General features: G+C 57.8%; 105 protein-coding genes, 3 tRNA genes, 2 pseudogenes and 1 riboswitch. Of the genes and pseudogenes, 55 read left to right on the top strand and 55 right to left on the bottom strand.

From position 1 onward, the window contains the following. Nucleotides 1-138 precede the first annotated feature (138 nt). Complete coding sequence (locus AACX99_RS18480; protein ID WP_339413893.1) at nt 139-474, bottom strand: PilZ domain-containing protein; 336 nt, start codon at nt 472-474, stop codon at nt 139-141. Nucleotides 475-483: 9 nt separating this feature from the next. After that, the gene (locus AACX99_RS18475) at nt 484-2,838 is read right to left on the bottom strand and encodes a DUF1631 domain-containing protein (protein WP_339413892.1); all 2,355 of its coding nucleotides are present in this window, start codon (nt 2,836-2,838) and stop codon (nt 484-486) included. Between the two features lie 212 nt (nt 2,839-3,050). Here AACX99_RS18475 and AACX99_RS18470 point away from each other — a divergent pair. From AACX99_RS18470 to AACX99_RS18460, 3 genes are all read left to right on the top strand, one after another. Further along, nucleotides 3,051-3,126 (top strand) — tRNA-Asn (locus AACX99_RS18470). A gap of 9 nt (nt 3,127-3,135) precedes the next feature. Further along, nucleotides 3,136-3,212, top strand: a tRNA-Pro gene (locus AACX99_RS18465). A 5-nt stretch (nt 3,213-3,217) separates the two neighbouring features. Beyond that, nucleotides 3,218-3,293 (top strand) — tRNA-Lys (locus tag AACX99_RS18460). Nucleotides 3,294-3,452: 159 nt separating this feature from the next. Here AACX99_RS18460 and AACX99_RS18455 read toward each other — a convergent pair. From AACX99_RS18455 to AACX99_RS18440, 4 genes are all read right to left on the bottom strand, one after another. After that, a complete protein-coding gene (locus AACX99_RS18455) occupies nt 3,453-4,754 on the bottom strand; it encodes an NAD(P)/FAD-dependent oxidoreductase (protein ID WP_339413891.1) in 1,302 nt (433 codons plus the stop codon). Between the two features lie 63 nt (nt 4,755-4,817). After that, the gene (locus AACX99_RS18450; RefSeq protein WP_160013157.1) at nt 4,818-4,991 is read right to left on the bottom strand and encodes a DUF3094 family protein; all 174 of its coding nucleotides are present in this window, start codon (nt 4,989-4,991) and stop codon (nt 4,818-4,820) included. A gap of 81 nt (nt 4,992-5,072) precedes the next feature. After that, nucleotides 5,073-5,567, bottom strand: coding sequence for an MOSC domain-containing protein (locus AACX99_RS18445; protein ID WP_339413890.1), 495 nt, complete (start codon nt 5,565-5,567; stop codon nt 5,073-5,075). Then, nucleotides 5,564-6,193, bottom strand: coding sequence for a DUF1780 domain-containing protein (locus AACX99_RS18440; RefSeq protein ID WP_339413889.1), 630 nt, complete (start codon nt 6,191-6,193; stop codon nt 5,564-5,566). Before AACX99_RS18440 ends, AACX99_RS18445 begins: the two co-directional genes overlap by 4 nt. 133 nt (nt 6,194-6,326) lie before the next feature. Between AACX99_RS18440 and AACX99_RS18435 the strand changes: the two genes are divergently transcribed. Both AACX99_RS18435 and AACX99_RS18430 read left to right on the top strand, forming a co-directional pair. Then, complete coding sequence (locus tag AACX99_RS18435; RefSeq protein ID WP_339413888.1) at nt 6,327-7,016, top strand: energy-coupling factor ABC transporter permease; 690 nt, start codon at nt 6,327-6,329, stop codon at nt 7,014-7,016. A 104-nt stretch (nt 7,017-7,120) separates the two neighbouring features. Next, nucleotides 7,121-7,336: a hypothetical protein gene (locus AACX99_RS18430; protein ID WP_339413887.1), complete on the top strand. Its 216-nt coding sequence runs from the start codon at nt 7,121-7,123 to the stop codon at nt 7,334-7,336. A gap of 3 nt (nt 7,337-7,339) precedes the next feature. Here AACX99_RS18430 and yacG read toward each other — a convergent pair whose 3' ends face one another. The 6 genes from yacG to AACX99_RS18400 form a co-directional block, all read right to left on the bottom strand. Further along, on the bottom strand, nt 7,340-7,540 hold the full coding sequence (gene yacG / locus AACX99_RS18425; protein ID WP_339413886.1) for a DNA gyrase inhibitor YacG: 201 nt from the start codon (nt 7,538-7,540) through the stop codon (nt 7,340-7,342). Continuing rightward, the gene (gene coaE, locus AACX99_RS18420) at nt 7,537-8,151 is read right to left on the bottom strand and encodes a dephospho-CoA kinase (RefSeq protein WP_339413885.1); all 615 of its coding nucleotides are present in this window, start codon (nt 8,149-8,151) and stop codon (nt 7,537-7,539) included. The genes yacG and coaE overlap by 4 nt, the downstream gene beginning before the upstream one ends. 155 nt (nt 8,152-8,306) lie before the next feature. Beyond that, the gene (locus AACX99_RS18415; RefSeq protein ID WP_339413884.1) at nt 8,307-9,176 is read right to left on the bottom strand and encodes a prepilin peptidase; all 870 of its coding nucleotides are present in this window, start codon (nt 9,174-9,176) and stop codon (nt 8,307-8,309) included. A gap of 3 nt (nt 9,177-9,179) precedes the next feature. Beyond that, on the bottom strand, nt 9,180-10,397 hold the full coding sequence (locus tag AACX99_RS18410; protein ID WP_339413883.1) for a type II secretion system F family protein: 1,218 nt from the start codon (nt 10,395-10,397) through the stop codon (nt 9,180-9,182). A gap of 4 nt (nt 10,398-10,401) precedes the next feature. Beyond that, nucleotides 10,402-12,105 carry a type IV-A pilus assembly ATPase PilB gene (gene pilB, locus AACX99_RS18405; RefSeq protein WP_339413882.1) on the bottom strand — a complete coding sequence of 568 codons (1,704 nt, stop codon included), beginning with the start codon at nt 12,103-12,105 and terminating at the stop codon, nt 10,402-10,404. A 258-nt stretch (nt 12,106-12,363) separates the two neighbouring features. Continuing rightward, on the bottom strand, nt 12,364-12,831 hold the full coding sequence (locus AACX99_RS18400; protein WP_339413881.1) for a pilin: 468 nt from the start codon (nt 12,829-12,831) through the stop codon (nt 12,364-12,366). Between the two features lie 240 nt (nt 12,832-13,071). On the opposite strand from AACX99_RS18400, the gene tfpZ reads away from it, so the two are divergent. Continuing rightward, nucleotides 13,072-13,803, top strand: coding sequence for a TfpX/TfpZ family type IV pilin accessory protein (tfpZ, locus tag AACX99_RS18395; protein WP_339413880.1), 732 nt, complete (start codon nt 13,072-13,074; stop codon nt 13,801-13,803). Between the two features lie 177 nt (nt 13,804-13,980). Here tfpZ and nadC read toward each other — a convergent pair whose 3' ends face one another. Then, the gene (nadC, locus tag AACX99_RS18390) at nt 13,981-14,829 is read right to left on the bottom strand and encodes a carboxylating nicotinate-nucleotide diphosphorylase (RefSeq protein ID WP_339413879.1); all 849 of its coding nucleotides are present in this window, start codon (nt 14,827-14,829) and stop codon (nt 13,981-13,983) included. Nucleotides 14,830-15,193: 364 nt separating this feature from the next. Between nadC and AACX99_RS18385 the strand changes: the two genes are divergently transcribed. The 3 genes from AACX99_RS18385 (at nt 15,194) to ampE (ending at nt 19,047) form a co-directional block, all read left to right on the top strand. After that, entirely contained in the window at nt 15,194-17,509 is a 2,316-nt protein-coding gene (locus tag AACX99_RS18385; RefSeq protein ID WP_339413878.1) for a DUF1631 domain-containing protein, read from the top strand. A 141-nt stretch (nt 17,510-17,650) separates the two neighbouring features. Continuing rightward, nucleotides 17,651-18,214, top strand: coding sequence for a 1,6-anhydro-N-acetylmuramyl-L-alanine amidase AmpD (ampD, locus tag AACX99_RS18380; RefSeq protein WP_339413877.1), 564 nt, complete (start codon nt 17,651-17,653; stop codon nt 18,212-18,214). After that, the gene (ampE, locus tag AACX99_RS18375; RefSeq protein ID WP_339413876.1) at nt 18,211-19,047 is read left to right on the top strand and encodes a regulatory signaling modulator protein AmpE; all 837 of its coding nucleotides are present in this window, start codon (nt 18,211-18,213) and stop codon (nt 19,045-19,047) included. Before ampD ends, ampE begins: the two co-directional genes overlap by 4 nt. 6 nt (nt 19,048-19,053) lie before the next feature. On the opposite strand, the gene AACX99_RS18370 is transcribed toward ampE, so the two are convergent. After that, nucleotides 19,054-19,947 (bottom strand): ROK family protein, encoded by an 894-nt coding sequence (locus AACX99_RS18370; RefSeq protein WP_339413875.1) that lies wholly within the window; start codon nt 19,945-19,947, stop codon nt 19,054-19,056. 252 nt (nt 19,948-20,199) lie between these two features. On the opposite strand from AACX99_RS18370, the pseudogene AACX99_RS22280 reads away from it, so the two are divergent. Beyond that, nucleotides 20,200-21,339: pseudogene (locus tag AACX99_RS22280) on the top strand (HAMP domain-containing protein); the annotation flags it as partial. A gap of 144 nt (nt 21,340-21,483) precedes the next feature. Next, entirely contained in the window at nt 21,484-22,197 is a 714-nt protein-coding gene (locus AACX99_RS22275; RefSeq protein ID WP_445261887.1) for a methyl-accepting chemotaxis protein, read from the top strand. A 120-nt stretch (nt 22,198-22,317) separates the two neighbouring features. On the opposite strand, the gene AACX99_RS18360 is transcribed toward AACX99_RS22275, so the two are convergent. Further along, nucleotides 22,318-23,112 carry a TatD family hydrolase gene (locus AACX99_RS18360; RefSeq protein ID WP_339413873.1) on the bottom strand — a complete coding sequence of 265 codons (795 nt, stop codon included), beginning with the start codon at nt 23,110-23,112 and terminating at the stop codon, nt 22,318-22,320. 50 nt (nt 23,113-23,162) lie between these two features. Here AACX99_RS18360 and AACX99_RS18355 point away from each other — a divergent pair, with 50 nt between their 5' ends. Then, the gene (locus tag AACX99_RS18355) at nt 23,163-23,549 is read left to right on the top strand and encodes an endonuclease domain-containing protein (RefSeq protein ID WP_339413872.1); all 387 of its coding nucleotides are present in this window, start codon (nt 23,163-23,165) and stop codon (nt 23,547-23,549) included. A 122-nt stretch (nt 23,550-23,671) separates the two neighbouring features. Here AACX99_RS18355 and AACX99_RS18350 read toward each other — a convergent pair whose 3' ends face one another. Beyond that, nucleotides 23,672-25,255, bottom strand: a complete 1,584-nt coding sequence (locus AACX99_RS18350; protein ID WP_339413871.1) for a peptide chain release factor 3 — start codon at nt 25,253-25,255, stop codon at nt 23,672-23,674. Between the two features lie 475 nt (nt 25,256-25,730). On the opposite strand from AACX99_RS18350, the gene AACX99_RS18345 reads away from it, so the two are divergent. From AACX99_RS18345 to AACX99_RS18310, 8 genes are all read left to right on the top strand, one after another. Next, entirely contained in the window at nt 25,731-26,894 is a 1,164-nt protein-coding gene (locus AACX99_RS18345; protein WP_339413870.1) for a type III PLP-dependent enzyme, read from the top strand. A 152-nt stretch (nt 26,895-27,046) separates the two neighbouring features. Continuing rightward, nucleotides 27,047-29,284 (top strand): TonB-dependent receptor, encoded by a 2,238-nt coding sequence (locus tag AACX99_RS18340; protein WP_339413869.1) that lies wholly within the window; start codon nt 27,047-27,049, stop codon nt 29,282-29,284. Nucleotides 29,285-29,347: 63 nt separating this feature from the next. Continuing rightward, a complete protein-coding gene (locus AACX99_RS18335; RefSeq protein ID WP_339413868.1) occupies nt 29,348-30,031 on the top strand; it encodes a Fe2+-dependent dioxygenase in 684 nt (227 codons plus the stop codon). A gap of 100 nt (nt 30,032-30,131) precedes the next feature. Beyond that, complete coding sequence (locus AACX99_RS18330; RefSeq protein WP_339413867.1) at nt 30,132-32,657, top strand: sulfite reductase flavoprotein subunit alpha; 2,526 nt, start codon at nt 30,132-30,134, stop codon at nt 32,655-32,657. Between the two features lie 50 nt (nt 32,658-32,707). After that, the gene (locus tag AACX99_RS18325; protein ID WP_339413866.1) at nt 32,708-33,325 is read left to right on the top strand and encodes a tetratricopeptide repeat protein; all 618 of its coding nucleotides are present in this window, start codon (nt 32,708-32,710) and stop codon (nt 33,323-33,325) included. A gap of 146 nt (nt 33,326-33,471) precedes the next feature. Further along, the gene (locus AACX99_RS18320; protein WP_339413865.1) at nt 33,472-34,215 is read left to right on the top strand and encodes a 5-oxoprolinase subunit PxpA; all 744 of its coding nucleotides are present in this window, start codon (nt 33,472-33,474) and stop codon (nt 34,213-34,215) included. Then, nucleotides 34,212-34,889: a 5-oxoprolinase subunit PxpB gene (gene pxpB / locus AACX99_RS18315; protein ID WP_339413864.1), complete on the top strand. Its 678-nt coding sequence runs from the start codon at nt 34,212-34,214 to the stop codon at nt 34,887-34,889. Before AACX99_RS18320 ends, pxpB begins: the two co-directional genes overlap by 4 nt. Further along, nucleotides 34,886-35,791: a 5-oxoprolinase subunit C family protein gene (locus AACX99_RS18310; RefSeq protein ID WP_339413862.1), complete on the top strand. Its 906-nt coding sequence runs from the start codon at nt 34,886-34,888 to the stop codon at nt 35,789-35,791. The genes pxpB and AACX99_RS18310 overlap by 4 nt, the downstream gene beginning before the upstream one ends. A 94-nt stretch (nt 35,792-35,885) precedes the next feature. On the opposite strand, the gene lnt is transcribed toward AACX99_RS18310, so the two are convergent. From lnt to miaB, 5 genes are all read right to left on the bottom strand, one after another. Further along, nucleotides 35,886-37,406, bottom strand: coding sequence for an apolipoprotein N-acyltransferase (gene lnt, locus AACX99_RS18305; protein WP_339413861.1), 1,521 nt, complete (start codon nt 37,404-37,406; stop codon nt 35,886-35,888). Nucleotides 37,407-37,505: 99 nt separating this feature from the next. Beyond that, nucleotides 37,506-38,345 carry an HlyC/CorC family transporter gene (locus AACX99_RS18300; RefSeq protein ID WP_339413860.1) on the bottom strand — a complete coding sequence of 280 codons (840 nt, stop codon included), beginning with the start codon at nt 38,343-38,345 and terminating at the stop codon, nt 37,506-37,508. A 49-nt stretch (nt 38,346-38,394) separates the two neighbouring features. Next, nucleotides 38,395-38,853, bottom strand: coding sequence for an rRNA maturation RNase YbeY (gene ybeY, locus AACX99_RS18295; RefSeq protein ID WP_339413859.1), 459 nt, complete (start codon nt 38,851-38,853; stop codon nt 38,395-38,397). After that, nucleotides 38,846-39,847 carry a PhoH family protein gene (locus tag AACX99_RS18290; RefSeq protein WP_339413857.1) on the bottom strand — a complete coding sequence of 334 codons (1,002 nt, stop codon included), beginning with the start codon at nt 39,845-39,847 and terminating at the stop codon, nt 38,846-38,848. The genes ybeY and AACX99_RS18290 overlap by 8 nt, the downstream gene beginning before the upstream one ends. 176 nt (nt 39,848-40,023) lie before the next feature. Beyond that, nucleotides 40,024-41,349, bottom strand: coding sequence for a tRNA (N6-isopentenyl adenosine(37)-C2)-methylthiotransferase MiaB (gene miaB / locus AACX99_RS18285; protein ID WP_339413856.1), 1,326 nt, complete (start codon nt 41,347-41,349; stop codon nt 40,024-40,026). 402 nt (nt 41,350-41,751) lie between these two features. Between miaB and AACX99_RS18280 the strand changes: the two genes are divergently transcribed. Beyond that, nucleotides 41,752-42,075, top strand: coding sequence for a DUF1820 family protein (locus AACX99_RS18280; protein ID WP_090249225.1), 324 nt, complete (start codon nt 41,752-41,754; stop codon nt 42,073-42,075). An 89-nt stretch (nt 42,076-42,164) separates the two neighbouring features. On the opposite strand, the gene AACX99_RS18275 is transcribed toward AACX99_RS18280, so the two are convergent. From AACX99_RS18275 to AACX99_RS18255, 5 genes are all read right to left on the bottom strand, one after another. After that, nucleotides 42,165-42,716 carry a tetratricopeptide repeat protein gene (locus AACX99_RS18275; RefSeq protein WP_339413855.1) on the bottom strand — a complete coding sequence of 184 codons (552 nt, stop codon included), beginning with the start codon at nt 42,714-42,716 and terminating at the stop codon, nt 42,165-42,167. A 92-nt stretch (nt 42,717-42,808) separates the two neighbouring features. After that, nucleotides 42,809-43,465, bottom strand: coding sequence for a hypothetical protein (locus tag AACX99_RS18270; RefSeq protein ID WP_339413854.1), 657 nt, complete (start codon nt 43,463-43,465; stop codon nt 42,809-42,811). Further along, nucleotides 43,465-44,754 carry a glutamate-1-semialdehyde 2,1-aminomutase gene (gene hemL / locus AACX99_RS18265; RefSeq protein WP_339413853.1) on the bottom strand — a complete coding sequence of 430 codons (1,290 nt, stop codon included), beginning with the start codon at nt 44,752-44,754 and terminating at the stop codon, nt 43,465-43,467. Before hemL ends, AACX99_RS18270 begins: the two co-directional genes overlap by 1 nt. 55 nt (nt 44,755-44,809) lie before the next feature. Further along, the gene (thiE, locus tag AACX99_RS18260) at nt 44,810-45,436 is read right to left on the bottom strand and encodes a thiamine phosphate synthase (protein WP_339413852.1); all 627 of its coding nucleotides are present in this window, start codon (nt 45,434-45,436) and stop codon (nt 44,810-44,812) included. Nucleotides 45,437-45,449: 13 nt separating this feature from the next. Next, nucleotides 45,450-46,244 (bottom strand): hydroxymethylpyrimidine/phosphomethylpyrimidine kinase, encoded by a 795-nt coding sequence (locus tag AACX99_RS18255; protein ID WP_339413851.1) that lies wholly within the window; start codon nt 46,242-46,244, stop codon nt 45,450-45,452. 247 nt (nt 46,245-46,491) lie between these two features. Here AACX99_RS18255 and AACX99_RS18250 point away from each other — a divergent pair, with 247 nt between their 5' ends. The 5 genes from AACX99_RS18250 (at nt 46,492) to AACX99_RS18230 (ending at nt 52,876) form a co-directional block, all read left to right on the top strand. After that, complete coding sequence (locus tag AACX99_RS18250; RefSeq protein ID WP_339413850.1) at nt 46,492-48,873, top strand: hybrid sensor histidine kinase/response regulator; 2,382 nt, start codon at nt 46,492-46,494, stop codon at nt 48,871-48,873. A 259-nt stretch (nt 48,874-49,132) separates the two neighbouring features. Then, nucleotides 49,133-49,786 carry a TetR/AcrR family transcriptional regulator gene (locus tag AACX99_RS18245; RefSeq protein WP_339413849.1) on the top strand — a complete coding sequence of 218 codons (654 nt, stop codon included), beginning with the start codon at nt 49,133-49,135 and terminating at the stop codon, nt 49,784-49,786. Beyond that, nucleotides 49,783-51,435 (top strand): acyl-CoA dehydrogenase family protein, encoded by a 1,653-nt coding sequence (locus tag AACX99_RS18240; protein ID WP_339413848.1) that lies wholly within the window; start codon nt 49,783-49,785, stop codon nt 51,433-51,435. The genes AACX99_RS18245 and AACX99_RS18240 overlap by 4 nt, the downstream gene beginning before the upstream one ends. Before the next feature lie 9 nt (nt 51,436-51,444). Continuing rightward, nucleotides 51,445-51,900 (top strand): PaaI family thioesterase, encoded by a 456-nt coding sequence (locus AACX99_RS18235; protein WP_339413847.1) that lies wholly within the window; start codon nt 51,445-51,447, stop codon nt 51,898-51,900. Nucleotides 51,901-51,932: 32 nt separating this feature from the next. Beyond that, nucleotides 51,933-52,140, top strand: a riboswitch (cobalamin riboswitch). A gap of 55 nt (nt 52,141-52,195) precedes the next feature. After that, nucleotides 52,196-52,876: an energy-coupling factor ABC transporter permease gene (locus tag AACX99_RS18230; protein WP_339413846.1), complete on the top strand. Its 681-nt coding sequence runs from the start codon at nt 52,196-52,198 to the stop codon at nt 52,874-52,876. 4 nt (nt 52,877-52,880) lie between these two features. Here the strand turns inward: AACX99_RS18230 and AACX99_RS18225 are convergent, their stop codons facing one another. After that, nucleotides 52,881-53,621 (bottom strand): hypothetical protein, encoded by a 741-nt coding sequence (locus AACX99_RS18225; RefSeq protein WP_339413845.1) that lies wholly within the window; start codon nt 53,619-53,621, stop codon nt 52,881-52,883. 108 nt (nt 53,622-53,729) lie between these two features. Between AACX99_RS18225 and AACX99_RS18220 the strand changes: the two genes are divergently transcribed. The 3 genes from AACX99_RS18220 (at nt 53,730) to AACX99_RS18210 (ending at nt 56,553) form a co-directional block, all read left to right on the top strand. Further along, nucleotides 53,730-54,056: a DUF3703 domain-containing protein gene (locus AACX99_RS18220; protein WP_339413844.1), complete on the top strand. Its 327-nt coding sequence runs from the start codon at nt 53,730-53,732 to the stop codon at nt 54,054-54,056. Nucleotides 54,057-54,139: 83 nt separating this feature from the next. Beyond that, nucleotides 54,140-55,615, top strand: a complete 1,476-nt coding sequence (gene amn / locus AACX99_RS18215) for an AMP nucleosidase (protein ID WP_339413843.1) — start codon at nt 54,140-54,142, stop codon at nt 55,613-55,615. Between the two features lie 113 nt (nt 55,616-55,728). Beyond that, nucleotides 55,729-56,553, top strand: coding sequence for a hypothetical protein (locus tag AACX99_RS18210; RefSeq protein ID WP_339413842.1), 825 nt, complete (start codon nt 55,729-55,731; stop codon nt 56,551-56,553). Between the two features lie 78 nt (nt 56,554-56,631). Here the strand turns inward: AACX99_RS18210 and ahr are convergent, their stop codons facing one another. Further along, nucleotides 56,632-57,666, bottom strand: coding sequence for an NADPH-dependent aldehyde reductase Ahr (gene ahr, locus AACX99_RS18205; RefSeq protein ID WP_339413841.1), 1,035 nt, complete (start codon nt 57,664-57,666; stop codon nt 56,632-56,634). Nucleotides 57,667-57,870: 204 nt separating this feature from the next. Between ahr and AACX99_RS18200 the strand changes: the two genes are divergently transcribed. Then, a complete protein-coding gene (locus AACX99_RS18200; protein WP_339413895.1) occupies nt 57,871-58,437 on the top strand; it encodes a pseudouridine synthase in 567 nt (188 codons plus the stop codon). A gap of 42 nt (nt 58,438-58,479) precedes the next feature. On the opposite strand, the gene AACX99_RS18195 is transcribed toward AACX99_RS18200, so the two are convergent. The 4 genes from AACX99_RS18195 to AACX99_RS18180 all read right to left on the bottom strand — a co-directional run bounded on the left by AACX99_RS18195 (nt 58,480) and on the right by AACX99_RS18180 (nt 61,139). Beyond that, nucleotides 58,480-58,698 (bottom strand): DUF2788 domain-containing protein, encoded by a 219-nt coding sequence (locus tag AACX99_RS18195; RefSeq protein ID WP_339413840.1) that lies wholly within the window; start codon nt 58,696-58,698, stop codon nt 58,480-58,482. Nucleotides 58,699-58,837: 139 nt separating this feature from the next. Further along, nucleotides 58,838-59,317 carry an Lrp/AsnC family transcriptional regulator gene (locus AACX99_RS18190; RefSeq protein WP_339413839.1) on the bottom strand — a complete coding sequence of 160 codons (480 nt, stop codon included), beginning with the start codon at nt 59,315-59,317 and terminating at the stop codon, nt 58,838-58,840. Nucleotides 59,318-59,725: 408 nt separating this feature from the next. Beyond that, the gene (locus tag AACX99_RS18185; RefSeq protein WP_339413894.1) at nt 59,726-60,592 is read right to left on the bottom strand and encodes a cation diffusion facilitator family transporter; all 867 of its coding nucleotides are present in this window, start codon (nt 60,590-60,592) and stop codon (nt 59,726-59,728) included. Between the two features lie 127 nt (nt 60,593-60,719). After that, on the bottom strand, nt 60,720-61,139 hold the full coding sequence (locus AACX99_RS18180) for a polyribonucleotide nucleotidyltransferase (RefSeq protein WP_339413838.1): 420 nt from the start codon (nt 61,137-61,139) through the stop codon (nt 60,720-60,722). 166 nt (nt 61,140-61,305) lie between these two features. On the opposite strand from AACX99_RS18180, the gene hrpB (AACX99_RS18175) reads away from it, so the two are divergent. The 6 genes from hrpB (AACX99_RS18175) (at nt 61,306) to AACX99_RS18150 (ending at nt 70,434) form a co-directional block, all read left to right on the top strand. After that, nucleotides 61,306-63,813: an ATP-dependent helicase HrpB gene (gene hrpB, locus AACX99_RS18175; RefSeq protein ID WP_339413836.1), complete on the top strand. Its 2,508-nt coding sequence runs from the start codon at nt 61,306-61,308 to the stop codon at nt 63,811-63,813. Nucleotides 63,814-63,909: 96 nt separating this feature from the next. Further along, nucleotides 63,910-65,391, top strand: coding sequence for a site-specific integrase (locus AACX99_RS18170; RefSeq protein ID WP_339413835.1), 1,482 nt, complete (start codon nt 63,910-63,912; stop codon nt 65,389-65,391). Continuing rightward, complete coding sequence (locus AACX99_RS18165) at nt 65,388-67,283, top strand: hypothetical protein (protein WP_339413834.1); 1,896 nt, start codon at nt 65,388-65,390, stop codon at nt 67,281-67,283. The genes AACX99_RS18170 and AACX99_RS18165 overlap by 4 nt, the downstream gene beginning before the upstream one ends. After that, nucleotides 67,283-69,361: an integrase gene (locus tag AACX99_RS18160; RefSeq protein ID WP_339413833.1), complete on the top strand. Its 2,079-nt coding sequence runs from the start codon at nt 67,283-67,285 to the stop codon at nt 69,359-69,361. Before AACX99_RS18165 ends, AACX99_RS18160 begins: the two co-directional genes overlap by 1 nt. A gap of 1 nt (nt 69,362) precedes the next feature. Beyond that, complete coding sequence (locus tag AACX99_RS18155) at nt 69,363-69,791, top strand: hypothetical protein (protein ID WP_339413832.1); 429 nt, start codon at nt 69,363-69,365, stop codon at nt 69,789-69,791. A 130-nt stretch (nt 69,792-69,921) separates the two neighbouring features. Continuing rightward, the gene (locus AACX99_RS18150; protein WP_339413831.1) at nt 69,922-70,434 is read left to right on the top strand and encodes a hypothetical protein; all 513 of its coding nucleotides are present in this window, start codon (nt 69,922-69,924) and stop codon (nt 70,432-70,434) included. 151 nt (nt 70,435-70,585) lie between these two features. Here the strand turns inward: AACX99_RS18150 and AACX99_RS18145 are convergent, their stop codons facing one another. Further along, nucleotides 70,586-71,080: a helix-turn-helix domain-containing protein gene (locus AACX99_RS18145; protein WP_339413830.1), complete on the bottom strand. Its 495-nt coding sequence runs from the start codon at nt 71,078-71,080 to the stop codon at nt 70,586-70,588. A gap of 369 nt (nt 71,081-71,449) precedes the next feature. Between AACX99_RS18145 and AACX99_RS18140 the strand changes: the two genes are divergently transcribed. The 6 genes from AACX99_RS18140 to AACX99_RS18115 all read left to right on the top strand — a co-directional run bounded on the left by AACX99_RS18140 (nt 71,450) and on the right by AACX99_RS18115 (nt 78,501). After that, the gene (locus tag AACX99_RS18140) at nt 71,450-71,806 is read left to right on the top strand and encodes a hypothetical protein (RefSeq protein ID WP_339413829.1); all 357 of its coding nucleotides are present in this window, start codon (nt 71,450-71,452) and stop codon (nt 71,804-71,806) included. Between the two features lie 4 nt (nt 71,807-71,810). Further along, nucleotides 71,811-72,209 carry a DUF6957 family protein gene (locus AACX99_RS18135; RefSeq protein ID WP_339413828.1) on the top strand — a complete coding sequence of 133 codons (399 nt, stop codon included), beginning with the start codon at nt 71,811-71,813 and terminating at the stop codon, nt 72,207-72,209. Nucleotides 72,210-72,662: 453 nt separating this feature from the next. Further along, entirely contained in the window at nt 72,663-74,096 is a 1,434-nt protein-coding gene (locus AACX99_RS18130; RefSeq protein ID WP_339413827.1) for an ABC-three component system protein, read from the top strand. Beyond that, on the top strand, nt 74,096-74,809 hold the full coding sequence (locus tag AACX99_RS18125; protein ID WP_339413826.1) for an ABC-three component system middle component 1: 714 nt from the start codon (nt 74,096-74,098) through the stop codon (nt 74,807-74,809). Before AACX99_RS18130 ends, AACX99_RS18125 begins: the two co-directional genes overlap by 1 nt. After that, on the top strand, nt 74,806-77,184 hold the full coding sequence (locus AACX99_RS18120) for an AAA family ATPase (protein WP_339413825.1): 2,379 nt from the start codon (nt 74,806-74,808) through the stop codon (nt 77,182-77,184). The genes AACX99_RS18125 and AACX99_RS18120 overlap by 4 nt, the downstream gene beginning before the upstream one ends. A gap of 81 nt (nt 77,185-77,265) precedes the next feature. Continuing rightward, nucleotides 77,266-78,501: an RES family NAD+ phosphorylase gene (locus AACX99_RS18115; RefSeq protein WP_339413824.1), complete on the top strand. Its 1,236-nt coding sequence runs from the start codon at nt 77,266-77,268 to the stop codon at nt 78,499-78,501. Nucleotides 78,502-78,586: 85 nt separating this feature from the next. Here the strand turns inward: AACX99_RS18115 and AACX99_RS18110 are convergent, their stop codons facing one another. After that, a complete protein-coding gene (locus AACX99_RS18110; RefSeq protein WP_339413823.1) occupies nt 78,587-78,775 on the bottom strand; it encodes a hypothetical protein in 189 nt (62 codons plus the stop codon). 349 nt (nt 78,776-79,124) lie between these two features. Here AACX99_RS18110 and AACX99_RS18105 point away from each other — a divergent pair, with 349 nt between their 5' ends. The 3 genes from AACX99_RS18105 to umuC all read left to right on the top strand — a co-directional run bounded on the left by AACX99_RS18105 (nt 79,125) and on the right by umuC (nt 81,149). Continuing rightward, the gene (locus AACX99_RS18105; protein ID WP_339413822.1) at nt 79,125-79,334 is read left to right on the top strand and encodes a carbon storage regulator; all 210 of its coding nucleotides are present in this window, start codon (nt 79,125-79,127) and stop codon (nt 79,332-79,334) included. Nucleotides 79,335-79,440: 106 nt separating this feature from the next. Beyond that, nucleotides 79,441-79,878 (top strand): LexA family protein, encoded by a 438-nt coding sequence (locus AACX99_RS18100; protein ID WP_339413821.1) that lies wholly within the window; start codon nt 79,441-79,443, stop codon nt 79,876-79,878. Continuing rightward, the gene (gene umuC, locus AACX99_RS18095) at nt 79,875-81,149 is read left to right on the top strand and encodes a translesion error-prone DNA polymerase V subunit UmuC (RefSeq protein ID WP_339413820.1); all 1,275 of its coding nucleotides are present in this window, start codon (nt 79,875-79,877) and stop codon (nt 81,147-81,149) included. Before AACX99_RS18100 ends, umuC begins: the two co-directional genes overlap by 4 nt. Before the next feature lie 20 nt (nt 81,150-81,169). Here the strand turns inward: umuC and AACX99_RS18090 are convergent, their stop codons facing one another. Continuing rightward, complete coding sequence (locus tag AACX99_RS18090) at nt 81,170-81,871, bottom strand: hypothetical protein (RefSeq protein ID WP_339413819.1); 702 nt, start codon at nt 81,869-81,871, stop codon at nt 81,170-81,172. 129 nt (nt 81,872-82,000) lie between these two features. Continuing rightward, on the bottom strand, nt 82,001-82,927 hold the full coding sequence (locus AACX99_RS18085; protein ID WP_339413818.1) for a hypothetical protein: 927 nt from the start codon (nt 82,925-82,927) through the stop codon (nt 82,001-82,003). Between the two features lie 335 nt (nt 82,928-83,262). On the opposite strand from AACX99_RS18085, the gene AACX99_RS18080 reads away from it, so the two are divergent. Then, a complete protein-coding gene (locus AACX99_RS18080; RefSeq protein ID WP_339413817.1) occupies nt 83,263-84,135 on the top strand; it encodes a hypothetical protein in 873 nt (290 codons plus the stop codon). Between the two features lie 184 nt (nt 84,136-84,319). On the opposite strand, the gene AACX99_RS18075 is transcribed toward AACX99_RS18080, so the two are convergent. The 10 genes from AACX99_RS18075 to AACX99_RS18030 form a co-directional block, all read right to left on the bottom strand. Beyond that, the gene (locus AACX99_RS18075) at nt 84,320-84,958 is read right to left on the bottom strand and encodes a hypothetical protein (protein WP_339413816.1); all 639 of its coding nucleotides are present in this window, start codon (nt 84,956-84,958) and stop codon (nt 84,320-84,322) included. A 126-nt stretch (nt 84,959-85,084) separates the two neighbouring features. After that, nucleotides 85,085-85,867: a hypothetical protein gene (locus AACX99_RS18070; RefSeq protein ID WP_339413815.1), complete on the bottom strand. Its 783-nt coding sequence runs from the start codon at nt 85,865-85,867 to the stop codon at nt 85,085-85,087. A gap of 9 nt (nt 85,868-85,876) precedes the next feature. Next, complete coding sequence (locus AACX99_RS18065) at nt 85,877-86,371, bottom strand: hypothetical protein (protein ID WP_339413814.1); 495 nt, start codon at nt 86,369-86,371, stop codon at nt 85,877-85,879. Between the two features lie 258 nt (nt 86,372-86,629). Beyond that, nucleotides 86,630-87,286, bottom strand: a complete 657-nt coding sequence (locus AACX99_RS18060; RefSeq protein WP_339413813.1) for a DUF6988 family protein — start codon at nt 87,284-87,286, stop codon at nt 86,630-86,632. A gap of 2 nt (nt 87,287-87,288) precedes the next feature. Next, on the bottom strand, nt 87,289-87,648 hold the full coding sequence (locus AACX99_RS18055) for a hypothetical protein (protein WP_339413812.1): 360 nt from the start codon (nt 87,646-87,648) through the stop codon (nt 87,289-87,291). A 60-nt stretch (nt 87,649-87,708) separates the two neighbouring features. Beyond that, entirely contained in the window at nt 87,709-88,065 is a 357-nt protein-coding gene (locus tag AACX99_RS18050) for a histone-like nucleoid-structuring protein, MvaT/MvaU family (protein ID WP_339413811.1), read from the bottom strand. Between the two features lie 70 nt (nt 88,066-88,135). Continuing rightward, entirely contained in the window at nt 88,136-89,998 is a 1,863-nt protein-coding gene (locus AACX99_RS18045) for a hypothetical protein (protein ID WP_339413810.1), read from the bottom strand. Further along, entirely contained in the window at nt 89,995-90,435 is a 441-nt protein-coding gene (locus AACX99_RS18040; protein ID WP_339413809.1) for an ABC-three component system middle component 2, read from the bottom strand. Before AACX99_RS18040 ends, AACX99_RS18045 begins: the two co-directional genes overlap by 4 nt. Beyond that, nucleotides 90,432-91,496: an ABC-three component system protein gene (locus AACX99_RS18035; RefSeq protein ID WP_339413808.1), complete on the bottom strand. Its 1,065-nt coding sequence runs from the start codon at nt 91,494-91,496 to the stop codon at nt 90,432-90,434. The genes AACX99_RS18040 and AACX99_RS18035 overlap by 4 nt, the downstream gene beginning before the upstream one ends. 24 nt (nt 91,497-91,520) lie before the next feature. Beyond that, complete coding sequence (locus AACX99_RS18030; protein WP_339413807.1) at nt 91,521-92,135, bottom strand: hypothetical protein; 615 nt, start codon at nt 92,133-92,135, stop codon at nt 91,521-91,523. Nucleotides 92,136-92,451: 316 nt separating this feature from the next. On the opposite strand from AACX99_RS18030, the gene hrpB (AACX99_RS18025) reads away from it, so the two are divergent. Then, complete coding sequence (gene hrpB, locus AACX99_RS18025; RefSeq protein ID WP_339413806.1) at nt 92,452-94,974, top strand: ATP-dependent helicase HrpB; 2,523 nt, start codon at nt 92,452-92,454, stop codon at nt 94,972-94,974. Between the two features lie 156 nt (nt 94,975-95,130). Here hrpB (AACX99_RS18025) and drt4 read toward each other — a convergent pair whose 3' ends face one another. The 3 genes from drt4 to AACX99_RS18010 all read right to left on the bottom strand — a co-directional run bounded on the left by drt4 (nt 95,131) and on the right by AACX99_RS18010 (nt 99,284). After that, nucleotides 95,131-96,780 carry an antiviral reverse transcriptase Drt4 gene (gene drt4, locus AACX99_RS18020; protein ID WP_339413805.1) on the bottom strand — a complete coding sequence of 550 codons (1,650 nt, stop codon included), beginning with the start codon at nt 96,778-96,780 and terminating at the stop codon, nt 95,131-95,133. A gap of 559 nt (nt 96,781-97,339) precedes the next feature. After that, entirely contained in the window at nt 97,340-98,083 is a 744-nt protein-coding gene (locus tag AACX99_RS18015) for a substrate-binding periplasmic protein (RefSeq protein ID WP_339413804.1), read from the bottom strand. A 109-nt stretch (nt 98,084-98,192) separates the two neighbouring features. After that, nucleotides 98,193-99,284: an endonuclease/exonuclease/phosphatase family protein gene (locus AACX99_RS18010; RefSeq protein WP_339413803.1), complete on the bottom strand. Its 1,092-nt coding sequence runs from the start codon at nt 99,282-99,284 to the stop codon at nt 98,193-98,195. Nucleotides 99,285-99,384: 100 nt separating this feature from the next. Here AACX99_RS18010 and AACX99_RS18005 point away from each other — a divergent pair, with 100 nt between their 5' ends. The 3 genes from AACX99_RS18005 to AACX99_RS17995 are packed head-to-tail and all read left to right on the top strand — an operon-like array spanning nt 99,385 to nt 101,252. Continuing rightward, a complete protein-coding gene (locus AACX99_RS18005) occupies nt 99,385-99,624 on the top strand; it encodes a CDGSH iron-sulfur domain-containing protein (protein ID WP_339413802.1) in 240 nt (79 codons plus the stop codon). A gap of 36 nt (nt 99,625-99,660) precedes the next feature. Next, entirely contained in the window at nt 99,661-100,506 is an 846-nt protein-coding gene (locus AACX99_RS18000; protein WP_339413801.1) for an SDR family oxidoreductase, read from the top strand. Then, nucleotides 100,506-101,252, top strand: a complete 747-nt coding sequence (locus AACX99_RS17995; RefSeq protein ID WP_339413800.1) for a substrate-binding periplasmic protein — start codon at nt 100,506-100,508, stop codon at nt 101,250-101,252. The genes AACX99_RS18000 and AACX99_RS17995 overlap by 1 nt, the downstream gene beginning before the upstream one ends. 19 nt (nt 101,253-101,271) lie before the next feature. On the opposite strand, the gene AACX99_RS17990 is transcribed toward AACX99_RS17995, so the two are convergent. The 3 genes from AACX99_RS17990 to AACX99_RS17980 are packed head-to-tail and all read right to left on the bottom strand — an operon-like array spanning nt 101,272 to nt 103,019. Further along, the gene (locus AACX99_RS17990; RefSeq protein ID WP_090249171.1) at nt 101,272-101,706 is read right to left on the bottom strand and encodes a VOC family protein; all 435 of its coding nucleotides are present in this window, start codon (nt 101,704-101,706) and stop codon (nt 101,272-101,274) included. Between the two features lie 31 nt (nt 101,707-101,737). Continuing rightward, nucleotides 101,738-102,400 carry a YciC family protein gene (locus AACX99_RS17985; protein ID WP_339413799.1) on the bottom strand — a complete coding sequence of 221 codons (663 nt, stop codon included), beginning with the start codon at nt 102,398-102,400 and terminating at the stop codon, nt 101,738-101,740. Nucleotides 102,401-102,434: 34 nt separating this feature from the next. After that, complete coding sequence (locus tag AACX99_RS17980; protein ID WP_339413798.1) at nt 102,435-103,019, bottom strand: cysteine hydrolase family protein; 585 nt, start codon at nt 103,017-103,019, stop codon at nt 102,435-102,437. A 90-nt stretch (nt 103,020-103,109) separates the two neighbouring features. Here AACX99_RS17980 and AACX99_RS17975 point away from each other — a divergent pair, with 90 nt between their 5' ends. From AACX99_RS17975 to AACX99_RS17965, 3 genes are all read left to right on the top strand, one after another. Next, nucleotides 103,110-103,589, top strand: coding sequence for an NYN domain-containing protein (locus tag AACX99_RS17975; protein WP_108489414.1), 480 nt, complete (start codon nt 103,110-103,112; stop codon nt 103,587-103,589). A 3-nt stretch (nt 103,590-103,592) separates the two neighbouring features. Then, nucleotides 103,593-104,219 (top strand): 3'-5' exonuclease, encoded by a 627-nt coding sequence (locus AACX99_RS17970; protein WP_339413797.1) that lies wholly within the window; start codon nt 103,593-103,595, stop codon nt 104,217-104,219. Between the two features lie 104 nt (nt 104,220-104,323). Next, complete coding sequence (locus tag AACX99_RS17965) at nt 104,324-104,500, top strand: DUF6435 family protein (protein WP_339413796.1); 177 nt, start codon at nt 104,324-104,326, stop codon at nt 104,498-104,500. Nucleotides 104,501-104,560: 60 nt separating this feature from the next. Here the strand turns inward: AACX99_RS17965 and AACX99_RS17960 are convergent, their stop codons facing one another. Both AACX99_RS17960 and AACX99_RS17955 read right to left on the bottom strand, forming a co-directional pair. Next, the gene (locus AACX99_RS17960; RefSeq protein ID WP_339413795.1) at nt 104,561-105,526 is read right to left on the bottom strand and encodes a hypothetical protein; all 966 of its coding nucleotides are present in this window, start codon (nt 105,524-105,526) and stop codon (nt 104,561-104,563) included. 119 nt (nt 105,527-105,645) lie between these two features. Next, the gene (locus AACX99_RS17955; protein ID WP_178124382.1) at nt 105,646-106,551 is read right to left on the bottom strand and encodes a GlxA family transcriptional regulator; all 906 of its coding nucleotides are present in this window, start codon (nt 106,549-106,551) and stop codon (nt 105,646-105,648) included. A 240-nt stretch (nt 106,552-106,791) separates the two neighbouring features. On the opposite strand from AACX99_RS17955, the gene AACX99_RS17950 reads away from it, so the two are divergent. Continuing rightward, the gene (locus tag AACX99_RS17950) at nt 106,792-107,928 is read left to right on the top strand and encodes an acyl-CoA dehydrogenase family protein (RefSeq protein ID WP_339413794.1); all 1,137 of its coding nucleotides are present in this window, start codon (nt 106,792-106,794) and stop codon (nt 107,926-107,928) included. An 84-nt stretch (nt 107,929-108,012) separates the two neighbouring features. Next, nucleotides 108,013-108,726, top strand: coding sequence for a deoxyribonuclease V (gene nfi / locus AACX99_RS17945; protein WP_339413793.1), 714 nt, complete (start codon nt 108,013-108,015; stop codon nt 108,724-108,726). Between the two features lie 2 nt (nt 108,727-108,728). Here the strand turns inward: nfi and AACX99_RS17940 are convergent. Further along, a pseudogene (locus AACX99_RS17940) lies at nt 108,729-108,851 on the bottom strand (IS1595 family transposase); the annotation flags it as partial.

Raw genomic sequence — 108,851 nt, 5'->3', positions numbered from 1 at the left:
ACTGAGCTGGCTCACCTGGGCCAACCAGCGCTGAAAGGCTTGAGTATCCATGGTGGGCTGACCTCACAAGCGGATGTCTGCCTTAAAGCTTAGTCCTTGCAACACGGTCTTGGGACATAGCCTTTTTATTGGGGCGGATTACAGGTGCTTGAGCAGGACTTCCAGCGCAGCGGCCTGATCCTCGGCCAGATCAATGATGTGAAAACCGGCCCAGCAATGCTGGCCGTCGGCGCCAGGTCGGCTCCACAGGCAGTCGGCACCCAGAGTTACTTCGCACACGCCTTCAATCACCTGTTCGCTGACCAGGCGGCACTCCACCAGCTCGTCGGCGGTCAGCGGGGTGTCGCTGAACAGCATAAAGCCATCGGCGGACAGGTCGACCACGCGACCCAGGCGTTGCCCAGTGTGCAAGTCGAAGACTTCCAGCTGCACGTCGGCGTTATGCCGGCTGTGCAGGCGACGTTCGTCATCCATAGGAGTTCCTTATTCTTGGGGCTCAGCCGTGCGTCCGGTGAAACGCTGGAGCACGCGGTAAATGGCGGTAAGGGCACGGTCCACCAACGGTGCACCTCGTTCGGGGGTGACGATGCGCGCCAGCCCTTGTTCCATTTCAGTGGCCAGCAGGGTGAGTGGCTTGATTGCCACGCGCTGGCCGCTCTGGTCGACAAACATATAGTTGCGGGTTGTCGGGCTGAACCAGGACAGCTTGAGCGTGCGCACCTGTTCGCCATTGACGAACTCGAACCAGGTGCCGAACTCGATATGCCCCAGCTCTTTGGCCAGCGCCTGGGCGCGGGTCGAGAGTGTTGATTCGCGTGGTGCCAGGGTCGCTAGTGCAGCATCTTCGCCCAGCATGGCGCCCAAAGGGCTCTCTGGCAGTGTTGGTTTGAGCTGGGCTGCCACCTGCGGTTGTTTGGCCTGTACAGCGTGTTGGCAGGCCACCAGGTCCTGTAGCAGGCGGCGGATACCGTCCTCGTGGTAACCGCCGAGCAATTCCAGGCCTTTGCGCAGGTCTTCGAGCAGCGGCACGCGCAGTTTTTGTAGGCGTTCACGGCCTGCTTCATCGAGCAGGGTGCCGCTCCAGGCCAGCTGCTCAGCCGCTTCACAGGCGCGTTGCCATTCCGGGCTCGGTTCGCCATTGCGCAGCAGCACGAATACCAGTACATCGGCCCAGGTCAGCTCGAGGAAGTTGCGGATGATCGTTGGTGGCTGACGACTATTCAGGCTGTTGGATATCACCTCGACCGCATGCTGGCGTGCGCCGAGTAGTTTGTCGCGACCTTTGGCGGCTTCCACTGCGCGGCGTTCGCGCAGTTCGACCTTGTGCCTGAGGGTGGCAACGAATTCGTTGAACTCCTCCAGCAGGCTTTCAAACAGCTGCAGGTCGCCGAAGAAATCATGGATAACCCGCTCGACCACCCATTGCATCTTGGCTAGCAGGCCGCGCTCATCGCCTTCGCCGCCATACAGCACGCCAGCCTGGGCCATGGTGTTGAGTAAGCGGCGGGCCGGATGGTGGTGTTGGGTGAACAGCGCTTTGTCCAGCAGCGCCACTTTCAGGTAGGGCGTATGTAAGTGGGACAGAGTGGTCTTGCAGCTGTCCGGTAGATTGTCGTCATCCAGGATAAAGTCGAACAGCATGCCGACCAGGTCGATCACGTCGGCTTCCTGATCGGAAACCTTCTGCTGGCCAGGCAGCTCGCTGTGGGCTTCCAGCTGTTGTTGTAGATCCGCTTTCAGACCTTCTACCTGCTGCGGGCGATGCAGGCGTTGTGACAGGTCGTTGGCCGATTGTTGCTGCATGCGGTTGAGCGCATCCAGCAAGGCGGAGGCGCTGTAGGTGCTGGTCGCCTCGCGCGGAGTGAAGCTGGCAATACTGCGAGTGCCGCCAAGCAGCGGCGCGTCAATGTCGCGCTGGCGGTGTTCGCCCAGCAAGGTTGCCAGGCTGCCCAGTAATTCCTGCGGGTCGCTCGGCGGTGGGCCGCTCAAGTCTGTACTGGCAGCGTTGTAAGGTTGCCCTTGCGGCTGCGTAATGGCTGCAGTGCCTTGCCTTTGGCTGCTGGCGTTGCTCTCGGGCGTTTGTTCGGCCGGTGCGGTGGGCGTCGACTTGGGGCGTTCGGGCGGGTTGTTGCGTTGTGCGGTGTACTTCAGATTAGGCAGTACGCCAGCATCAATCAGGCGCTGATTCAACGCGGCATAGATACTGTCCAGACTATGCATGACGTGGGTGTCAAACAACGTATAAAGGATCACCTTTATACGCAGAGGAAACGGGCAGGGGGTCAGGGCGTCGCGAAAGGCCTGGGCAATCATCTGCGGGCCGAAGGGGTTGATGTCCTCGCCGAGCTTCTGGCCGTTATTCAGCAACGCCAGGCGTTGCTCCAGAGCAAACAGTGGTTGCGCGCAGCGTGCCTTGACCCGGCTGACCATATTGGTGACTTGCAGGCTTTCTTCATAATCCTCGTTCTGTACCAAGGCCATGTGCTCGGCGTCCAGTTCGCTGGCGCCGGGCGGCGGCTTGAGCTTGCCATCGAGGAAGTCCGAGAAGTTCTGCGCGATCTGCTGGTGGTAGCTGCGCTCTATCTGTGGGCGCTGCCTGCGGATCTCGCGCATGTTGTCGAAAAACAGGGTCTGCACCTGATTGTTCTCGGCCTTTTCGGCGCAGTCAAACAACGTATCGTCGACTTGGGCGAAGACGCCGGTCAGGTGTTCGGCCAGACGGTTCATCACCAGTTTTCGACAGCTTTGCACCAGGTCACCGAAGCGCGGCTGGATACCTCGGCTCGCAAGGGTCTGCGTTGAACCGGGTGAATTTGGCGGTATGCCCTGGTTACTCATGGACTTTCCTGGCTGGAGCCTTGCGGCTGATGCGTCCTGCAATGAATACAGGCATAGGGAAGATATAGCAGCCGCTCACTCAGCTGCAAATCATTGTACTAAAAGCAATTTAAGGGGTTGACAGGCGCTCGCGGAAACGTAAAATGGCGCGCCTCAGACACGGGAAACGATTTAACAACCGGTTCCGGTTTCTGAGAAAGGAAGCAAGTAGTTCCGCGATAGCTCAGTCGGTAGAGCAAATGACTGTTAATCATTGGGTCCCAGGTTCGAGTCCTGGTCGCGGAGCCAATCTTTCATCGGGGTATAGCGCAGTCCGGTAGCGCGCCTGCTTTGGGAGCAGGATGTCGGGAGTTCGAATCCCCCTACCCCGACCATTTTTGGGTCGTTAGCTCAGTTGGTAGAGCAGTTGGCTTTTAACCAATTGGTCGTAGGTTCGAATCCCACACGACCCACCATTTCAAGCATGCTTGAATGATAAAAAACCCGCGTAGTGCGGGTTTTTTATTGCCTGCTATTTATGGAGGTCTGGCGCGCAGATAAATGTAGGAGCGGCCCATGGCCGCGAACATAGCTTCGCGGGCATGGCCCGCTCCTACGGGCTTTGCAGATATATCTCAGTGCAGCTTGAGGCGCGGTTCGGTGCTGCGACCGATGCGGTCGCCGAGCATCATCAGCAGCGTGCGGGTTACGCCATACAGGGCGATTTGATGCATGCGGTAGAGCGACACGTAGAACATTCTAGCCAGCCAGCCTTCGAGCATCACGCTGCCGGTCAGGTTGCCCATTAGGTTACCGACCGCCGAGAAGGTCGACAGCGAGATCAGTGAGCCATAATCGCGGTAGCGATACTCCGGCAGGGCTTTGCCTTCAATGCGCAGCTTCAGCGATTTGGCCAGCAGCGAGGCTTGCTGGTGCGCCGCTTGTGCGCGTGGCGGTACGTTGCGGCCTTCGCTGCCGGATTGTGGGCAGGCGGCGCAGTCGCCGAAGGCAAAGATGTTGTCGTCCAGGGTGGTCTGTAGCGTCAGGTGCACCTGCAACTGGTTGATGCGATTGCTTTCCAGGCCATCCAGCTCGTTAAGGAAGTCAGGTGCGCGAATCCCTGCGGCCCAGACTTTCAAGGTGGCTGGAATAACCTGGCCCTGCGCGGTATGCAGCGCCTCGCGAGTCACCTGGCTGACGGCTGCGCCGGTAAGTACGGTTACGCCAAGCTTCTCCAGAGTTTTGTGCACCGGCTGGCTAATGCGCTCCGGCAGGGCTGGCAATACCCGCGGGCCGGCTTCGATCAGGGTGATGCGCATGTTTTCCGGGCTGATCCGGTCCAGGCCGTAGGCCGCCAGTTCACGCGCTGCGTGGTGCAACTCGGCCGCTAGCTCAACGCCTGTGGCGCCTGCACCGACGATAGCGATGTTGATCAGCTCTGTTGCCGCACCTTGGCTAGCGTGGGCGCGTAGGTAATGGCTGAGCAACTGACGATGGAAGCGCTCGGCCTGCTCGCGGGTGTCGAGAAACAGGCAGTGCTCGGCGGCGCCGGTGGTGCCGAAATCATTGGTGGTGCTGCCCACGGCGATGACCAGGCTGTCATAACTCAGCTCGCGTGCAGACATCAGCACCTGGCCGTCGTCATCCAGGGTGGCGGCCAGGCTGATGCGTTTTTCTGCACGGTTGAGGCCGCACATCCGCCCTAGCTGGAATTCGAAGTGATTCCACTTGGCTTGCGCCACGTAGTTCAGCTCATCGCCGGAGGAGTTCAACGAGCCTGCGGCCACTTCATGCAGCAGCGGTTTCCAGATATGCGTCAGGTTGGCGTCGACCAGGGTGATCCTGGCCTGGCCGCGTTTACCCAGGGTTCTACCCAGGCGGGTGGCAAGCTCCAGTCCGCCGGCTCCGCCGCCGACAATTACGATTTGATGAGTCATCAGACACGCTCACAAGGCTTTTAAGAAAAGCTGGCGAGTCGGCATGGGCGAGCGCTAAGCAGCTCATAGCACCAGTCGACTCAGAAGACGGCTCAGCACGCCCAGGCCAATCACGATGATCACGATGATCAGCAACAGTCGCCAGACCTTGAACGGCTGACGTTCGACCTGATGCTGAGGAGCGCTAAGGTATTGCTCGACGCGTTTTTGATCATCAGGGTTCAGGCGACTGGACATGCGTGCCTCGAATTAAGGGGCCGGTTGGCAATTGATGGGATCGATTGCAGGCTGAAGTGTTGGGCATTCTAGCCGCGCGGCTTATAAAGGCTCAACGCGCAGGGCGTCATTCAGGCGAATAATGCCCCCTTGCAGAACGCGCGCGGTAATTCCACCGTGGCCGCGCATGGCTTGAAAGGTGCCAAGCCCCAAGCGTTCTTCCAGCTTTGCACAGGGTTGGCACCAGCCAGTGGTTTCCAGAATCGCCTGGCCGAGGCGAAAGCGCCGGCCTTTGAGGCTGAACAGGTTGATTCCGCTGATGGCGATATTGCGCCGTAGTTCAGGCGCGCTGATTGGCTGTTCGGCGGGGCGGCCCATCAATGCGCTGATCACCGCCAGATGTTCCCATTGAATCAGGGTGACCTGCCGGGCATTGCGCGGCCCGGGGCGACTGTGGTCGCCGGTGAGGCCGGCTTCGCGGCGCGCTTCGACGGCCTCCAGCTCGATCATCTCTGCTCGCGAGGCAGGGCGCACGCCAATCCAGCGCACGCAGCCTTGTTGCGGCACGGCCGCGAGCAATTCGTGCAAAGGGCTCACAGGCTGATGCCCACGTCGAAGAGTACGGAGCGGCCGAGGTTGTTACGCAGAAAGTCCGGAGCGTCCGGGTGGGCGAAAAGTACACGCGCAAAGGTCGGGCCGACCAGTGACAGCGAGCGCCAACCCTGGCGGAGAAACTCGGTCGGCGGCGGAAAGTGGCTGTTGAAGTCCGGCACGGCACGCTTCAGGTTGACGTAGGCGAGCAGGTCCAGCTCGCCCAGATCAAGGCCGCGCTCTTTATAGTTGTGGGCTTTCTTGCGTAGGGTTGGCGTCAGCCGCTGTTGCAGTTCGGCTGCGGCAATGCGCCGTGGTTTGGCTTCGCGGCGCACCAGTTGGCTGAGGGAAAACGCGCTGCGGCGCCGCTCCAGTTCGGCGCGCCATTCATCATTTAGACGGCGGCCTTCGTCGAGGACGAAGAACACCTCAAAGCTGGCCTCGCGGAACAATACGTCAGGCGGTTCATGGTCGGCGGCGCTGAACTCATCCAGGCGGTGGCTGACATTCAGCGCTTGCAGCAGGCGTTGGCAAACCCAGCGCTCGCGCTCCCACTTGCGCGCGTTGGAGAGAAAGGCGTTGGCTTGTTCGGCCTGATGCGTCAGCAGGCGCAGGTAATCTGAGTCATCCATGGGCTCAGCTTAGCCTGCGCGGTTGGGTTGTTGGTACCCCTCTGCGACGCTTGTTGCGGGCTTTTCATGTGTTGCTGAGGGCCGCAGTTGTAGACTGCACAAGTCGGCCGCTATGACTTGGGGGTTGTTCCGCATGATTGCTGCGCACGTATTGTCTTCCAACAGTCAGATGCTGGGTTGGCTGATCTATCTGCCGCTGCTGTGTTGGGCGATCTGGCGTGCGCCTTGGGTTGAGCTTTGTAGTGATCTGCGTCGTCAGCATCTGTTCGCTGGCACGGCGCTGGCGCTGTTTGTGCTGTGGCTGGTGCGCCGCGATTTCGACTCGGGGCTGTCCTATCACTTTATCGGCATGACGGCGGTCACCTTGTTGCTGGATTGGCCGCTGGCCATGCTGGTGGGGCTGATTGCGCAACTGGGCTTGCTGGCGCTGGGCCGGCAGGATCTTGCTGCGCTGGGTGTCAATGGCGTGCTGCTGGTGGTGATTCCTGTGTGGGTGACCGAGGCCTGCGCGCTTGGGGTCGAGAAAAAACAGCCGCGCAATCTGTTCGTCTACATCTTCTGCAGTGGCTTCTTCGCCGCTGCGCTGGCGGCCTTGCTGTGTATCGCCGCCGCTTTCACCCTGCTCTGGGTGGACGGGCTGTTCCCGATGCCGCCCTGGCTCGAGGACTTTATCGGCTACCTCTGGCTGGTGATTTTTCCCGAGGCCTTTATCAACGGCATGCTGGTGACCGCGCTGGTGGTGTTCTATCCGGATTGGCTGGAAACCTTCAACCGCACGCGCTATCTGGCCGCGCCCTGGAAGGATGATGATTTGCCGCACTGATGGCTCGCCCTTCAGCGTTTCGATTGCGTCGCGCGGCTTGATCCAGATCAAGCTGCGCGAACGACGATGCGCGATCTTTCATCTATCAGTGAGGAGGGTGTGGGATGGGGGGGCATCAGTGGGCGAGGCAGGCAATCGAGCAGAGTTTGCAGGGAGTTGAGGCGCAGGGTTTTGATCAGGCTATGGCGTTGCGGGCATTGCTCAGCGCCGTGGTCGAGCGTAGCCGGGCGGCGCGCAGTGCGGCGGATCTGGCCGCAGAGCTGCAGTTTCTCGCGGATAATCTGGATGATGATCGCGATTACAGTTTTATGCGGCCTTGAGTCTCAGTGCTCGCGCGGCGGTAGCTCGCCAGAGAACAGGTCATCTTCCAGTGGGTTGCCGGGAATCGCATGCTCTTCCGAGGCCCAGGCGCCGAGGTCAATCAGTTTGCAGCGCTCGGAACAGAAGGGCCTGCTCGGGCTTTGCGGGCTCCACTCGACGGGTGCGCTGCAGGTAGGGCAGGCGACTAAGGTTGGCGTACTCATGCTTGGCCTCCACGTAGGTTCAGGTAAAAGGTATGGAGTCGTTCCACTTCGGCTCGCAGCCAGGGCAAATCTTGATCGTTAAGCAGTACATCGTGGGCGTGGCGCAGGCGTTCTTCACGGCTGGCCTGGGCCTTGAGAATAGCCTGCACCTGCTCGCTGGAGCTCTGGTCACGAGCCATGGTGCGCTGCACTTGCAGTTGCTCGGGCGCGTCCACCACCAGTATGCGCTGGGTCAATTTGTGCTGGCCGGACTCAACCAGCAGCGGCGAAACCAGAATGGCATAGGGTGATTCTGCGCGTGCCAGGTACTGAGTGATTTCTTGGCCGATAAGCGGATGCAGTAGCGCTTCGAGCCAGCGCCGCTCATTGGCATTGGCAAAAACCCGGTTGCGCAGTGCTGTGCGATCAAGCTGGCCGTCGGCCTGCAACACATCGCTGCCGAAGTGCTCGGCGATCTTGGCCAGCGCCGGCTTGCCCGGTTCAACCACCCAGCGCGCCGCATTGTCGGCATCGACCAGATGCACGCCTAGGTCGATAAAGTGTTGGGCGACAGCGCTCTTGCCGCTACCAATGCCGCCTGTAAGACCAAGAATCCAGGGTTTTGTGGTCAAGATGCGCACTCGTGTCAGCTATCCAGGGGCGCGATTGTAGTGCAGCTGCTGGGCTGCTGGCGAACGGTCGGGGCATGCCCGCTAAGTGCAGGGTCTTTCGATATGTCGCTGACGGGGTGCCGTAGTCCGGGTGCCGTCCGGTCTACGGCGCTTTATCAGAAACCGGCGATCTGCAGATAGCTGGAAGTGATTTGCTCACCCCAGAGCAAGGCAATCCAACCAGCAATCGCCAAATAAGGGCCGAAAGGGATAGGCGTGCTGGTTTCAGCGTTACGCAAGCGCAGCATTATTAAACCCAGTACTGCGCCAACCAACGACGACAGTAGTATCGTTAGCGGCAATACCTGCCACCCCCCCCATGCGCCGAGCATCGCCAGCAGCTTGAAGTCGCCATAGCCCATGCCTTCTTTGCCAGTTACCAGCTTGAACAGCCAGTACACCGACCAGAGGCTCAAGTACCCGGCAATCGCGCCCCAGAGCGCGTCCTCCAGGCTGGTAAACAGGCCGAAGCTATTGGCAATCAAGCCAAGCCAAAGTAGCGGCAACACTAGTGAGTCCGGCAGCAGTTGATGATCGACATCGATCAGGCTCATCGCCAGCAGGCCCCAAGTTAACAGCAGCATCGCGCCAGCCTGCCAGGTAAAGCCGAAGTGCCAGGCGATAAAGGCCGACAATAAACCGCAAGCCAGCTCAACCAGTGGGTAGCGCATGCTGATAGGTGCTTTACAGCTTGAGCACTTGCCACGCAGAAATAGGTAGCTGATAACTGGAATATTCTCCCAGGGGCTTATTTCATGGGCGCAGTGCGGGCAGCTTGAGTTTGGGAGTACCAAGTTGAATGTTGCTGCCTGGGGGGCGGCGGGCAACGTCAATATCTCTCGGGCCTGCTCGCGCCATTCGCGCTGCATCATTTTTGGTAAGCGATAGACTACAACATTGAGAAAACTACCTATCAATAAGCCAATTATCAGTGCGCACAAAATAAAGGCCAGCGCATGGCTGGCCAGAAATTCGATTACGGACATAAGTTAAACAACTGCGCCAAGCTGGAAGATTGGCAGGTACATAGCAATGATCAAACCGCCCACCAGTACGCCGAGCACCGACATAATCAGTGGCTCCATTAGGGCGGTTAGACCGTCGACAGCGTTGTCGACCTCCGCTTCGTAGTAGCTGGCCACTTTATCTAGCATCATATCCAGTGCGCCCGACTCTTCGCCGATAGCAGTCATTTGTATTGCCATTGAGGGGAACACAGCAGTACTACGCATAGAGAAGTTCAGCTGCATACCGGCGCTAACATCCTGCTTGATTTTATTGACGGCATTTTTGAATACGATATTGCCGGTAGCCCCTGCTACAGAGTCCAGTGCCTCAACGAGAGGTACGCCGGCAGCAAAGGTGGTTGCGAGAGTGCGGGCATAACGGGCTACAGATGATTTGTAGATGATGTCACCAACGATTGGTGCTTTGAGGGCGGTGCGGTCAATCCAATTTCTGAACTTCTCAGAGCGCTTTTTAAACTCGGCCAGTGTAAATGCTGCGGCAAACATACCGATCAGAATGACGAGCCACCACTTTTGTAAAGCTTGTGAAATTCCTATTACAAATTGAGTAAATGCAGGAAGTTCAGCGCCAAAATTTGCAAATACAGATTCAAATTGCGGTACAACTTTGATCAGGAGAATGGCAGAAACGATCAATGCAACCAAAACTACTGCAATAGGGTAGTTCATGGCTTTTTTGATTTTAGCTTTAAGTGCTTCGGTCTTTTCTTTATAAGTGGCTACTCGGTCCAGTAGGTTTTCAAGGGCGCCGGCTTGTTCGCCCGCGTCGACTAGGTTGCAGAACAGGTCATCAAAGTGTTCTGGGCGGGTGCGCAGTGACGCTGCAAAACTATTACCGGCAGCAACGTGCTGTTTGATGTCATCAACCAGCTTGCGCATGTTCGGGTTGTCTAGCCCTTCGCCGATAATTTCAAAAGACTGGAGCAGCGGTACGCCAGCTTTCATCATGGTTGCCATTTGCCGAGCAAACAGCGCAATGTCCATCGGTTTGATTTTCTTTCCTGCGCTGAGCAGGGAGGCAGACTTTTTGCGCACCTTGGTTGGGTTGATGCCTTGCTTGCGCAGTTGGGCCTTTACCAGTGCAGGGTTCTGGCCGCTGACTTCACCTTTTATTTTGGCGCCCTGCTTATTAGTGCCTTCCCAGGCGAAGGTGCTGGTTTTTAGTGCTTTAACGGCCATCAGGTTAGTCCTTAGTCACGCGGTTCACTTCGGCGAGGCTGGTCACGCCCTGCATGGCCTTCAGCAGTGCTGAAGTGCGCAGGTCATTAAAGCCGTCTTTGCGCATCTGGATTGAAATATCAATAGAGTTGCCTTCCTCCATAATAATCCGTTGCAGGGCTGGCGTGTTTTTAACCACTTCATAAATACCGACACGACCTTTATAGCCGCCGTTGCAGTTTTCGCAGCCTACCGGTCCGTAAATCTTGAAGGTACCGACCTTATCTTCTGGAAAGCCTTCCTCTAGCAGAGTTTCGCGGGGAACTGGTATTTCTTTTTTGCAGTTATTGCAGAGCTTACGGGCTAGGCGTTGAGCAATAATCAGGTTGACCGAGGTGGCAATGTTGAATGACGGTACGCCCATATTGCGCAAGCGGGTCAGGGTTTCTGCAGCGCTATTGGTGTGCAGGGTCGACATGACCATGTGGCCGGTCTGGGCTGCTTTGATGGCGATGGACGCGGTGTCTAGGTCGCGAATTTCTCCCACCATGATGATGTCGGGGTCCTGGCGCAGAAACGATTTAAGTGCCGCAGTAAAGTCCATGCCTTGCTTGGGGTTTACGTTGACTTGGTTGATACCCTCCAGGTTGATTTCCACCGGGTCTTCTGCGGTGGAAATATTCACGTCAACGGTATTGAGAATATTTAGGCCGGTGTACAGCGATACGGTTTTGCCAGAGCCCGTGGGGCCGGTAACCAGAATCATGCCCTGAGGTTGCTTGAGTGCCGACATATAAAGTTCTTTCTGCGATTCTTCATAGCCCAGGGCGTCGATGCCCATCTGGGCGCTGGCAGAGTCAAGAATCCGCATCACGATTTTCTCGCCCCAAAGGGTTGGGCACGTGCTGACGCGAAAGTCGATTGATTTACTTTTGGAGATGCGCATCTTGATGCGCCCATCCTGAGGTTTGCGTCGTTCGGAAATATCCAGGCCGGCCATAACCTTTAATCGCGCAGAAATTCGCGGGGATAGCTGAATAGGTGGGCGGGCTATTTCATGCAAGATGCCATCGGTGCGGAAGCGTACGCGATAGGCTTTTTCATAGGGTTCGAAGTGCAGGTCTGATGAGCCGCCTTTAATTGCATCAAGCAGCATCTTGTTGACGAAGCGTACGACTGGTGCGTCATCTGCGGAGTTTCCTTCGCCCGCGACCTCGGCATCATCGCTGACGGCTTCGACATCCAGCCCATCCAAGTCAACGTCAGCAAGGTCTTCCATTCCGCTGGCAGCGGAGTCGAAAAATTTATCAATCGCATCGCCGAGCTTGTCATCTTCTACCAAGATCGCTTCAGTGTTCAGTCCAGTACTGAATTGGATATCGGTGACGGCCTGGTGGTTGGTTGGGTCAGAAACTGCGATAAACAGTTTGTTGCCGCGCCGCCATAGCGGCAGTACCCGATGTTGGCGCACCAGCTTTTCGGTCACTAAATCTTTTGGCTGGCTTTCCTTCTCGATGGCATTTAGGTCAACAAAGGATACACCGAACTGCTCGCTGGCCAGTTCGGCCAAAACGCGGCTTTTTACCAGCTTGTTCTGTACTAGATAGGTGACCAGCGACAGCTTATTTCGCTGTGCCTGGCTTTGTGCCTGCTGGGCAGTTTTTTCATCCAAAAGCTCTGCCAGTACCATCTGTCGGGCCAAGCCGGTAAGGGACACACTATCGTTCATCATGGGCTCCATAACAGTATTTGTCTTATAGCGCAGTTGCTAAAGGTGTGCCAATTGCAAGAAAGGGCGGTGACAAAAAATGGCACTAATTGAGTTTTTACGTGGCTGGTAGCGCCGTTCTATGCCGGCTCTTTGTTTTTGAATATGAGGGTTTGTTGCTGGTGGCGTAGGCTTCGGTTGAGGGTGAAGCAGGGCAAAAAAAAAGACCGCAGGAGCGGTCTTTTTAAAGTGCTGGACAAAGACTGCCCAGCACTTTTATTAGCGGCAGTTAGCCGGCAGGAACTTGTCGATGATGGTGGTGGTTGCGCTGGTGCAGTCCCAGGTAATCGAGCCGGTGGAGTTGGCGTCGGAAATTGCTGCGCCGTTGATTTGTGGTACGAAGGCCAGAACGTCGGTACCTGCGCCAAGTTGTGGGATGCCGCCCATGGTAACGGAGATGGTGCCGTTGGCGGCGTCAACTGCAATGGCGGAGATCAGGTTGGTGATGAGGTTTGCTTGGTCGGCTGCGAGTACGGCCGAGTAAGCTGCTACGCCGGCAATGCCGTTGTCAGCAAATACATCGGTTACGCCGATTTTGATGGAGCTGGCTGCGATCATACCTTCAGATACCTTGGCGCGAACGGTGTAATCCTGATAGGCAGGCAGGGCAACGGCCGCCAGAATGCCGATGATGGCAACTACGATCATCAGTTCGATCAGGGTAAAGCCTTTTTGCATGGTTTTCATGTGACGCTCTCCAGAGTTATTGGCGGCAACGATGTGTTGCACTGCAGTTGGATAAGCAGATTGCGTGCCAGGTTTTGGTGGGTGGCGAGATCGTTGAGGGGCTTGGCGCCTGTGCACTTATCCGTGGGTTACCACTGATTCTCTGGCTGCCCGTATTATTGAGCTCATTCGCGAGTGCTGACCTCGGTGCCGCGCCTTTTGCTAGCCCCTTTAACAGTCCTTGAATTGCCGGGAGAGAATATGCCTTTACGATTTAAAGCGTTTTTTATACACCTGAGTCTGTCTGCGGTGCTTGCTGTGCCGGCTGTGTTGTTGGTTTTCAAACTGTGGTATCCGGCGCCGCTGCATGTGGCCGTTGGTGTGACAAAGATTTTTTTATTGTTATTGCTGGTCGATGTGGTGCTCGGGCCGCTGTTGACATTGTTGGTGTACAAGCCTGGCAAAAAAACGCTGGTGCTGGATCTCACGGTGATTGCCATGTTGCAGCTGTCTGCGCTTTGTTACGGCTTGTGGGTAGTCGCCGAGGGGCGTCCGGCCTGGTTGGTATTTAATTCCGACCGTTTTGACCTGGTGAGGGTTTTGGATATTGATGGGCGCAAGTTGAGTAGCGCCCTTCCTGAATACCGCAGCCCTCCACAGTTTGGCCCGCGCTGGGTTGCCGCTGTGTCGCCGGTCGATGCCGCTGCTCGAAATGAGCTGATGTTCGAGGCGGGGTTAGGTGGGAGTGACCTGCCGCAGCGGCCTGATCTTTATCGGCCCCTGGTAGATGTTCAGGATGAGATACGGCAGCGTTCGCGTTCGATATCTGGATTGCAGGACTTCAATTCGGTTGAGGATGTGCAGGCGGTTACTCGCGAGTGGCCTGCAGCCGGGTCCTGGTTGCCGTTGATGGCTGGTGTGCCAATGGTGGTGTTGCTTCACAAGGAAAGCTACGAGGTCCTGGCTGTTGTGGATCTCCGCCCTTGGCTATGACAGTCATCGGCAATTCATCCTTTGCGGTATCCCGATCAATCCCTAGGGTGGATTTGTAGGGGCAGTGAGCCTCGGTGAGTCAGTTTCGTTGTGCAACCATCAGATAATTAATTCGTGCTTGGCTTGTGCTGCACGTTTGCGTATGGGTGTGCAGTGGATTAATCCTGCATGTCAGCTTCACAGGCTCAGTCGCATCGACAAATCCACTGCTTTAACATCCTTGGTCAGTGTGCCAATCGACACGTAGTCCACTCCGGTTTCGGCAATCGCCCGTAAGGTACTTTCGTTCACCCCGCCCGAGGCTTCGAGTTTTGCGCGGCCGGCGGTGAGTGCTACGGCCTCGCGCATTTCATTCAGGCTCAGTTCGTCGAGCATGATGATGTCCGCGCCGGCATCCAATGCTTCGCGCAACTCATCCAGGCTTTCCACTTCGACTTCCACCGGCTTGCCTGGGGCAATCTTGTGGGCGGCGGTTACGGCTTGGGCGATGCCGCCGCAGGCGGCGATGTGGTTTTCCTTTATAAGGAAGGCGTCATAGAGGCCGATGCGGTGGTTGTGACAGCCGCCTTGGGTTACTGCGTATTTTTGCGCCAGGCGCAGGCCGGGTAGGGTTTTGCGGGTGTCGAGCAGTTTTACGGCGGTGCCTTGTACCAATTCGGCATAGTGCTGGCAGCGGGTGGCGACAGCGGAGAGCGTCTGCAGAAAGTTTAGGGCACTACGCTCGCCGCTGAGCAGGGCGCGGGCAGGGCCTTCCAGTTCAAAGAGTACCTGATTGGGTTCGGCGCGTTGGCCGTCCTGGATATGCCAGTGCACGGCGACCCGCGGGTCGAGTTGGCGGAATACCGCGTCGACCCAGGCGGTGCCGCAGATTATTGCGGATTCGCGGGTGATGACTTTTGCATGCGCCAGGCGTTCGGCGGGGATCAGCTGTGCGGTGATGTCGCCGCTGCCAATATCCTCTGCCAGTGCACGGCGCACATTGGCCTCGATTTCGTTGGCGAGGTCAGCGAGGATAAGGTTAGGCATGATGAGCTCCAGTCAGCAGAATGCGCCGATTATAGGGATTGATGGCTGTTTGCGCAGTGTTTGCAGCTGTTCTCTGGCAGCTGTAAGGCTATGCTGGTGGAGGTTCTTCGTTAGCTGCATGCAGCTGCAACGCATAGCGTGTTGCGTTGGTCGTATGCAGGTAACCGTTGGGAAGCTGTGATGCTGCATCTGTGACGCGGGTCATGTCTGAAGGAAAAGTCCGCTTGGTATGCGCGCGCGCATCCCTATAATGGCTTTACATTTTAGAATTGTTGACGCCAGGCCTTTGACGTTACGGATGACGCTCAGTTGATCGCTGTGCAGATCGGTCCGCCCAAGAGGGGCAGTCTGCAGGAGACTCGCAATGAAGACTGATGCGAACGTGGTTCACCTGAATAAGGTGGCCTCTGAGCAATCGCCCACCTCGCCGGTAGGAAGACTGCCTGTGGCGCTGACAAATGTGCGTGACAAAGCGGCGCAACAGCTGAAAACAGCGTTGCAGGCGCTGTTCGACAATGCGGACGATACGCTGTTCGAGATGGCTGATCGTGCCACCAGCAATACTGAGCAGAATGCTTTCTTTGAGGCGATGCGCGATCTGCGCTTGAAGCGCAAAAATATCGAGCGTGGCTTTCTGCAGAAGGTCTTCGAAGCCTTCGCCACCCTGAATCAATATGAGATCGGCAAGCCTGCACCCTTAGATGCGGTGTCGTTTGACAGCTTGTCACTGGTGCAGAACGACGCGCTGGAAGAATCGGTGGCGCTGGATTCTATGGTCGCCAAGGTCATGAGCCGAGATGCTACAGCCCTCGGTCACCTGACTACGCGCTTCAACGCCATGGTCAGCAAGAAGCTGGATGACAAGACCAATCCCGTCGGTCCTGCCAGCCTCTGCGAATTCTTCCTCGATGCTTGCAGCAGCCTGGGTGTCGAGATCCGGGTCAAGCTGATCATACTTAAGCTGTTTGAGAAGTATGTACTCAGTGATCTCGACCAGTTGTATGCCGAGGCCAACCAGGCATTGATTGCCGCTGGGGTGTTGCCGGAGCTTAAATCTGCGCCAGCACGGCGTAATCCTTCGCGCGCTAGCGCAGCAGCTGGCGGTGCTCGCCAGGATGCCTCGCCGGAGCTGTCGGCGGAGTTTGCTGATGAAGGCGTGCAGGAAGTGTTCGGCGCGCTGCAGGAATTGCTCTCCCAAGCGCGTGGCACGCTGGTGCCTCGACGCAATCGGCCGGCGGACGCCATGCCGATCTCCAGCAATGACCTGATGCGCCTGCTCTCACATATGCAACAGCGTGCGCCCGCGCAGGTCAGTGATGATTTTGATTTGCGCGAGCAGTTAGAAGGTTTGCTGACCCGTGCCAGTGCCAAAGCTGGTAAGGCGCGGGTGGTCGGTGAGGTTGATGAAGACGTTATCAATCTGGTGTCGATGCTCTTCGAGTTTATTCTCGACGATCGCACCTTGCCGGATTCGCTTAAGGCGCTGATTGGCCGCTTGCAGATCCCGATGTTGAAAGTGGCGGTGATCGATAAGACCTTCTTTAGTCGTGGCAGTCACCCAGCCCGCCGTCTGCTCAACGAAATCGCCTCTGCTGCCCTGGGTTGGGGTGAGCAGGACGATGCGCAGCGCGACAGCCTGTATCAGAAGATTGAGCAGGTGGTGCAACGTCTGCTCAATGACTTTGTCGATGATCCGGTGATCTTCTCCGAGCTGCTGGCAGAGTTCCTGGCATTTACCGGTGATGAGCGCCGTCGTAGCGAACTGCTTGAGCAGCGCACCCGCGATGCCGAAGAGGGCAGTGCCAAGGCTGCATTGGCGCGACGTGAAGTCGAACAGGCGCTGAATGAGCGTTTGCTCGGCAAGACCTTACCGGAAGTAGTGGTGCGTCTGCTGCAGGAAGCCTGGAGCAAGGTGCTGATGTTGACCTGCCTGAAGCACGGCATTGATTCAGCCGAGTGGCAGGCTGCGCTGACGACTATGGACGATCTGGTCTGGAGCGTTGAGCTGCACGAAGAGCCGGAAGCGCGCATGCGCTTGCTGGAGATGGTGCCGGGGCTGCTCAAGGCACTGCGTGAAGGTATGGCCAGCGCCGCTTTTGATCCGTTCTCCACGGGTGAGTTTTTCAGCCAGCTGGAGGCTTTGCATGTGCAGGCCTTTCAGCGTTTCAAGCGCAGCCTGCCGGAAGAAAACCCACAGGGCGATGCGCCAGCGCTTGTTGAAATCGACGAAGAGCAGCGCGCTGCCTTGGCCGAAGCCGGTATCGAGTTGCCATTGTTGGAGTTGCCAGCCGAGGAAGCGGTGGAAGAGCCGGCGATGGTCGAGGTGGTAGAGGAGATCATTCTGCTGGCGCCTGGCGAGCTGCGGGCCGCTGAGCCGGAAGCCAGCCTGCCGGACGACGATGAGTCGCTACTGCAGGTCGATAACCTGCGGGTCGGTAGCTGGGTCGAATTCCAGGAAGATGAAGAGCACAAGCTGCGTTGCAAGTTGGCGGCGGTGATCAAGCCAACCGGCAAGTACATCTTCGTCAACCGTACCGGTATGAAGGTGCTGGAGAAAACCCGTATGGGCCTGGCCGTGGAGTTCCGCCGCAGTGCGATTCGCCTGCTCGATGATGCGCTGTTGTTTGATCGGGCTCTGGAGTCGGTGATCGGCAACCTGCGCAAGCTCAAGGGCGCTTGATAGCCTGTAATTGATGGGTTACCACAACGCCGCCGGGGTAATGCCTAGGCGGCGTTTTTGCATTCGTGTGTTTGCTTGGGTATGTGCCCTTGGCCTTGAGCAAGTGCTGCACTAGAGTGGTGACTCGTTCTAGGAGTCTTTATGCAGCTGGACCCTTTCAGTGGCTGGTGCGATGGTATCCAGCACTGCCCGTCGCCGAACTTCAACCAGCGGCCGCTGGGTGAAGTTTCTCTATTGGTCATCCATAACATTAGCTTGCCGCCGGGGCAGTTCGGCACGGGCAAGGTGCAGGCTTTTTTTCAGAACCGCCTGGATGCGCATGAGCATCCCTATTTCGAAAGCATTGCCAGCCTTCAGGTATCCGCGCATTTCTTTATCGAGCGTGATGGAGTCGTAACGCAATTCGTCTCCTGTAATGAGCGCGCCTGGCATGCTGGTGTGTCGCGGTTTGCCGAGCGGGAAAACTGTAATGATTTTTCCTTAGGCATTGAGCTTGAAGGCACTGATGATCTGCCGTTCACGGCTGCACAGTATGCGGCACTGATTAAGCTGACCCGCCAGCTGCAAACGGCTTACCCGGCCATCACTCTGCAGCGTATCTGTGGCCACAGCGATATCGCGCCAGGGCGCAAGACTGACCCCGGCTCGGCATTCGACTGGCAGCGCGTGCGCTTGGCATTGCAGCAAGACAAGGAACTGACATGAATTTTCTGGTGCTACTGATGGTGCTGTGGATAGAGAAGTTCTCGTCCTGGCGTAAACCCATTCAGCATGATGGCCCTTGGCTGCGCTTGTTGGCCGCAGTTGAGAGCCGGCCGCAGTGGGTTGAGCGCCCATGGCTGATGCTGGCGTTACTGGTGCTGTTGCCGTTGCTGGCGCTAGGGCTGATTCTGCTGATGCTGGAGCCCGTGGCGTACGGCTGGTTAGCCCTACCAGTGCACCTGCTGGTGGTGATTTACAGTCTGGGGCGTGGTGATTTGCTGACGGCGCTGGGGCCATTTCGCGACAGCTGGCGCCGTGAGGATAGCGAAGCCGCGTATCTGGTGGCGCGTCGTGATCTAGCCCTGGAGGCGGACGATGAGGGCGAGTTACTACAGCGCGTTCAGGGGTATCTGGTGTGGCAGGCCTACCAGAGCTTTTTTGCGGTGATTTTCTGGTACGCGTTGCTCGGGCCGCTGGCAGCGCTGGCGTATAGGTTAATTGCCCTGGTTAGCGAGCATGCCACTCTGCCTGCTTTACGTGATGCCGCCGTACAGGTGCGTCACGGCTTCGACTGGCTGCCGGTGCGTGTGTTGGCTGCCAGCTTTGCCCTAGTGGGCAATTTTGCTGGGGTCAGCCGGGCCTTGTTGCATGAGCTGCTCAGCTGGGATATCAGCGCTGCCCAGCTGGTGATCATTACCGCGCGGGCTGCTGGCGAGACGCCGGAGCCGGTGATTGGCGAAATCGGTGTCAGCAGCCTGGATGGGCTGTGGCAATTGTTGGTGCGTGCCGCAGTGTTTTGGTATGCGGTTTTTGCCGTATGGACCCTGGTTACCTAACGCTGTTTATTCGTTCCACAACCAGGCCGCGCCCCGCACACCGCTGGAGTCGCCGTGCCTGGCCTGCAGCAGGCGTGTGTTGACCTGATCGGAAAACACATAGCGCGGCAGTAATGGCATTACCTGAGAATAGAGCGCGGTGCTGTTGGACATGCCGCCGCCCAGCACAATCACATGCGGATCAGTCAGGTTGATTACTGACGCCAGCCCGCGAGCCAGCTGGTCGCAGTAGCGGGCAACCGCCTGCTGCGCTGCTGGATTTCCCGCTTCTGCGGCGCTGACTATGGCGCTTGCATCCAGGCCTAAATTGCTGCGGGCTGCCCAGCCTGGGCCGCTGAGAAAGGTTTCAATGCAATCTTCCAAGCCGCAGTAACAGCGTCTGCTCGGACCCTCTTCAGTGCGGCGCCAGGGCAGCGGGTTATGCCCCCATTCGCCGGCAATGGAGTTAGGGCCGCTGAGCAATTGTTGGTGCACGACCAGGCCGCCCCCGACGCCAGTTCCAAGAATCACCCCGAAAACACTTGCGGCACCTTCGCCTGCTCCATCGCAGGCTTCCGAGAGAGCAAAACAGTCGGCGTCATTGGCCAGGCGTACCGGACGTTGCAGGCGCTGCTCAAGGTCGGCTTGCAGATCCTCACCGATCAAACACTGCGAGTTGGCATTCTTGATCCGCCCATGGTCGGGGGAGCGTGTGCCGGGGATGCCGACACCGACGCTGCCGCGGCGACCCAGTTCGCGCTCGCAATCTTCAACTAAGCTGGCAATCAGGGTGACGGTCTTCTGGTAGTCGCCCTGCGGTGTTGGGGCGCGGCGGCGCAATACAGGCAGGCCATTTTCCAGTGCGATTATTTCGACTTTGCTACCACCCAGATCAATGCCGAGCTTTAGTGAGGTGCGCATCATTAACCTTAAGTTACAGAGGTTGAGGTCGATAAGAGGTATACATGACGCCAAGCTCGATCACTTTTTTGTGACATGTGTCACGTTAATCTGCCCGTATATACCCCGTTGATGGAAATGCCGCAGGTCGAGCAACAAAGGACATACAGACCGTCGTTTGAGATCCTGCGCGGCTGTTTTGTAACCTTACACGACAATAATTAGAACTGGAGACGTCCTGTGAAGAGCGTGTTGTATCCGGCCATCGCGCTAATGAATCGCCTCAGCTTCGGCATGAAGTTCAGTTTGATCAGCGTTCTGTTCTTTCTGCCCATGCTGGTCACAAACTTCTATCTGGTGCGTGACTCCTACCGGCAGTTCGTCAGTACCCAGGCGGCCCTCGAAAGTATTGATCTACTCGGCGAAAGCCTGACGCTGCGGCGTAATCTTGAAGACTTCGTAGACCTCATTGAGATCAACGCGATGATTGGCCAGTCCGGCCAAGCGGGTGACCTTGTGGCGCGTCTGGTCAAGGTGCAAGACGGCCTCGGCGAAACGCTGCAAGCTATGGTCGCGGTCGTGCGCGAACCTGAGCAGGTCGAGGAGTTCAACAACAAGCGTGATCAGCTGATTGCTGAGCTGGGCGCGGTGCAAGCCGAAACCTCGTTGCAGGGCAAGATTGCTTTGGCCGAAAAACTGCTGGGCAGCTCTCAGGTGTTTATCAAGCTGGTCGCCGCGCAAGCCGGCTTGAGCCAGGACCGTCAGGGCGCCGTGCGGCAGATGATCGAACTAATCACTGTGGACACGCCCAAAGTCACTGTGGCGCTTAGTGAGGGCCGTGCGGTGGGTGCCTATTCGCTAGCCCAGGGTTTTCTCAATTCATCGGCAAGTACCACATTTGACGAACTGCTGCTGGAGCTGGAAAAGCTGCATGCCGAGTATGGTTTGAACCTGCAGGCGTCGCTTAACAGCAGCGCGCAGGCCCGCACAGAGCTCGCCAGCCAGGCCGCGAGCAGTCTGGAAACCTTGAAAACCACAGCCGTGCTGTTTGAAGACAAGGTGGTTATCGCTGACTCGCTGGATACGCCCTGGGCGCAGTTCTACGCCGATGTCAGCGGAGCCATGGCGCAGACCTATCAGTTAAATGATGCAGTGCTGGTATTCCTCGACAAGCAATTGCAGGCGCGCCTGGAGGATAACCGTACGCAAATGGTGCTGCTGGTCGCCGCCCTGGTCGTGGTGTTCCTGCTGATTGTCTACCTGTACGGCGGCTTCTACGTATCGATCCGCACCACCTTGAAGAAGCTCGGCCAGGTAATGAATCAAGTGGCCGCCGGCGATATGACCGTTACCTTCAAGGCGCAGAGTCAGGACGAACTGGGCGAGCTGGGTCAGGTATTTAACGAGACGGTGAGCAAGATTCACCAGTTGATCGAGCGCGTGGGGCAGACCGTGGTTGAGGTTGAGCGCCAGGCGGATCGTGTGCAGCAGGTCTCCGGTGAAAGTAACCAGGCGGTTGCTGGTCAGCGTGGGCAGATCGACCTGATCGCCACCGCAATGAATCAGATGTCTGCCACAGCCCAGGAAGTGGCGCACAGTGCTGCCGCAGCGGTGGGCAGCGCGCAGAGCGTGAATGATGAGACGGTCAGCGGTCGTGCGCTGGTCGAATCGCAGGTTGGCAGCATTCAGCGCCTGGCCGGTGAGATCGATCAGTCGGTTGCAGTGATCAACAAACTGGCCAGCGATAGCGCCTCGATCAGCCAGGTGCTGGACGTGATCAAGGGCATTGCCGAACAGACCAACCTGCTGGCGCTCAACGCCGCCATTGAGGCCGCGCGTGCCGGTGAGCAGGGGCGCGGCTTTGCCGTGGTGGCCGACGAGGTGCGTAACCTGGCCAAGCGTACGCAGCAGTCCACCGAAGAGATCGAGTCAATGATCGCCAAACTGCAGAGTGGCGTGGGCGCGGCGGTTAAAGCGATGAATGCCAGTCATCAGATGGCCGATACCACCGTCAGCGAGTCGGGCAAGGTGCAGCAGGCGCTGGAGAATATCCTTGGTGCGGTGGGCATGATCGTCGATCAGAACCAGCAGATCGCCACTGCTGCCGAAGAGCAGACTGCTGTGGCGCATGATATCGATCAGAACATTGTCGAAATCAGTCAGGCCGGCGAGCGCACTGCCGAGGGTGCCAGCCAGACTGAGCAGGCCAGCCGTGAACTGTCTGGGCTGGTGGCGCGCTTGAAGCAGCTGATCGGCGCATTCCGCGTCTGATTAGCAACTCGCTTGAAAAAGCCCGCCACCCTGGCGGGCTTCGTCATTTTCGGGCGTTGATGCCGGGGATATTAGTGCGGATGCAACGTCATCCGCCCGCCGCATATGCGCGGCGCATCCCTACTCTGTAGTAGGTAGATTCCAGCCGAATAGTTCGGCGGTGTTCTGGCTGCTGGCACGGGCTAATTCTTTGGCGTTGATCCCGCGTAGCTCGGCCAACGCTGCACAGATATCAGGCAGGTATTCGGGGCTATTGCGCTGGTTGGGGTGCATGGCGGGTGCCATATCGGGTGAGTCGGTTTCCAGCACGATGGCCTCCAGCGGCAGTTGCGCCACCACCTTGCGCAGCCGCAGTGCCTGCGGCCAGGTCGGTGCGCCGCCTAGGCCGAGTTTGAAGCCGAGCTTGAGGTATTCGCGGGCTTCTTCATAACTGCCGGCGAAGGCATGGATGATGCCGCCGCGTACTGGTTTGAGGCGTTTTAGTGTGGCAATGGTCGCCGCATGGGCGCGACGTACGTGCAGCAGCGCCGGAAGTTCGAACTCAATGGCGAGCTTGAGCTGCCCCTCTAATAGCTGTTGTTGCCGCTCACGATCAAGCTGTTCGAGAAAATAGTCCAGGCCGATCTCGCCCACCGCGCAGAGCTTAGGGTGACCGGCGCAGTGTGCCAGCCAGTCACCTAGTTCACTTAGGTGTTCCGAGCGATGCTCATCGAGATACATCGGGTGTAGGCCGAAGGCGGCATACAGGCTGTCTTCGGCCTGTACCAGATCCCACAAACGCTGCCAGTTGGCTTGATGCACCCCCAGCACCACCAAGCGCTCGACGCCAAGATCGCGGCAGCGGACCAGCAGCTCGCCGCGGTCGGCATCGAAGTCGGGGAAGTCCAGATGGGTGTGGGTGTCGATCAGGCGCATGGTCTAGGGTTTGCTCAAGCAGATGGACTTTGCAGGGAGCAGGGTAGCCTATGGAAGAGCTAATTAGGGTGCGTACGAGGGCGTTGCGGCGAGATATGACGGATGCGGAACGTTGCCTCTGGTATCACTTGCGTGCCCACCGTTTTATGGGGTTGAAGTTCAAACGGCAAAAGCCCTTGGGTCGTTACATCGTGGATTTCGTGTGCCTGGAGATAGGACTGGTCATTGAATTGGATGGTGGTCAGCATGCTGAGCAGGTGGCTTATGACTTGCGGCGTGATGGTTGGTTGCGGGGGCAGGGGGTTACCGTATTGCGCTTCTGGAACCATGAGGTGCTGCTGCAAACGGATGCGGTGCTTGAGAAATTGCGGCTGTGGGTGGAGCAAAAGCAGCCCTCTCCCCCAGCCCCTCTCCCGCAAGCGGGCGAGGGGAGTTAACCGCGTAACTTGCTGGAATAGTGCTAAACCAATGCTCAGGAAACCGTTCGTATATCTACGGCCTGCTGCGTTCAGCTCCCTCTCCCGCTGGCGGGAGAGGGTTGGGGAGAGGGTGGTGCGGCTTAGTGATGCTCGCGCGTAGCTCTGAACTTCACGTCCGGCCAGCGCTCTTCCATCAGGCTCAGATTGACCCGAGTAGGTGCTAGGTAGGTGAGGTGGCCGCCGCCGTCGAGGGCAAGGTTTTCTACCGCCTTGTTGGAGAATTCCTCCAGTTTCTTCTTATCGTCGCAGTCGATCCAACGCGCCGACCACACGGTGATCGCCTCATAGCCGCACTCAACCTTGTATTCCTCTTTTAGGCGGCTGGCGACCACATCGAACTGCAGCACGCCGACCGCGCCGAGGATGATGTCGTTGCTGCGCTCGGGGAAGAACACCTGGGTTGCGCCTTCTTCGGCCAGTTGCTGTAAGCCCTGACGCAATTGCTTGGATTTCAGCGGGTCTTTCAGGCGCACACGGCGGAACAGTTCCGGGGCGAAGTGCGGAATACCGGTGAAGCCGAGGCTTTCACCTTCAGTGAAGGTATCGCCGATCTGGATGGTGCCGTGGTTGTGCAGGCCGATGATGTCGCCGGCGTAGGCTTCTTCGAGCATTTCACGTTCGCTGGAGAAGAAGGTCAGGGCGTCGCCGATGCGCACGTCCTTGCCGGTGCGCACGTGGCGCATCTTCATACCCTGGCTGTATTTGCCTGAGCAAATGCGCATAAAGGCGATGCGGTCGCGGTGCTTGGGGTCCATGTTCGCCTGGATCTTGAACACGAAGCCGCTGAATTTTTCTTCCACCGGTTCCACGGTGCGCTCGTTGGCAACACGGGCCAGTGGGCGTGGAGCCCAGTCGACCACCGCATCCAATACATGATCGACGCCGAAGTTGCCCAGCGCGGTGCCGAAAAAAACCGGGGTCAGCTGACCGTTCATAAACTCGTCTTGGTCGAACTCATGGCAGGCACCCTGGACCAGTTCTAGCTGTTCGATAAAACGCTCGTATTCGTCACCCAAGTGGGCGCGGGCTTCGTCGGAGTCGAGGTTCTGGATGATCTTGGTTTCGGTGCGCTCGTGGCCATGCCCGGCGGTGTAGACAATGATGTAGTCGTCTTTGAGGTGGTACACCCCCTTGAAGTCGCGGTAGCAGCCAATCGGCCAGGTGATCGGCGCGGCCTTGATCTTGAGGACGGCTTCAATTTCATCCAACAGCTCAATCGGGTCGCGGATGTCGCGGTCGAGTTTGTTGACGAAACTGACGATTGGCGTGTCGCGCAGGCGGCACACGTCCATCAGGGCGATGGTGCGTGGCTCAACACCCTTACCGCCGTCGAGCACCATCAGCGCGCTGTCTACTGCCGTCAGGGTGCGGTAGGTGTCTTCCGAGAAGTCTTCGTGGCCGGGGGTGTCGAGCAGGTTGATCATGTGCTCGCGGTAGGGGAACTGCATCACCGAGGTGGTGATGGAAATGCCGCGTTGTTTCTCCATCTCCATCCAGTCGGAGGTCGCATGGCGATCGGACTTACGCGACTTCACCGTACCGGCCACGGCAATCGCCTTGCCCATTAGCAGCAGCTTCTCGGTGATGGTGGTCTTACCGGCGTCCGGGTGGGAAATGATCGCGAACGTGCGGCGTTTGCCGACTTCGATGGCCTGGGTGGTCATTGTGCGGGAACCCGTCGACTGAATAGTCGGTCTGTCAAAAAAGGCGGCGATTATAACGGTAAACGTTGATCAACGCGGCGACCTGTAGTCAGAGGACAGAATCACCGTTTTTTCGCGCTTTGTGCAGCATTCCTGACGTTTTGTTTTGAATATAAAACGTTCAATCAATATGGCGACAGCGAGGATAAAAAGCACGGCATTTTTGATTGATCTCAGCCCCCCATGGCCCTAAAGTTCGCGCCCGAACGTCCATGCTGGCAACGATCCATCCGGCTCAAGTACTGACGACGAGAGACCCGCAGGGGTACTCGGCGACATGCCTTGGGAAGTAGGCGAACCAAAGTGGGGAAACTGATCAGACGTTCTGCCTGTGCGGGTTATCCGCCAGGTCTCCCTAAATGATGGGCAGCTGTCTGCTGTTGCAGCGTTTGCCTGACTAAACTGTTTTAACTGGTTCAGCCACTGGAGTCCGAGTATGTCGATCAAGGTCGAAGATTATTACGCACCCGCCACTTTTCAGCGCATGAAGGCGTTTGCCGATACCCAGGAAACCCCATTCGTGGTGATCGATACCGCGATCATCAGTCAGGCCTACGATGACCTGCGCGCCGGTTTCGAATTCGCCAAGGTGTACTACGCGGTCAAGGCCAACCCGGCGGTCGAGATCATCGACCTGCTCAAGGATAAAGGCTCCAGCTTCGACATCGCCTCGATCTATGAGCTGGACAAGGTCATGAGCCGTGGCGTCAGCGCGGATCGCATCAGCTACGGCAACACCATCAAAAAATCCAAGGACATCCGCTACTTTTACGAGAAAGGTGTGCGCCTGTTCGCCACCGACTCCGAAGCCGACCTGCGCAATATCGCCAAGGCCGCCCCGGGCGCGAAAGTTTACGTGCGCATTCTCACCGAAGGCTCGACCACGGCCGACTGGCCGCTGTCGCGCAAGTTCGGCTGCCAGACCGACATGGCCATGGACCTGTTGATCCTGGCGCGCGATCTGGGGCTGGTGCCATATGGTCTGTCGTTCCATGTGGGCTCGCAGCAGCGTGATATTTCCGTGTGGGACGCGGCGATTGCCAAGGTCAAGGTGATCTTCGAGCGCCTGAAGGAAGAAGACGGCATCGAGCTCAAGCTGATCAACATGGGGGGCGGCTTCCCGGCCAACTACATCACCCGTACCAACAGCCTGGAAACCTACGCTGAGGAAATCATCCGCTTCCTCAAGGAAGACTTCGGCGACGATCTGCCGGAAATTATCCTGGAGCCGGGTCGCTCGCTGATTGCCAACGCCGGCGTGTTGGTCAGTGAAGTGGTGTTGGTGGCGCGCAAGTCGCGCACTGCGGTTGAGCGCTGGGTGTATGTCGATGTGGGCATGTTCAGCGGCCTGATCGAAACCATGGGCGAGGCGATCAAGTTTCCGCTCTACACCGAGAAGAAGGGCGAGATGGAAGAGGTGGTGATTGCGGGCCCGACCTGCGACAGCGCCGACATCATGTACGAGAACTACAAGTACGGCCTGCCGCTCAATCTGGCCATTGGTGACCGTGTGTATTGGCTGTCGACCGGCGCTTACACCACCAGCTACAGCGCGGTTGAGTTCAACGGCTTTCCGCCGCTGAAGTCGTTCTACTTGTAAGGCTTCGTCACTCAATAAAGACCCGTCTTTGGACGGGTCTTTGCGTTCTGGGGGAGATGTGGCGAAAAGTTCCCTCACGAAGCAAAATAATTCTTGATTGATAATAATTATTAAATAGAATCACGCCTCGTTTCTAACTGGGGGTGATTATCATGAGCAAGCGTGGCACTCGAGCCGGCACACTGCCGCAGCGTCGTCTACTGGCAACAGCCGTCGGTCTGGCTGCTGCATCCTGGGCTGGCAGCGGTTTTGCGGCGCAAGAGGCCACCGCGCAGAAAGATATCGTCGAGCTGGGTAGCGTGACGGTCAAAGGCGAGCAGGAGCAAGGCTATAAAGTCGACCAAGCCTCGTCGCCGAAGTACACCGCGCCGCTGCTTGATACCCCGCAAACCATCACCGTGATCCCCCAGGAATTGATCCAGGAGCAGAACGCTCTTAGCCTGCGCCAGGTGCTGTCCAACGTCTCCGGTATTACCTTCGGTGCGGGAGAGGGTGGTAACTACGGCGATAGCATCAATATTCGCGGCTTCAGTGCCACCAACAACCTGATGGTCGATGGCCTGCGCGACAGCGCCAACATGACCCGCTCCGACATGTTCAATTTGGAAATGGTTGAGGTGGTTAAAGGCCCTAGTTCGGTGTATGCCGGCGCTGGCGCGACAGCGGGTTCGATCAACATGGTCAGTAAGACCCCCGGTCTGCGTGCGCGTAACAGCCTGCAGGCTGGCATCGGTACCGACGGCTATCATCGTCTGGCTGCAGACATCAACCAGCCGCTGGACGGTATCGACGGCGCGGCCTTTCGCCTCAACCTGATGGCCCACGAAAACGATGTTGCCGGTCGCGAGCAGATCAATTACGAACGGTGGGGGATCGCCCCGTCTGTGGCCTTCGGCCTGGGCACCCCAACCCGTCTGACCCTCAGCTACCTGCACCAGTCCGATCAGAATCTGCCGGAATACGGCCTGCCCGCGATTGCCGGCAAGGTGCTGGATGGCGTTGACCGTGACGACTACTTCGGCTTCCGCAATATCGATACCGAAGAGGTCGACGTCGACTCCTTCACCGTCAAGGTCGAGCACGACTTTAACGATCTGGTCAGCCTGAACAGCATCACCCGTTACAGCGAAACCGACAATCGCACCGTGACCACCCGTAGCTACGTGCAGACCGTGGGCGCCGGCATCGGTGATGGTCAGTACAAGTACCGTTCGGGTACCGGTAACGGCCGCGACACCACCACCAAGTTGGCGATCAACCAGACCAACCTGGTGTGGAACTTCGCCACCGGCTTTATCGACCACTCGTTGGTCACCGGTGTTGAGGTGTCTCGCGAAACGATCGATAAGACCAACTTCAGCAACAACCTGGACCTGAGCCCGGTTTACGACCTGGACAGCCCTCCCGGCTATTACCGCGGCCCGCGCAACAAGACCGACACCTCGACGCTGGATGCCGAGCTGACCGACCAGGCGCTGTATGTGTTCGACACCTTGGCCCTGAGCGAGCAGTGGGACTTGTCCCTGGGCGCGCGCTGGGAACGCTATGAAGGCAACAACGACACCCACACCATCGCCACCGGTAGCGATGTAAAGCTGGAATCGTCCGACGAGATGCTGAGCGGGCGTGTTGGCCTGGCCTTCAAACCGGTAGAGAACGGTACGATCTATGTGGCCTGGGGCAACTCTTACAACCCTTCGGCACAAGCGCTTGCCACTACCGGCACGGGGCTGAATGCAGGCAACGAGAATCTCGATCCGGAAAAGAACGAGACGTGGGAGTTGGGTACCAAGTGGGAGTTGCTGGATCAGCGCTTGGCGCTTAACGCGGCCATCTTCCGTGTCGACAAAACCAACGGGCGTGTCGAGCTGGATGACGGCTCCTACGAGTTGCAGGGCGAGCAGCGCGTCGAAGGTTTCGAGCTGGGCGCTTCCGGCAAAATCACCGACAAGTGGCAGGCTTTTGCTTCCTACACCCAGTTAAGCAGCGAGATTCTCAAGGCCGCTCCGGGTGAGGACGAGGTGCAGGAAGGTCAGGCTCTGGCCAATACCCCGCCACGCTCGTTCAGCCTGTGGACCAGCTACCAGTTGCCGGCTGATTTCGAGGTGGGTTACGGCGCGCAGTTTGTTGACGAACGCAACGTGGCCGTGTCGACTGCTGACACCCCGCCGCAGGCCAGTCGCGCCAAGATCGATTCCTACTGGGTACATGGCGCCATGCTCGGCTATCAGGCCAGCAAGGAGCTGCACCTGCAGCTGAACGTCAACAACCTGTTCGACGAGGAGTACTACGACCGCGTACGCACCAGTAACGGTACGGGCAGCAACTCGGGGGGGGTGGTTCCCGGCGATGGCCGTTCGGCTGTGCTGAGCGCCAACTACACCTTCTAACGCTTAGCTGTTCACCCTGAGCCCCGCCTGTGCGGGGCTTTGGCTTATCAGGAGAAACGCCAGATGATGGTGCACATTCCCCGGGTGCTGAGCCCGGAGCAGGTTGCCGAATGCCGGCAGTTGTTGCAGCAGGCGAGCTGGGTCGATGGCAAGGTCACTGCCGGGTTCCAGTCGGCCATGGCCAAGGATAACCTGCAATTACCGCAGGACAGCCCCGCAGCCCAAGCCATGGGCGAGATGATCCTCGCGGCGTTGTCGCGCCACCCGTTGTTTATCTCGGCGGCGCTGCCGCACAAGGTGTTTCCGCCGTTGTTCAACTGCTACCAGGGCGGCCAATCGTTTGGCTTGCACGTGGATAACGCGGTGCGTGAAGTGCGGGCCACGGGGGAAAAGATTCGCACCGATCTGTCGGCGACCTTGTTCTTCACCAGCCCCGATGAGTACGACGGTGGCGAGTTGGTGGTGGAAGACACCTACGGTGCGCACAACGTCAAGTTACCGGCCGGTGATCTGATTCTCTACCCCTCCACCAGCCTGCATCGGGTTAACCCGGTAACCCGTGGGGCGCGGGTCTGTTCGTTCTTCTGGCTGCAGAGCATGGTCCGTGACGATGGCCAGCGCAGTGTGCTGTTCGACCTCGATAACAGTATTCAACAGGTCAACCAGGCGTTGGGTGCAGGTCATGCCAGCAGCGTGCAGCTGACCGGGGTGTACCACAACCTGCTACGGCGCTGGGCTGATCTGTAGGGCGGATCGTTTGCCAAGGCACCACGTACAAGTCGTTCTTAAATAGCATCGCGGCGCAGTGATCTCAGCTGTCAGCGCCGCTTCTGTCAGGTGTATCTACGTGTTAAAGAAAGCGCTGTTTCAGCTGCACTGGTTGTTCGGCATCACTGCCGGTCTGGTGCTGGCCCTGATGGGGGTGACGGGTGCGGCCTATTCGTTCCAGGACGAATTGATGCGCGCTCTCAATCCCGATGTGTTGCAGGTCGAGGTGCGTGACAGTGGCGTACTGTCGCCGGCCGCGCTGGTACCCAAGCTTGAGGCAGCCAGCCAGCAGCGGGTCGTCGGCCTGTGGTTGGATGTGCAGGGTGAGCGTGCCGCGCGGGTGTTTTTCGCGCCGCCGCCGGGCGAGCGCCGTGGACCGTCGCGCTACTTCGATGCCTACAGTGGCGAGCTGCTCGGTGAGCCGCGTGGGCAGGATTTCTTCGATCTGATGCTGAAGCTGCACCGCTTTCTCGCCATGGGCGATTACGGCAAGCAGATCACCGCGGCCAGCACCCTGATCCTGGTGTTCTTCTGCTTGTCGGGGCTGTACCTGCGCTGGCCACGTCAGGCCAGCAGCTGGCGCGCCTGGCTGACTCTGGACTGGGCGCGCAAAGGTCGCAGTTTCAACTGGGATTTGCATGCGGTGGCCGGTACCTGGTGCCTGGCGTTGTACTTGCTGGCCGCGTTGACCGGGCTGTATTGGTCGTATGACTGGTACCGTGAAGGTGCAACCGCCTTGTTGAGTGCTGAGTCGGGCGATCAGAAACGCGGTGGCAAACGCGGCCCGCCGCCGGTAGGGGAGCTGCCACCGGTCAATTACCTGGCGGTGTGGGACGGCCTGCAACGTGCCGCTGGAAACCAGTTGAGCAGCTACAATCTGCGCTTTCCGCCGGTCACCGGGCAGCCGGCGACGGTGTTCTATCTGCGTGATGACGCCGCGCATGATCGTGCCTTTAACCAACTCAGCCTGGATGCGCAAAGCGGCGCGGTGAAGCAGCATAAACGCTATGACCAGCAGGCCTTTGGCGATCAGTTGCTGACCAGCATCTATGCCCTGCATGTGGGCAGCTACTTCGGCCTGACCGGGCGCATCCTGATGTTCCTCGCCAGCCTGAGCATGCCGCTGTTCGCCATCACCGGTTGGCTGCTCTACCTCGACCGTCGGCGCAAGAAGCGTGCGATGTTGCATGCGCGTGGTGCCTTGCAGCCGAGCACAGGGCAGGGCGATGGCTGGTTGATCGGCTTTGCCAGCCAGAGCGGCTTCGCCGAGCAACTGGCCTGGCAAACCGCAGGGCAGTTGCAGGCCGCCGGCCTGGCCGTCAGTGTGCAGCCCTTGGCCAAACTCAATGAACAGGTGCTGCGCCAGGCCAGCAACGCGCTGTTTGTGCTCAGCACCTTTGGCGATGGCGAGGCGCCGGACAGCGCGCGCGGCTTCGAGCGCAAGTTGCTGGGCCAGGCCCTGGATCTACCGCAACTGCGTTACGCCGTGCTCGCCCTTGGTGATCGCCAGTATCAGCACTTCTGCGGCTTTGCCCTGCGGGTGCAGGACTGGTTAGCGCGGCAGGGCGCACGCAGCCTGTTCGATGCGGTGCAGGTAGATGCCGCCGATACAGCGGCGCTGGCCAGCTGGCAGCGCCAACTCAGTGAGCTGACTGGCGCCCAACCGCTGCAGCAGGGCGAAACACCCTATGGCCTATGGACGCTGACGCGCCGCGAACTGCTCAATCCGGGCAGCCAGGGCGCACCGACCTATCTGCTGGCGTTGCGTGCTGAACAGCCGACTAACTGGAATGCCGGCGATATTCTCGAAGTGCCGCCGCGTCACAGCGACGCCACCGTGCAGGCCTGGTTGCAGGCCCATGCGCTGGACGGCAGCCAGACGGTCAGCCTCGATGGCCTGACGCAATCGCTGCAGCAGGCGCTGCGCGGCAAGCAGCTACCCGAGCAGTTCACCCATCTGGTCGGTCTGCACGCCCAGGCTCTGCTCGATGCACTGGTACCGTTGGCCGCTCGCGAATATTCCATCGCTTCCTTGCCCAGCGACGGCGAGCTGGAACTGATCGTGCGTCAGGAACGGCATCCCGACGGCTTGTTGGGCCTCGGCTCCGGTTGGCTGACCGCAGGCGCGGCGCTGCACGGCCAGTTGCTGGCGCGGGTGCGGCGAAATAGCGCTTTCCACGCGCCGGAAGATGCGCGGCCACTGATCCTAATCGGCAATGGCACTGGCCTGGCCGGGTTGCGCAGCCTGCTCAAGGCGCGGATCGTCGCTGGGCATACCGCTAACTGGCTGCTGTTCGGCGAGCGCAATGCGGCGCATGACTTCTATTGCCAGAACGAGCTGCAGGGCTGGCTGGCCTCAGGCGAGCTGGCGCGCCTGGACCTGGCCTTCTCCCGCGATCAGGCGACCAAGGTCTACGTGCAGGATCGCCTGCGTGACGCCGCTGAACACCTGCGCACGTGGCTGAATGACGGCGCCGCAATCTACGTCTGCGGCAGCCTCGAAGGCATGGCGGCCGGGGTGGATCATGTACTGCATGAGCTGCTGGGCGAAGCCGGGGTCAACGCGCTGCGCGAAGAGGGCCGTTATCGTCGCGACGTGTATTGAGTGGCATGCATCAACAGGATGTTTTTGAATCAACCAATGGAGCGTTTTGCATGAAAGTAGCCGTCACGATAACCCTGAGCGCCGTTGTTCTTTCTGGCTGCGCAAGCCATTCGGTAAGCCCTGAGCCTGCCGACGAGTTGGCGCGACAAGGTCATAAGCTGGCCGAGCAGGGGCGCACCCAGGCGGCAGCCAAGGTGCTTAATCAGGCCCTGGCACTCGATCCGCAACATGCCGGCGCGCGTTTTGATCGGGGGCAGATTCTGCTGAGCCAGGGACAGGTGCAGCAAGCCCTGGCCGATCTCGATCAGGCCGTAGCGCGGCAGCCAAACAACCCACGCTATCTCGGCGCGCGCTGTGTCGCGCAGGTTGTTGCCGCTCCCGCCCGGGCTGACTTGGCCGATTGCAACAAGGCACTGGCACAGCCTGGCAAGCAGGAAATTGCGCTAATCGCGCGTGGGCAAGCGTATCTGGCGCTGCAGCGCGATCAAGACGCATTGGCAGATTTTGAAGCTGCACTGACGAAAAACCCGATAAGCATGCGTGCCTTGTATGGGCGTGGCGTGGCCCGTCAGCGGTTGGGCGACAGTGATGGCCTGGATGATCGGCAATTGGCAGTGTCCAGACTGCCAGGAGCTGGCCGCGAGTATGGCGTTCCTGCATTGCAGTGAGGGCATTGCCTGCTGGCCTTTGCTGCTTACACCCGCACTCATACCATTGAATACAGGGTGTGACGTTCCGTGCACATAGCGGCAATCACAAGCCCAAATGGCACCCGGGCTGGTGCCGTTCGTCCTCCAGCTCTAAGCTTGTGGGCATGAAAAGAATCCTGCTGAACTGCGATATGGGTGAAAGCTTCGGCGTGTGGACCATGGGCGATGACGTGAATGCCATGCCGCTGATTGATCAGGCCAACCTGGCGTGCGGCTTTCATGCTTCCGACCCGATGACCATGCAACGCACCGTCGCCCTGGCGGTACAGCATGGGGTGAGCATTGGTGCGCACCCGGCCTATCCGGATCTGCTCGGTTTCGGCCGTCGGCATATCGCCTGCTCGCCAGAGGAGGTCACCGCGCTGGTGCTGTATCAGCTTGGTGCGCTGGAGGCTTTCTGCCGCGCCGCCGGCACCCAGCTGGCTTACGTCAAACCCCATGGTGCGCTGTACAACGATCTGGTGCGCGATGATGCGCTGTTCAACGCGGTGCTTGAGGCCTGCGCCAGTTACCGCAAAGGCTTGCCGTTGATGGTGCTGGCGCTGGCCGATAACAGCCGTGAGCTGCAGCTGGCCGATACGGCTGACGTGCCGCTGATGTTCGAGGCCTTTGCTGATCGCGCCTACCTGGCCGATGGTCAGTTGGCGCCCCGACGCCTGAGTGGCGCGGTGCACCATGATCCGCAGCGGATATTCCAGCAAGCGTTGTCGATTGCCCGGGGCGAGCCGTTTGCCGATATCGATGGCAAGCCGCTGCAACTGCGCGCCGACAGCCTCTGCGTACATGGCGACAACGCCGATTCCCTGGCCGTATTGCGGCGTTTGCGGGCCAGCCTGGACACCCTATGATCCGCCTCGAACCGGCCGGTGCCGAAGCGCTGCTGCTGGTGCTGGCCGAACAGCCGGATGCACAGCTGCCGCAACGTATCGCATTACTGGCCGAGCGTATTCGTGGCGAGTTGGGGGCGGTGCTCACCGACCTAGTGCCAGGCTGGACCAGCCTGCTGCTGCACTACGACCTGATGCGCACTGATCACCTGGAACTGGCCGAACGGCTCAAGCCGCTGCTGGAGCGCTGGCTGGCCGAGCCCTTTGTCGCGCAGGTCGGGCGGCTGCATGAAATCCCCATTTTGTATAACGGTGAAGACCTTGCCGAGGTCGCCCAGCTTTGTCGCCTGAGTAGCGCTCAGGTGATTGAACTGCATGCGGCGGCCGAGTACCGCGTCGGCGCGATTGGTTTTGCCCCAGGCTTTGCCTATCTAGGAGAGCTGGATGCGCGCCTGGCATTGCCGCGCCGAGCCACCCCGCGCATCGCCGTACCGGCCGGTAGCCTGGCGATTGCCGAGCGGCAGACCGCGATTTACCCGCACCGCTCGCCCGGCGGCTGGCACCTGATCGGCCGTTGCCCCTGGTCGCTGTTCGACGCCGCGCAAACGCCGCCATGCCCGCTGGTACTGGGTGATCGGGTGCGTTTTCGCAGCATCGATGAGCGCGATTTTATCCGCGAAGGCGGTCAGTTATGAGCGGCCTGCGGGTGCTCAAACCAGGGCCGCAAAGCCTGCTGCAGGATGCCGGGCGACAGGGCTGGCAACATCTGGGCGTATCACCCGCCGGGCCGCTGGACTGGCATGGCGCGGCCTGGGCCAATCATCTGCTGAACAATTCCTGGGGCACGCCGCTGCTGGAAATCGCCCTGGGCGGCGTCGAGTTGCAGGCGGAGGTCGACACCTGGGTGGCGGTGTGCGGCGCGCAGGTGCCGCTGAGCCTGGATGATCAGCCGCAGCCGCTCTGGACGCGCCTGCCATTGCGTAAAGGCCAACTGCTGCGTCTGGGCTTTGCCCGCAGTGGTCAGCGCGCCTATCTGGCGGTGGCGGGCGGCCTTATTGCCGCACCGCTGCTGGGCAGCGTCAGCGTGCAGCTGCGCGAAGGGTTAGGACAGGCGCTGCAGGCAGGGGATCTGCTGGCCTGTCGGCCTGCGCATTTCACCCGCAGTGTCAGCGTACCCTGGCCCTATCTGCCGGATTACCGCTGCAAACCCTTGCTGCGGGTGATTACCGGGGGCGATGCGGCAAGTTTCGAGGAGGACCAGTTGCAGGGCTTTTTCGCCCAGACCTGGCAGCTCAGCCCGCACTCCGATCGCATGGGCGCGCGGCTGCTCGGCGAGGCCGTGCAACCGCCCGTGCGGCAATGGTCGTTGGGCGTTGGCCGTGGCGCGATTCAGGTGCCGCCGGATGGTCAGCCGATCATCCTGCAGGCCGACTACCAGAGCATGGGCGGTTACCCGCTGCTCGGTTGGCTGCACCCGCTCGATCAGGGGCGCCTGGCGCAATGCCCGGCGCACCATCCGCTGCGCTTTACCCCGGTCAGCATCGGCGACGCGCAGGCTGAGCTGCGCGAGTTCTATCGATTCTTTCGCCGGATATAGGCGCTTTTGTAGGGTGGATGACGTTGTTTTCATCCACCACAGGATCGACATGGTGGATGGGTGAAGTGTCATCCACCCTACGCGTTAGCTGTCTCTATAGCGTCTTGGCCATACGGCTGGCCAACAACGCCCAGGCAAATAGCAGCAGACAGATAATCAGCATCGGCCAGCCGCGCCAGTACAGGTAAGGCGTGAGCCCCTGCATCGGTTGTACCTGGCCGTAGAGGACCGCCTGTTCGAACTGCGGCAGCTGCGTGGTGATCTGGCCTTGCGGGTCGATCAGCGCGGTGACGCCATTGTTGGTTGCGCGGATCATCCAGCGGCCGGCTTCCAGGGCGCGCATCTGCGCCATCTGCAGGTGTTGCAGCGGGCCGATGGAGCGGCCAAACCAGGTGTCGTTGCTGATGGTCAGTAGCAGGTCGCTCTGCGCAGCCAGGCTGGCGGAAAACTCCGGGTAGACCACTTCGTAGCAGATAAACGCGGCAATCGCGTGCCCCTTGGCTTGCAGCAGATTCTGCTCGGCAGAGCCGCGGGCGAAGTCGGACATCGGCAGGTCGAAGAAGGCGATCAGACCGCGCAGCACTTCCTGCAAGGGCACGTATTCGCCGAAGGGCACCAGCTTCTGCTTGAGGTAGTCGCCGCTGCCCTGGCCGACCACGCTGATGCCGTTGTAGTAGCGCTGCTCGCCGCGCTCGTTGCTTTGGCGAATCGGCACGCCGGTAATCAGCGCGGCATTTCGCTCATTGGCAAAGCGGTTGATCATGCCCAGGTAACCCTGGGCGCGGTCCTTGAGCACCGGAATGGCGGTTTCCGGCCAGACGATCAGGTCGGTCGGCTTGGCGCTGAAGGTCATGTCGCGGTACAGCGCGAGCTGCGCGTTGAGCTGCTCGGGGTCCCACTTCATGTTCTGTTCGATATTGCCCTGCATGGCCGACACGCTCAGCGCTTCGCCCAGCGGCTGGGTCCAGGCGTGACCCTTGAGGGCAAGACCGGCGATCCATGGCGCGACTAACAGCATCACGCCGATGGCGAGAAACGCCTTGCGCGCACGCAGTTGCGCCAGATTCACCAGCAGCGCGGCGCTCAGCGCCAAGGCAAACGACAGCAGCCACACGCCGCCCACCGGGGCCAATCCCGCCAGCGGGCCATCCAGTTGGCTGTAACCGGCGTATAGCCAGGGAAAGCCGGTGAGAAACCAGCTGCGGAAAGCTTCCTGCGCCAGCCACAGGGCGGCGAAGGCCAGGGCATCGGCGAGCGGCGCTTCAACCCGGCGTAGCCAGCGCGTCCAGACCCAGGCACTGAGGGCGAACAGCAGGCCGAGGCCGCCGACAAAAAGCAGGGTCAGAAAGACCGCCAGGGGCGGCGAGGCCGCGCCGTAATCGTGAATGCTTACGTACACCCAGCTGGTACCAGCGGCGAACAGGCCGAAGCCATAACTCCAGCCCCGCAGCACCGCCTGGCGCGGCGTGAGGTCACGCAGACCGAGGTAGAACAGGGCGATGGAGAGGATGGCCAGCGGCCACAAATCGTAAGGCGCCAGCGCCAGGGGCGTGATAGCGCCCGCGAGCAGGGTGATCAGGTTGCCGGGCCAGCCAGGTCGGGTTATCCAGTGCATTGCATGCAGGTCCTTGGATTGAGGTGGCGCAAGGGTAAAGCGAGAGGGCAGACGGGGGAAGTATTGCGAACCGGCCACCCTGGAGGTGGCCGGTGGCTGTTAGTTACTAACCGGGCTCAGGCGCAGCAGATGGATGCGGCGGCTGTCGGCGTTGAGTACGCGAAAGCGGAATTCGCCGATCTGGGTGACTTCGTTGCGCTTGGGCAGGTGGCCGAAAGCGCTCATTACCAGGCCGCCGACGGTGTCGAATTCGTCGTTAGAGAATTCGCTATCAAAGGCTTCGTTGAAGCTTTCAATCGGCGTCAGCGCCTTGATCAGGAAGTCGCCGGAGGGCAGCGGTTTGACGTAGCTGTCTTCTTCCACGTCGTGTTCGTCTTCAATATCGCCGACGATCTGCTCCAGCACGTCCTCGATGGTTACCAGACCGGCAACGCCGCCGTACTCGTCGATCACCACGGCCATGTGGTTGTGGTTAGCGCGGAACTCGCGCAGCAAAACGTTGAGGCGCTTGGACTCGGGCACGAAGGTGGCCGGGCGCAGCAGGTCCTTGATATTGAAGTTGGGTTGTTCGCCCGAGAGAATCAGCGGCAGCAGGTCCTTGGCCAGGAGGATGCCGACCACATCGTCGAGGCTTTCGCCTACCACGGGATAGCGCGAGTGCGCGGCTTCGATGATCGAGGGTAGGAATTCCTTGGGCGTCTGGTTGGCCTTGATGCTCATCATCTGTGAGCGCGGCACCATAATGTCGCGAACCTGCAGGTCGGCGACCTGAATTGCACCTTCGACGATGGCCAGTGCTTCGCTGTCGAGCAGCTTGTTCTGATGCGCTTCGCGCAGCACTTCCAGCAATTCCTTGCGGTTTTTCGGCTCATGAGCAAAAGCCTGGGTAAGTCTGTTAAACCAGGACTTCTGCTCGTTGCTCGATCGGTCTTCGCTCATGGTGGTTACTCAGGAACCTTTCTTAATTTCTGTGGGTGGTAGAGGGACATTATTCGTGGTCGGCGTAAGGGTCGGAATGCCCCAGCTCAGCCAGCAATTCTCGTTCCAGCGCTTCCATCTCTTCGGCTTCCTCATCGTCGATGTGGTCGTAGCCGAGCAGGTGCAGGCAACCGTGGATCACCAGGTGTGCCCAATGCGCTTCACTGGTTTTGTGTTGTTCGCGGGCTTCGCGCTCAACCACGGGCACGCAGATCACCAGGTCGCCGAGCAGCGGGATATCCAATAATTCGTCCGGTACATCGGCGGGGAATGACAGCACATTGGTGGCGTAGTCTTTGTGCCGCCAGGTGTGATTGAGCTCGCGGCCTTCGGCTTCATCGACCAAGCGGATGGTCAGTTCTGAGTCTGCCGTGCGCTGGCGCAGGGCAAGTTCGCACCAGGCGCGAAACTGCGCTTCGCTCGGTAGTTTGCTGGCGTCACTGACAAGTTGCAGGTCGAGTTCAAGCATTGTCGTCTTGCTCGTCGACAAGCTTGCCGTGCATGCGGTTGTCGTAGCGCTCGTAGGCTTCGACGATGCGTTGCACCAGCGGGTGGCGGACCACGTCCTTGGGCTTGAAGTGGGTAAAGCTGATGCCCGGCACATCACGCAACACGTCGATCACGTGGGTCAGGCCGCTTTTGGTGCCGCGCGGCAGATCGACCTGGGTGATGTCGCCGGTAATCACCGCGGTCGAGCCGAAGCCGATGCGGGTGAGGAACATCTTCATCTGTTCCAGGGTGGTGTTCTGGCTTTCGTCGAGGATGATAAAGCTGTTGTTCAGCGTGCGGCCGCGCATATAGGCCAGCGGCGCGACTTCAATCACCTGTTTCTCGATCAGCTTGGCCACCTGCTCAAAGCCGAGCATCTCGTACAGCGCGTCGTAGAGCGGGCGCAGGTAGGGGTCAATCTTCTGCGACAGGTCGCCAGGCAGGAAGCCGAGCTTCTCACCCGCTTCCACCGCCGGACGTACCAGCAGGATGCGGCGAATCTGCTCGCGCTCCAGGGCATCCACGGCGCAGGCCACGGCCAGATACGTTTTGCCAGTACCGGCCGGGCCGACGCCGAAGTTGATGTCATGGTCGAGGATGGCTTTGACGTAGCGCTGCTGATTAGCGCCGCGCGGGCGAATCATGCCTTTGCGGGTACGCAGGGCGACGCTGACTTCGACGGTCGGGTTGCTCATTTCCTCGATGCCGGACTCCTGCAGAAACAGGTGCACCAGATCGGGCGACAGTTCGGTGTTTTCGGCTTCGCGGTATAGGCGGCGCAGCAACTGTTCGGCGGCGCGGGTTTGGCCTGCGGTGCCGACCAGTTCGAACTGGTTGCCGCGGTTGCGAATTTCGATGGCCAGGCGCTGCTCAATCAGGCGCAGGTGCTCATCAAATTGGCCGCACAGGTTAGCGAAGCGGCGAGCCTCGAAGGGTTCAAGGATAAAACGGAGTGGCTCTATGGATGTGTTCAAGGTCGTGTGATGGCCGCCAGTCGGCTGGGGTAGTGAACGAAGAATAGCGCTAGCGGCCGCGAGGGGGAAGCTCGGGCCGCCAGCAACCTGTTGCAGTGCCGTTCGTGATTGGTGGATGGCGCCTCCCCCATCCACCAATCACGCAGCCATGGTGGATGTAAAAAACGACATCCACCCTACAGCAGCGTGCCGCGCAGCGAGTTGGGCATGGCTTCGTCGATATACACGTCGACGAACTGGCCGATCAGGCGCGGGTTGTCAGAGCGGAAGTTGACCACCCGGTTGCTCTCGGTGCGGCCCTGGAGCATACCGGGGTCCTTCTTCGAGTAGTCGTTGACCAGGATGCGCTGCACGGTGCCCGCCATTCGTCGGCTGTTCTCAAAACCCTGCTGGGTAATGCGGTGTTGCAGCAGTGCCAGACGCTGTTTTTTCAACTCCATCGGGGTGTCGTCGGGCAGGTCAGCCGCCGGGGTGCCAGGGCGCGAGCTGTAGACGAAGGAGTAGCAGAAGTCGAAACCGACATCCTCGACCAGCTTCATGGTCTGCTCGAAGTCCTTCTCGGTTTCACCGGGGAAGCCGACGATAAAGTCCGAGCTGATCAGGATGTCCGGCACGGCGGCGCGCAGCTTGCGGATGCGCGACTTGTATTCCAGTGCAGTGTGGTTGCGCTTCATCGCTGCGAGAATGCGGTCGGAGCCCGATTGCACTGGCAGGTGCAGGTACTTCACCAGCTCGGGGATCTCGGCGTGGGCCTGGATCAGCGCATCGGAGAATTCCAGTGGATGGCTGGTGGTGTAGCGAATTCGGTCGATACCGTCGATGGCCGCTACGGCGTAGAGCAGCTCGGCGAAGTCGGCAATCTGCCCATTCTGGGTCGCGCCACGGTAGCCGTTGACGTTCTGCCCGAGCAGAGTGATCTCACGCACGCCGTGTTCGGCCAGGTGGATGATTTCACCCAGCACATCGGCCATGGGCCGGCTGACTTCTTCGCCACGGGTGTACGGCACGACGCAGAAGGTGCAGTATTTGCTGCAGCCTTCCATCACCGACACATAGGCGCTGGGGCCATCGACGCGTGGTTCGGGCAGGCGGTCGAATTTTTCGATCTCGGGGAAGCTGATGTCGACCTGGGCGATCTTGGTGCTGCGCGCGGCGTCGATCATTTCCGGCAGGCGGTGCAGGGTCTGCGGGCCAAAGACCACGTCGACGTAGGGCGCACGATCACGAATCGCCGCGCCTTCCTGGCTGGCCACACAGCCGCCGACGCCGATCACCAGATCCGGGTTGGCAATTTTCAGCTTTTGCCAACGGCCGAGTTGCGAGAACACCTTGTCCTGGGCTTTTTCACGGATCGAGCAGGTGTTGAGCAGGATGATGTCAGCGTCTGCCGCCTTCTCGGTGACTTCCAGGGCTTGATGTTCGCCCAGCAGGTCGATCATGCGCGAGCTGTCGTACTCGTTCATCTGGCAACCGTGGGTTTCGATATAAAGCTTCTTGGTCATGCGCGCTCAAAAAGGGTGATTCGAAGAACCGCGCATTATAGGGAGCTAGTGCCAGGGTTCCTAGGGTCTGCTGTCGCTTCGTCGCGAGCCGCGTTGCCGCGAAAAATCTCGCCAGGCTAGGCGGAGGACGCAGGTAATGGTTGTTCCCTTGCCAAGTCCTCCAACACCGCGTGGCGAGATTTTGCGCGTAACCCGAAGGGCCGGGCCTGTTTTAGCGCGATGCTGCGTTTTTCGACACTCATTTGGAACAACCAAACTTCGTGTCTCGTGCCTTGCCTCGCGCTAAAACAGGCTCCGGCGCGGCCGCGAACGAAGCGGCAACAGACCCTGGCGTTGGCTGCTAGGCGGCTATGCTATGATCCGCGCCCTTTCAATTAACCCCTCGGTACGAACTGCATAACCATGAGCAAGCGCGAACCCATCTACAAGGTGATTTTCCTCAACCAGGGTCAGGTGTACGAGATGTACGCCAAGCAGATCTTTCAAAGCGATCTGTGGGGCTTTCTGGAAGTGGAGGAGTTCGTCTTCGGCGAGCGCACCCAGGTGGTCGTCGACCCCAGCGAGGAAAAGCTCAAGGCGCAGTTCGACGGTGTGGTGCGCAGCTTTATCCCCATGCACGCGATCATCCGCATCGACGAAGTCGAGCGCCTGGGCACGCCGAAGATCAGCGAAGCCAAGGGCGGTGGCAATGTTATGCCGTTCCCCATGCCGATGCCTGATAAGTAAGCGTTTCGTCTGGTATGTGGGCGTAGGGTGGATGTCGCTTTTTACATCCACCAGCAGGTTGTCAGGGCGGTATGTCGTTTAAGGCCAACCTACGGCAGCGGCGCGAACGGCGAGGTAAGGGTATCGGCGTTCTGCAACTCCAGCAGGTAGTTGCGGAAGATCTGCCCGAGCACCTGGCTGGCGATTTCCAGTTCATTGCGCGGCATCTGTGCGGCGATCAGGTCGGCGCTGTCCATGGCTTCGTCCGAGCCGTTCACCGCTGCCATCTTCAGCACGATATAAGCCTGCACCGTATTCGCCGGCACGCCTTCGCCGCGGAAGAACATCATGCCCAGGCGGTACTGCGATTGCGCATGGCCTTGCAGTGAGGCCTGCTCGAACCATTTCAGCGCCTGGTCTAGATCGCGCTCGACACGTTTGCCGTCGTAATAGAATTCGCCCAGCTCGAACTCCGCCTGCAGGTCACCATTGAGCGCAGCCTGCTCGCAGGCCTCAAGGGCGGCGGGCAGTTCTTCGGCGGCGGTGTTGAGTGAGCAGCTGCCAAGCGCGGGGATCAGCAAAGAGTTGCCGCTCGCCGAGGCGAGCAGTGGCAGCAGGAGCAACAGGCAGCCCAGGGACAGGGTGCGGCCGGTGCGTTTCATGAAAATCCGTTTACCTCGGGATGCACAACAGGCGATGTGCCTGGCCGCCGTAACGCGACAGCCATCGCATTATGAAATAAGCAGCGGCGTTCTTACAAAGTCTTTACCGGGTTTTCTTCCGTGTGGCCACGTTTTGCGCTGCCGGGTAGGCTCAGCAGCAGCCACGCCAGCAGCGGATAGGCCGGTGTCAGCAGCGCGTGGAACAGATCAACTCGGCGTAACGAGCCGATAAATCCCTGGGTGCCGACAGCCAGGCCGGCCAGCAGAAACAGCCCGACCACCGCGACGGCAGCTGCAAGGGGCGCACGCTTAGGCCACTGCACGGCGCCGGCGTAGAGGATCAGCAGCAGGGTCGCTAGATTGAGCAGCAGGCGGTAATCCTCCAGCTGATTCATCTGCCGGAACAGCTCGAAGAAGGCGCACAGCCCCAGCAGAATGCGCCCCCAGTTGGCGCGGCTCCATTGCCAGCCGCTGCCCAAAGCCAAGGCGGCGGCGCCGAGTAGCGGCAGGCCGAGAAAGCTGCTGGCCTGGCTTAACCATAGGTGTGCGGCCTGAGCGCCAGGATCGATGCCGAAGCGGATCACGCCGACGGCAGCCGCTGCGGCCGGCAGGAGAAACCCCAGCAGGGCGCAGAACAGCGCCGGTTGGTCAGCCTCACCATAGTGCTTGCGGGCTTTGCCGATAGCGATTGCGCAGGCCAGACAGGCCAAGGCCAGCACGCCATCGGAGAGTGCCGTGCTGTACTGCATCAGGCGTTCTTCAGCTCGGCAAAGGCACGCTCGGCGGCGTCCAGGGTGATTGCAAGCTCGGCATCGCCGTGGGCGATGGAGGTGAAGCCTGCCTCGAAGGCGCTTGGTGCCAGGTACACGCCGCCAGCGAGCATCAGGTGGAAGAAGCGTTTGAAGCGCTCGGCATCGCTGGCCATCACATCATCAAAGGTGACGATATCGTCGGCACCGCTGAAGTACAGGCCGAACATACCGCCCGCCTGGGTGGTGACGAACGGGATGCCAGCCGCATCGGCGCGGTCTTGCAAACCCTGGAGCATGCGGCTGGTATAGTCGGTCAGTTCGGCGTGAAAGCCAGGACGTTTGATCAGGCGCAAAGTAGTCAGGCCGGCGGCCATGGCCAGCGGGTTACCCGACAGGGTGCCGGCCTGGTACACCGGGCCGAGCGGGGCGATGCAATGCATGATTTCGCGCTTGCCGCCGAAGCAGCCGACCGGCATGCCGCCACCGATGATCTTGCCGAAGGTGGTCAGGTCCGGGGTGACGCCGTAATGGGCCTGGGCACCGCCGAGGGCGACGCGGAAGCCGGTCATCACTTCGTCGAAAATCAGCACCACGCCGTGTTTGTCGCACTGCTCGCGCAGACCCTGCAGGTAACCGGGGGCCGGCGGCACGCAGTTCATATTGCCGGCCACCGGCTCGACGATGATGCAGGCGACGGTCGAACCGACTTCACTGAGCATCTGCTCGACGGCGGCCAGGTCGTTGAAGGGCAGGGTCAGGGTGTGTTTGGCAAAATCCGCCGGTACCCCAGCGGAGCTCGGCACGCCCTGGGTCAAAAGGCCGGAGCCGGCTTTCACCAGCAGGCTGTCGGAGTGGCCGTGGTAGCAGCCTTCGAATTTGATGATGTTGTCGCGGCCGGTGTAACCACGGGCCAGGCGGATGGCGCTCATGGTCGCCTCGGTGCCGGAGCTGACCATGCGCACCATTTCCATGGACGGCACCAGGCTGCACACCAGGTCGGCCATCTCGGTTTCCATGGCGGTCGGCGCGCCATAGGACAGGCCATGTTGCAGCTGGTTGCGCACCGCGCCGAGCACGTCCGGGTGGCTGTGGCCGAGGATCATCGGGCCCCAGGAGCCGACGTAATCCACGTAGCGCTTGTCGTCTTCATCGGTGACGTAGGCGCCTTCTGCATGCTTGAAGAACAGCGGTGTGCCGCCGACGCTTTTGAAAGCGCGGACCGGCGAGTTGACGCCACCTGGGATGTGCTTCTGCGCGTCGGCAAAGAGGGTTTCGGAACGGGACATGGTCGGGGCCTCTCAAGCAGGGGGTTGGGGCGAGCCGTGCCGCCCCTTAATAACGTTAGTTAGATGTGAACAGGGCGCTAAAGGCGCGGGCGCGGCGCTCGACTTCAGCAGCCGAGTCGGCGCCAAACAGGCCGTGCACCACGGCAACCATGCTGGCGCCGTGGGCAATCAGCTCGGGGGCGTTATCCAGAGTCACGCCGCCAATGGCAACAATCGGCAGGTTGACCTTGGCTTTCGCCGCAGCCAGCAACTCGACATTGGCAGTCGGTGCGCCAGGTTTTGTATTGGAGTTGAAGAAGCGGCCGAAGGCGACATAGCTGGCGCCTTCCTTGGCAGCGGCTTCAGCAAGCTCAAGCTGGGCGTGGCAAGTGCCGCCGATAATCGCCTTACGCCCAAGCAAGGCGCGGGCGACGGATAGCGAGCCGTCGGTTTGCCCTAGGTGCAGGCCGACGCCTAAACGAGCAGCCAGTTCGGCGTCGTCATTGATGATCAGTGCAGCGCCGTAACGGTTGCACAGCTCGCGCAGGGCCTCGGCTTCACGTAGGCGCCGCGCTTCGTCGCTGGATTTGTCGCGGTATTGCAGCAATGTCGCGCCACCCTTGAGTGCAGCCTCGACGTAGGGCAGCAGTCTGCCTTTGAGCAATTCGCTATCGGTGATGGCATACAGACCACGCAGTTTCATCGCAAACGCTCCATCAAGAGAGGTCTAGCGGCAGGCGGCGCGGAATGTACTGGCCATGACCAGGCTGTTCGGCATCGCGCAGGGTGCGCCAGGTGTAATCGAGGGCAAATTGCACGGCGCTGACCAGCTCCTGCCCCAATGCCAGGCGACCAGCCAAGGTGCTGGCCAGGGTGCAGCCGGAACCGTGGTAGCTGCCAGGCAGGCGCTGGCAGGTAAAGGTGTGGCGGCTGCCGTCGCGGCTATAGAGGCGGTTGTGCACTTCGTGCTCATCGCCATGGCCGCCGGTGATCAGCAGGTGCTGGATATAGGGCAGCAGTTTTTCTGCGCACTCATCGGCGCTGCCGTCCGGCAATTCGGCGAGGATGCGCGCCTCCGGCAGATTCGGCGTGGCGATGGTCGAGGCGGCGAACAGCCGTTCGCGCATGGCATAGCCGACTTCATCCTTGCCCAGCGCGCCGCCGCCGCCGGCACGCAGCACCGGGTCGCAGATCAGCGGAATACCTGGGAGGCGTTGCATGATTTCCAGTACGGTTTCGACCATCTCGACCGAGCCGAGCATGCCCAACTTTACGGCTTCGACCGGCAGGTCATTGATCACCGCATTGGCCTGGGCCAAGACCCAGTCGCGGTCGAGCACGCGGAAGTCGGAAACGTTGACGGTGTCCTGCACGGTCAGCGCGGTCACGGTAGGGGCGGCGTGACAGCCTTGGGCGAGCAGGGCTTCGATATCGGCTTGCAGGCCGGCACCACCACTGGGGTCATGACCGGACAGGCACAGCACTACGGGGCGAGAGGTAGGCGTTTTCATGGTGCGCGAGCTTACCACCAAACCACGGCTTGCAGACCCCGCAACGCCAGGAAAGCCAGCTGGGCGGACGATCTGTCGCATGTCGACACCGGGCTGTTGCCTCAACCTACGAAGGGCAAAAATCTCAATACAGTTCAGGTTTTTCCTGGGGCTCTGGCGCAAGGGCCTATGCTAGAGTGCCAGCATCCAAATACACCGCTGCTAGCAACGCTACCTAGGCGTTGCCGGCTTACTCTGGCTGAGTTGCATGCACTACATCCTTCTCTGTTTCTTCATGCTGGTGCCAGGGTTGGCCGGGGCATTGGTTTTTGACGAAAACACCCGCAGCCTGCCGCTCGGCAAGGCCATGTCGGTGTTTGAGGATGTGCGTGGCGATGCCAGCATTGAAGACATCACCTCGCCGGCCCTGCAAGCCAGTTTCCGTCAGCATGACAAGGGTGTACTGAACGCCGGTTATTCGCGTTCGGTGTTCTGGTTGCGCCTGGATCTGGAATACCGCCCGCAGCAGGCCACAGGCGCACGGCCCTGGTTGCTGGAACTGGCCTATCCGCCGCTCGATCATGTGCAGCTGTATCTGCCTGATGCGCAGGGGCGCTACCAGATGAGCCAGCACACCGGCGATGCCTTGCCGTTCTCCAGTCGTGAGATCAAACAGCACAACTATGTATTCGAGTTGAAGCTGCCGCCGGCGCAGCAGCAAAGCGTCTATTTGCGCCTGGAAAGCCAGGGCTCGATTCAGGTACCGCTAACCCTTTGGGCGCCCAACGCCTATCTGGAAGATCAGCCTGCACGCATCTATGTGCTGGGCATCATCTATGGCGTGTTGCTGGTGATGCTGATCTACAACCTGTTTATCTTCCTCAGCGTGCGCGACACCAGCTACCTGTATTACATCCTCTATATCGCCTCGTTCGGCTTTTATCAGCTGTCGGTCAACGGTGCGGCCATCGAGTATTTCTGGCCTAACAGCCCTTGGTGGGCGAACGCCGCCACGCCGTTTCTGATTGGCGCGGCGGCGTTGTTTGGTTGCCAGTTTGCCCGCAGTTTTCTGCATACCGTCGAGCACAGCCCCTGGGTCGATCGTGCACTGTTGCTGATGATGGCTTCCGGTGTACTGGTGATGACCTTGGCGCTGACGGCCAGCTATGGCCTGTCGCTGCGTCTGGCCACCTACTTGGCGCTGGGCTTTACCGTGGTGATTTTCAGCGCCGGCATCCTCGCCTGGATGCGTGGCATGCGCGTGGCGCGTTATTTCATCATCGCCTGGACAGCCTTTCTCGCCGGCGGAATGATCAACACGCTGATGGTGTTGGGCTACCTGCCGAATATGTTCCTCACCATGTACGCCAGCCAGATCGGCTCAGCGCTGGAAGTAGGCCTGCTTTCGCTTGCGCTGGCCGACCGCATCAACGCGATGAAGGAAGAACGCACGCGGATTCTGCAAGAAGCCGGGCTCAAGCTGGAGGCGTTCAACCTGGAACTGGCCAACAGCAACCGCCTCAAGGATGAATTCCTCGCCACCGTCACCCACGAACTGCGCACGCCGATGAACGGGGTGATCGGTTCGCTGGAGCTGATGCAGATGCTCGAAATCGACGGCGAACTGGCGCACTACCAGCGCACGGCCGCCAGCTCCGCCCGCGACATGATGCGCATGGTCAATGACATTCTCGCCCTCACCGAGCTGCAGGCCGGGCGTCTGTACCCGCGTCGTGAGCCGTTCAGCCTGCGCGGTCTGTTCGATGGCCTGCGTGCGCAGTACGCGCCGCGCGCTGAAGAAAAGGGCCTGCGCTTTGTTCTGGAGCTGGACGACACTCTGCCCGACACCCTGGAGGGCGACGCCAGCAAGCTGGTGCAGAGTCTCAGCTGTCTGCTGGATAACGCCATAAAGTTCACCCTGCATGGCGAGGTGCGTGTGCGCATCAGTCGCGGCGGCACGGCCAGCGATATCCTGCCGCTGCGCATCGAGGTGATCGACACCGGCATCGGTTTCGCGACACCGGCCGACGGCAAGCTCTATCAGCGCTTCCAGCAGCTGGATGGTTCGATGACCCGCGAATACGGCGGCCTGGGCATTGGCCTGGCGATCTGCCGACAACTGGTCGACCTGCTCGGCGGCGACCTCAGCCATGAGTCCCAGCTGGGGCAGGGCAGCTGTTTCCGCCTGGAACTGCCGCTGGCCTTGCCGGTGCAGATGACCACTCCAGCCGCAGTGGTGCTGCGTGCCACCGGCCCGGCATTGCGCGCGCCTGAGCAGTGCACGGTATTGATCGTCGAGGACAACGCGATCAACCAACTGGTAACCCGCGGCATGTTGCTCAAGCTCGGATATCAGGTGCGTACCGCCGACAACGGTGCCGAAGCGCTGGAAGTGCTGCGCAGCGAGACCGTCGACGCGGTGCTGCTGGATTGCCAGATGCCGGTAATGGACGGTTTCGCCACCTGCCGCGCGCTGCGCAATCTGCCCGGCTGTCAGCTGCTGCCGGTACTGGCGATTACCGCCCACAGCCACAGCGGCGACCGCGAGCGCTGCCTGGCCGCAGGCATGAGCGACTACCTGGCCAAACCGGTGAAGTTCGAGCAGCTGCGCAATCTTTTGCATGACTGGGTGCTCTGCCGCGAGTCCTGATCTTACGATCTGCTGCGCTCACCCTACGGGCCAGTCGTAGGCTGTTCCTTCGCTGCGCTGCGTTTCTCGCCGCTTTGACCAGCCGAAGGCTGTTACTACGTAGCGCCTTGTATGGCTCTAGCTCGCGAGATCGTAAATTTATTGTTGAGTTGTATACGCCAGCAGCTGGCCAATATGCCCGCTGTTGTGCCCGGAATCGCCCTTTAGCCAAACTCTGAATCCTGATTCACTTAAGCGATAGTGAATCAGGATTCAGACCATGGCCTATCGCACCACTGCACTGCGCATCGACCGCGACCAGGCGCTGCGTGAGCGCATCATCAGCGCCGCTCTGGCGCGGGTTGCCGAGGGCGGTTTTGCCGCCTTGACCATGCAGGCATTGGCCGAGGATGTGGGGATTGCCACCGGTAGCCTGTACCGTCATTTCAGCAGTAAGGGCAGCCTGGCGGCCGAGGTGTTTGCCGTGGCCAGCCAGCGTGAGGTCGATGCGTTGGCTGCTACCGTGCGGGGCACTGGCAGTCCAGTGCAGCGTCTGGGCGCAGGGCTTGAGCGCTTTGCCGCGCGGGCCTGGGACAGTCGCCGTTTGGCCTTCGCCCTGATCGCCGAGCCGGTCGATCCGGAAGTCGACGAGCAGCGCCTGTTCTACCGCGAAGCCTATGCCGATCTGTTCGTCGAATTGCTGCAGGAGGGCGTCGACCAAGGCGTGTTCCATGTGCAGCAGATCAACCTGGTCGCAGCCTGCCTGGTCGGCGCCATTGCCGAAGCCCTGGTCGGGCCGTTGTCGCCGCCTGCGCGTGCCGCCCGTGAAGCCGGATACCCCGCCCCCAGCCTGGCTGAAGTCAGCCAGGCCTTGGTCACCTTTTGCCTGCGCGCCGTGGGCGCCAAATTTCCTGAAGAGGAGCCTCAGCCATGAATGCCAGCCAACACGCCGAAACCCATGAAGTGTTCAACCAGGTGCCGCCGCTGGATGGCGCCAACCTGTACCGCGTTGACCTGCCGCTGCAGGAGTGGACCAAGCGTTTCGGCGGCGGCTGGGCCGAGCAGCGCCTGGATGTATATGGCGGCCTGGCGGGCGGCGAGCTGATGGCCGCAGGCTTTCTCGCCAACGAAAACAAACCGGTGTTCAAGAGCCATGACCGCTACGGTCACCGTGCCGATCTGGTGGAGTTTCACCCGGCTTATCACCAACTGATGAGTGCGGCCATTGAACACGGCCTGCCGTCCATGCCCTGGACCGATCCGCGCGCGGGCGCCCAGGTGGCGCGCGCCGCCATGAGTTACCTGCACAGCCAGGCCGAGGCCGGTAGCGGTTGCCCGCTGACCATGACCTTCGCCAGCGTGCCGGCGCTCAAGCTGCAGGCCGATGTGGCCGAGAAGTGGCTACCGAAAATCCTCTCGACTCAATACGACCCGCGCAACCTGCCGATCGAGCAGAAAACCGGCGCGACCATCGGCATGGCCATGACCGAGAAGCAGGGCGGCACCGATGTGCGCGCCAACACCACCCGCGCTTATCCAGTCGGCCTTGGCGGCCCGGGCCAGGTCTACGAGTTGGTCGGCCACAAGTGGTTCTGCTCGGCGCCGATGTGCGATGCCTTCCTGACCCTGGCGTACACCACCAAGGGCCTGACCTGCTTTCTGCTGCCGCGCCACCGCCCGGACGGCATGCGCAACGAGTTCTATATCCAGCGCCTGAAGAACAAGCTGGGCAACTGGTCGAACGCCTCCAGCGAGGTGGAGTTCCGCGGCGCCCTGGCCTGGATGGTTGGCGAAGAGGGCCGTGGCGTGCCGACCATTATCGAGATGGTCGCGTTGACCCGCTTCGATTGCATGATCGGCTCCAGCGCCCTGATGCGTCAGGCCCTGACTCAGGCCGCGCATCACTGCGCCCATCGCCAGGTTGGCGGGCGCGCACTGAGCGAACAGCCGCTGATGCAGAACGTGTTGGCCGATCTTGCCCTGGAAAGCGAGGCGGCCTTGGCGCTGACCATGCGCATGGGCAAGGCGCTGGATAACGCCCATGACGAGCAGGAAGACAAGTTCGCCCGCCTGGTCACCGCCGTGGGCAAGTATTGGATCTGCAAACGCGCGCCGGCGATGATCAACGAGGCCGCCGAATGCATGGGCGGTGCCGGTTATGTCGAGGACACCATCCTGCCAAGGCTGTACCGCGAAGCGCCGGTCAACTCGACCTGGGAAGGCTCGGGCAACGTGCAGTGCCTAGACGTGCTGCGCGCCTTGTCCAAGGAGCCGGGCGTGCTTGATGCGCTGTTTACCGAACTGGGCGACGGCCATGGCGATGCGTGGCTGAAAGCGCATATCACGCAACTGCAGGCGGATTTTCGCGACACCGCCGATATCCAATACCGCGCCCGTCAGCTCACCGAAGATGTGGCGCTGGCGCTGCAGGCCAAGCTGCTGCTGGAAGCCGGTAATGCGCCGGTGTCCGATGCCTTTATCGTCAGCCGTCTGGGCGGGCAGGGCGGTCGGGTTTACGGTACCTTGCCGCGTGGCGTGGATGTCGAAGCGCTGGTGGCGCGCAGTACGCCGCACCTGATCTGAGGCCTGAATATGCACGCCACTCTCTTTGAACAGTTACAGGCCTGGCTGGCCGGTGATATCGGTGCGGATTATGGTATCTCCCAGCTGCAGGCCGCAGCTGGGGTGGCGAGCTTCAGCAGTCAGCCGCCGGCCGTGCACTTCAATCCGCTTGGCGGTGTGCATGGCGGCTATACCGCCACGCTGTTCGATGCGGCGCTGGGGTTGGCGGTGTACTCGCAGGCCAGTGCCGAGGAGGTCTACGTGACCGCCAGCCTGCAAGTGAATTACCTGCGCCCGATGGGGCTGGCGGCCTTGCCGCTCCATACCGAAGCTTGCGTGCAGCAGCGCGAGGGGCGACAGGTATCTGCGCAAGCCACTTTGCATGATGCTCAGGGGCAGCTGTGCGCCAACGCCAGTGCCGTATTCACCTGCTTGCGTCATACGGCGTCAGGCTCTCTTCCGTCTGTTGGCGCGCCTGCGCCATAAAATGCCGGGTCTGTCATTTCTCTCTGCCGCCGGGTAAGGTGGCCGCCGATGGTTCCAGCTCGTGTTAAGCGACTGGATGAAAAGGGAACATGGAAAGCACCGCGACCGGTGCCGAAGCCATGGCTGCCCCCGCAACTGTAAACGGTGAATAGCGCCCATATGCCACTGACCGCAAGGCCGGGAAGGCGGGCGAAGTGTCAAACCGTGAGCCAGGAGACCTGCCATCGAAGCCGGGCGCTTATGCCCATCCCCTCAATCCAGATCATCGCGCGGTGGGCGCGGTACAGGAATCTCTATGCACATCGAACCCGAAGTCGTTACTGGCGCCAAACTCTTCCTTAGTTATGCAACCGCCGCAGGTGCCTTTGGCCTCACGGCCAAGCTTGCCCTCGACAGCGTACGCAGCAACGGTGGCGCTGCCGCTCTGGCGTTACGCAGCGTGCTGACCACTGCCCTGGTGTTCTGCTTCTTCGAGGTCTTTCCGCACCATGCGGTCGGGGTTTCCGAGGTGCATCTGATCCTCGGTTCGACCCTGCTGTTGCTGTTCGGCGCCGGTGCTACGGCTGTTGGTCTGGCGCTCGGTCTGCTACTGCAGGGGCTGCTGTTCGCTCAGTTCGACCTGCCGCAGTACGGTATGAACGTCACCACGCTGCTGGTGCCGCTGTGGGCTATCAGTGTGCTGGCCAAGCGCATTATCGTGCCGGGTACTGCCTATGTGGACCTCTCCTACAAGCAGGCGCTGGCGCTGTCGACTGCCTATCAGGGCGGCATCGTCGCCTGGGTCGGCTTCTGGGCGTTCTATGGCAACGGCTTCTCCGGCGATAACCTGGAGGCCGTGGGCAGTTTTGGCCTGGCCTATATGAGCGTGATCCTGATCGAGCCGCTGGTCGATCTGGGTGTGCTGGCCGCTGCCAAGGCGCTGTCGACTTATAGCCGTGGGCCGTTGTTCAACTCGCGTCTGCACCAACCGGCCTGATTGATTACTGGCGACGCTGCCAGATCAGCTTACCGGTATTGCTCTCAGTGACCAGGTACTGGTCACTGAAGCGATAGTAGGCGGCAGGCTGATAGTCGCTGCGGCCCTGCATCTGCACTTCCAGCAGGCCGTTATTACTCTGCCAGCGGCCGCTGTATTGCAGTTCGCCAGGGCTGTCGTAGTTCCAGTCGGCGCCACCTGCCACGCTACGTGTCCATTGTGAAACGCTGCCGTCGCCCTGCATGTGTAGAATCATCTGCGTGGTCATAGAGGCGAAATTGGCGCCGCCGCTGTTAATGATCTTCTCGTGTACCCAGGTGCCGATCAGTGCCGGGTCGCGGGTGGCGCTGCTGCTTGGGCTGCTTGCTTGAGCGGCTACTGCACTCAAATTCTGTCGGTGGAACAGCGCCTTGCGCTCCAGGGTTGCCCCGGTAGTCGGATTACGCGCGGCGATATGGGTGTTGAGCACGCCATTGGCGTAGGTGGCATTCATATTGGCAATCAGCTGCCCGGATTGCGCTTCGCTGATCTGCGCGCTGAGCAACTGGCCGTCAAAGCTGCCGCTGATCTGCAGGCGCAACCTGCCACCTTCCACATACTCCCCCGTGACCTGCTGGCCCTGGCTGCGCAGGTGCATTTCGGCTGGCTGGCCATCCAATGTGGTCAGGTAATGGCCGTCCAGGCTATCGGCCAGCAGAAAACTGGGTAACAGGCAGAGCACAAGGGTGAGCAGCGCGCGCGGCATGAGTGTTCCTTAGGCAATTGGCTAACAGAAGATTAGCAACGGATGCTTGACCTGGGGGCCGCCCCGCACTTGCAGACTGCGACGCAGCTGAAAAATAGGAGTGTTGCCATGACCCGCGAACAAGCCTTCTGGCAGGAATACCAACTGGCCCGCGCCCTGCGCGGCACTGATCCTGCTGCCGAGCTGCGCCATCTGGAACGGGCGCATATTCTCGGTCAGCGCTATTTCAGCGAACACCTGCGCAGCCACCTGTGGGTGCTCGCCTGGGCCTGGCGGCAGCGCGATTGGGCCGAGGGCTTGGCACAACTGCTGCGCATTCCCGGTAGCCTGGGGTCGTTGCTGGGGCTGTTTCCCCTGGGTAATCCGGGCACCCGGCGCGTCGGCCCGCTGACCCCACAGGCTGTGCCCGAGGATCTGCAAACGCTGCTCAAGTAGCTTGCGCGGGTAACGTCGCGCTATCGCAAGCGCGGCGGATCAGGGCAAGATAGAGCCATTGAGATCAGCCAGGAAGGTGCCTTGTGAACCCTTGTTCCGATGACTTTATTGTCGCCAAAACCGCTGAAGAAGCGGTGGATCGTCTGGCCGCCCTGCACCTGCAGGCGACCACGGGCTTGAGTCAGGCGCTCAAGCGCTACCTGAAAGAGCGCATCAAGCCGGATGTCGCCCAACAGTGTCAGTTTCGCTACCCCGAGTTGCGCCTGATCTACCAGGGCCAGGGCGAGGTGGCGGCCAGCGTGCGCGCTTATGCCAAGGTACAGGTGCCGGGTACCTACAGCGTCACCGTCACCCACCCGGCGGCGTTTCGTAAGTACCTGCTCGAGCAGCTGCGCCCGTTGATGGGGGATTTCACCGTACGCGTGGAAGTGGGCGTCAGCCAGCAGAATATTCCTTATCCGTACGTGGTCGAGCAGGGCGATGAGCTGGCTGGCTCCGGGGTCACCGCTGCCGAGTTGGCGCGGGTGTTTCCCAGCACCGACCTGTCTGCTGCCACTGACGGCACGGCTGATGGCTTGTACGACTGGGAAAATACCGACCCGCTGCCGCTGGCGCTGTTCGATGCGGCTCGGGTGGATTTCTCCCTGCGTCGACTGGTGCATTACACCGGCAGCGACTGGCGACATGTGCAGCCGTGGATTCTGCTGACCAACTATCACCGTTACGTCGATCAATTTATCCGCCACGGTCTGGATATGCTGGTCGGTGAGTCGCGCTTCACCCGCATGGTGCTGCCGGGCAATGTGGTGATCGAGCGTGGCATGGCCGAAGGCGAGATGCAGGCAATCATCGAGACGGTGGTCTGGCACCGCTACCAGATGCCGGCTTATCACCTGCAAGGTGAAAACGAGGGTGATGGGATTACCCTGGTCAATATTGGCGTCGGCCCGTCCAACGCGAAGAACATCACCGACCACCTGGCCGTATTGCGCCCGCACTGCTGGCTGATGATCGGCCACTGCGGCGGCCTGCGCCAATCGCAAACCATTGGCGATTACGTGCTGGCTCACGCCTATATGCGTCGCGACGGCATTCTCGATCGCGTATTGCCGCCGAATATCCCGCTGCCGGCCCTGGCCGAAGTGCAGCAGGCGTTGCAGGAAGCTGCCCGGCAGGTCACTGGTGAGCAGGGCGATGAGCTGAAAAAACGCCTGCGCACCGGCACTGTGCTGACCTATGACGACCGTAACTGGGAGCTGCGCTGGGCTCAGGAGCGGCCGCTGATCAACCTCTCGCGCGCCGTGGCGGTGGACATGGAAAGCGGCACCATCGCCGCGCAAGGGTATCGCCTGCGGGTGCCCTACGGCACGCTGCTGTGCGTCTCCGACAAACCACTGCACAGTGAGATCAAACTGCCCGGCGCTGCAGGTGCGTTCTACGAGCGCGCAGTCACCCAGCACCTGCATATCGGCATCACCGCGCTCGACCTGTTGCGCAACCAGCTCAACTCGTTGCACTCACGCAAGCTGCGCAGCTTCGACGAGCCGCCGTTCCGCTAAGCCCAGCAGTAATACTGTGGGCCGCCGCACAGGATGGGGCGGTCGTACTGCAAGTGGTTGCGCAGGGGCGTTAGGCTGCGCGTCCGGCAAATATGACAAGGAATGTTGCATTCATGGATCAGGCCCAGGTTCTACTTGAAGGCTTATGGGAGCCTTTCAGTTTTCTACCCCTATTTGGCTACAGTTGTCTCGGTCTGCTGCTCGGTGCTGTCGTTGGGCTGCTGTTGACCTTGCAATTGCAGCGCCGAGGCTGGCTGGTGCGGCGCAACCGTTGGCATCACTGGCTACTCAAACTGTACTTTTTGCTGTTGCCTGTGAGTGGCGCCTTTCTCGGCGTGCAGGCGGGTCTGCTCTATGGCGGCCAGCAACAGGTTCATCGCCATCTGGACAGTTATGCACCGCTGGTACAAGGTGTGGCGGATGGTGTCTGGCAGGACTTCTCCACGTTTTTGCAGGCTCAAGATCAGCAGGTCATGACGCGCGAACTGCAGAGCAGCAGTGTGCAAGCCGTCCTTAATCATATGGCTGCCCAGTACCTGCAAGCGCAGCTTCTGGCCCGTGCGCCGCAGCTGGAGGAGGCCTCGTTGAGCGAGCGTATCGGCCTGAAGTTGTTCGACTACCTGCAGGCCAGCCTGCTGAGCGCAGCGGTGCGCGATACGGCCGTGGAGCAGGCTAATAAATACATCGGAGTGGACCGCCAGGTGGTGTTCGATGTGCTCGATGCACGCGTTGAGCAACTGTTTCAGGCCGACTTTCTGTTGGGTTTGCTCAAGCGTCAACTAGCTCAAGTGCTCAAGCCGTTCTACCTGACCCTGCTGGTGCTGCTAGGTCTGCTGCTCGCGCTGGTGGGCGTTGAACTGTGGTTATCGCGCCGGCTGCGTCAGTGGCTTGTGCAGGTGCCGCAGGGCGAGCTTTCAGTTCAGGCGCAGATGCCGTAGGGGAAGAGGCAGGCTGTTGCTGTTTGCGAGTTGGTAGGGCGCGGCGGGCCGATCAATGTGCTTGATCGGCCCGTACGACTACTTACTGGCGTCGAGCACCACGCGATAGCGTGCCTTGCCGGCGCGCAGATGGTCGATGGCTTCGTTGACCTTGCTCATGGGGAAGTGCTCGACCTGCGGCAGGATCTGATGGCGGGCACAGAACTCCAGCATTTTCGCCATGTTGGCGGGTGAACCGACCGGGGAGCCGGACAGGCTCTTCTGCTTGGGGATCAGGCTAAATACGTGCACCGGGATGGCGCTGGGCACGATGCCGACAAAGTGCAGCCGGCCTTTGCCCTTCAACGTGGCAAGCATGGCGTTCCAGTCCAGATCCGCGCTGGCGGTGATCAGGAGGAAATCCAGACTGCCGGTAATCGCTTTTAGCGCAGCGCTGTCGGTGGAGGCGACTACCTTGTGTGCGCCCAAGCGCTTGGCTTCGTCCTGTTTGCTCAGCGATGAGGTGAAGGCGGTGACTTCGCAGCCCCAGGCATTGAGAAAGCCCAGTGCCAGATGACCGAGACCGCCAATGCCGACCACACCGACCTTGTCGGTGGGTTTTACATCGAAATCCAGCAGCGGGCTGAACACAGTGGAGCCGGCGCAGAACAGCGGGCCGACCAGCGCCGGGTCGAGGCCGTCCGGCAGCGGTACGGCCCAGGCCCAGTGGCTGCGCAAACGGTCGGCGAAACCGCCGTTGCTGCCAACAATGGTCGGTTTTACCGTGCCGCATAGTTGATGCGAGCCCTCCATGCACGAGCTGCAATGCATGCAGCTGCCCTTGTACCAGCCGATGCCCACCCGCTGGCCGAGCTTCAAGCCGCGCGCTTGCGGGCCAAGGCGCACTACCGTGCCTACCACTTCATGGCCGGGGATAAAGGGGTAGCGCGCGTTACCCCATTCGTTGTCGATCATCGACTGGTCGGAGTGGCAGATGCCGCAGTATTCCACCGCCACTTCCACCTCTTCGGCGCCCAGCGGACCGGGGTCATAACTGTGCGGTTCGAGGGGCGCGCCGGGGGCTTTGGCAGCCCAGCCGGTAAAGGTGTCGACGATGGATTCGGACGAACTCATAGCAATGGCCTCGGGACGGATGGCTGAACTCAGCCAGCATAGCTGTAGCTGCCCGATAAATGTCCCTGCATAACCCAGCCTGATAGTCCAACCCTGGCCTCGGTTACACTGGCCGTCTTGTACGGTTTACCTGGATTGCCTATGTCGCGCCCACCTCGCCCTGTGTCTCCTCGTCCGCACAGCGGCAAACCTGCTGTACGCCGTGTGGCCAAGGCGCCACCTGCCGAGTCACGTTTGCTGGTGCTGAACAAGCCGTTCGATGTGCTCACCCAGTTCAACGACGACCAGGGCCGCGCCACCCTCAAGGACTTTGTCGATGTACCCGGCGTCTATCCGGCTGGTCGGCTGGACCGCGACAGCGAAGGCCTGCTGCTGCTGACCAATGACGGCGGTCTGCAGGCGCGCATCGCCGACCCCAAGCACAAGCTGGCGAAAACCTACTGGGTGCAGGTGGAGGGCGATCCGAGCGAAGCGCAATTGCAGCAGCTGCGTGATGGCGTGCAGTTGAATGACGGCCCGACCCTGCCAGCCGAGGCACGGTTCCTGGACACGCCCGAATTGTGGGAGCGCAACCCGCCGGTGCGATTTCGCAAAAGCATTCCGACCGCCTGGCTGGAACTGGTGATTCGCGAGGGGCGCAACCGTCAGGTACGGCGTATGACTGCGGCGGTGGGCCTGCCGACGTTGCGTCTGGTGCGGGTGCGTATCGGCCCCTGGAGCCTGGACGGCTTGCAGCCCGGCGAGTGGAAAGAGGCCGACGCGCGTTTGTAGGATGGATTGAGCGCCGCGATGCCCCTGCGTGGGACAGTGTAATCAGCCGTGGATGCCGCGCGTCGCCTCGATGATATAGGTGATGATCGGCTTGGCCAGGAAGGCAAACAGGCACAGGCCCAGGCCGAGGAACAGGATCGCCGTACCCAGGCGGCCGGCTTTGGAGGTTTTCGCCAGGTCCCAGATGATGAAGAACATAAACACCATCAGCCCGCCGACCAGCGCGTACATCATCAGCGATTCGAACTGTTCGGTTTCCATTCGGGCCTCGTGAACCTGCAGGTGCTCGGCTGGGTGCCGAAAATCGATGCGTAGGCGGGCGCGGTGACGCTCGCCAGAGGGGCACGATTATACGCGCCGTGGGCGGCCCTGCCAGCCGCGCATTACGAGGGTGCGGCGATCAGTCGCGCAGGTGCTGCAGCGGCAGCTGGGTGCTGGAGAGGATCTGCTGCAGCACAAAGCTGGAACGCACGCTGGAAACCCCCTCGATACGGGTCAGGGTGCCCAGCAACAGTTTCTGGTAGTGATCCATGTCCGGTACCACCACCTTGAGTTGGTAGTCCGCGTCCATTCCGGTGACCAGGCAGCATTCGAGCACTTGCGGGCATTTGCGGATTTCTTCCTGAAAATGCTCGAAGCGTTCCGGAGTGTGTTTGTCCATGCCAATTAGCACATAGGCGGTCAGCGTCAGGCCGAGCTGCTTGCGGTCGAGCAGGGCGACCTGGCCGAGGATATAGCCATCATCTTCCAGTTGTTTGACTCGCCGCGAACAGGGCGAGGGCGACAGGCCGATGCGTTCGGCCAGGTCCTGGTTGGACAGCGTGGCGTCGTGCTGCAATTCGGCGAGGATATTCAGGTCGTAGCGATCAAGTCTGTTCATCTTTGCCATGCTTTCGTTATTTGATTGTGTTGAATGATGCGCTTGTGGTGATTAATTGCGCAAGTAGTAGGTATATCAGCAATATTCGCAATCTTTCACTGCGCTTGCGGGCGTAAGCTTTACCTCAACTTCAAGGCCCGGACGACACGTCCAGCCGCCTCGCCCAATCAGGTGAGCGGTCGCCGCCGATCCCACCGGATCGTCACGGCACCCGGGTCCGCTCTGCCCAACCAGGTAGGCGAAGAAAAGGCGTTACCATCGCCACAATGACGGACACGCAAAAAAGGGGAAGGCCTGCAGGCCTTCCCCTTTTTTGTGTCCGCCATCCTTGGCGGACACCCTGCGGGCCGCCGCTTCGCGACGTCAAAAATTGCTCCAGGCAATTTTTTGTTACCTGTTCGTTGTCCTTTACTGGGCTGGCGCGTGCTTTACCACGCTGCTGGGGTCGGCATGCACCAGTACCTCGGCGCGGGGGAATTCGCTGCGTATCGCCGCTTCAACCTGATCACACAGGCCGTGGGCATGCTGCAGGCTCAGCTCGCCCGGCAGCTCCACATGCAGCTGGACGAACCAGTGGGTGCCGGAGAGGCGCGTGCGCAAGTCATGCACGCCCAGCACGCCGGGCACGGCGCAGGCCAGGCTGTGCATCTGCGCGCTGATCTGCGGGTCGAGCTCCTGGTCCATCAGTACGGTGGCCGCTTCGCGGACGATGCTGATGGCGCTCCAGAAGATATACAGGGCAATGCCGATACCGAAGATGGCGTCCAGTTGCGGCCAGCCGTAACTGGCCAGCAGCAATGCCAGGAGGATGCTGCTGTTGAGCAGCAGGTCCGAGCGGTAGTGCAGCGAGTCGGCGCGAATCGCCGTGGAGCCAGTCAGCTTCACCACATGACCCTGGAACAGAAGCAGGGCGATGGTCACCGCCAGCGACAGCAGCATCACCGCGATGCCCAAGGCCGGTGCGCCAAGCGGTTCGGGATTAAGCAGGCGGTCGACGGCGTGACTGCCCACCAGCAACGCGCTGGCGCCGATAAACAACGCCTGACCCAAACCGGCCAGCGCTTCGGCCTTGCCGTGACCGTAGCGGTGGTCCTCATCAGCCGGGCGTAGCGCGTAATGCACGGCGATCAGATTGAGCAGCGAGGCCGCGCCATCGAGCAGCGAGTCAGTCAGCCCCGCCAACAGGCTGACTGAACCGCTGAGCCACCAGGCAATGGCTTTGGCCAGTGCCAAAGTGAGCGCAGCCGCCAGCGCAGCGAAGGTCGCCAGGCGCATCAGGCGGGCGTGTTGCGGCTGTATGTTCACGGGCTATCCAGAATGGGCGAGTTCTGCCAAGGCTAGCGTTAAATAACAAAAGCCCGTCGGAAAACGGGCTTTTGGTTCGGGCTTGTTGATGCCTTGCTTAGGCTGCGGGGCGCAGACCGTAGGCCGCCAGTTGTTCGGCACTGCCGCTGTGCTGGATCAGGCGTGGGTCATCCAGTGGCAGGCTGTGGCCCGTCTGCACTTCGATCAGCGCCTTGAGCTTGAGCGGGTCGATCTTGCCGTCAGCATCCACCACATTCTGCAGGTCTTGCGGGTCAACCTGCGAGGTCAGGCCACCGGGCAGGTAGATCGCGCCGGTGGCGAAGTCGATACCAAAGGCGATCAGCCCCGGAATCACATAGAAGAGGATGCCGATTGCGTTGAGCCCGGCCACCATGGGGTCGATGCGGCCTTCGATCTGGCCGCGGCGATCCGGGAAGAACAGGGTGCCGCAGGCGGTCAGTTGAGTGAGCAGCGCGGCGACGATAAGGCCACCGATAACGCGGGTTTGGGTGCGCATTGAACATCTCCATGGAAAAAGTGGCGCAACTATACCAATGCCTGTATTGCAATGCCGCTGCGTCAGGCGCTGCCAGCGCAATTTCGCGCAGTCATACCTAGCATTCAGACAGCGCCAATGCTCTACAGGTTCGCCGTTATAATCCTGCGCCTTGAATGGAGCCCGCATGAATTCCCTGCCAATCGATGTGCTGCTGCCTGAGCTATGTCAGGCCCTTGCCCTGCGTGATGAGGCGGTGCTGGAAGCGCCGCCCGGTGCCGGCAAGACCACCCGTGTGCCGCTGGCGCTGCTGACCCAGCCTTGGCTGGCCGGGCAGACCATCATCATGCTTGAGCCGCGGCGGCTGGCGGCTCGGGCGGCGGCCGAACGGTTGGCCAGCGAGCTGGGGGACGCGGTGGGGGAAACCGTTGGCTATCGCATCCGCCTGGACAGCAAGGTCGGCCCGCGTACCCGTATCGAAGTGGTCACCGAAGGCATTCTGGCTCGGCGCCTGCAGGATGATCCGGCGCTGGAAGGCGTCGGCCTGGTTATCTTCGATGAGTACCACGAGCGCAGTCTTGATGCTGATCTGGCGCTGGCGCTGTGCCTCAATGGTCGGGCAATGTTTCGCGGGGCGGACTCTGGCGAACTGCCGCTGAAGGTGCTGCTTATGTCGGCGACCCTGGAAGGCGAGCGGTTGGCGGGTTTGCTGGGTGATGCGCCGGTGCTGCGCAGCGAAGGGCGGATGTTTCCCGTGGATATCTGCTGGGGCGCGCCCTGGCAGGCGGGCGAGTGGCTGGAGCCGAAGGTGCTGCAATGCGTATTGCAGGCGCTGGCCGATGAGCCGGGCAGCCTGCTGGTGTTTCTGCCGGGGCAGGCGGAGATTCGCCGGGTCAATGAACAGCTGGCCGAGGCCCTGGCCGGGCGCCGCGATATTCTGCTCTGCCCGTTGCATGGCGAGCTGGACCTCAGTGCCCAGCGCGCCGCCATCGAAGCCGCACCGCCGGGCCTGCGAAAGGTGGTGCTGGCGACCAATATCGCCGAAACCAGCCTGACCATCGATGGCGTACGTGTGGTGATCGATGCCGGCCTGGCGCGGGTGCCGCGCTTTGACCCGAACAGCGGCATGACCCGCCTGGACACCCAGCGCATCTCCCGTGCCTCTGCTACCCAGCGCAGCGGCCGGGCCGGGCGCTTGCAGCCGGGCGTCTGCTATCGCCTGTGGTCGCAGGCGCAGCATGAGCAATTGGCGGCCTACGGCACGGCGGAAATGCTCCAGGCTGATCTCGCCGGCCTGGCCCTGCAACTGGTGCGCTGGGGTGTGCAGCCGGCCGAGCTGGTCTGGCTTGATCCGCCCCCTGCCGCCGCTTATGCCCAGGCTTTGGAGTTGCTCGCGCGTTTGGGCGCGGTGGATGCGCTGGGCAAACTGACCGCTCACGGTCAGGCCATGGCCGAACTGCCGACTCATCCACGTATCGCCCATCTGCTGCTGCGCGGCCAAGAACTGGGCCTGGGGCCATTGGCCTGCGATCTGGCGGCATTGCTCGGCGAGCGCGACATTCTGCGTGGCGCGGGTGCCGATCTTTACAGTCGCCTGGCTTTGCTGGCAGGTGAGTCGCGGGCTGCTCGCGGTGCGCAGCGGAACGCCGCCCGAAGTGGCGTGCAGCGCGCTCGGCAGCTGGCCCGGCAATTTCAGGGATACCTCAAGCGCAGGCCCAGCCCGCAGGCGGTCAGTGATCCCGAACACCCGCGTTGGCTGGGCGCGTTGTTGGCCTTCGCTTACCCGGACCGCATCGCCCAGCAGCGCCGTGCCGGGGGCGCTGAATATCGTCTGGCCAACGGTCGGGCGGCGCTGTTTGCCGAGGTCGATGGGCTGATGAAACACAGCTGGCTGGTGGTGGCTGACCTAGGCAGCCGTCAGGGCCAGCGTGAAGAACGCATCTACCTGGCCGCCGAGCTGGAGCCGCAGTTGTTCGAGGGCGTGCTGGCCGAGCAGGTCAGCAACCTGGACGTGCTGGATTGGGATGAGCGCGAAGGCGCTTTAAGGGCCGAACGCCAGCGCAAGGTCGGTGAGCTGGTGTTGTCGCGTGAGGCACTCACCGGGCACGATGCACAACAGCGCAGCCGCGCCATGCTTGGCCTGGTGCGACGCAAGGGTCTGGCGCTGCTGCCCTGGACGCCGGAGCTGCGCCAATGGCAAGCGCGGGTGGCGTTGCTGCGTACGCTTGATCTGGCCAGTAAGGACGTCAGCGAGTGGCCAGATGTCAATGATGCCACCTTGCTGGATACGCTGGAGAACTGGCTGCAGCCCTATCTGGATAACGTCACCCGGCTTAGCCATTTCGCCAACCTAGATTTACCCAGCTTGCTGCTGAATCTGCTGCCCTGGCCGTTGCCGCAGCGTCTCGATGAGCTGGCGCCGCGCAGCGTGCAGGTGCCTTCCGGTTCGCGCATCAGTCTGGATTACAGCGAACAGCCGCCGGTGTTGGCGGTGCGCTTGCAGGAGTTGTTCGGCCTGGCTGATACGCCGCGCATCGCCGGCGGCCGCCAGGTGGTCAAGTTGCACCTGCTGTCGCCAGCGCGGCGGCCGGTGCAGGTGACCCAGGACCTGGCCAACTTCTGGCGCAGTACCTATGCCGAGGTGAAGAAAGACCTCAAGGGAAGGTACCCGAAGCTATCACGCGACGTGGCGTAGAATAGGTGGCCGCGTAACGTTCTATGATTGACAATTAGGCTTGCGAGTGCTGCATGTAACGTTGTTCATTGACAGATCATCAGAGTGGAGAGTCTTGTGGCCGCGTTTGAGAACCCCGATCACGAAGGTCGACTGGTAACCATCCCCCAGGTGCTGGATGCGTTTGCTGATCTGCACTTCACGCAAGAACCCCTCGGATCAGTACCCACGGTCATACATACTGCTGATGGTGAGCAAAACGGTTTCCAAGTAAACGAGGCACTTGGCGATGAAGTTGCCAGGAGCGTTTTTAATCTTCCCTTTCTTTTCCACCGCAGTGGTGAGCCTTGGCTTGAGGCTAATTCATATCTCATTGGCCTCGTAAAAGATAAGCACGCTAAAACTCGCCCTACAGATGATGCAAGACGTCAAGCTAGCCGGCTCTTGGATTACTTGATCTTCTGTGAAAACAATAATATCGATTGGCTCGACTTCTCCGGGAAGCGACTGCCGCAGCGGCCCACTTATAAGTACCATCGTTACTTGATGGAATTGCCCGAGCGAGGTGCGCAGGTCGCGAACCAATATACCGGGACGGTGTACCGGTTTTATAAGTTCGTGTCACTGCACTGGCACGAGATTGATATTTCGCGAGTGGACTCAGTAAAGCAGATATCATTCTTTGTGGAGAATGATTACGGGCTTGCCAAGAGGATTACCGTAGAGAAAAGGAGTCAAACTCAGGCATATAGTCGCCGCAAGATCGTTCCAATGGGCTATGTTGATGATGAAGGCGAGTGCCTCCGCCCGCTAAGCAATGTGCAGTTGGCTGAAGTGGTGGCGGCGGTCAATGCTGAAGAGTGGAGTGCTCTGGATCGACTCATAATGCTATTTGCGGTCATGACTGGAGCTCGAAAGCAAACTATTCTAACTCTGCGAGTGAAGCACGTTCAGGTATTGATGGATGGGAAGTTGCAGCCTGATGGGACTTATGTCTTAAGAGCTGGGCCGGGCACTGGAATTGATACCAAGAACAACAAGCCCCAGACACTATATGTTCCTAAGCAGCTAGCCATAGACTTGCTGACCTACATTTCCAGCCCGCACGCCAAAAAAAGGCGGCAAGGGTTTCAAGCTTCGTACGCCGCGAAATACAGTGAGCTTGAAAGGATTGCTGATGAAGATATGTACGTCTTTATCTCGGAACAGTGCAATTGCTACTACATGGCATCGTCTGATGCGCGCTATAAGTTTGTCAAATCCCGACCAACTGGAGCAGTTACCAATAATCTTAAGGAAAAGCTTCGCAAAAGTGTGTCCGCAGACTTTCCAAAAGACTTCACTTTTCATTGGTTAAGGGCAACTTTTGCGTTTCAATTGTATCAATTGCTCTTGCCTCGGATAAAAGATGGTGCGTTGCAGCCGGGAGATGATATCTCGATTATTCAGTCGCGCCTGCATCATGAGCGCCGAGAGACCACAGAAAACTATCTTAAGTTATTCTCTATGATTCCAGAGAAAATGAGAGCACAAGAAAGTTATGAAGAGGTTTTGTTCAAATTTTCTTCATATAGTGATTTGTTGGTGGGTAAAAAATGATGGTGACAGATTTGAAGGCAAGAAGTATCAATGTCGTTGAGTTGTCCTATATGGGGCAAGATCACGCGATTCTGTCTCCCCAGTCACTTGCGTTGAAGCTTTCTAACAGAGTAATTCCGTTGGATGTTGGGGTGTTTGCGTACTCAATCCGAGGGCGGCTAGATCCTCGAAAAGGCACTTATTGGGTCGATGAGAGATCACTGGTTGCAAGTCGAAAGAAACTGATTATTTCTTTGCTTGACTCTTATTACACGTCGGGTGCTACTGAAGGCTCCATAAATACGGATATTAAGAATTTCGAGTATGCATTAAATTGGTGTGATGCTAATGGGTTTGTAGATGTATTTTGTAATTCGGATTCTGCAAGGCTTGGTTATGCAAAATTTACTGGCCATCTTTTTCAAGAGATTCTCAAGCCCGATGGCGCTTCGCCGCTTAGCTGTCAAGCACGTCAACGGGTACTGAAAAAGGCGGTGCAACTTCAGTTTCCCGAAAGTTGCGAAAATATTGTGGCAGGTGTGCAGCCTATTAAGCACATAAGGGAAGGGTTGGAGCCTCCAGAAGAACATCTCGTTAGCGAGTATGTTGAAATTTCACTAAGCATTGCCTTGTGCTTTTCAAGATTTGTAATGGATGGGGCTCCATTCCCGTTACGATTCAATGCAAGAGACTATCATACGTATATTTATCCTCTTAATGGGTCTATTGTGACTCCATACTCAAAAGCATCTACTGCATTTAATGCTTATGATTTCGCTGAGGGGCGAATAAAAGAGGTTTCCGAGCTAAGTACGTTAAATCGGAAGCAGGCTAGGATCAGCGTCATTAATGCACATGAGAATTTACTGGTCGCGAATTCTGATCCGTACCATTTCTCCAGACAACGTTTAGCCAGTTTGGCAATGCAGGCATATGCATGTCTGATTAATTTGGTTGTTGGCGCTAATTCAGGTGAGCTAGTGCAGTTTTTGTATGATGATGCATTAGAGCTTGTGAGTTCGCCGCTTAAAAAGGAACTTTCTGCTATCAAGCTCAGAGCAAAGGGGTTGGAGGTTAATTATACGGTCGGGCGTGGCGCAGGAATGAAGATTCTTAAGGAGTATTTGGCATTTAGAGAATGGACTCTTAAGGGGCGTAAGTGTGATTACCTTTTCTTTCGGCCTGTGCAGGTCGACTCAGATGGGCGCGCATGGCGCTATGAACGACTAAATCTAGATTTTTCCGCTACATACTTCAAAAAGCTCAGAGGTACTTTTTTGCCTGCAACCGCAAAAAATATTCCGCCATTGCGTGTGCGGAAGTACAAAAGTCTCGTTCTCCATCTGCTGAAACACTCGCCACTTCTAGTTTCCGCAGTAATGAATCACCACCCCAGAACAAACATGGAGTCGTATTCGGGAATCGGTGTCTCTGAGCAGAAGGTTGAATTTGCAAATTATTGGGGCGCGGTTAAAAAGGCTGCAATGAGAGCTAGGGATGCGGATCAGCAGGGTAGCGTATCAATTGCTACGGGCCATTGTGGGGGTATGGACAACCCTAGCAAAGATATCCCGGTTGTTGCCATCGAACCGGATTGCAAATCTCCATATGGATGCTTGTTTTGTGAGCACTATCAAGTGCATTCCGATGAGGAAGACATTCATAAGCTCACGAGCTTTCAGTACGTAATTGATGCAATCAGGAACAATGCTCCGGTGTTTAGTTTTTCGGAAGAGACTTTCAAAGATCTGGCTGTGCGAATTGAAGTTGTGTTAGATGCGATATCGCAAAGGTCTGACTCGGCGTGCAAATTGGTTGAGACTATAAGGAGTAAAGTGTTCGACTTGGGGATTTTGACGCCTTTCTGGGAGCAGAGGCTTCAGCGGTACGAGAAAATGGGGATTTATATTTAATGGAAGATTTTTTCGAAGGCCTAGGCGGGGATTTTACAGATCTAAGTGATGCCTTGAGTATTCCAGTTGATCCAGTATGGCGACCTGAAAGTGATTTTGTCCTTTGTCGAGATTTGAATGGCGATGCCACTGCCGTGTATGGTGGCCAATGCTGGGATTTCAACCCGATGCGTCTCAGCGCTTACCTCGTACCTAAGATCCGATTTGATAATTTTCCCAGCTCGGATTCCCCTGAGACTGCTGCATTGGTTGAGGAGGTTAGGTATCTCCTCTTTTGCCTTTTTTTCTATGTGAAATCGGGGCGCTTGGGAAGGCTAAGTGTAGAGGGTCTCTATACGTACTCAAGAGTTTTAAGGTACGCAGTCCAGTTTTGTTTAAGTCAGAAAGGTAATCCTTTAGTAGGGGGGCTGAGCCTAAGTCAGCTTTTCTCAAATCCGGCCTATCTAAGTGCATATAGGTTATGGATGGACTCTAATAAGGTGCATAATCAAACTAGATCGTATACGCGTTCTTTGATACTTCATTTGGCAGCTATTGGAGAGGTACGGCTCGGTTTTGCCCTAAAGGGTGTTTTTAGTGAAGGGTTTGGTGCTCAAAAAGATATCTACAATCAACATCCTATTGTTCCAACGAGAATATATATTGGTGTCATTAACGATCTTGGGGATTGTTTGGATTTGCTACACTCCCACAAGGATCTTCTTGAGGGGTTTTTATCTTGTTTCCAAGATTTGCAGTATGGATGGTCGGAGGAGTATCAGATTCGCCGGTTTGAGGCGCAATCGTTTTCGTTGCAACCAAACCTTCCGGAAGCTATACGGAGCCACGGATTAGATCGTCTTCTTACCGGTGATTTTCAGCCGTTGGGGATAGGTGGGTGGGCGATGGCGAATCGCAGTGGAGTTAGTGCGGTTTTGATGCGGATGCAGTGGATACTTAAGTACGTCATTCATCTCTACACTGGGATGCGTGATCAGGAAGTCATGCGGTTGCCATATTCTTGTTTGGATGCAGAGGAGTTATCCGCTCCTACGACTGACGAAACAGGACGTATATTTGATTCATCTATGATGGTTAGCATAATTTCAACCACTACAAAATTTTCAGGTTATCGGCGATCCACGGCGTGGCTAGCTACTGAGTGTGTGGTTCGCGCGGTTGAAGTGGCGCAAGCTATCTGTAGGGCACTTTCCAGTATTTACAAGGTTGATTATGAAAAGATGCCATTGTTCTTGTGTCCTGTAGTTACTTTCAAGGAGTCTAATATCCCAAAAGTTTCGGTATTCCATGAGGTTGAGCATCGCCCTGATTTTGTACTGAAATACACTCTTCAGGATGATGATCTTGCCGAGTTAGTAGCTAGCGACCCTTTCCGCAATTTTGCGGAAGATGAGAGGTTTCAGCTTGGTGCTTCTTGGCGTTTTACCAGCCATCAATTCCGAAGGTCACTTGCGTTCTATGGTAGTAGCAGCGGATTTATTTCTCTTCCGAGTCTTCGCAAGCAGTTCAAGCATTTGACGATCCAGATGACGCGCTATTACTCCAATAATTTTGAGAAGCTTAAAACTATTTTTGGATACTACGATGAGGATAAGAAGGAATTTGTTCTTCCGAAGAACCATTTTTTGTTTGAGTACCAAACTGGGGTTCCCTTGAATATCGCCTACGATCTCCTTGATCATGCGTTCGGTGATGGCTCTGTTCTCTTCGGTGGAGTTGGGACTTACATCTCGAACCAACGCGAAAAAAATGGCGCTGGCGAAATTCATATCGCTGATCATCGGAAGGAGACAGAGAATCAGGCGAAGGAGGGGAAAATTGCCTACCGGACTACATTGCTTGGTGGGTGCACCACAGTCGGCAAATGTGACTCCTATCTGCTAGGAAATGCCGTTAGCTGCCTATCCTGTGATGAAGGCATCATTGAGAAAGAGAAGTTGGAAGGCGCTATAGCTGATGACGAGGCATTGCTTGAGAGGTTAGAGCCGGGTACTGGCGAATATCAAGTTGTCGAGTCTGAACTGAATGGCTTCAAGAAATTCCACCAGCGATTCATCTCAGTAAAGGTCGTCGAGTGATATGACATCGAACGGCCTTGCGAAGTGTTATGAAGCCTTCGAGCGTCTGAAAGCCGGCAAGCCCGTCGTGGTTAGCCACGTCGATCTTCCACACACCAAAATTACTGCCGGTATCGTGAGCTTTGAGGCAGGTCTCGACAGGGGCTATTTAAAGAAGAGCCGCCCGAGCCATATGCCTCTGATCGCGCAGATTGAGGCCTACCGCAAGAGCTTTGGGTCTGCGGATGCCTCAAAGGCGATGCAGATAAAGCGCGCCAATGACAAGGTCGATAAGGCTCGGCGAGAGCTTGTGATCGCTCAGCAGCAGCTCTTTCACGTCTTGACTCAGAATGTGCAACTAGTTGAAAGAGTTCGCTCTCTAGAGGCTCAGGTGAAGCAGCTGAGTAACGTAAAAGAGCTCAACCCTGGGCCCAGGCGCGGCAAGGGTTAATTTGGTACACAAGGCGGTTGATGGTTAGAAGGGTTACACCCACGCCCCAACTGGCGCCGAGCGTGCAGAAAGTGCTGTCTAGTCGAGCATTGAGGAAGCCAATACGCTACTTAGTTAAGGAAGATATTCCATGAATCTGACTTATGTACCCTTGATCGTCAGTGGCATCTCCGCGCTGATCGCAATTTCTTCGCTGGCCTTCGCCGTGAAGTCCTGGCACAGAACCAATCGCCCAATCATTAGTGTTCGCATCACCACCGTGAAGGGGGGGAACGTCAATATCACACTGAATATCGTGGTCGAGAACACCGGTAACCGACCTGCAAAAGAAATCACGCTGGTAGCGGACAAAGCAGCTGTCTTAGCAGCTCTGAAAGATATATCGAGCCAAGAAATCCCTTTGGATGCTCAGCACTGCTTCTTTGCAGGCAAAAACATTCCTGTCCTAGCCAACGGTAAATCGGCTACTAACGCTTTTGGTGTAATTGGCACGGATGGCGATTGGGAAGCTGGAGCGAGGATTCCATTACTCATCGAGTACCGAAGCTTTGAAGGCAAACGCTACTCAGAAAAGCTAGATCTTTTGCTGGCCGACGATGCAGGATTTGCCCAAACATTCTGGGATGTCGCTTCCGGACAGTAATCGTAGAGTTAAGGAAAGCGTCCGTGCCCGCAACATCGCGTCAGGAAATTACCAGCCATGACCGGGTCACCGAGGCATTCTCCGAATACGCTCTATAGAAAAGCACAGCGCCCATTCTGCGTTGAAGTCGCGAGGCAGCCGGGCGGGAGTCTTAGTCACTCTCTGCCGGCTTTATCCAATATCGCTCAACCGTTCTGACGGTAACGCCCAGCTTCCGTGCAATCTCCGCTTTGGACAGACCGTCAGCTTGCAAGCGTCGCGTCTCGTCGCGAGTAGCATCCGCTTTCTGACCTCGAATTCCTCTAGCTACGTCCTCCTGGCCAAAAGGCTCAAAGCGCCCAGCATCAAGCAGTGTGAGAAGTCGTTTGCTGCTCGCAGCAAGCTGCTCTTCAACCCCCTTGCCAGCGCGACGTGCTTCGACAATCAACAGTACCTGACTTGGAGAAACGTCAAGCACATCACAGAGAGCAACCAGGGTGTCGATTCTGATGACGCTGAAGCCCTTCTCGATCTGACGCAAGTAAGTTGCGTTGATGACTTCGGCACACGCGTCGTGTGTAAGTCCCGAACGTAGTCTTATGTCCCTGATCACCCCTCCTAACACCTTTTTATAGCTCATCTTCATCGCGCCGGGAAAAGGAAGCATAAAGCCAGCTTTGACGCGACATATCCTGTCGGCATAGCATTACCTTGTTTCGCAAAAGACTGCTTAGCACCTCCGTCAATAAATGCCAAAAGAAATCTATTGGGCGTGACGAGATCGAGCTGTCGTCCCTAAGTCCAGATGCCAACCAGAGGCCCTGCTATATGCGCCCCGAAAAAAATCGAGCCACAACTTTTGCTCCGCTTTATCCCGATGAGCAGGATTGCCTCATGGGATTTCTTCGAGATGCGACGGATATTTAAAGCGGAGAGAGGCAGAACGATGGGATCCCAAAAGGGCAAATCCGACTTCACATTTAGTTCCGATGCACCCGGCGCATGGAGCTTGATGAAGAAAGGGCGCGAGCCATGGATGCACATCACCCTGGCGTGCTCGGACAAACAGAGCATCGTGAGCACGGTCTCCACAAATGATCCGGAGCTCGTTAAACGGACGCTCGCCAGCCCTGGAGAGGGGCTCTTCGTGAGGTCTTTCCAGACCGTGTTCTCTTGCGATTTTCCTGACAACGTGGGGGTCGGTATCGCGGACGTCTTCAAGCTCACCGAAGAGCGAACCAAGAGCGGAGAGTTGTTCCACCGCCTTTATACAAAGTTCGGGATGTTCAGATTCGGCGGCCCCATCGAGCTCATGGCGAATCAGGTGGAGCGTGGGTCTGACGTGGTCATCTACACCGCCCCCGCCCCAATACAACGATATTTTGGGAACTAATGACGTGAGCGAATTACAAGAAATAACCGACCTTCTTTACGGCGAGGGCGTACCCATGCCTGGCTCGCAGGTAACCGAAGACGAAGCCCTCAGGATCGTACGTGAGCGCTTTCGATACCCTGATTACTGCATTGTCCGAGATTGGGTTTGGATTGATCTAGACGTGTCCGCCGAGCAACTCGAAGCGCTAGGAAAAACCCGTCGCCAGCCCGTCATCGTTTATGCCCATACCGTGATCTACGATAGCAACCGACGCTGGGATGTTGGTGACTTCGTGCGCACGTCCCCCCTGCATGCTTTCCATGATGGCTTTATGTTCCAGACGCTGCACACGATCTACATCTTGCTGGGAGATGGCGTGCGAAAGCGCGCAGCGATTGAGACAGTAGGCCGGATTTTTTGACCACAAAACCGTTTCTTCTGAACTACAGGACTGCTTGGCGCACCAGCATGCAAATGCGGAGTCTTCTGGACGGTTTCAAGACGGTCATCGAGTGAGAACGTCTGACATTCTTCAAGCTGAGCTGCACGGGTCATACTGGATCTTGCGTACGCTCAGCGAGAGTTTTTTGATCCAATCCGAATAGTCGTTTGACATAGCGTTGCGTCTCACATGGACACACTAGTGGAGCGTGTACTGCCGTTGAGATATGGCACACAGTATAGGCGATTGAACCCGCGCTTCCATGCACTCGAACCGAGGCGTGCGCGCCTTAGCGAGCGACGCAAGCACTACATAAAGATGGCACTCTGCCACGAAATATCGCCTAGTATCGACATGGTCGTAGGGAAACGTCGAAGCCACGCTGCCGTTTCCACTCGTGTATTTGGTCACATGTAGTGCTGGAGTTTTCTGATGGCTTTCGATGCGTCTCCTTCTTGGAGCGGCTTCAACTACCAAGGCAAGGTCGCCCTCTACTACGTTCTCACGCAAATAAACGCTCAGCCAGTGGGAGCCGATCTGTCGAGCTACAGCTTGATGCTTGAAGCCACAGAGGACTTCGAGATCCGACGCGATGGGGCCCCCGTCTCGCTCCACCAAGTCAAAGCATACAACTCCAGCACCTACAGTAGTTACTCCGACGCACTGCTTGGGCTCATAGTAGAGTTATACAAGCATCCAGGCGTTATCGGGAGAATCCACACTTGGAAGATAATTAATACCAAGCCAAACTTTCAAAATCTGACAACATCTATACAAGATGATCTAAACATCATTCTAAATCAATATGAAAACCAAATACCTAAAGATGGAAGTACGATACTCGAAAAAGCCTCATCCAACGGTACAAATATCCCCAAGCCAGCCGCCATACTGAAGGCAGCTTTCACGGGTAGTACAGCAGATAATCTACATGCACTGCTAGCCTCTATCCATAACGGCCAAAATGATGCCATCGCCCGACTTGACGCATATCAATATGACGATGGCAACAGGTTTTGCGACCTAGAAAACATCAACACAAAGATAAAGACAGAAATTTCCATAGCACTTGCGGCTAGAGGAAAACCAATCACGCATGAGTTTTTGGATAAATCCTTTCATTACTTTCTCGGAATGATAGACAGGTACATCATTCAGCGACATAAAAACAAACAAGGAAAAACGAAGATCCCAATAACCTTCATGGAAATTGCTGGAGCCCTTGAGATTGATCATGAAGATGTTAGCAAGGATTATCTAGCCTATAAATTTAAAGACCAGTTTGCCCACTTAATAGATGAATACATGGGCGACCCTGAAGACTACGAGCATCCAGAGGATGACAATTACTGCAACTTAAAGGAGGCAACAAATCTTCTCCTGAATCTACCCCCACAAGATCTATGGGCACATTATCGCAGCTTCTCTCCTCAAATTTATTTACAGCACGACAACAATACAGACAATGCCTTTTCGACAGACAAAGATGGTATCCGCCACGTACTGATAAGGATCCTCCACACGATAAACTTCGAGCGAGCCTCGCACAACGCCTCAAGGTATAAGTTCACCTACCGCACAACCACACTGCCATATCAAAATTACTTGCCAACAACCATAACTAACACCGCTCGCGCAAGCCATATCGAAAAGAAAATCACATCAAACCCGAATATGAGCGAGATTTTGTTCGAAGTCGAAAACCTTATTTACAATGGTCTTGAATCCCATTCATTTTCACCGTCTTCGATGATGCACACTGACGCTCCGTCAGCAGCAGGTGCCGACCCTCGCCCTAAGAGAGACGAAGTATTGAAGCTTATAACCCTTGTTCCCATAGAAGCTGCAAAGGATGCATTAACGTAATGATCAAAATCATCAATAACATCCTTTTCAATAACGGTTATAAGCTGGTTAATATCGAGTTACCACTCGACAATCAGGACATTTATCTTTTCTGCCCAACAGAGGAAGTCAAACGAGAGGAATACTTCGTCACTCTACAGATGCATGAGCAGTCAGAGACGGCGGCGCAAGCCATACTAGAAGAAAAAGCTCAGGAGCTATTCGAGACAATCAGGGACTCGGGGAAAGTAGACAGACCTTTCGAGAAAAACTGCACCATGTTTCTTTGCCACGAAGAGAACATGATCAACAGACAAACAATACTTTCCCTTGAGGAAGACCAATACAACTTCAAGAAAAACGTCATAGCTTATACCCCAAAAGAACTTGAATCCCTAAAAAATTACCTTACCCAGAACAGTATTGACAAGATAACCAATGATGTCATAAACGAAATAGTTAACGCCGAAGGCGGAAGAAGCTTCTTGGAGTTCAAGAACAATCATAAGGGCAGCAATGGCCATTACTCGCTCATACTAAAGACCGCGCTCAAGCTTCCGTTCGTGACCTACAGCCCGCAGGAACAGCAGCTCATTAATTTGAGCCTTGAAATTGAAAAGTCCCTCACCCCAACCCAGTCTTCAATCTACAACCGACTGATGGATCCCGAAATAGAGTGGACTGACGAAAATATCCACCAGCAAGTCGAGCGGATATGGGGTGAGTTGGTATGATTAATCTGAATAAAATCACCCTCAAGAACTTCAAGATATTTGGCGGCGAGCCATACACCATCAGCTTTGAGGATAATAATCTCGTCCTACTTGACGGCCCGAATGGATATGGAAAAACATCCGTTTTTGATGCCATTGAGCTAGGTCTGACAGGAAATATTACTCGCCTTATCACCTTGGAAAATCGCCAAAACCCATCAGACGTGGTCGTTGCGCATCAAGGTGCCAGAAACGTTGAGATAGTTCTGGAGTTCAAAGACAAAAAATCCCAAGTGAAAATATTTCAACGGAAGCTTAAGGATCAAATCCCTAACATTTCCAAGAGAATCTCCAGATTCACAGAGCTTTGGGAGCTCAATGAGATTGTAGAGGGAACGCCAGTGCCCTCAAGTCAAAATTCCTTGGAGCAATACTTTGACAGCAAGGATTTCTCGCGGGACTTCCTACTATTCCATTATGTGCAGCAAGAAGAAACATCTCGATTCCTGAAGACGAACAATGAGGAGAGACGGGCCGAAGAGCTCGCTCAATTATTCGGCGACACCCGAGAAGCTGATGAGAAACTAAATAGACTTTCAGATATTTCCCGAAAGCTATCTGTGTCAAAAAGAGCCGTTATCACCCGGATAGATAACATCAAACGCCAGTTCAAAATCGATGCTGATACCAACATCGCAACAGGCACCATCGAACAACACTTTTACGTTCTCCCGTGGCTAGCCGACGGCCCAAAGCCCCCCTTCTGGGATGCAATCACGATTGCAGAGCTAAACCAGGAGAAGCTCAATAGCTCCTTGATAGAAATAATAAATATCAAGAATCTTCTTGGATATCAGAGTTTTTTCTTTAGAAACCGTAGATTTGAAAGTGCCATTCTCCAGCGAGAAGTCCTTGAGCTATACGTTGGTTATTTCAACTTCATCAACGAACATGACCTGCATGTCAAGCAGAGCAACACATATCAGCTTATCAAGAAATTTTATACGACACTTAGAAGTGGTGATCTTAAACTAATCCGCACAATCCAAAATGTTGAGACGCTATTCCAAGCCCTGAGTTTAGGAAGCAGCCTTGTATTTGAATCTGCGCTCCAATCCCTTATAGAAGAGGAAAGCAAAACGAGTGGACTTAACTCCATCTACACAGAGCTCATCAAGCACCACGACGCCATGTTTGCAGGGCTTCAGAAGATGCCAAATGAGTCTGCATGCTTGCTTTGCGGGCAGGATTATCAAGCCCATGATGCGTTGTCTCACGTTATAGCTCAGCATGGCCACCTACTTAGATCAGAACTATCGGGGCAAGATAAGGTTCTGGTGGCCGCTAGGGATGCTTTCAACACGAGTCATCTTTCACCCTTGCTTCAAGCCTGTGCCACTTATTTGGAACAAACGCCGGCTTCGTCCCAGAAGGATTTGCTCTCATTATCTAAAGCGCTAGCAGCGAAAGAGCGCTTTGAGAAGCTCCGGAAATGGCTACTATCCGAGCGCATCGAGCACGATGACTTGCTGGCGACCACTTTTCCTACGCAGGGCGGAGATAACTACATAGCTGAGACGACCGATGACCTATGTGAGCGGATACGCTCGACAATCGGCGCAGCGCCAGATGGTTATTACGAAGCAAATGGTGCCAGCGTATTTGACAGAATCTATAGGGATTATTTCAACGGCGAACAGGACAAGATGTCTCAGGTCAGCATAGCCCTGCTCGATAAAAAAGAGAGCTACATCAAGAGCCTCTATTTCAGCTCTCTGAAAGGTATTGCTGAGGAGCTCGTCAAGCTTACAAGACAGAGTGATCTACTTGAGCGCGCTGCGGGTGACGTAGGTGATCTCATTACGGCTGTGCGAACTCAAATTCGGCAATACCGGAAAACGCTGATCACCGACATCGAGATCCCGTTTTACATCTATTCAGGCAAGATCCTCCAGACTCACCAAGCTGGGCTTGGCCAGGGCATATTCATCAAAGACCCCACAGGCGAGGACGAGCTGAAGAATGTCCGCATGGTTTCCAACTGGGAGAGTGACCACGACATTCTCAATACCATGAGCTCGGGACAAATATCCGCAGTTGTTATTGCCCTTACTTTGGCTCTGCATCGGGTCTACGCCACCAAGTTCTCCAGCATCCTAATCGACGACCCTGTACAGACCATGGACGACATCAACATGTCCTCACTGGTCGAGGTGTTGCGTAACGACTTCAGTGAAAAACAGATCATCCTGTCAACACATGAAGATAAAGTGGCCAGATACTTTACTTACAAGTACCTAAAGCACGATGAGAACGTTAAAATTATCAATATCATGCAAAGGAAAGAATACGTACCAAGCAATAAGTATATTTACAGCTCGGAAAGTGGCAGTTAATGCGTTCCCGGTAATGTGGTTAATCTAAACGGCAGAGTCGGTGCCAGACCAAACACTACATCGATAACGAACGGAATAGAAATGCGTTACAACACTAGGGCGCACTTACAGAAGTATTTCTTGGAAGTCGAAAATGAAGAGGGAATGTATGTCTGCCAAGAGTGCTTAGAAGACCCTATCCTGAGAAAACTTCAGCCTATGCTGATAGCCGATAAGACCTGCGCTGCATGCGGCAACCTCACCCGCAAAGCCCTTGGGTCGAAACGTATTGCCCGCTTCATACGCGACTACCTACCGAAGCATTTCAAGGTGGATATCGGTCTTCATCCTGGCTATGAAATGACCCTGGGGAAAGTGGTCAGCGAAGCGATTAGATGCAGGAGCCAGGGTGTATACGAGACGATTGCGGAGCACTTGGTCGATCCCAGGGCCGATGGCGAGGAGTTTTACAGCCCTGGACAAGAGTACTGTAAGAGGCCCAGCCCCTTCAGTTCGAAGTCGGAAGAGCATTTGCACGTAGTATCGGATTGGGAAGACATCGCGCATGAGCTAACTCATGGCCGCCGCTTTTTCAATGACAAGGCAAGAGAGTTCTTCGAGTCGCTTGTTGCCGAGGCAATCGGTGCAAAAAGTGCAGAGGCCCCTGAAAAGTCTGCCGTCATCACGACTCTTCCCGCAGGTACATTCGTGTACCGCGCACGCATAGCTAACGACGCTCGTGAAGCCGTGAAGTTCGCGGAGGATCCTACTAACGAGCTTGGCGCCCCACCGAAGACGCGTGCAGCAAACAATCGAATGAGTCCCGCTGGTATTTCATTGCTGTACGTTGCAAATGACGTGACTACATCCATTGCTGAGGTTCGGCCATCCATTGGCGATGCGGTGGTGGTGGGACAGTTCACGACTAGGGCTCCACTTACGCTTTTTGATTTCACTGCGCTCGACAACAGGCTCGACCATAGCGCCCTCAGCCTCTTCAACCCCGGCTTCCAGATGAGGTCTGACCGTCGGCGTCTGCTGGAGTACTTGCACGACGAAATTGCCCGCCCTTCTAGAGCTCAGGACACGGACTATGTGGTGACTCAAGCACTGGCTGAATTTATTCGCTATTACGAGCCCCAGGCATTTGACGGCATTATGTTCCGTTCTGTGCAGCACGACGGAGGAGTCAACTTTGTACTCTTCGACAAGGGAAGACCCGAAAGCATGCAGGCACCTGATTGGCGTCCCAAGTTCGCCCTTCATATATCCTCTGATGCAGCCAGGATTCACCACGTCTGCTCCGTGAGTTACAAGACGGATGAGGCCTGGCCTTAAACGCTCCAAGCGAGGTTGTCAGAGTGCCTGCAACACATCGCCAAATTCATTTCGCGGGCGTTTTTGAGAGAACCGGGTATCCAACTTAAAGCGCTGTCAGTATCGGCCACCGATCATGAATCCAGGCATGTTCTGCGGGTGTGGCAGTGGTCACCACATAGACCCGTCGCTGCTCCCCCTCGCCAATCACTAGGCATTCCAGGGCGTAGCCATCAGGCACATCGAACCAGTGTGACGCCCGATTCTTCTCGCCTGGCTGACCTTCCTTCTCCATAAATCTCTGCACCATGGCGAAGCCACGGCGAGGCCGGTATTTATCCCATCCGCCTGCTTGCACCGTGCTGAGCTTTGCCCACCCCCCTTGGGGCCCATTGCCAGGCTGCTCCTTGCGTCTGCCCCACGTAATCCAATCGAGCTGGCGGCTATCTTCCAGCAGCACAGGGAGGGCCGCCCTTGGGTTCGGGAAGTAAATCTTCCAGACTTTGTCAGCTTCACGGGCTTCTACTCCACCGCACATACCTTGCTCCTCACGTCGCGCGCGGTTGCACATTCGACATCCGTCACTTTGTTCTAGACTGTCTTCGAAGGATGCGTATTCCCCTAATCAGCAAAGGATTTGCCTCATGGGATATCTGACCGTCACTCGCCGTGAAGGCGAGGCAATTCGTCTGACCATTGACCCCGGCGTCGACACGGAGAAACTCTTCAAGCAGCTGCTGCGCGACGGTATCACTGTTCACGTAGGGGCTTTCCAGGGCCAGAGTCAATTGCGCATTAGCATCGAAGCACCGAAGCAGGTGCTTATCCTCCGCGATGAGCTGATCGGCGCCTGACTATCGGACTACACCTCCTCCTGTCGCGTTGACCGGGCCTTCGGTTGACCAATTTCGCGCCATCTCGAATACTGTACCTATATACAGTATTCGTGGAAGTGCCCTGATGTCTCTTTCTATCCTTGCTCGTGGTGAGCGTCTGCGAGAGCGCCTGCTCGCTGATGTGGCTGACCTGCGTATCACCGGCTTCCAGTCGCCAGCCGAAGACGAGAAGGAAGAAGGGCTTTCTCTTGATCGCTTGACGGGGCTCGGTGCTCCGCACATCTGGGGTGTACGCGTGCTGGATGACACGCTGCTGGGCTTCGGGATCTTCCCTGGTGATCGACTCATCGTGAATCGAGCGGCAAGCCACGTGGATAACAAGCTGGTGGTGGTCGACCTGAGTGGACAGGGCTACCGGGTGCGGCTGGTTCAACGCGACCTGTTCGGAGGTCGCTGGCTCAAGGCCGCCGACCCCATCATTCCCGATGTGCAGCTTGATGGCGAAGAGATTATCGAGGTCTGGGGCGTAGTGTCCTGGGTAGTCAGCTGTGTGTCGTCATGAGTCCCCCGCGTCGAGTGTTCGCGCTTGTCGACTGCAACTGCTTCTATTGCAGCTGCGAACGCATCTGTCAGCCGGAACTCAAGCGCCGCCCAGTCGTGGTGCTATCCAACAACGACGGCTGCGTAATCGCCCGCACAGCTGAAGCCAAGGCACTGGGTATCGGCATGGGCGCGGCGTACTACAAGGTGCGCGATGAGATGCGGCGCCAGGGCGTGGTAGCCCGCTCCAGCAACTACACCCTCTATGCGGATATCAGCAATCGAGTGATGCGGGTCATGGCTGAGATGCTGCCTGGCATTGAGGTGTACTCAATCGACGAAGCCTGGGGAGACATGTCTGGTGTTGCTGATCCTGAAGCGTTGGGTCGGAGCATCCGCGAGCGCCTGGCCTGTGAGATCGGTATGCCTGTTGGCGTCGGCATCAGCACGACCAAAACCTTGGCCAAGTTGGCGAACTGGGCCGCGAAGAAATGGAAGGGCACAGGTGGGGTGCTCGATCTGACTGATCCGATTCGCCAAGAGAAGCTTCTTCGTCTGGCGCCAGTGTCTGAAGTCTGGGGTGTGGGGCATCGCTCGGCGGCCAAGCTTGCGGCTCTAAATATTTCCACTGCCTGGGATCTGTCGCAGTTCGATATCGGTACGTTGCGCACAACCTTCGGCGTGACCATGGAGCGCACCGCGCGGGAGCTGCGTGGTATTAGCTGCATTGGCTTCCACCAAGGCCCGCCCCCGAAAGAAGCGATCTGCTCAAGTAAAATGTTTGGGGTACGCCAAACCGAGCTGGCTCCCATTCGCGAGGCCATGGCCGCTTATGTGACCCGCGCCGCTGAGAAACTCCGCGCCCAGAGCTCGATATGCAGCACTATCCAGGTAGGCATCCAGACTCAACTTGCCGATCTCGATGGGCCGCGTTACGCCAACGCAATCACCCTGGCCCTGCCTGCGCCCACCGACGACACGCGAGAAATTCTAGCGCTCGCCCAGAAAGGCCTGGGTCAGATCTACCGACCCGGATATCCCTTCTCCAAGTGCTCCATTTTGCTGATGGATCTGAGCCAGCGGTGTGAGCTGACGCCGGATCTATTTGCGCCCAAATCTCGCCCTGGCGCTGAGCGACTGATGAAGGTCGTCGACCAGATAAACCTGCTTGAAGGTAGGGGCACAGTACGTATTGGCCGAGTGCCGGCGAAGCCGGCTTGGGCGATGCGCAGGGAGATGCTGAGCCAGGGGTACACGACACGGTGGGACGAGGTGATCGGTGTTCGTGGCTAGATCCGCAGTGCGTTTGCTCGCTATAGGTGCGCGATTTCATAGAGCCGGGTGTATGCAGCTAACGAGTCGTCGGCCAACTCCTGCATTCCCGTAGAGCTTACGCCGTACACGTCAGCCAACGCGCTAAGGGCTGCTTCTTTGAACATTCCAGCTTTCGCTTCAGCTGGAGTAGGTAGAGGGGTTTCGGGCTCAAATCGAATGGGCACGGCCTTGGTGAGTCCGACGATTCGGTTGTACTGGAACTTGGCAAGGAGCGTGGCTTGCTCTCGTATTTTCGGCCTTAGAGATTCTGTCGCGCCTGCCTTCTCGATGGACTCAAGCAGTCGTAGAAAACGGTCAACTCGCTGATCTCTTGGCCCGCGAGCATCACTAAATCCGCCGCCCACTTGCATAGCCATTTCTAGCTGTGGCTCGAAGGTGGCTACCAGCAGCGTACGCAGTTGGCTGATGGTCACCTCGGCCTCATGCTTCGCCTCGCGGAGCTTGATGACGTAACCCCCAATGGATACTTCGGAAAGCTCGCCTAGGAAGGCCAAGACGAAGCTGGAGACAACGACCGTTATCACCAGTGTAACGAAGTCGCCGCTTTCAATCATGGCGTCATCAAGCAGGCGGTAACTGGTGCGGAAACCGTAGTAAAGAACGGCCAATGACAACGCAATGAATACCATGCGTTTCAGAAATGAGGCCGCTCGGGCCAAGCTTCGGAAAAGTCTTTTCAAGATGAGATGCCTGATGGCTATTAGACCAACCGAATATACGCCCACTTCTGTGGGAAGCGGGCGCTGGTAACAGACTGCTAGAGAATGCTGCTAGAGGTGCGAGCTTCCCGCGCGGTTTGGCTTCATGGCCTAGGTTGAGGCCTGAAATGCGGATGCCACTATTGCTGGAAGCGCCTCTAAGTAGGGCGTGCTAGTGAGCTTTGAAGTCGCAACATTGATGACAGCAACTTCGCCTGTACCCTCATCGGCTTCGATTCCCTCTGCTGAAGTAACCGTGAAAAGGGTAAAGCATCCGAATAGATCAACGGATACGATCAGGCCGGTGCCCGTCATATAGGCGCACGTTATAGCGTGCTCACCATGTCCCGCCGAGCGCGCAAAACCGAGGGGCAGAGGTCGGAATATCGCACCCTGAACACCAAGTTCTTCCAGTTCTTTTTCATCCTTGGCATACATCGCAGATCGAAGCGTAATGCCGCTAGCTCCACTGATCGCAGAATCTCCGAAGACCCTTACGGTCATCAAATAGGCGATTTTGAACAGCTGCTGACGGATTAGCGGCATATCTCCGACTAGCTGCATATTCAATCTCGGTTTCTCACGACTGGTCTCGTCGCCGAGCTCAACTGTGATTCCTTTCTTCGCGTAATTAGCTGCAATCTGTTGTGCCAGCAGTCGGGCGGCATCGCCGAAACCACGAACACCGCTCACCCTGCCTTGGCTGTCTTTATCAACTGGAGCTTGGAAGCTCAGGTTTAGCCCAGCTTGAGAAAATGTCGCTCGTACTGCCTCGCCAGTACCATCCACTGTACCTTCCAGTAGAGCTTTAACATCGCCTGATCTCGAAACAACTCCCTGTGTCATCGCAATGAAGCGAACCAGCGGATCCGTTACTGTTGGCTCGTCGATAAGATCATTTAGGCGGCTGTTTTCCTCCGCATGCGCCCGCACGGTGAAGCTCGCTGGGGCCCCCAGTGCAACTGGAAGTATGTGTTCATCGTTGGAGACTGCGGAAGAAAGAGGCAGAAGCGAATAGGGGCAGAGCGTTTGTGTCATTTTTCGAGGCCCTCCAGATGGCCAAGAATTCGCATATAGCAGTGGATTTGAGCCCGACTCTATTGCAGATTGCCTTGTGCTAGATCGACTATCTGAGGCTCCTTGATGGCTGTGCACCGCTTCAGGCATCGCCTTCGGATACAGCACAACTGAACTCCGTTTGCGGCTAGCTATCCGGGCCTAGGTGCCTCAGAAACTCACGCTTACTATATGTCCTTTTCTCTAGGGCGTAATTATGAGTCCAATGTTGGCTTTAGGAAGCGGGAGCCATTCTGGCCGGCAAGCTCAGCTCTAGGATCCAAGGCAGCCTCTTCAGCGGCTTCGGTACTTCAATGATGAACAACACCACTGCAACACCATCAAAACGTGAGTGGCACGGTAGCCACCACTCGTGGAGCTATCATCAGCAGGCATTTCGGTGGCTGGGAGAGAGAATCGCCGGGCTGAACATCCTGCCACTAGCAGGCGATATGCGGGCGTGGATGCAGCAGCGGGGACAGCTAGCCCTAATGCCAGCACCGACACCCCCTTCGTGGGGTGGTTTCACGAATCCCTACACCACCAGCGGTGTGACGTTGCAACTGCTCATGGCGCGGGCCATTAACGCCGCTCATGAGTACGCAACTACCGACACGCCAGACCACAACGAAGTAGATGCAGAGGTGGAGCGAGTCCGCCTCTACAACGAAGTGCTCCTGTACTCGGCACGGCTCTGTGAGGTCGCAATCAAGCAGCTCCTGTACTGCACCCAGATTCCAGAGACCCGTTACGGACGAATGGCCTTGGGGGCTCTATTAGAGTCCCCGTGTCCAGACTGCAAGCGTCATGATGGTAAGAAGCCCCACTTGGTATCGCTCGTTGGCACGCTGGCACACCCATTCCATTTGTGCCTTGAGTTTGAGCATTGCGCTATGGATCACATGGCCTTGGTGAACCGGCTGAGGAATTCAGAAGCAGCCCACTCGGGAATTCAACCGCTCAACATCAGGTCAGTTGAGGAGTCCAAATTGCAGCTCATGCAAGACAATCAAGAAGTGCTGGAGGGCTTCCTGCATATGCTGTCTCACCTGGAAGACCTTGAGCACCAAATGCTGCGAGACCTGACCGAAAAAGGTGAGTCCATAAATGCTCTCAAGAAGAACGGCCTGCGCCCTGAAGACTGCAACTTCAACCTGGTTCCTGGTGAGAAATTCGTCTTCGCCCCTTAGAAGCCATGTGATGGTGCAGAGCTGAATCGTTCCAGAACTCCTAGACGCAGACCTAGCGATAGTGGACGGCCCCGTACCGGACAACGTTGCCGTTGCGTACCGTTGGCACAACAAGCGAGCCATCCGGTTGAAGAGCTACGTGCACACGCGGCTCGGTGTTTCCGAATCCTACGCGCACAATTGCTTAAACAGACTTCGATTCGATCCACCGAGTGATGGCCTCTCTGACGTCGCCAACTGCCTCTGCGAACGACAAAGATGAACTGGGTGGGGCACTCCTCTCAACCGCATGCCGAGCATTGAGTCCTACCGCAGTAGGGCTATTTGCGTGGCGGCTGATCCTTTCCAATCGAGCCTTCAGTTCCCATTTGGCCAACGGTGCCCTGTCGCTTTGCAGCAGCTCAATTAGCTTGAACAGCCCGCCCCAATCGCGGTCTTCAAGAGAGGCAAGAATCTCCAAAGCGCGCTTAACCAAAGGCTGATCGAGTACATGACTTGGCCAACGGACTGGCAAAATCCTATTGCCAGAGGTGTCATAGACGTCGAGATGGCACGAACTGCCGATCTGCAACCCAGCCGTCACGTTGGCAAAGATATACTGGGATGGAGGCATCCCTGCCTTCCCCCCGATTACCGTAGCAACATCAAATTTCAGCCCAGGAGCTGCCAGTGAGGCTGCTGCGCTAGCTGCTTGAACTATCCCTTCCGCATGATCGTGCGCGTCGCCGGCTTCTTTACAGTCTTTTAGCTCAGCCGGATCGACCTCCAGAGTATCGCCCGTCAGGAAAAGCCGAGATTCGACCTGCTCAAGAAAATGCTCCAAGCCTGTCCGACTCCCAACCCAGTTAACGGTAACCCGCCAGCATCCGTCCACGTAGTTCAGCCTCGTCACGGTCAGATTTTTTTGATGTCTAGCGAAGCCCCCTGCTAAGGAGGCGCCTGGGCTGCTTCAGGAACGCTCCCCAATATCTCGCTCCAAGGCAATATCGAACCACCTCGGCGTCGTTTCACCAGCGTTCCCATAGATGCTGCCTGGCAGGGACTGCCAGAACTCGACAATGGAACTAGAAAACTCATCCAGCTGCTCATTGGAAACAGCAAGATGGGTGTGATCCAGCCAAATTGCATCGGTGGGATCGACTCCAGGGAGGAGGGTACGCAGGTATTCGGGATGCTTTTCTTTCAGTTTTTCCAGGGATTTGCCGTCTCCGTGCTTGTAAACATTCACGACGTAGCGGCACGCACTTAGCTTTTTGAGATAGTTGGAGTCCTTCTTCGCTAGACCAAGGCCGTCCAGGAACTCTTCGATGTCCTCAAAACTGGCTGACCAGATTTTGTTGGTGACATGTTTGCCGATATGCCAATGCCGTATCTCCTTCAACAACCAGCCACGGAGCTGCTTGTCCCAAGCGTGGAACATTCCTGCGACAAGACTGAGACCGGTTTGGTCTCGCAGCTCGCTCAGTAGCTGGTAGTACTCGATGCCCACATGGTAGGCGTCCTCTTCGAAGTCCCCTGGATCGTGCCGGTCAGGGTCAAAGCGGTGCGCGTGGCCTTCTAGCCAGCGCGTCCCGGCTTCGTCCGCTTCCTGCTCTATATTCTCAAATTGGGAGAGCAGCTTCTTTTTACCCTGATCGATGTAGAACCGGTGCTGCTCAATCAGCGACTGACGAAACGGCTCCCACATCTGAAAATATGCGTACGTGTTTTTGTTCTCTTCGGGTTCATTCATAACCACTCCTCAGTAGCGCCGAAAGACGCCGTGGATTTCAGGGCGCGCCCTCAGAGCCAACCCCAGCACCGCCATTGACTGATTGAGAAGCTCATCGTCTCGTTCGGATCCCTCGACGAGATCTATATGGCCAGTGTCTCCGTCGCGATACTTCGCGCCGTGAGCCAGGTTATTGCGAGCTCGACGGATGGCCAGAAAGAGCTCCGCCGTGTTCTTAACAGGCCCTATGTCCTTCCACCCTAGCGATCCATCGGCTAGCTTCACCTGCTTTTTAGGCGGACGGTTAACCAATACAGGGGCAATTCCTTGCTCGATAACTTGTTCTAAGAAGGCAGGGCCAAGGTCTCGGGCAAAACCATCCCAGTCAGGATCAACCCTGTCTTCGTTACCGATTGCGTACGCCCCCGACCGCTTCAGTGCGCACTCGAATCTTGAAAAGACGACGAAGAAATCAATGGCCGCCTTCGGCAGTTCTGCCGCAAGTGCCTCTTCAACCAGGGTCATATCCTCTTCTCCAGCAAGCTGCGTCATGCCTTGAACGATAGCTTCGCGCTCTCGATGAGGGCAGCGTTAAATGCACTCTCGAAGGCAGATCTATCAAAGCAGCTTTCACGTCACAGCGTGTACCTCAGTCGGATAACGCTGCACCAGCACCGAGAGGTTCTGGGGCAGGTGCTCAGGGATGTAGGGCTACGGGCAGGGCAAACCCGTACCGGGTCTTTCAGTCGCACCTCTGTACTCCCTGAGGCAGTGAGTGCCCTGCTAATGCGCGGGCTCAGTGGTTCTCGGGCAAGGAGGCTCGGCAGGTGGAAGACAGTCGGCGAACTCCTTGTAAATCTTCCCCATGACGCCAGCCTCGGCAGGCGTACCAGCGATGATCAACAGCAGGTTGCCTGCCAGCCCCAATAGGCCGTTGGAGTGGCGGATCTGCATGAGCGCGAGTTCAACTGGGAAGCCTCGGCCATGTCTGTGCACTGCGTGAATACCGCCGTGGACATATGAACTCAGGGGTTTCCAAGAGTAGTGCTTGAACTCGCGCAAACTCGCCACGGGCACGTGAGGTGCCTTCGCTTCGATCTCATCGAGCATCTGGCTCAGCATCGGAATCCTACTCGCTTGCTTGGCCGTCTCGCGTGTCAGTTCGGCCAGCATGATCTCTACCATCTGATCGCTCGCACAGTGGTGCATCCAGATCGCTCGTACTAGGGCCTCATACTGCACGCGCAAGAGCGCAGAGGCTGACGTGCAGAGTCCAGCAGCAGTCAGATACTTCAAGCTCTGAGCGTGTTCGAAGCCGAGACTTGCAACTGAGCGAACAGCCCGGAGGCGGCTGGAGTCATCGAAAAGAGGCAACCCAAGAAACTCCGCGACGCGAGCTTCGAGCTCTGCTGATCGTGCCAAAAGTTGGTTCATATCCATGACTACATCCCGAAGTCGAGCTGAGCTCTGAGCCGGAGTAAACCTGTGGGGATAACGGAAGCAGGTAGGTCGGCCAGGAGGGAGACTGTTAGCCGCCCTTGAAGGCGTCGCAGAACCTGGCAGTGCTCTCGGTTCATAGTACGAAGGGCCCCGAGTAGCGGGCGTTCTCCTGACTCAATGTTGGCCAATAAAAGCCCACTCAATTGCGCCAAACCTTCCGCGCTGACATGGCGCGGTAGTTCCTGAGCGAGGCTGCTTTCTAGGAACGTGGAAAGATAACCAAGCACTTTCAGCTCCAGGGCTTGAACGGCGTACTCTGCCAGCGCAATTGCCCAGACGGCTCGTTGATCGTCGCGCGTCATGTGTCTTCCAGCAACAAAAAAGGGCCGCGAATGCGGCCCTTCGTTGAAACTGATACTAACTTATTGCAGCCAGCTTTCTACTTTTTCAGAGCCGTACTGCTCTTTCCAAGCTTTCAGAATCTTGTGGTTGCCACCTTTGGTTTCCACAACCTCACCGTTGTTCGGGTTCTTGTAGCGTTTCAGAGCGCGCTCACGGCGAGCACCTTTTACAGGGGCAGAAGCACCTTTGCCGGCATTTGGGTCGAGCAGAGCGATCACGTTCCGCAGGGAGTAGTTGTAGTCAGCTAGCAGGGCGCGGAGTTTGGTTTCAAACTCGATTTCGCGCTTGAGCTTATCGTCGCCTTTAAGGGCTTCGAGGCGTTTTTGTTGCTCAGCGATTTGGGCTTCGAGGGCTTTGTATTCGGCAATAATAGACATCGTCAGTCCTACTTTTAGAGATTAGTTTTTTACTGCATTCGCAGGCGCTAAGCAATGCCCACAGGTTTCTCTAGCGCGGTTCCCTTTGGACTTGAGAGTAGTCCTTCCCGTCAACAGGTGGAAAGAACCCAAATCTTCCCATATTCCTATTTTTCGAGAAATGGTAATAGGTCACGGCTGGGATCAGAGATACGTCGGGTTCTTGGTTGTCGAAGATGATGATCTGCCGATCCTTGTAGTTTTCGGCAACATCGCTATAGAACGAATACACCATGTCTCCGGCAATCTTGTCAGCTTCGCTTTGCTCTTCGCCACGGTCTTGGTCGGCTTGTTTGTACGTGGTAAGAGGCGAGTCGAGTACTACAAAACCAGGGTGTCGACCCAGTGGGGCAAGGTGTTGCATGAGGCCAATGACAAACGACGCAAAGCCGATGGCGCGATAACCCTTTCCGAAGTGAGGTCTTCTCTTGCCAGCGATCACCAAGTCTCGTTTCTTCGTGTCGAACTCAGTTGGCTTGTGGTTAGGAAAGTCCCAGCGCGCCAAGACATTTTCTACGGCTGCCGACAGTTGTTTGAGTTCGTTGTCAAAGTCTGGAATTGCGTAATCATTTTGCTTCTCATCGAGCTTTCCTTTGAGTAGATCCAGCTCACGGACAAGCTCGTCGAAGGAGCTGGCTTTATGTCGGAGTGCCAGGATTTTTCGCTTCAGCTCGTTGCAGTTATCTCTAATTCCACTCACTGCGTCCAATACGTCAGTAAAGGACATTGAAATTTTCTGTTCAGTTTTGGAGAGAATATCCCTCAGGCTGTTGATTGAGGCTTGTTCAGTAGAAATTGTATTGCCTAAGTCTGCGAGTGCAACCGAAAGCTCGTTCAGGTGGAAGTCAATTTTTGCACTTTCGGCCTCTACAGCAGGCAGGATATCTGTAGGAAAGTTCTCTAAATGCTCATGGGGGACTTTGCTGCCACAGGTTGGACAAAGAACTTCCTCGTATAGCTCAAGTAGGCCAGAGGCCTCGCTTATTCCTAAAAGGCGCTCCGCATCAGAATGATATTTGCCTTGCAGTGAGACAAGTCTATCCATCAGCCCTTGGTTTTCTGCAAGAGATTCAACTGCCGCCGAAAGATTGATTGATATTGATTGCTTGAAGTTTAACAGGTGATCATTTTCAGAGATCAGGGCATTAAGCTCCCGCTCTCTGAGTTCGAGGAGAATTTCTTGTGCTTCCAGGTTCTCTTCAAGTTCATCGATCTCGGTCTCCAGCGGCACCTTTCCTTCAGGGTAAAGCCGCCCTAACAAATACTCGACGGTGGAAATCTTCTGATTCAGGGTGGATTTGGATGCCAAGTCTTTCTTGATCGATGCAGCCTCGGAGTCATCCACCCCGGTTAGTAAAGTGCGCAGCAGCGATAGTTCGGACGTGGCTTCATTATTCTGCCCCGTTCCCAAGGGTGAGTATTCGGCCACAATCCTCGTCTCATCGATAACGAACACCTTCTCTAGGTTTCGCAGAGACAGCGAGGTGGTGGTTAATTTTTCCTTTCCTTGGAGAAGCTTCTTATCACTTAAGGAGATCTTGTCCAGGAAGTAGTTCGATAAATTGTTGAGGTCGCCAAACTGATGCTTCGTTTTGAGCTTGCGAGGCGAGCAACCTGGCTCATACAGAAATATGGGTGCCTTTTCGCTCAGTTCCCGCGTTAAGGTGAAGCCAGAGCCATCGTCATGCTCGAACTGAACGGTCAGTGTGGTGTAGCCGGTAGACTCATCGATAGGTTTGGGCGGCTCCTCGGCGCCAAGAATAAATTTTATGCACTGGACGACGTAGGATTTACCGGTGTCGGATGCGCCCACGACTATGTTGGCGCCGCGCTCAAAAAATAGTGCAGAGGAAACTTTGTTCTCGCCACTGACAGTCAGGCTGCGAATAATCATCTGTAGCGAACCCTTGTGGTAAACAAGCTTTTCTGCTCCTCAAACAGCTCATCAATGTTGTTCTCGATCCACGAGAGATTTTGAATAAGCTTTTTGTAGTAAGAGGATTTCAGCGCGCTTGTGTAGTAAATCGCCTTGTCGGTGGCCTTGTACTTTATGCCATCACGACCAATGCTTGTAGTGATTATGCCCTTGGATATGAAGTAGGCCAGCGTAGCGGGAAGTGTTTCTCTTCGCTTAATGATCTCGGCAAAGTGATTTGGAAGAGGTGGATGAATATTGGCTACGCCATTGAATTCCTTGGAGTAGATTAAAACATAATCTAAGAAGGCAAGCTGATCAAGATTGAGCTCTATATTTTCAATATTGGCCAGAATCAGCGCTATGCGAGTGCCGACCTCAATCGGGCCATTGAATATTTCGACTGGTAGATTCATTTTTTAACCCACCGAAAAACCTGGTCATTGACGATGTGGTGACACAGCCCCTTTTTGTCTTGAATTTTTATAAAGGGATGGAGTGGATGAGAGCTGTACTGTGCAAGAGCCGATATTTCACAAGTCTTTAAGTAGCGCGCATAGCCGTCCGTGTATTGCTGGTTCACGGTGGCAGATATAGCCTCGTGGCACTCTTCTTTCAAATCACTGAAGTAGCCGCTGGGCAACCAGTCTCTGGAGAACCGCTCCAGGGACTCGGCGGCGTAGAAGTTATTGCGGGCGCTTTTCAGTTCAATTTTGAAATCTGGATAATTTGCGATAGAGGACAGGTCTAGGACTTCTCCCTTTTTGTCGGAAAAAGCTTCAAGCAGAGCCGCTGTATAAATGTGCTCTGACGCCGCAATGGCTTCAGGGGCTTTTGGTATTTCAGGCCTTCTTCTGTTGTAGAGCCCGAAGCGCAGCGTATGGAAAGGGGTTTTGCTGTGCAGCTCAATCAACGCCAGGGGAGGAATATCGTCGAAGATCGAGAAATCAATGGAGTCGATATGTGCAAGAAATTCTGAATCCAGTTCGATGACTTTGGATTTAGTAATTTTGCTTGCACACGTTTTTTCCCATCGACCTAAAAGCTCAGATTTCAGTTTTTGCGGGTCTTGTAGGGCTTTGATGAGATTGGTGCCACAGCCCTTAGGCGTCACAAAAAAGTAGCGCTCTGGAAGCGGGTACTCGCCGATATAGGTGTAATAGCAAATCTTACCTATTTCTAAGACGGCATCTTCAACACTAAGCTTTTCTTTATAATGCTTGCACTGGTAATTACGCCATCCGGTTGCGGTATAGGCGATTACGTCACGCCCCATATCCCCGCCGCCACCGCATTTCGTGACTTTGTGATACTGCTCCTTGAGGTAGTGCACGAGCTCAAGCGTGAAATCCTCCCAGTCGTCGGAGGACATTATTAACATTCTGTCCAGCACGGGCACGGGCGCTCCGATTTGGACATCCAAGGCCGTTGCAGAAAAATCAGCTGGCTTTGGTGGAGGGATTTCGCTCTCAATCATTTCGAGCCCCTTTTGGATCGGGCATTAGTATTTCTTGGACACATAAAACAGCCCGTTCCTTTCCTCAAGCTTATTTCCGGTAGAGATCAGTATTGAATCCAGCGCCAAGTCCCAAGGGATATTCTCCAGCGCTAGACTTATTGTCCCTTCCACGTCATTCGAAACGACGAAGTTTTTGCCTGCAAAGTCCGCTATCAGCTGGACGGCAGATCGCACGTCAATATCCATCAACCTGATGGTTATCGCTTCGCCAGTAAATTTTCGATCTTGGATAAGGCTTTCCTTATCCAGATGGACAATGATCTTGGGCTTTAGGGAAAAGAGCGAAATCTGATCCGACGCTCCAAGCTGAACAACGCGGTGTTCTGGTTGATACCGGTCGGCCTTGACTGTGACTCCATAGCGGCCTTGGTTGAGGCACATGCCGTTATAGAACGGCTTGTCGAGCTCACTGATGTCGACCTTGGCGTCAAATGGATAGGCCTCAACCCGCAGGGCGACCTGGCCATTGGGGCACGAGGAGTGGCGGGGGCCAACCTCTAGACCGGCTATGGAAAGAATGCTTTGAAAGGCCGCAATTCCCGCTGTAAAGCCAGTGACTATTAGTCCAAGGGATTTCAAGGATTCGGGGAATTGCATGGCGATATCCGTATCGGCGAGATGAGGCCTTATAACCTGCGTGGTCAATTAGAGGCAATGCCAACTTGCCGGCACTAGTGGCAAGGATGTGCAGGGAAGTTCTGGTGTTGAATCCACGGGCCGCCTCCTTTGGCTGATCCCTTGGGGTATGAGGGCTTAGATCGTTAAGGGGCGCGGGGTGGATGTGAGTGGTGACCCGGTGCTTTGGGGCCGCACTTAGGTCATCACCTTGACGGTATAAGTTTTACGACAGCGTTAGTGGGGAAAGTGGGCGTCTGCCTCAGCGATATACTGTGCAGCTTGATATGGAGCCAACATGATCCAGCTGCCCATCGATGCCGCCATCCCCTCACTTCGCCACGCTCTGGCCGAGCAAGACTCTGTCGTCTTGCAGGCTCCCCCAGGCGCTGGTAAGACCACACGCGTTCCCCTAGCGCTGCTGAACGAGGCGTGGCTGGGTGGACAGAGCATTCTGATGCTCCAGCCCCGGCGAGTAGCTGCGCGTGCAGCTGCTGAGCGTATGGCGAGTGAGCTTGGCGAGACGGTCGGTGAGACCGTTGGTTACCGTATTCGCCTGGAGAGCCGTGTGGGGCCTCGTACGCGGATTGAGGTGGTCACTGAAGGGATCCTTTCTCGCCGACTACAGGATGACCCATCGCTTGAGGGTGTTGGAATTGTCATCTTCGATGAGTTCCACTTGCGGAGTTTGGATTCCGATCTGGCACTCGCATTGTGCCTGAATGGTCGCGAGCTATTCCGCGACGAGCAGCCACTGAAGCTTTTGGTGATGTCGGCCACCTTGGAAGGGTCTCGCATTTCTAGTTTATTGGGCGATGCCCCGGTCGTGACCAGTGAGGGGCGAATGTTCCCCGTGGACACGGTGTGGGGGCAGTCCTTCCAAGTCGGTGAGTACATCGAGCCACGTGTCATACGAGCCTGCCTGGACGCAGTACATGATCAGCAAGGAAGCATCCTTGTCTTCCTGCCAGGCCAGGCCGAAATCCGCCGCGTGAATCAGGAACTCAGCGACAAGCTGTCTGGGCGTGACGACATACTGCTGTGTGCCCTGCACGGTGAATTGGATTTGAGTGCGCAGCGTGCAGCTATCGAACCTGCCACAGCGGGCAAGCGCAAGATCGTACTGGCGACCAACATTGCCGAGACGAGCCTGACCATCGAGGGTGTGCGAGTGGTGATCGACTCGGGCTTAGAGCGGGTGCCACGATTTGACCCCGTCAGGGGAATGACCCGTCTCGCGACACAGCGCATTTCCCAAGCCAGTGCAGCTCAGCGTGCTGGCCGTGCTGGCCGCTTGGAGCCAGGTGTTTGCTACCGGCTTTGGTCTCAAACACAACACGAGCAGATGGCTGCTTACGGTGCCCCGGAAATCCACCAGGCAGACCTTGCAGCTCTGGCTCTGCAATTGGGGCGTTGGGGTGTTTCGCCCGATCAGCTGAGGTGGCTCGATATGCCACCCGCAGCGGCCTTCGCTCAGGCGCGAGATTTGTTAGATCGGCTTGGCGCATTGGAGACGGATGGGCGCCTGAGTCTGCATGGTCAGGCAATGGCGGAGGTGCCGGCGCATCCGCGCATTGCTCATTTGCTGCTGAGAGGGCACGCACTTGGCTTAAGTTCACTTGCATGCGATGTGGCGGCGCTGCTTGGTGAGCGCGATGTTCTGTCTGGTGGTGGAGCTGACCTGCATAGCAGGCTTGCGATGCTTGAGGGGAGCCAGCGAATGCCGCGTCATGCCCAGGGGGCGGCTCAGCGGATCAAGCAGCTTGCCCGCCAGTACCGCAGCTACCAGCGGGGCTCCGTGACTGAGGGCGTGAGCGACCCTGAGAACCCCAGATGGATAGGCTGTTTGTTGGCGCTGGCCTATCCCGACCGGGTGGCCCAGCAGCGGCGTGCAGGCGGAGGGGAGTACAGGCTCGCCAATGGGCGCGCGGCGATGTTCACCGAGCCCGACGCGTTGATGAAGCATTCCTGGCTGGTGGTGGCTGAGTTGGGTAGCAGGCAAGGCCAGCGTGAAGAGCGTATCTACCTCGCGACCGACCTCGATCCCACCTTGTTTGATGGTGTGCTTGCTGAACAGGTAACAGTCGTCGACGAACTCGATTGGGATGAGCGTGCGGGGGCATTGGTCGCTGAGCGACAGCGCAAGGTGGGCGAGCTGGTGTTGAGCCGTGAGCCGTTGAAGGAGCTCGATGCGGATGCGCGTAGTCGGGCGCTTCTGGGGCTTGTGAGGAAGAAGGGTTTGGATCTGTTGCCCTGGACGCCGGAGCTGCGCCAGTGGCAGGCGCGTTTGGCGCTGCTGCGTGATTTGGATATGGCGCAGCATGGGCAAAGTAGGTGGCCGGATTTGGCGGATGCTGCCTTGCTGGCGACCTTGGAGGCGTGGCTGCTTCCCTATCTAAACAACGTCAGCCGGCTGAGCCATTTCGGCCTGTTAGACCTCAGTTCCATTCTGCGCGGCGTGCTTCCTTGGCCGTTGCCGCAGGAGTTGGATGAGCTGGCCCCCACCCACATCAAAGTGCCGTCAGGATCGTCGATCAAGCTGGACTACAGCGAGGCCCCGCCCGTACTGGCTGTGCGGCTCCAGGAGATGTTCGGGCTAGCGGATACGCCGCGCATTGCGGGCGGCAAGCTGCCGATCAAGCTTCACCTCCTGTCGCCGGCACGGCGCCCAGTCCAGGTGACCCAGGATCTCGCGAACTTCTGGCGCAGCACCTACCTAGAGGTGAAGAAGGATCTGAAGGGCCGATACCCGAAACACCGGTGGCCGGATGACCCGATGGAAGCGGAGCCTACGGCTCGGGCGAAGCCGAGGGGGAGCTGACATGGGCGGGGGGATTGGTGCACGGGCTGGCTGGCGTGGGGGCAGTTACGGCGTGTTTACTCCAGAGCTCCGCGTCGCGACGCGGCCACTGAGGGAGTGGCCCCGGCGATCATGAGCTCTGGAGTTGTCAGTGAATGCTCATGGGGCTTGGCAATCCTATTCTTTGTGCTTTTCCAAGTAGGCCTGAAAACTAAGCCTGTCCTCCTTCTTGATAAAGGGATGTGAGAGGTGGAAGCAATAATCTTCGGCTTTGGATTGAGATGCTGGAGGGTCTACGAACTGGACGTCGTACTTCTTCAATATTTCGAAAGTTGGTTCGGCCTCATAAGGGTTGTCGATTCTATCGTGGAAGAAGAGCTGATAGAGCAGTATCCAATACTGGTCGAGTTCATAAAGTGTGCTGTTTTTAATCAACTCGTTCGCATAGGCTACAGCAGCATCTACGCCAGCTTCGAAGCCGCTCAATAGTGTAATCGCAGCGGCGTCTCCGCTTTGGATCACTAGATCAACGTTTTCGGCAGAAGGCTGGGATTTCAGTTGTTTCAAGTAGTACAGCGCCCAGCACATACCATCCGAGCGGCGGTGCAAAGCATTCACTTCGAGGATCTTGTCGAGTTTTTCAGCCACTATGTCTGAGTCATAGTACTCTGAGGTCATGTCGATCTTATCAAGCAGTGGCAAGAGTACCGGATAGTGCCAGCTTAGGTTGAAAACATAGTCGAAGACTGTTGCTGCTGTACTGCCTTGGGCTCTATGGCAAATTAGGCCGGCAGCGAGTTTTAGCACACTGCCGTCAGGCTCCGCCCTATTTAAGTGGACGGCATAATCTAAGAAGTTGATTGCATCGTGAGTGTAAAGCGTTAAGGCGCCGCCTGAGTCGTTTTTCCAAGGCAAGGCGTTGTGTAGTTGGGTAGCCCACGAGTCTACTAATGGCTCTGGTAGTTCGGTGATCTTTGTTTTGCTGAGGTTCAACGATAAGCGGTAGCGCGAGAGCGCGATATTAAGGGAGCGAATGAAGTCCTGCGCTTCCAGGTGAGTAGTGCAATAGGCTGTATAGTCATCAATGTACCGCACAAAGCGGAATTTTCCGGCAAGCTCCCGGTCTACGGCAGCCAGAATGATCTCAACAGCGATGCTTGATGAAGCAGGGCCAATGGGAAGGCCCGAAGTCTCATTGCGCTTTGCATTGCGGAGCACGGCGTCGAGTTCAGAGCTCCAGTGCTTCTCTCCTTTTCTGTCGCGAAGCCGCTCCTTTGCCTGCGCATAACCTTGGGTCGCCCATTCCAGCGAATGGGTATAAATAGAGCCAAAGCAATTTGCTACATCAGCATGCGCCCTGAAGCCCGCAGCGAAGCTTAATTCTAAAGTGCTTTTCGTCTTGGTTTCATGGTCTTCATAATTCATGATGAAAAGTCGGCCATCGTTGTGCTGCTCGGCAGTGACAGCACTGTTCTTATCTTTCATCAGTCTGGTCACTTCCTCCCTGTGCTCTTTTAGCTTTGCATAAATCCTAGAGTAGGCCAGTGGGTGGATAAGGCTTAATATTCTTGGGACATTGTTAAAGCGAGTCGCCCGGAACTCGACTAGGTCGAACCAGTAAGTTGTCCGATTCTTGCTGAGTTGTATATTGGCTAGTTTTTCAGCGACTTCAGGTGTAAATCGGCTGGTTGAAAAGCAAGGTGGGAGTTCCGGGGTAGAGTCTTTTTGGTTTGGAAAGTAATTCCAGCGAGTTAGAGCTTCTAAGAAATGCCTTTCTTTACTATGGAAAATGGCAAGATTTGATGCGGGGCTGGTAAATTCTTTCACGGACTTCATGTCTCCTTTTATGCTTTCTATGTCGCTACTGCGCGGCAGTCCTGCTTTATATGTGTGGTGAATAAAGCTGGCCAGAATTCTTATGTGATCATACTTCTGGTTACCCAGGCGGTCGATAGATTTACTTGGGTGTTTGGATGGTTTTTGTAATTGAGCCTTGATGTATTCAACTCTGCATTAGAGGGATGGTTCGGCTATAAATGTAAGAGACATCGGGGCAGCCAAACGGTGCAATCGTGCCTAAGCGAGATGGCTACGACGGGAATGCTGGGAGCAATCGCGGTGAAGGGGTGTCAATCTTTCGTTGGCGTCAGTGGGGTGGCGGGTTTTTAGGGTGTCAATCCTGGAATATTTTCACTGATTGTGTGTCAATCCAGGCAGTAGGGTATTGACAGTCAATGGGTGTCAATGGCATTATTGGGTTGTGTCAGCTTCTATGCCTCTTTCGAGGCGTCAATCTGTAGAACACTCACGTGGTGTTGGTCACTACTGGCCGGATGATCCCCTGATCGCCGAACCGACGGCGCGGGCCAAGCCGCGCAAGTAGGCGTTAGGGCAGGCGCAGATCATCGCCAGCCGCCGTGAGTTCCGCATAGGCCCGATCCAGCGCATCACGCAGGGCTTCGGCGCCCGGCGCATGGCTGGAGACGATCAGCTTGAGCGGGATGCGTTGCAGCTGAATATAGGGCAGCTCGGACATGCCCAGGCGTTTGCGCGCCTGCTCCACCGGGGTCTGGTAGTCGAGGAGAAAATCACCGCGACGGCGCTGGAGCATTTCCAGTGCAGCGGTGTGGGTGCCGGTGCGATGTTGCTCTACGGCCAGCTGCGGGTCGTTGAGCATTTCGTTGATCGGCTGCCAGTAGGTGTAGCCGCTGATCGTGATCACCCCGCGGCCCTTAAGGTCCTCGGGCAGGCGCGGCATCAGGGTGTCGCGGCGGAAATACAGGTTGAGCACGATCTCGCCGAGCCGGGTGTGGGTTTCCAGGGTGTGCTCGCGCAGTTCCGCTTTGCCCGGCGCGCCCGGCCAGATTTGCACGCTGCCATCCTGCAGGCCGTTGTATAGCCGCGCGCTGGGGTAGGAGCGCAGCTCGGCGCGGTAGCCGGCATGCTCCAGCAGGCGCTTGCTCAATTGCAGGATGGCGCCTTTGGGCCGGCCGCGGCTGTCGGTGTAGGAGTAGGGCGGAAACTCGTAATAACCCACCTGCACCAATGGTCGTGGATCATTGGCGGGGGCGGCGAAGCTGGCGCTGCAGTAGAAGGCTGCAGCCAGCACGAGGCAGAGGAATCGTGGCATCAAATGGGCACGTACTGCGGCTATCTGCCGTCTTTTCGTTATGAAAGTGTCACATTGAGCGAGCATGGCTAACTGCCAGCAGCTTTGTCCAGTGGCTTACTGAAAAAGCTTAGTCCAGCGTCGGCAGCAGCAGGCGGGCGAGCACCGGCAGATGGTCGGAAATCCCTAGGCTGTCGTGCTGACGCACCTGGCTGTCGAGTAGCGTCAGCTGTGGGCTGTGGAACAGGTAGTCGAGGGTGCGATCCGGCCCGGGTACTGTCGGGTCGTTGGGGTAATGGGTATACCAGCGCTGCTGGTCGATGCCGTTGGCTTGCTCCAGGTTGGGCACCATCGGGTAGCGCTCGGCCAGTTGTTGCAGCTCACTAGCAGGGCTGTACCAGCTGCGCTGGTTCTCGGGCAGACGCTGGTATTGGCCGGGCGGCAGCAGGTTGAAGTCGCCGCCGATAACCCATGGCGTGCCGTCGGCCTGGAGCTGATCAAGCAGGCTGGCGGTCATGGCCACCTGGCGCTGCATGGTGTCATTGCCCTGAGCGAAGGCATCCAGATGAGTGTTGATGGCGACCAGTTCGCCGCCACCACGCACGGGCAGGTGGCTGACCAGCAGGGCGCGCTTGAGGTTGAACTGGCGGCTGATCGGGTTGGCGGGCATCAGCGGCAGTTGCAGGCGTTCGGCGCGGGCGATCTGAAAGCGGCTGAGGGTGCCCAGTTGCATGCCGACGCTGCCGAGAATCTGCGGATGCGGCACAAATGCGGCCTTCCAGTAATAGGCCTGGGTGCTGCACGGGTAGATGTCGCTCAAGCGTTCATGCAGCAGTGCCAGCTGGTTCTGGTAGTCGGTGGCCTTGGCGCCGTTGTGCAGCTCCTGCAGCAGAACAATATCCGGCTGCTCGTCACGCAGGATGCGCGCCACCTCATCGAGGGTAAATGCCAGGTCTTCCGTGCTGGGGCGCTGGTCGGGGCCGCTGCCGTCCGCCAGGTCGTACCAGAACACATAGCGCTTGCCAGCCAGGTATTGAATGTTCCAGGTCGTCACTTTCAAGGCCTGACCCGGTTGCAGCTGTGGCGCATTGGTCTGGCAGCTCACGGGTGCGGCTTCGCGGGCGGCCGGGTGCCAGGTCAGGCTGTAGATCAGCGCGCCCAGCACGCAGAACAGGCTGGCCAGGCTGAGCAGGGAAAGGCGCAGGAGTCGAGGCGGGGGCATAAACAGGGTCGCCGGCGGGTGAACTATGCTGAGGGAGCATACCGGAGATGCGGGGCGATGCCGATGTTGCAGGCCTTGCGCGGGTGCTTCAGGAGGTCGCATGAATACCCCAACAATTGCCCAGCGCAGCCCCTATGCGGTTGCGGTCACGGCCGGCAACGACTACTTCTGGTGCCGCTGCGGACGCAGCGCCGCACAGCCCTTCTGCGATGGGCAGCATAAAGGCAGCGGTTTTACCCCGTTGAAATACCACGCAGACAAGGACGCTACTCTGTACTTCTGTGGCTGCAAGCACACGCAGACGCCGCCCTGTTGCGATGGGAGCCATAACAGGTTGTAGTAACGGCTTTTGCAGTAACTGGGTCGGGGACAGGTTATGTACCGCAAGGTGTTTGCCAACAAGGTATTCGACCGCAAGGTTGTGGTGATTACGGGCGGCTGCGCCGGCATCGGTCGGGCGCTGGCCATGCGTTTGGCGCAGGCGGGGGCGCGGCTGGTGATTTTTGATCTGCAGCAGCAGGCGCTCGACAGCCTGGTGCAGCATCTGGCCGATCACCACAACGCCGAGGCCCTTGGCGTGCTCTGCGATGTGGCTGATGCCTCGGCGGTGGAGCGGGCGATGGCGCTGACCGTCGAGCGTTTCGGCGGTATCGATGTGCTGGTCAACAACGCCGGTATTACCCACCGCAGTAGTTTTGCCGACACTGAGCTGGCGGTGTTCCAGCGGATCATGGCGGTCAACTATTTTGGCGCGCTGCATTGCACCAAGGCTGCGCTACCCAGCCTGATCGCCCGCAGTGGGCAGATCATCGTGCTCAGCTCGCTGTCAGGCTTCGCCCCGCTGCTTTATCGCAGCGCCTACAACTCCAGCAAGCATGCCCTGCATGGGTTGTTTGAAACCCTGCGGTACGAGCTGAAAGGCTCCGGGGTCAATGTGATGCTGGTGTGCCCCGGCTTTACCGCCACTGACCTGCGCAAGAATGCCCTGGTTGGCGATGGCTCGGTGGCCGCGCAGCCGCCATTGGCGATGGGCAAGGTGGCCTCGCCGCAGGATGTCGCCGAGGCGATTTACCACGGCGCTTTGAAACGCCGTCGGCTGCTGGTGCTGTCGAATGTCGACTGGCGTGCGCGGGTGCTGGCGCGGTTCTTCCCGCGGTTGTTCGAACGGGTGCTGTTGCCGCGCCTTTCCGGCTTGAAGCCGCAGCGTGCGGGACGTTCCTGATGCGCCACACATGGCTCGGTCTGCTGCTGTTGCTCGGGATGCCGCTGCAGGCCGAGGAGCCGCCTGCGCTGTTGGTGATGACCGATATTTGGCCGCCTTTTCGTATGCAAGGGGGTGATGGCGCGCTGAGCGGTTTGGATATCGACTTGCTCGATCAGCTCAGTCAGCGCACCGGGCTGCGCTTCGAGGTGCAGCGCGCGCCCTGGGCGCGCGGCTTGGCGGCGTTGCAGAACGGCAAGGCCGACTTGATGACCGGCCTGGCGAAAACCCCCGAGCGGGAAGGGTATATCGATTATCTGCAGCAGCCCTATTACGCCTGTGCACCGCGTTTCTATGCGGCCCCCGCACAGGCCAAGGCGCTGCAGCGCTACAACCAGTTGGCCAGTCTGACGATTGGCCATGTGCTGGAGTCGGCGTATTTCGAGCCGTTTGATTCGGATCAGCAGCTGCGCAAAACCGCGGTCAACACGGAGAACCAGTTGTTGGAAATGCTGGTGCGCGGACGCCTGCAAACGGTGATCGGCACCGATTGCCAGGTCGACTATGAATTGCGCGATGCGCGCTGGAATGGCCGTATCGCCAAGGCGGCCTTTCAGCCCGAGGCGCGTACCGACTTGTATATCGGCTTCTCCCGCCAGCGCGGCTTGCAGGCGCAGTATCAGCAGGTAAGCGAGGCCCTGGCGCAGATGCAGGCCGAAGGCTGGATTGCCAAGGCGGCGCAGCGTTATCAGTCCGCCGCGCCTTGAGCTGCACCGCCGTTAGCCATCAGTGCTCGTGCGGCTCGATATACACCTCGTAGATCATTTCCAGGTCCCAAAACGCCGCTTCGATCTTGTGTCCGTCGAGGTCGCGGACAAAGCAGCCGTAATAGGGTTCGCCATATTCTGCGCGTGGGCCGGGGGCGCCTTCATCGCTGGCGCCAGCTTCCAGGGCGGCCTGGTAGAAGTCGTGCACGGCGGCCTTGTTCGACGCGACAAAGCCGAAGTGGCTGCCATTGCCGATGCTTGCCGGTTTGCCGTTGATCGGCGTCTGCACCCAGAACTCCGGGTATTCGCGGCCATAGGCGACGGCGCCAGGGTGGGCGAGTACGCGTTTGCAACCGAGGGTGGCGAGGACCTGATCGTAGAAGGCGGTGGCCTTGTCGAACTGATTGGTGCCGATGGAGATATGCGAAAGGATGCTGGGGTTGGCGTCAGCCATGGGCCTGTCCTCCTTGGGTGGTCGCTGGCGTTCACTCGACTTCGGGCTGGGCGCTGCGCAGCATAAATAGACGAAACAGCACTACGCTTGAGAATAGTTGTAAAAAGCGACTTGCGCAGTCCAGCAGCAGGCTGGCCAGGGCGTTGTCGGCGAAGGTCTCGCTGGAGTGGCTCCAGCCGTCGAGCAGCCACAGCGGCAGCATGACAATCAGGATGCAGCCGAGCATGGGCCAGAAGTAACCGCTGCTCAGTTGGAAACTCTCGTGCAGCGCCTTCATCGGGCTCAGACCGCGCAACACCAGCAGGTATTCGGCAAACGCCAGTTTGACCATCAGCCAGATTCCCGGCAGCACGAACAACGATGCGCCGAGCAGAATCGCCAACGTATTGAGCCCCGCCAGCAGGGCAAAACTTGGCCACAGTCGTAGGCTGGCGGCCAGCAGATCGCGAGCGCACGGCTGCAGGCCTTGGCTGCGTGCATCGAGAAACACTATCAGCGCTGCGCTGTACAGCGGGTAGAACAGCAGGCCGGCGAGCAGGCGCCAGAGGGTGGCGGATTCGGCGGCCACCAGGCTGGTGACCTGCTGCAGCAACAAGCCTTCGAGGACGATCAGCGGCAGGCACAGGCGGGCAATCGCCGCCAGGTTGTGGCTGAAGAAATACCAGGAGTCGCGCAAAGCGGAGAGCATATTCATGGGGGCAGGTCGGGCTCGAACTCAGGCTCGCACTCTAGCAGGCCGTTCCCAATAACGCGCCAAGCAGCTCCTTGCTGGTAAGCACTTCGGCATATTCATCGCGCAAGTTCGCCATGGCCATGGCGTGCACTTCATCGGCACTACGCAGCTGCCCGTAGTAGTCGGTCTTGTCGAAGGTGTAGCAAGCATCCGCCACCACTTGGGTGATAAAGCCCAGATTGCTGGCGCTGCGTGCGGTGGCTTCGACCGAATTCTCACTGGCCCCCCCGACTATCACCAGGCGACGGATAGCGCGGGCATGTAGCCAGCGCTCAAGGCCGCTATGGGTAAAGGCGTCCGTCACGTTCTTTTCGAACACCTGCTCGGTAGCCCGTGGCGCCAGCGCGGGCTGGAAGAGCGCACCGCTTTGCCCGGGCGCAAACACCGAGTCGGCCTGACGGGAAATATGGCGGATATGCACCAGCGGCAGGCCCGCACTACGCCAGTAGTCAAGCAACTGGGCGATGCAGGCTTCGGCACCAGGGTTGTTACGCGGTGTACTGACGCGCTGGATGCCTTGCTGCATATCGATAATCAGCAGTGCTGGGGTTTCTGGCGTATTGGCGGGGCTTGGATGCATTTCGACCGTCCATGGCTGTGGGCTGGCATACTGCGCGCTGACTTTAACCTGAGGGCTTTCTGCCCGTCAGCCGCATGATGAGGATTACCGGTGAAGAAGATCGCCGTATTCGCCGATGTACAGAACCTCTATTACACCGTGCGCCAGGCCTATGGTTGTCATTTCAACTACGCCGCACTTTGGGCCGATATCAGCCAGCATGGGCAGATTGTCGAAGCCTACGCCTACGCCATTGATCGCGGTGATCAAAAGCAGCAGCAGTTTCAGCAGATCCTGCGCAACCTCGGTTTTACCGTAAAACTCAAACCCTTTATCCAGCGCAGCGACGGCTCGGCCAAGGGCGATTGGGATGTCGGTATCACCATCGACATCATGGACGCCGCGCCGCGGGTCGACGAAGTGGTGCTGGCCTCCGGCGATGGCGACTTCGACCTGCTGCTGGACAAGATTCGCGGCAGTTATGGCGTCGAGGCGGTGGCCTATGGCGTGCCGGGGCTGACCGCGCAATCGCTGGTGCGTGCGGCCAGTCGCTATGTGCCGATTGACGGCGCACTGCTGTTGAGAAACTGATCGATGCTTGCCGATTCCATCGCCGTACTCGACTTTGAAACCACCGGTATGTCACCGGCCCAGCAGGCGCGCGCCACCGAAATCGGCGTGGTGATCGTCGAGGGTGGGCGAATTGTTGCGCGCTACCAAAGCCTGATGAACAGCGGCGCCTGGGTGCCGCCGTTTATCGAGCAACTCACCGGTATCAGCAACGCCATGCTGCGCACCGCACCGCCTGCCGCACAGGTGATGCAGGAAGTGGCGGAGTTTGTCGGCGACCGTCCGCTGCTGGCGCATAACGCCAGTTTCGATCAGAAGTTCTGGGACGCCGAGCTGGCGCTGATTCGCCGTCGCCGCGTGCAGCCGTTTGCCTGCTCGCTGCTGTTGTCGCGCCGCCTGCTGCCGATGGCGCCGAGCCACAAGCTGGGCAATCTCAACCAGTGGATTGGCCTGCCCGATACCGGCAAGGCGCACCGCGCGCTGGCTGATGCGGAAATGGCTGCCAACCTGACCTGCTTTATGGCGGCACTGTTGCGCGAGCGCCACGGCATTGCCGATATTTCCCATGAGCTGCTGTGCAACCTGCAGCGGGTGCCGGCGGCGAAGATGTCGCTGGCGTTGCAGAAAATCCGCGATCACGCGTTTGGATGACGGCGTTTAAGTAGCTTGTTACATCTGCGCCGCAAACGTGGTGCGTGGCTGGATTAAGCTGGATAGGCGCCTATCCGGGCTCTTTGTCGACAGAGGCACACAGCATGTTCGGTTTGTTTAAAAGCGATCCCGCCAAGAGGCTACGCAAGCAATACAGCGCCAAGCTGGAAGAGGCGATGCAGGCGCAACGCAACGGCGATATTCGCAGCTACTCCATGCTGACGGAAGAAGCACAGGCGTTGTGGGCGCAGTTGGAGCCCCTAGAGCGAGCTAAGCAATAATTTGCCAATGCAAGATGAGAAGGCTGCCCGCAGGCAGCCTTTTTTGCGTTTCAGCTGGACTCAGTTGTTCGCCAGCTTCTGCTCGTACTGGGCGAGCATCTTCTGCGCATGGGCCACTTCCAGAGCTTCCATGGCGTTGATCGGCTTGATTGCCACAGCGCGCTTGAGGTGTTGCAGCGCCTTGGCCTGTTCATCGTCGCCGTACACGTAGGTCAGGGCGTTGGCGTATTCGTAATGGCCGATGGGCAGGTTGTCCTGGGCTTTGAAGCTGCGGCTGAAGTACTTCTCCATATTGTCGGCGCTGACACCGTAGGTCATGCGCCCGACCATCTTGCCGACTTTGCGGATCACGCCAGCCTCATAGCCGCCATACAGGGCCAGGGCGAAGGGTTGGTTCGGTTGTTTGGCCAGTAGGGCTTTCAGCTCTTCTGGTATCTGCGAGGTATAGCCGCGCTTGAGTACCACCGGCACCGACAGCTCTTCGCCCAGACGCGCCTTGGCGTAAACCCGGCCGAATTGCGCAACGGTATCCGCCTGCACCAATTCGCCGGCCTGGTCGGTGTAGGTGATCACCTCTTCCAGCAGTTTGTGCTTCTCGGCCTGCTCGGGCACCAGAAACATGGCGTAGACCACCTGAGCGAACATCGCTGGAATCTGCCCGCCGACGCCCAGGGCAAGGCCTTGCTTCTTCGCTTCGGCGAAGTCACCACGGAACATCAAGCGCCAGACGTCCTGCAGTTTGGCTGCGTAGAGCTCAGCCTCTTCCGGTTTTCCGGTAAAACCGGTATTGGTCAGCACGGTCTTTTCCAGCGCCAGGGGATGACGCGTGGCCATGGTCACCACCCAGTCGGCATCGGGGAAGGGGTAGTCGGCGCCAAAGCCGCGGGTCAGTTGCGGCCAGGCCTGGCGCAGTTTGTCGCCCGAATAGTCGTAGGCGCTCTGGTCGTAGGGGAAGGGCTTCCAGTTATCGGCGGCGACAGCGCTGAAGCTGCAGGCGGCAAGTAAGGCAATCAATGTGCGGCGCATGACGGTGACCTGATTGTTGTAGGTATGCGTCGATGATAAAGCGCTGCCGGTCGCGGCCCACCCATCCAAGGATGAGTTGCGCGATTTTTCAGGTCGTTGAGTGCGCGTCCGTGCCGACCTTAAGCATGGCTGTCCTTGTGCTGGAACTGGCGGCGGTACTGATTGGGTGACAGTTCCGTGTGCTGACGAAACAGTCGGGCGAAGAAGCTGGCATCGTCGTAACCCACTTCATAGCTGATGGTCTTGATGCTTTTGCGGGTGGCGCTAAGCAGCCCCTTGGCGGTTTCAATGCGCAAGCGCTGCAGGTAGTGCAGCGGTTTATCGCCAGTGGCGGTCTGGAAGCGGCGCATAAAATTGCGGATGCTCATGCCGTGTTCGCGCGCCACGTCCTCGAAGCGGAACTTGTCGGCAAAGTGATCTTCCAGCCATTGCTGGATCTGCAGGATGGTCATGTCGTGGTGCAGCTTCTGGCCGCCAAAGCCGATGCGGCCTGGGGCGTAGTTGCGCTGCACTTCATAGAGGATATCGCGGGCTACTCCCTGGGCCACGCTGGCGCCGCAGAAACGTTCGATCAGGTAAATGTAAAGGTCGCAGGCCGAGGTCACGCCGCCGGCGCAGTAGAGATTGTCAGCATCTGACAGGTGCTTTTCCTGATTGAGCAGCACCTTGGGGAAGCGCTCGGCGAACTCGTTGAAGAAGCGCCAGTAGGTGGTCGCTTCCTTACCATCAAGCAGGCCAGCCTGGGCCATCCAGAACACTCCGGTGGCTTCGCCGCAAATCGCGCTGCCAGCGGCGTGGCGCTGTTTCAGCCAGCTGAGCACTTGTGGGTGGCGCTGGCACAGCGCGTCGAAGTCGTCCCAAAAAGCCGGCAGGATGATCACGTCGGCATCTTCCAGGGCGCCATCGACCGGAATCAGCACGTCACTGAAACTGCGCACCGGCTGGCCGTCCGGGCTGACCAGGTGGATTTCGAAGGTCGGCGTCAGGCCCAGACCCTGCTGTTTGCCGTAGCGCAGGCTGGCCATGTGGAAGAAGTCCTTGGCCTGCATCAGGGTCGAGGCGAACACTCCTTCGGTTGCAAGAATGCTGACGCGGTGCAGCGGCGCTGGTGACTGAATAGGCATAGATATTGTTCTTATTAAGGCTAAGTGGTCATGAGCTGGCTGGATCGTCTTATTTTTTGGCGCTTGTGTCCAGTGTGACCAAGCGTTTGCTTGGCTAAAGTCGAGGCCACTTTAAAACCGCTCTATCAAGCAGGTGTTGCCATGATCCCCAGAACGATTTTCAGCTCCGAGCACGAACAGTTTCGCGACAGCGTGCGCAAGTTCCTTGAGCAGGAAGCCGTGCCTTTCCATCAGCAGTGGGAGAAGGATGGCCACATTGACCGCGCGCTGTGGAACAAGGCGGGGGAGGCGGGGATGCTCTGTTCGCATCTTCCGGAAGAGTACGGCGGTATGGACGCGGACTTCCTTTACAGCACTGTGGTGATCGAGGAAGTGGGGCGTCTGGGACTGACCGGCATCGGTTTCTCCCTGCATTCGGACATCGTCGCGCCCTACATCCTGCATTACGGCAGCGAAGCGCAGAAACAGCATTACCTGCCCAAACTGGTGTCCGGTGAGATGGTCACCGCCATCGCCATGACCGAGCCGGGCGCCGGTTCCGACCTGCAGGGCGTGAAAACCACCGCCGTGTTGGATGGCGATGAGTATGTGATCAACGGCTCGAAGACCTTTATCACCAACGGCTTTCTCGCCGATCTGGTGATTGTGGTGGCCAAGACCGATCCGAAAGCCGGGGCCAAGGGCACTAGCCTGTTTTTGGTTGAAGCCAATACGCCAGGTTTCTCCAAGGGCAAGCGTTTGGAAAAGGTCGGTATGAAGGCGCAGGACACCTCCGAACTGTTCTTTCAGGACGTGCGCGTGCCCAAGGAAAACCTGCTGGGCCAGGCCGGCATGGGCTTCGCCTACCTGATGCAGGAGCTGCCACAGGAACGACTGACTGTGGGTATCGGTGCCTTGTCCTCGGCCGAGGCGGCGCTGCAGTGGACACTGGAGTACACCCGCGAGCGCAAGGCGTTCGGCAAGCCGATTGGTGATTTCCAGAACACCCGCTTCAAGCTGGCAGAAATGGCCACGGAAATTCAGATCGGCCGGGTGTTTGTCGACCGCTGCCTGGAGCTGCATCTGCAGGGCAAGCTGGATGTGCCGACTGCGGCCATGCTCAAGTACTGGGGCACCGACCTGCAGTGCAAGGTGCTGGATGAGTGCGTGCAGCTGCACGGCGGCTACGGCTATATGTGGGAATACCCGGTGGCGCGCGCCTGGGCCGATGCGCGGGTGCAGCGCATCTACGCTGGTACCAACGAGATCATGAAAGAGATCATCGCCCGCTCGCTGTAGGAGCGCTTCGCGGCTATGCGATAACGATTGGGCGAACTTGGGCGCGGTGCCAGCGCTCCAAGACGAAAACGTCTGGAGACTGTTATGGCATCGCTTTCTGAGCTTGTTGCTGCGCCATTTTCAGGTTGGGATGGCAGTGCTGCTGCGGCCCGCGAGATGCAAAAGCATTTGGCCGCGCAGGTAAAGCTGGAGGACGATTACCCGCCGTTGCGCGTAATCGCGGGTGTGGATGTCGGCTTCGAAGAGGGCGGCGCAATCACGCGTGCGGCGGCGGTTCTGCTGGATGCCGAGAGTCTCGAGCCGCTGGCCGAGTCTGTCGCGCGCATCCCCACAAGCATGCCCTACGTGCCTGGCTTATTGTCGTTTCGCGAGTTGCCCGCATTGCTTAGCGCGTTGGCCGGGTTGCCTCAAGAGCCTGGTCTGATCTTCGTCGATGGCCATGGCATTGCCCATCCGCGAGGTTTGGGTATCGCTGCCCACCTCGGTGTAGTCAGTGGCCTGCCCACCATCGGCGTGGCGAAAAAGGTTCTTACCGGAACTCATGCAGAATTGTCCCAGCAGCGGGGCGCGCGAGTGCCTTTGCTGGATCGGCGTGATTCTGCAATTGGCTGGGTGCTGCGTAGCAAGGATGCGGTGCGTCCGCTGATAGTCTCGCCCGGCAATCGAGTCAGCCTTGAAAGTGCCGTGGAACTGACGATGGCCTGCGTAAGGCGTCATCGTCTGCCGGAGCCCACGCGCTTGGCTGATCGTCTGGCATCGCGGCGCGACGCCAGACGCGATCAAGCGCCGCTTTTTTAAGGCTATGTCCCAATCGCGTGTTGCATGGTCCGACCAACCGCCTCCTGGATACAGTGAACGGGCTGAATACGCTGCTGATAGCGTTCAAGCATGCGGCGCCAGCCCAGGTAGTTCGGGAGGTAGCG

It is taken from the genome of Pseudomonas sp. EA_35y_Pfl2_R5 (assembly GCF_963970805.1).
Lineage (GTDB): Bacteria > Pseudomonadota > Gammaproteobacteria > Pseudomonadales > Pseudomonadaceae > Aquipseudomonas.
Note: the sequence above shows the minus strand (reverse complement) of the source record. Positions and strands in the feature narration are given on the sequence as shown.

Bases quoted from the DNA above. Each gene is read 5' to 3' on its own strand.
- AACX99_RS18070 (WP_339413815.1), bottom strand. From the start codon at position 85,867: ATGAATGAACCCGAAGAGAACAAAAACACGTACGCATATTTTCAGATG.
- AACX99_RS18115 (WP_339413824.1), top strand. From the start codon at position 77,266: ATGCGTTACAACACTAGGGCGCACTTACAGAAGTATTTCTTGGAAGTC.
- AACX99_RS18400 (WP_339413881.1), bottom strand. From the start codon at position 12,831: ATGAAAACCATGCAAAAAGGCTTTACCCTGATCGAACTGATGATCGTA.
- AACX99_RS17970 (WP_339413797.1), top strand. From the start codon at position 103,593: ATGCTTGCCGATTCCATCGCCGTACTCGACTTTGAAACCACCGGTATG.
- AACX99_RS18440 (WP_339413889.1), bottom strand. From the start codon at position 6,193: ATGGATGACTCAGATTACCTGCGCCTGCTGACGCATCAGGCCGAACAA.
- AACX99_RS18475 (WP_339413892.1), bottom strand. From the start codon at position 2,838: ATGAGTAACCAGGGCATACCGCCAAATTCACCCGGTTCAACGCAGACC.
- AACX99_RS18235 (WP_339413847.1), top strand. From the start codon at position 51,445: ATGCACGCCACTCTCTTTGAACAGTTACAGGCCTGGCTGGCCGGTGAT.
- AACX99_RS18415 (WP_339413884.1), bottom strand. From the start codon at position 9,176: ATGTCCGTAATCGAATTTCTGGCCAGCCATGCGCTGGCCTTTATTTTG.
- AACX99_RS18040 (WP_339413809.1), bottom strand. From the start codon at position 90,435: ATGAATCTACCAGTCGAAATATTCAATGGCCCGATTGAGGTCGGCACT.
- yacG (WP_339413886.1), bottom strand. From the start codon at position 7,540: ATGAGTACGCCAACCTTAGTCGCCTGCCCTACCTGCAGCGCACCCGTC.
- AACX99_RS18455 (WP_339413891.1), bottom strand. From the start codon at position 4,754: ATGACTCATCAAATCGTAATTGTCGGCGGCGGAGCCGGCGGACTGGAG.
- AACX99_RS18165 (WP_339413834.1), top strand. From the start codon at position 65,388: ATGATGGTGACAGATTTGAAGGCAAGAAGTATCAATGTCGTTGAGTTG.
- hemL (WP_339413853.1), bottom strand. From the start codon at position 44,754: ATGTCCCGTTCCGAAACCCTCTTTGCCGACGCGCAGAAGCACATCCCA.
- AACX99_RS18225 (WP_339413845.1), bottom strand. From the start codon at position 53,621: ATGCCGCGCGCGCTGCTCACCCTTGTGCTCTGCCTGTTACCCAGTTTT.
- AACX99_RS18045 (WP_339413810.1), bottom strand. From the start codon at position 89,998: ATGATTATTCGCAGCCTGACTGTCAGTGGCGAGAACAAAGTTTCCTCT.
- AACX99_RS18160 (WP_339413833.1), top strand. From the start codon at position 67,283: ATGGAAGATTTTTTCGAAGGCCTAGGCGGGGATTTTACAGATCTAAGT.
- AACX99_RS18230 (WP_339413846.1), top strand. From the start codon at position 52,196: ATGCACATCGAACCCGAAGTCGTTACTGGCGCCAAACTCTTCCTTAGT.
- AACX99_RS18210 (WP_339413842.1), top strand. From the start codon at position 55,729: ATGGATCAGGCCCAGGTTCTACTTGAAGGCTTATGGGAGCCTTTCAGT.
- tfpZ (WP_339413880.1), top strand. From the start codon at position 13,072: ATGCCTTTACGATTTAAAGCGTTTTTTATACACCTGAGTCTGTCTGCG.
- AACX99_RS18360 (WP_339413873.1), bottom strand. From the start codon at position 23,112: ATGCGCCTGATCGACACCCACACCCATCTGGACTTCCCCGACTTCGAT.
- AACX99_RS18055 (WP_339413812.1), bottom strand. From the start codon at position 87,648: ATGACGCGCGACGATCAACGAGCCGTCTGGGCAATTGCGCTGGCAGAG.
- AACX99_RS18000 (WP_339413801.1), top strand. From the start codon at position 99,661: ATGTACCGCAAGGTGTTTGCCAACAAGGTATTCGACCGCAAGGTTGTG.
- AACX99_RS18430 (WP_339413887.1), top strand. From the start codon at position 7,121: ATGGGGGGGCATCAGTGGGCGAGGCAGGCAATCGAGCAGAGTTTGCAG.
- AACX99_RS18345 (WP_339413870.1), top strand. From the start codon at position 25,731: ATGTCGATCAAGGTCGAAGATTATTACGCACCCGCCACTTTTCAGCGC.
- AACX99_RS18250 (WP_339413850.1), top strand. From the start codon at position 46,492: ATGCACTACATCCTTCTCTGTTTCTTCATGCTGGTGCCAGGGTTGGCC.
- hrpB (WP_339413836.1), top strand. From the start codon at position 61,306: ATGAATTCCCTGCCAATCGATGTGCTGCTGCCTGAGCTATGTCAGGCC.
- AACX99_RS18180 (WP_339413838.1), bottom strand. From the start codon at position 61,139: ATGCGCACCCAAACCCGCGTTATCGGTGGCCTTATCGTCGCCGCGCTG.
- AACX99_RS18340 (WP_339413869.1), top strand. From the start codon at position 27,047: ATGAGCAAGCGTGGCACTCGAGCCGGCACACTGCCGCAGCGTCGTCTA.
- AACX99_RS18100 (WP_339413821.1), top strand. From the start codon at position 79,441: ATGTCTCTTTCTATCCTTGCTCGTGGTGAGCGTCTGCGAGAGCGCCTG.
- AACX99_RS18320 (WP_339413865.1), top strand. From the start codon at position 33,472: ATGAAAAGAATCCTGCTGAACTGCGATATGGGTGAAAGCTTCGGCGTG.
- AACX99_RS18065 (WP_339413814.1), bottom strand. From the start codon at position 86,371: ATGACCCTGGTTGAAGAGGCACTTGCGGCAGAACTGCCGAAGGCGGCC.
- AACX99_RS18385 (WP_339413878.1), top strand. From the start codon at position 15,194: ATGAAGACTGATGCGAACGTGGTTCACCTGAATAAGGTGGCCTCTGAG.
- AACX99_RS18370 (WP_339413875.1), bottom strand. From the start codon at position 19,947: ATGCGCACCTCACTAAAGCTCGGCATTGATCTGGGTGGTAGCAAAGTC.
- AACX99_RS18310 (WP_339413862.1), top strand. From the start codon at position 34,886: ATGAGCGGCCTGCGGGTGCTCAAACCAGGGCCGCAAAGCCTGCTGCAG.
- AACX99_RS18355 (WP_339413872.1), top strand. From the start codon at position 23,163: ATGGAAGAGCTAATTAGGGTGCGTACGAGGGCGTTGCGGCGAGATATG.
- AACX99_RS18335 (WP_339413868.1), top strand. From the start codon at position 29,348: ATGATGGTGCACATTCCCCGGGTGCTGAGCCCGGAGCAGGTTGCCGAA.
- lnt (WP_339413861.1), bottom strand. From the start codon at position 37,406: ATGCACTGGATAACCCGACCTGGCTGGCCCGGCAACCTGATCACCCTG.
- AACX99_RS17950 (WP_339413794.1), top strand. From the start codon at position 106,792: ATGATCCCCAGAACGATTTTCAGCTCCGAGCACGAACAGTTTCGCGAC.
- AACX99_RS18480 (WP_339413893.1), bottom strand. From the start codon at position 474: ATGGATGACGAACGTCGCCTGCACAGCCGGCATAACGCCGACGTGCAG.
- AACX99_RS18240 (WP_339413848.1), top strand. From the start codon at position 49,783: ATGAATGCCAGCCAACACGCCGAAACCCATGAAGTGTTCAACCAGGTG.
- AACX99_RS17965 (WP_339413796.1), top strand. From the start codon at position 104,324: ATGTTCGGTTTGTTTAAAAGCGATCCCGCCAAGAGGCTACGCAAGCAA.
- AACX99_RS17980 (WP_339413798.1), bottom strand. From the start codon at position 103,019: ATGCATCCAAGCCCCGCCAATACGCCAGAAACCCCAGCACTGCTGATT.
- AACX99_RS18325 (WP_339413866.1), top strand. From the start codon at position 32,708: ATGAAAGTAGCCGTCACGATAACCCTGAGCGCCGTTGTTCTTTCTGGC.
- AACX99_RS18140 (WP_339413829.1), top strand. From the start codon at position 71,450: ATGCACATCACCCTGGCGTGCTCGGACAAACAGAGCATCGTGAGCACG.
- AACX99_RS18155 (WP_339413832.1), top strand. From the start codon at position 69,363: ATGACATCGAACGGCCTTGCGAAGTGTTATGAAGCCTTCGAGCGTCTG.
- AACX99_RS18030 (WP_339413807.1), bottom strand. From the start codon at position 92,135: ATGCAATTCCCCGAATCCTTGAAATCCCTTGGACTAATAGTCACTGGC.
- AACX99_RS18080 (WP_339413817.1), top strand. From the start codon at position 83,263: ATGAACAACACCACTGCAACACCATCAAAACGTGAGTGGCACGGTAGC.
- AACX99_RS18300 (WP_339413860.1), bottom strand. From the start codon at position 38,345: ATGAGCGAAGACCGATCGAGCAACGAGCAGAAGTCCTGGTTTAACAGA.
- AACX99_RS18125 (WP_339413826.1), top strand. From the start codon at position 74,096: ATGATCAAAATCATCAATAACATCCTTTTCAATAACGGTTATAAGCTG.
- AACX99_RS18010 (WP_339413803.1), bottom strand. From the start codon at position 99,284: ATGCCCCCGCCTCGACTCCTGCGCCTTTCCCTGCTCAGCCTGGCCAGC.
- AACX99_RS18110 (WP_339413823.1), bottom strand. From the start codon at position 78,775: ATGGAGAAGGAAGGTCAGCCAGGCGAGAAGAATCGGGCGTCACACTGG.
- AACX99_RS18270 (WP_339413854.1), bottom strand. From the start codon at position 43,465: ATGCAGTACAGCACGGCACTCTCCGATGGCGTGCTGGCCTTGGCCTGT.
- AACX99_RS18245 (WP_339413849.1), top strand. From the start codon at position 49,133: ATGGCCTATCGCACCACTGCACTGCGCATCGACCGCGACCAGGCGCTG.
- AACX99_RS18005 (WP_339413802.1), top strand. From the start codon at position 99,385: ATGAATACCCCAACAATTGCCCAGCGCAGCCCCTATGCGGTTGCGGTC.
- AACX99_RS18275 (WP_339413855.1), bottom strand. From the start codon at position 42,716: ATGAAACGCACCGGCCGCACCCTGTCCCTGGGCTGCCTGTTGCTCCTG.
- AACX99_RS18035 (WP_339413808.1), bottom strand. From the start codon at position 91,496: ATGATTGAGAGCGAAATCCCTCCACCAAAGCCAGCTGATTTTTCTGCA.
- AACX99_RS18190 (WP_339413839.1), bottom strand. From the start codon at position 59,317: ATGAACAGACTTGATCGCTACGACCTGAATATCCTCGCCGAATTGCAG.
- AACX99_RS18130 (WP_339413827.1), top strand. From the start codon at position 72,663: ATGGCTTTCGATGCGTCTCCTTCTTGGAGCGGCTTCAACTACCAAGGC.
- AACX99_RS18280 (WP_090249225.1), top strand. From the start codon at position 41,752: ATGAGCAAGCGCGAACCCATCTACAAGGTGATTTTCCTCAACCAGGGT.
- AACX99_RS17960 (WP_339413795.1), bottom strand. From the start codon at position 105,526: ATGCGCCGCACATTGATTGCCTTACTTGCCGCCTGCAGCTTCAGCGCT.
- AACX99_RS22275 (WP_445261887.1), top strand. From the start codon at position 21,484: ATGAATCAGATGTCTGCCACAGCCCAGGAAGTGGCGCACAGTGCTGCC.
- AACX99_RS18435 (WP_339413888.1), top strand. From the start codon at position 6,327: ATGATTGCTGCGCACGTATTGTCTTCCAACAGTCAGATGCTGGGTTGG.
- AACX99_RS17955 (WP_178124382.1), bottom strand. From the start codon at position 106,551: ATGGCCAGCCTGCGCTACGGCAAACAGCAGGGTCTGGGCCTGACGCCG.
- AACX99_RS18410 (WP_339413883.1), bottom strand. From the start codon at position 10,397: ATGGCCGTTAAAGCACTAAAAACCAGCACCTTCGCCTGGGAAGGCACT.
- ampE (WP_339413876.1), top strand. From the start codon at position 18,211: ATGAATTTTCTGGTGCTACTGATGGTGCTGTGGATAGAGAAGTTCTCG.
- thiE (WP_339413852.1), bottom strand. From the start codon at position 45,436: ATGAAACTGCGTGGTCTGTATGCCATCACCGATAGCGAATTGCTCAAA.
- nadC (WP_339413879.1), bottom strand. From the start codon at position 14,829: ATGCCTAACCTTATCCTCGCTGACCTCGCCAACGAAATCGAGGCCAAT.
- hrpB (WP_339413806.1), top strand. From the start codon at position 92,452: ATGATCCAGCTGCCCATCGATGCCGCCATCCCCTCACTTCGCCACGCT.
- AACX99_RS18220 (WP_339413844.1), top strand. From the start codon at position 53,730: ATGACCCGCGAACAAGCCTTCTGGCAGGAATACCAACTGGCCCGCGCC.
- nfi (WP_339413793.1), top strand. From the start codon at position 108,013: ATGGCATCGCTTTCTGAGCTTGTTGCTGCGCCATTTTCAGGTTGGGAT.
- pxpB (WP_339413864.1), top strand. From the start codon at position 34,212: ATGATCCGCCTCGAACCGGCCGGTGCCGAAGCGCTGCTGCTGGTGCTG.
- AACX99_RS18195 (WP_339413840.1), bottom strand. From the start codon at position 58,698: ATGGAAACCGAACAGTTCGAATCGCTGATGATGTACGCGCTGGTCGGC.
- AACX99_RS18120 (WP_339413825.1), top strand. From the start codon at position 74,806: ATGATTAATCTGAATAAAATCACCCTCAAGAACTTCAAGATATTTGGC.
- AACX99_RS18150 (WP_339413831.1), top strand. From the start codon at position 69,922: ATGAATCTGACTTATGTACCCTTGATCGTCAGTGGCATCTCCGCGCTG.
- AACX99_RS18450 (WP_160013157.1), bottom strand. From the start codon at position 4,991: ATGTCCAGTCGCCTGAACCCTGATGATCAAAAACGCGTCGAGCAATAC.
- umuC (WP_339413820.1), top strand. From the start codon at position 79,875: ATGAGTCCCCCGCGTCGAGTGTTCGCGCTTGTCGACTGCAACTGCTTC.
- AACX99_RS18350 (WP_339413871.1), bottom strand. From the start codon at position 25,255: ATGACCACCCAGGCCATCGAAGTCGGCAAACGCCGCACGTTCGCGATC.
- AACX99_RS17995 (WP_339413800.1), top strand. From the start codon at position 100,506: ATGCGCCACACATGGCTCGGTCTGCTGCTGTTGCTCGGGATGCCGCTG.
- AACX99_RS17985 (WP_339413799.1), bottom strand. From the start codon at position 102,400: ATGAATATGCTCTCCGCTTTGCGCGACTCCTGGTATTTCTTCAGCCAC.
- miaB (WP_339413856.1), bottom strand. From the start codon at position 41,349: ATGACCAAGAAGCTTTATATCGAAACCCACGGTTGCCAGATGAACGAG.
- AACX99_RS18060 (WP_339413813.1), bottom strand. From the start codon at position 87,286: ATGGATATGAACCAACTTTTGGCACGATCAGCAGAGCTCGAAGCTCGC.
- AACX99_RS18255 (WP_339413851.1), bottom strand. From the start codon at position 46,244: ATGAAAACGCCTACCTCTCGCCCCGTAGTGCTGTGCCTGTCCGGTCAT.
- ahr (WP_339413841.1), bottom strand. From the start codon at position 57,666: ATGAGTTCGTCCGAATCCATCGTCGACACCTTTACCGGCTGGGCTGCC.
- ybeY (WP_339413859.1), bottom strand. From the start codon at position 38,853: ATGCTTGAACTCGACCTGCAACTTGTCAGTGACGCCAGCAAACTACCG.
- AACX99_RS18050 (WP_339413811.1), bottom strand. From the start codon at position 88,065: ATGTCTATTATTGCCGAATACAAAGCCCTCGAAGCCCAAATCGCTGAG.
- AACX99_RS18185 (WP_339413894.1), bottom strand. From the start codon at position 60,592: ATGCGCCTGGCGACCTTCGCTGCGCTGGCGGCTGCGCTCACTTTGGCA.
- pilB (WP_339413882.1), bottom strand. From the start codon at position 12,105: ATGAACGATAGTGTGTCCCTTACCGGCTTGGCCCGACAGATGGTACTG.
- ampD (WP_339413877.1), top strand. From the start codon at position 17,651: ATGCAGCTGGACCCTTTCAGTGGCTGGTGCGATGGTATCCAGCACTGC.
- AACX99_RS18105 (WP_339413822.1), top strand. From the start codon at position 79,125: ATGGGATATCTGACCGTCACTCGCCGTGAAGGCGAGGCAATTCGTCTG.
- AACX99_RS18145 (WP_339413830.1), bottom strand. From the start codon at position 71,080: ATGCTTCCTTTTCCCGGCGCGATGAAGATGAGCTATAAAAAGGTGTTA.
- AACX99_RS18015 (WP_339413804.1), bottom strand. From the start codon at position 98,083: ATGCCACGATTCCTCTGCCTCGTGCTGGCTGCAGCCTTCTACTGCAGC.
- AACX99_RS17990 (WP_090249171.1), bottom strand. From the start codon at position 101,706: ATGGCTGACGCCAACCCCAGCATCCTTTCGCATATCTCCATCGGCACC.
- AACX99_RS18085 (WP_339413818.1), bottom strand. From the start codon at position 82,927: ATGACACAAACGCTCTGCCCCTATTCGCTTCTGCCTCTTTCTTCCGCA.